Annotated in this window: 106 protein-coding genes, 1 tRNA gene and 1 pseudogene (2 of these 108 cut by a window edge); 69 read left to right on the top strand and 39 right to left on the bottom strand. The window is 72.2% G+C overall.

What is annotated here, in order from left to right:
* Positions 1-63, top strand: the 3' portion of a protein-coding gene (locus ACGFQ9_RS11110; protein WP_393573443.1) for a hypothetical protein. It extends 135 nt beyond the left edge of the window; the window shows 63 of its 198 coding nt (coding positions 136-198); the start codon falls outside the window, past its left edge; the stop codon is at positions 61-63.
* Positions 64-180: 117 nt separating this feature from the next.
* Here ACGFQ9_RS11110 and ACGFQ9_RS11105 read toward each other — a convergent pair whose 3' ends face one another.
* Entirely contained in the window at positions 181-672 is a 492-nt protein-coding gene (locus tag ACGFQ9_RS11105; protein WP_393573442.1) for a TetR/AcrR family transcriptional regulator, read from the bottom strand.
* Positions 673-824: 152 nt separating this feature from the next.
* Here ACGFQ9_RS11105 and acpS point away from each other — a divergent pair, with 152 nt between their 5' ends.
* The 14 genes from acpS (at position 825) to ACGFQ9_RS11035 (ending at position 13,306) form a co-directional block, all read left to right on the top strand.
* On the top strand, positions 825-1,265 hold the full coding sequence (acpS, locus tag ACGFQ9_RS11100) for a holo-ACP synthase (RefSeq protein ID WP_393573441.1): 441 nt from the start codon (positions 825-827) through the stop codon (positions 1,263-1,265).
* Positions 1,266-1,267: 2 nt separating this feature from the next.
* Complete coding sequence (locus tag ACGFQ9_RS11095; protein WP_393573440.1) at positions 1,268-1,729, top strand: hotdog domain-containing protein; 462 nt, start codon at positions 1,268-1,270, stop codon at positions 1,727-1,729.
* Positions 1,726-3,006 (top strand): beta-ketoacyl-[acyl-carrier-protein] synthase family protein, encoded by a 1,281-nt coding sequence (locus tag ACGFQ9_RS11090; RefSeq protein ID WP_393573439.1) that lies wholly within the window; start codon positions 1,726-1,728, stop codon positions 3,004-3,006. Before ACGFQ9_RS11095 ends, ACGFQ9_RS11090 begins: the two co-directional genes overlap by 4 nt.
* Positions 3,003-3,395, top strand: coding sequence for a 3-hydroxyacyl-ACP dehydratase FabZ family protein (locus ACGFQ9_RS11085; RefSeq protein WP_393573438.1), 393 nt, complete (start codon positions 3,003-3,005; stop codon positions 3,393-3,395). The genes ACGFQ9_RS11090 and ACGFQ9_RS11085 overlap by 4 nt, the downstream gene beginning before the upstream one ends.
* Entirely contained in the window at positions 3,392-4,681 is a 1,290-nt protein-coding gene (locus tag ACGFQ9_RS11080) for a beta-ketoacyl-[acyl-carrier-protein] synthase family protein (protein WP_393573437.1), read from the top strand. The genes ACGFQ9_RS11085 and ACGFQ9_RS11080 overlap by 4 nt, the downstream gene beginning before the upstream one ends.
* A 12-nt stretch (positions 4,682-4,693) precedes the next feature.
* Positions 4,694-7,105, top strand: coding sequence for a beta-ketoacyl synthase N-terminal-like domain-containing protein (locus ACGFQ9_RS11075; RefSeq protein WP_393573436.1), 2,412 nt, complete (start codon positions 4,694-4,696; stop codon positions 7,103-7,105).
* A complete protein-coding gene (locus ACGFQ9_RS11070) occupies positions 7,102-7,869 on the top strand; it encodes a 3-oxoacyl-ACP reductase family protein (RefSeq protein WP_393573435.1) in 768 nt (255 codons plus the stop codon). The genes ACGFQ9_RS11075 and ACGFQ9_RS11070 overlap by 4 nt, the downstream gene beginning before the upstream one ends.
* The gene (locus tag ACGFQ9_RS11065) at positions 7,866-9,470 is read left to right on the top strand and encodes an acyl-CoA carboxylase subunit beta (protein WP_393573434.1); all 1,605 of its coding nucleotides are present in this window, start codon (positions 7,866-7,868) and stop codon (positions 9,468-9,470) included. The genes ACGFQ9_RS11070 and ACGFQ9_RS11065 overlap by 4 nt, the downstream gene beginning before the upstream one ends.
* Complete coding sequence (locus tag ACGFQ9_RS11060; RefSeq protein WP_393573433.1) at positions 9,467-9,676, top strand: acyl-CoA carboxylase subunit epsilon; 210 nt, start codon at positions 9,467-9,469, stop codon at positions 9,674-9,676. The genes ACGFQ9_RS11065 and ACGFQ9_RS11060 overlap by 4 nt, the downstream gene beginning before the upstream one ends.
* 160 nt (positions 9,677-9,836) lie before the next feature.
* Entirely contained in the window at positions 9,837-10,250 is a 414-nt protein-coding gene (locus tag ACGFQ9_RS11055) for an acyl carrier protein (protein WP_393573432.1), read from the top strand.
* Positions 10,251-10,264: 14 nt separating this feature from the next.
* The gene (locus ACGFQ9_RS11050) at positions 10,265-11,353 is read left to right on the top strand and encodes a 3-oxoacyl-ACP synthase III family protein (protein WP_393573431.1); all 1,089 of its coding nucleotides are present in this window, start codon (positions 10,265-10,267) and stop codon (positions 11,351-11,353) included.
* Between the two features lie 13 nt (positions 11,354-11,366).
* Entirely contained in the window at positions 11,367-11,912 is a 546-nt protein-coding gene (locus ACGFQ9_RS11045) for a flavin reductase family protein (protein WP_393573429.1), read from the top strand.
* Positions 11,913-12,021: 109 nt separating this feature from the next.
* Complete coding sequence (gene fabD / locus ACGFQ9_RS11040) at positions 12,022-12,984, top strand: ACP S-malonyltransferase (RefSeq protein WP_393573427.1); 963 nt, start codon at positions 12,022-12,024, stop codon at positions 12,982-12,984.
* Positions 12,985-13,108: 124 nt separating this feature from the next.
* Complete coding sequence (locus ACGFQ9_RS11035; protein ID WP_393573425.1) at positions 13,109-13,306, top strand: hypothetical protein; 198 nt, start codon at positions 13,109-13,111, stop codon at positions 13,304-13,306.
* On the opposite strand, the gene ACGFQ9_RS11030 is transcribed toward ACGFQ9_RS11035, so the two are convergent.
* Positions 13,292-13,945, bottom strand: coding sequence for an RNA polymerase sigma factor (locus ACGFQ9_RS11030; protein WP_393573423.1), 654 nt, complete (start codon positions 13,943-13,945; stop codon positions 13,292-13,294). The two genes, ACGFQ9_RS11035 and ACGFQ9_RS11030, sit on opposite strands and share 15 nt — an antisense overlap.
* Before the next feature lie 298 nt (positions 13,946-14,243).
* Between ACGFQ9_RS11030 and ACGFQ9_RS11025 the strand changes: the two genes are divergently transcribed.
* Positions 14,244-14,579: a Rieske (2Fe-2S) protein gene (locus tag ACGFQ9_RS11025; protein WP_393573421.1), complete on the top strand. Its 336-nt coding sequence runs from the start codon at positions 14,244-14,246 to the stop codon at positions 14,577-14,579.
* Positions 14,580-14,648: 69 nt separating this feature from the next.
* Here the strand turns inward: ACGFQ9_RS11025 and ACGFQ9_RS11020 are convergent, their stop codons facing one another.
* The 12 genes from ACGFQ9_RS11020 to ACGFQ9_RS10965 form a co-directional block, all read right to left on the bottom strand.
* Complete coding sequence (locus ACGFQ9_RS11020) at positions 14,649-16,199, bottom strand: cytochrome P450 (protein WP_393573419.1); 1,551 nt, start codon at positions 16,197-16,199, stop codon at positions 14,649-14,651.
* Positions 16,199-17,593: a cytochrome P450 gene (locus ACGFQ9_RS11015; protein WP_393573417.1), complete on the bottom strand. Its 1,395-nt coding sequence runs from the start codon at positions 17,591-17,593 to the stop codon at positions 16,199-16,201. Before ACGFQ9_RS11015 ends, ACGFQ9_RS11020 begins: the two co-directional genes overlap by 1 nt.
* A 28-nt stretch (positions 17,594-17,621) precedes the next feature.
* Positions 17,622-18,170 (bottom strand): ester cyclase, encoded by a 549-nt coding sequence (locus tag ACGFQ9_RS11010; RefSeq protein ID WP_393573415.1) that lies wholly within the window; start codon positions 18,168-18,170, stop codon positions 17,622-17,624.
* Positions 18,171-18,239: 69 nt separating this feature from the next.
* Positions 18,240-19,754 (bottom strand): phytoene desaturase family protein, encoded by a 1,515-nt coding sequence (locus tag ACGFQ9_RS11005; RefSeq protein WP_393573413.1) that lies wholly within the window; start codon positions 19,752-19,754, stop codon positions 18,240-18,242.
* A 120-nt stretch (positions 19,755-19,874) separates the two neighbouring features.
* Positions 19,875-20,981 carry an FAD-dependent oxidoreductase gene (locus tag ACGFQ9_RS11000; protein WP_393573411.1) on the bottom strand — a complete coding sequence of 369 codons (1,107 nt, stop codon included), beginning with the start codon at positions 20,979-20,981 and terminating at the stop codon, positions 19,875-19,877.
* Between the two features lie 192 nt (positions 20,982-21,173).
* Positions 21,174-22,151, bottom strand: coding sequence for an ester cyclase (locus ACGFQ9_RS10995; RefSeq protein ID WP_393573409.1), 978 nt, complete (start codon positions 22,149-22,151; stop codon positions 21,174-21,176).
* Complete coding sequence (locus tag ACGFQ9_RS10990; RefSeq protein WP_393573407.1) at positions 22,148-23,734, bottom strand: MFS transporter; 1,587 nt, start codon at positions 23,732-23,734, stop codon at positions 22,148-22,150. The genes ACGFQ9_RS10995 and ACGFQ9_RS10990 overlap by 4 nt, the downstream gene beginning before the upstream one ends.
* A gap of 20 nt (positions 23,735-23,754) precedes the next feature.
* Positions 23,755-26,058 (bottom strand): MMPL family transporter, encoded by a 2,304-nt coding sequence (locus ACGFQ9_RS10985; RefSeq protein ID WP_393573405.1) that lies wholly within the window; start codon positions 26,056-26,058, stop codon positions 23,755-23,757.
* 76 nt (positions 26,059-26,134) lie between these two features.
* Positions 26,135-26,707, bottom strand: coding sequence for an ester cyclase (locus ACGFQ9_RS10980; RefSeq protein ID WP_393573403.1), 573 nt, complete (start codon positions 26,705-26,707; stop codon positions 26,135-26,137).
* Complete coding sequence (locus ACGFQ9_RS10975) at positions 26,704-27,255, bottom strand: ester cyclase (protein ID WP_393573401.1); 552 nt, start codon at positions 27,253-27,255, stop codon at positions 26,704-26,706. Before ACGFQ9_RS10975 ends, ACGFQ9_RS10980 begins: the two co-directional genes overlap by 4 nt.
* Positions 27,256-27,301: 46 nt before the next feature.
* Complete coding sequence (locus ACGFQ9_RS10970; protein ID WP_393573399.1) at positions 27,302-27,889, bottom strand: hypothetical protein; 588 nt, start codon at positions 27,887-27,889, stop codon at positions 27,302-27,304.
* A complete protein-coding gene (locus ACGFQ9_RS10965) occupies positions 27,886-29,505 on the bottom strand; it encodes a DHA2 family efflux MFS transporter permease subunit (RefSeq protein ID WP_393573397.1) in 1,620 nt (539 codons plus the stop codon). The genes ACGFQ9_RS10970 and ACGFQ9_RS10965 overlap by 4 nt, the downstream gene beginning before the upstream one ends.
* A gap of 151 nt (positions 29,506-29,656) precedes the next feature.
* Here ACGFQ9_RS10965 and ACGFQ9_RS10960 point away from each other — a divergent pair, with 151 nt between their 5' ends.
* The 5 genes from ACGFQ9_RS10960 (at position 29,657) to ACGFQ9_RS10940 (ending at position 33,362) form a co-directional block, all read left to right on the top strand.
* On the top strand, positions 29,657-30,274 hold the full coding sequence (locus ACGFQ9_RS10960) for a TetR/AcrR family transcriptional regulator (RefSeq protein WP_393573395.1): 618 nt from the start codon (positions 29,657-29,659) through the stop codon (positions 30,272-30,274).
* An 87-nt stretch (positions 30,275-30,361) separates the two neighbouring features.
* Positions 30,362-31,129, top strand: coding sequence for a TetR/AcrR family transcriptional regulator (locus tag ACGFQ9_RS10955; RefSeq protein WP_393573393.1), 768 nt, complete (start codon positions 30,362-30,364; stop codon positions 31,127-31,129).
* Between the two features lie 422 nt (positions 31,130-31,551).
* Complete coding sequence (locus ACGFQ9_RS10950; RefSeq protein ID WP_393573391.1) at positions 31,552-32,319, top strand: helix-turn-helix domain-containing protein; 768 nt, start codon at positions 31,552-31,554, stop codon at positions 32,317-32,319.
* A gap of 114 nt (positions 32,320-32,433) precedes the next feature.
* Positions 32,434-32,916, top strand: coding sequence for a MarR family winged helix-turn-helix transcriptional regulator (locus ACGFQ9_RS10945; RefSeq protein ID WP_393573389.1), 483 nt, complete (start codon positions 32,434-32,436; stop codon positions 32,914-32,916).
* Positions 32,913-33,362: a MarR family transcriptional regulator gene (locus tag ACGFQ9_RS10940; protein WP_393573388.1), complete on the top strand. Its 450-nt coding sequence runs from the start codon at positions 32,913-32,915 to the stop codon at positions 33,360-33,362. Before ACGFQ9_RS10945 ends, ACGFQ9_RS10940 begins: the two co-directional genes overlap by 4 nt.
* A 214-nt stretch (positions 33,363-33,576) precedes the next feature.
* Here ACGFQ9_RS10940 and ACGFQ9_RS10935 read toward each other — a convergent pair whose 3' ends face one another.
* A complete protein-coding gene (locus ACGFQ9_RS10935; RefSeq protein ID WP_393573387.1) occupies positions 33,577-34,080 on the bottom strand; it encodes a nucleoside deaminase in 504 nt (167 codons plus the stop codon).
* 1,133 nt (positions 34,081-35,213) lie between these two features.
* Between ACGFQ9_RS10935 and ACGFQ9_RS10930 the strand changes: the two genes are divergently transcribed.
* On the top strand, positions 35,214-36,107 hold the full coding sequence (locus ACGFQ9_RS10930) for an FAD binding domain-containing protein (protein ID WP_393573385.1): 894 nt from the start codon (positions 35,214-35,216) through the stop codon (positions 36,105-36,107).
* On the opposite strand, the gene ACGFQ9_RS10925 is transcribed toward ACGFQ9_RS10930, so the two are convergent.
* On the bottom strand, positions 36,080-37,375 hold the full coding sequence (locus ACGFQ9_RS10925; RefSeq protein WP_393573384.1) for a M6 family metalloprotease domain-containing protein: 1,296 nt from the start codon (positions 37,373-37,375) through the stop codon (positions 36,080-36,082). The genes ACGFQ9_RS10930 and ACGFQ9_RS10925 overlap by 28 nt on opposite strands.
* 250 nt (positions 37,376-37,625) lie before the next feature.
* On the opposite strand from ACGFQ9_RS10925, the gene ACGFQ9_RS10920 reads away from it, so the two are divergent.
* From ACGFQ9_RS10920 to ACGFQ9_RS10910, 3 genes are all read left to right on the top strand, one after another.
* Positions 37,626-38,339, top strand: coding sequence for a TetR/AcrR family transcriptional regulator (locus ACGFQ9_RS10920; RefSeq protein WP_393573383.1), 714 nt, complete (start codon positions 37,626-37,628; stop codon positions 38,337-38,339).
* Positions 38,340-38,426: 87 nt separating this feature from the next.
* On the top strand, positions 38,427-39,965 hold the full coding sequence (locus ACGFQ9_RS10915; RefSeq protein WP_393573382.1) for an MFS transporter: 1,539 nt from the start codon (positions 38,427-38,429) through the stop codon (positions 39,963-39,965).
* A gap of 380 nt (positions 39,966-40,345) precedes the next feature.
* Positions 40,346-41,326 carry a sigma-70 family RNA polymerase sigma factor gene (locus ACGFQ9_RS10910; protein WP_393573381.1) on the top strand — a complete coding sequence of 327 codons (981 nt, stop codon included), beginning with the start codon at positions 40,346-40,348 and terminating at the stop codon, positions 41,324-41,326.
* A 202-nt stretch (positions 41,327-41,528) separates the two neighbouring features.
* On the opposite strand, the gene ACGFQ9_RS10905 is transcribed toward ACGFQ9_RS10910, so the two are convergent.
* Positions 41,529-42,476 (bottom strand): helix-turn-helix transcriptional regulator, encoded by a 948-nt coding sequence (locus tag ACGFQ9_RS10905; RefSeq protein WP_393573379.1) that lies wholly within the window; start codon positions 42,474-42,476, stop codon positions 41,529-41,531.
* Between the two features lie 62 nt (positions 42,477-42,538).
* Here ACGFQ9_RS10905 and ACGFQ9_RS10900 point away from each other — a divergent pair, with 62 nt between their 5' ends.
* Complete coding sequence (locus ACGFQ9_RS10900) at positions 42,539-44,086, top strand: MFS transporter (RefSeq protein WP_393573377.1); 1,548 nt, start codon at positions 42,539-42,541, stop codon at positions 44,084-44,086.
* A gap of 112 nt (positions 44,087-44,198) precedes the next feature.
* Here the strand turns inward: ACGFQ9_RS10900 and ACGFQ9_RS10895 are convergent, their stop codons facing one another.
* Positions 44,199-44,978: a DUF6227 family protein gene (locus tag ACGFQ9_RS10895; protein WP_393573376.1), complete on the bottom strand. Its 780-nt coding sequence runs from the start codon at positions 44,976-44,978 to the stop codon at positions 44,199-44,201.
* Between the two features lie 192 nt (positions 44,979-45,170).
* Here ACGFQ9_RS10895 and ACGFQ9_RS10890 point away from each other — a divergent pair, with 192 nt between their 5' ends.
* Complete coding sequence (locus ACGFQ9_RS10890) at positions 45,171-45,818, top strand: vitamin K epoxide reductase family protein (RefSeq protein WP_393573374.1); 648 nt, start codon at positions 45,171-45,173, stop codon at positions 45,816-45,818.
* 110 nt (positions 45,819-45,928) lie between these two features.
* On the opposite strand, the gene ACGFQ9_RS10885 is transcribed toward ACGFQ9_RS10890, so the two are convergent.
* Positions 45,929-46,336, bottom strand: coding sequence for a rodlin (locus ACGFQ9_RS10885; protein WP_393573372.1), 408 nt, complete (start codon positions 46,334-46,336; stop codon positions 45,929-45,931).
* A gap of 316 nt (positions 46,337-46,652) precedes the next feature.
* Here ACGFQ9_RS10885 and ACGFQ9_RS10880 point away from each other — a divergent pair, with 316 nt between their 5' ends.
* Both ACGFQ9_RS10880 and ACGFQ9_RS10875 read left to right on the top strand, forming a co-directional pair.
* Positions 46,653-47,108 (top strand): hypothetical protein, encoded by a 456-nt coding sequence (locus tag ACGFQ9_RS10880; RefSeq protein ID WP_393573371.1) that lies wholly within the window; start codon positions 46,653-46,655, stop codon positions 47,106-47,108.
* Positions 47,109-47,250: 142 nt separating this feature from the next.
* Entirely contained in the window at positions 47,251-47,490 is a 240-nt protein-coding gene (locus tag ACGFQ9_RS10875; RefSeq protein ID WP_393573369.1) for a chaplin, read from the top strand.
* A gap of 107 nt (positions 47,491-47,597) precedes the next feature.
* Here the strand turns inward: ACGFQ9_RS10875 and ACGFQ9_RS10870 are convergent, their stop codons facing one another.
* The 4 genes from ACGFQ9_RS10870 to ACGFQ9_RS10855 form a co-directional block, all read right to left on the bottom strand.
* A complete protein-coding gene (locus ACGFQ9_RS10870; protein WP_393573367.1) occupies positions 47,598-47,948 on the bottom strand; it encodes a hypothetical protein in 351 nt (116 codons plus the stop codon).
* A 237-nt stretch (positions 47,949-48,185) separates the two neighbouring features.
* Positions 48,186-49,355, bottom strand: a complete 1,170-nt coding sequence (locus ACGFQ9_RS10865) for a chaplin (protein ID WP_393573366.1) — start codon at positions 49,353-49,355, stop codon at positions 48,186-48,188.
* Between the two features lie 131 nt (positions 49,356-49,486).
* Complete coding sequence (locus ACGFQ9_RS10860; protein ID WP_393573364.1) at positions 49,487-49,720, bottom strand: chaplin; 234 nt, start codon at positions 49,718-49,720, stop codon at positions 49,487-49,489.
* A 215-nt stretch (positions 49,721-49,935) separates the two neighbouring features.
* Complete coding sequence (locus ACGFQ9_RS10855; RefSeq protein ID WP_393573363.1) at positions 49,936-50,343, bottom strand: rodlin; 408 nt, start codon at positions 50,341-50,343, stop codon at positions 49,936-49,938.
* 275 nt (positions 50,344-50,618) lie between these two features.
* Between ACGFQ9_RS10855 and ACGFQ9_RS10850 the strand changes: the two genes are divergently transcribed.
* From ACGFQ9_RS10850 to ACGFQ9_RS10810, 9 genes are all read left to right on the top strand, one after another.
* Positions 50,619-51,749 carry a DUF3344 domain-containing protein gene (locus ACGFQ9_RS10850; RefSeq protein WP_393573361.1) on the top strand — a complete coding sequence of 377 codons (1,131 nt, stop codon included), beginning with the start codon at positions 50,619-50,621 and terminating at the stop codon, positions 51,747-51,749.
* Between the two features lie 122 nt (positions 51,750-51,871).
* Complete coding sequence (locus tag ACGFQ9_RS10845; protein WP_393573359.1) at positions 51,872-53,038, top strand: glycosyltransferase family 4 protein; 1,167 nt, start codon at positions 51,872-51,874, stop codon at positions 53,036-53,038.
* The gene (locus ACGFQ9_RS10840; protein WP_393573357.1) at positions 53,035-54,555 is read left to right on the top strand and encodes an exopolysaccharide biosynthesis polyprenyl glycosylphosphotransferase; all 1,521 of its coding nucleotides are present in this window, start codon (positions 53,035-53,037) and stop codon (positions 54,553-54,555) included. The genes ACGFQ9_RS10845 and ACGFQ9_RS10840 overlap by 4 nt, the downstream gene beginning before the upstream one ends.
* Positions 54,552-55,946: an O-antigen ligase family protein gene (locus ACGFQ9_RS10835; RefSeq protein WP_393573356.1), complete on the top strand. Its 1,395-nt coding sequence runs from the start codon at positions 54,552-54,554 to the stop codon at positions 55,944-55,946. The genes ACGFQ9_RS10840 and ACGFQ9_RS10835 overlap by 4 nt, the downstream gene beginning before the upstream one ends.
* Before the next feature lie 248 nt (positions 55,947-56,194).
* Positions 56,195-57,913 (top strand): murein biosynthesis integral membrane protein MurJ, encoded by a 1,719-nt coding sequence (gene murJ / locus ACGFQ9_RS10830; RefSeq protein ID WP_393573763.1) that lies wholly within the window; start codon positions 56,195-56,197, stop codon positions 57,911-57,913.
* The gene (locus ACGFQ9_RS10825) at positions 57,903-58,682 is read left to right on the top strand and encodes a polysaccharide deacetylase family protein (protein ID WP_393573354.1); all 780 of its coding nucleotides are present in this window, start codon (positions 57,903-57,905) and stop codon (positions 58,680-58,682) included. The genes murJ and ACGFQ9_RS10825 overlap by 11 nt, the downstream gene beginning before the upstream one ends.
* A gap of 20 nt (positions 58,683-58,702) precedes the next feature.
* Entirely contained in the window at positions 58,703-59,872 is a 1,170-nt protein-coding gene (locus ACGFQ9_RS10820) for a glycosyltransferase (RefSeq protein WP_393573762.1), read from the top strand.
* 167 nt (positions 59,873-60,039) lie between these two features.
* On the top strand, positions 60,040-60,813 hold the full coding sequence (locus ACGFQ9_RS10815) for a lipopolysaccharide biosynthesis protein (protein WP_393573353.1): 774 nt from the start codon (positions 60,040-60,042) through the stop codon (positions 60,811-60,813).
* Entirely contained in the window at positions 60,810-61,952 is a 1,143-nt protein-coding gene (locus ACGFQ9_RS10810; protein ID WP_393573351.1) for a GNAT family N-acetyltransferase, read from the top strand. Before ACGFQ9_RS10815 ends, ACGFQ9_RS10810 begins: the two co-directional genes overlap by 4 nt.
* 23 nt (positions 61,953-61,975) lie before the next feature.
* On the opposite strand, the gene ACGFQ9_RS10805 is transcribed toward ACGFQ9_RS10810, so the two are convergent.
* The gene (locus ACGFQ9_RS10805; RefSeq protein ID WP_393573349.1) at positions 61,976-63,337 is read right to left on the bottom strand and encodes a glycosyl hydrolase; all 1,362 of its coding nucleotides are present in this window, start codon (positions 63,335-63,337) and stop codon (positions 61,976-61,978) included.
* 149 nt (positions 63,338-63,486) lie between these two features.
* Here ACGFQ9_RS10805 and ACGFQ9_RS10800 point away from each other — a divergent pair, with 149 nt between their 5' ends.
* The 5 genes from ACGFQ9_RS10800 (at position 63,487) to ACGFQ9_RS10780 (ending at position 68,964) form a co-directional block, all read left to right on the top strand.
* The gene (locus ACGFQ9_RS10800; RefSeq protein WP_393573347.1) at positions 63,487-64,860 is read left to right on the top strand and encodes an ATP-grasp domain-containing protein; all 1,374 of its coding nucleotides are present in this window, start codon (positions 63,487-63,489) and stop codon (positions 64,858-64,860) included.
* Positions 64,861-64,975: 115 nt separating this feature from the next.
* On the top strand, positions 64,976-66,256 hold the full coding sequence (locus tag ACGFQ9_RS10795) for an NAD(P)-binding domain-containing protein (protein ID WP_393573345.1): 1,281 nt from the start codon (positions 64,976-64,978) through the stop codon (positions 66,254-66,256).
* 12 nt (positions 66,257-66,268) lie between these two features.
* On the top strand, positions 66,269-66,565 hold the full coding sequence (locus ACGFQ9_RS10790) for a hypothetical protein (protein ID WP_393573343.1): 297 nt from the start codon (positions 66,269-66,271) through the stop codon (positions 66,563-66,565).
* Positions 66,566-66,633: 68 nt separating this feature from the next.
* Positions 66,634-68,700 carry a SpoIIE family protein phosphatase gene (locus ACGFQ9_RS10785; RefSeq protein ID WP_393573341.1) on the top strand — a complete coding sequence of 689 codons (2,067 nt, stop codon included), beginning with the start codon at positions 66,634-66,636 and terminating at the stop codon, positions 68,698-68,700.
* A 96-nt stretch (positions 68,701-68,796) separates the two neighbouring features.
* Positions 68,797-68,964, top strand: coding sequence for a hypothetical protein (locus tag ACGFQ9_RS10780; RefSeq protein ID WP_393573339.1), 168 nt, complete (start codon positions 68,797-68,799; stop codon positions 68,962-68,964).
* A gap of 33 nt (positions 68,965-68,997) precedes the next feature.
* Here the strand turns inward: ACGFQ9_RS10780 and ACGFQ9_RS10775 are convergent, their stop codons facing one another.
* Complete coding sequence (locus ACGFQ9_RS10775) at positions 68,998-69,462, bottom strand: DUF6299 family protein (RefSeq protein WP_393573338.1); 465 nt, start codon at positions 69,460-69,462, stop codon at positions 68,998-69,000.
* A 231-nt stretch (positions 69,463-69,693) separates the two neighbouring features.
* Between ACGFQ9_RS10775 and ACGFQ9_RS10770 the strand changes: the two genes are divergently transcribed.
* Together ACGFQ9_RS10770 and ACGFQ9_RS10765 are read left to right on the top strand one after the other, a co-directional pair.
* On the top strand, positions 69,694-70,290 hold the full coding sequence (locus ACGFQ9_RS10770; protein ID WP_393573336.1) for a hypothetical protein: 597 nt from the start codon (positions 69,694-69,696) through the stop codon (positions 70,288-70,290).
* A 57-nt stretch (positions 70,291-70,347) separates the two neighbouring features.
* A complete protein-coding gene (locus ACGFQ9_RS10765; protein WP_393573334.1) occupies positions 70,348-70,842 on the top strand; it encodes a DUF5949 family protein in 495 nt (164 codons plus the stop codon).
* Positions 70,843-70,971: 129 nt separating this feature from the next.
* Here the strand turns inward: ACGFQ9_RS10765 and ACGFQ9_RS10760 are convergent, their stop codons facing one another.
* Positions 70,972-72,219, bottom strand: coding sequence for a cytochrome P450 (locus ACGFQ9_RS10760; protein ID WP_393573332.1), 1,248 nt, complete (start codon positions 72,217-72,219; stop codon positions 70,972-70,974).
* Between the two features lie 16 nt (positions 72,220-72,235).
* Positions 72,236-73,399: a low temperature requirement protein A gene (locus ACGFQ9_RS10755; protein ID WP_393573330.1), complete on the bottom strand. Its 1,164-nt coding sequence runs from the start codon at positions 73,397-73,399 to the stop codon at positions 72,236-72,238.
* A 74-nt stretch (positions 73,400-73,473) separates the two neighbouring features.
* Between ACGFQ9_RS10755 and ACGFQ9_RS10750 the strand changes: the two genes are divergently transcribed.
* The 6 genes from ACGFQ9_RS10750 (at position 73,474) to ACGFQ9_RS10725 (ending at position 78,957) form a co-directional block, all read left to right on the top strand.
* Positions 73,474-74,673, top strand: a complete 1,200-nt coding sequence (locus ACGFQ9_RS10750) for an MFS transporter (protein WP_393573328.1) — start codon at positions 73,474-73,476, stop codon at positions 74,671-74,673.
* The gene (locus ACGFQ9_RS10745) at positions 74,670-76,967 is read left to right on the top strand and encodes a molybdopterin oxidoreductase family protein (protein WP_393573326.1); all 2,298 of its coding nucleotides are present in this window, start codon (positions 74,670-74,672) and stop codon (positions 76,965-76,967) included. Before ACGFQ9_RS10750 ends, ACGFQ9_RS10745 begins: the two co-directional genes overlap by 4 nt.
* A gap of 7 nt (positions 76,968-76,974) precedes the next feature.
* The gene (locus ACGFQ9_RS10740; protein WP_393573324.1) at positions 76,975-77,592 is read left to right on the top strand and encodes a 4Fe-4S dicluster domain-containing protein; all 618 of its coding nucleotides are present in this window, start codon (positions 76,975-76,977) and stop codon (positions 77,590-77,592) included.
* Positions 77,589-78,230 carry a ubiquinol-cytochrome c reductase iron-sulfur subunit gene (locus ACGFQ9_RS10735; RefSeq protein ID WP_393573322.1) on the top strand — a complete coding sequence of 214 codons (642 nt, stop codon included), beginning with the start codon at positions 77,589-77,591 and terminating at the stop codon, positions 78,228-78,230. Before ACGFQ9_RS10740 ends, ACGFQ9_RS10735 begins: the two co-directional genes overlap by 4 nt.
* Positions 78,230-78,598 carry a hypothetical protein gene (locus ACGFQ9_RS10730; protein ID WP_393573320.1) on the top strand — a complete coding sequence of 123 codons (369 nt, stop codon included), beginning with the start codon at positions 78,230-78,232 and terminating at the stop codon, positions 78,596-78,598. The genes ACGFQ9_RS10735 and ACGFQ9_RS10730 overlap by 1 nt, the downstream gene beginning before the upstream one ends.
* Before the next feature lie 128 nt (positions 78,599-78,726).
* Positions 78,727-78,957: a hypothetical protein gene (locus tag ACGFQ9_RS10725; protein WP_393573318.1), complete on the top strand. Its 231-nt coding sequence runs from the start codon at positions 78,727-78,729 to the stop codon at positions 78,955-78,957.
* 40 nt (positions 78,958-78,997) lie between these two features.
* Here ACGFQ9_RS10725 and mscL read toward each other — a convergent pair whose 3' ends face one another.
* The gene (gene mscL, locus ACGFQ9_RS10720; protein WP_393573316.1) at positions 78,998-79,501 is read right to left on the bottom strand and encodes a large conductance mechanosensitive channel protein MscL; all 504 of its coding nucleotides are present in this window, start codon (positions 79,499-79,501) and stop codon (positions 78,998-79,000) included.
* 120 nt (positions 79,502-79,621) lie between these two features.
* Positions 79,622-80,119, bottom strand: coding sequence for a hypothetical protein (locus ACGFQ9_RS10715; RefSeq protein ID WP_393573314.1), 498 nt, complete (start codon positions 80,117-80,119; stop codon positions 79,622-79,624).
* A 286-nt stretch (positions 80,120-80,405) separates the two neighbouring features.
* Between ACGFQ9_RS10715 and ACGFQ9_RS10710 the strand changes: the two genes are divergently transcribed.
* Positions 80,406-80,900 (top strand): GNAT family N-acetyltransferase, encoded by a 495-nt coding sequence (locus ACGFQ9_RS10710; RefSeq protein ID WP_393573312.1) that lies wholly within the window; start codon positions 80,406-80,408, stop codon positions 80,898-80,900.
* 96 nt (positions 80,901-80,996) lie between these two features.
* Here the strand turns inward: ACGFQ9_RS10710 and ACGFQ9_RS10705 are convergent, their stop codons facing one another.
* The 4 genes and pseudogenes from ACGFQ9_RS10705 to ACGFQ9_RS10690 form a co-directional block, all read right to left on the bottom strand.
* Positions 80,997-81,830 carry an S-methyl-5'-thioadenosine phosphorylase gene (locus tag ACGFQ9_RS10705; protein ID WP_393573310.1) on the bottom strand — a complete coding sequence of 278 codons (834 nt, stop codon included), beginning with the start codon at positions 81,828-81,830 and terminating at the stop codon, positions 80,997-80,999.
* Between the two features lie 110 nt (positions 81,831-81,940).
* Complete coding sequence (locus ACGFQ9_RS10700) at positions 81,941-82,234, bottom strand: FmdB family zinc ribbon protein (RefSeq protein WP_393573308.1); 294 nt, start codon at positions 82,232-82,234, stop codon at positions 81,941-81,943.
* Positions 82,235-82,523: 289 nt separating this feature from the next.
* A pseudogene (locus ACGFQ9_RS10695) lies at positions 82,524-83,672 on the bottom strand (MFS transporter); the annotation flags it as partial.
* Positions 83,673-84,267: 595 nt separating this feature from the next.
* Complete coding sequence (locus tag ACGFQ9_RS10690) at positions 84,268-85,725, bottom strand: potassium/proton antiporter (protein ID WP_393573306.1); 1,458 nt, start codon at positions 85,723-85,725, stop codon at positions 84,268-84,270.
* 257 nt (positions 85,726-85,982) lie between these two features.
* On the opposite strand from ACGFQ9_RS10690, the gene ACGFQ9_RS10685 reads away from it, so the two are divergent.
* A complete protein-coding gene (locus tag ACGFQ9_RS10685) occupies positions 85,983-88,862 on the top strand; it encodes a penicillin acylase family protein (protein WP_393573304.1) in 2,880 nt (959 codons plus the stop codon).
* 44 nt (positions 88,863-88,906) lie between these two features.
* Here ACGFQ9_RS10685 and ACGFQ9_RS10680 read toward each other — a convergent pair whose 3' ends face one another.
* Positions 88,907-89,512, bottom strand: coding sequence for a 5-formyltetrahydrofolate cyclo-ligase (locus ACGFQ9_RS10680; RefSeq protein ID WP_393573303.1), 606 nt, complete (start codon positions 89,510-89,512; stop codon positions 88,907-88,909).
* 96 nt (positions 89,513-89,608) lie between these two features.
* Between ACGFQ9_RS10680 and galU the strand changes: the two genes are divergently transcribed.
* From galU to ACGFQ9_RS10645, 7 genes are all read left to right on the top strand, one after another.
* The gene (gene galU / locus ACGFQ9_RS10675) at positions 89,609-90,514 is read left to right on the top strand and encodes a UTP--glucose-1-phosphate uridylyltransferase GalU (RefSeq protein WP_393573301.1); all 906 of its coding nucleotides are present in this window, start codon (positions 89,609-89,611) and stop codon (positions 90,512-90,514) included.
* Between the two features lie 3 nt (positions 90,515-90,517).
* Entirely contained in the window at positions 90,518-91,906 is a 1,389-nt protein-coding gene (gene glp / locus ACGFQ9_RS10670) for a gephyrin-like molybdotransferase Glp (protein WP_393573299.1), read from the top strand.
* Between the two features lie 138 nt (positions 91,907-92,044).
* Positions 92,045-92,524 (top strand): cyclic pyranopterin monophosphate synthase MoaC, encoded by a 480-nt coding sequence (moaC, locus tag ACGFQ9_RS10665; protein ID WP_393573297.1) that lies wholly within the window; start codon positions 92,045-92,047, stop codon positions 92,522-92,524.
* Entirely contained in the window at positions 92,521-93,156 is a 636-nt protein-coding gene (locus ACGFQ9_RS10660) for a molybdenum cofactor biosynthesis protein B (protein ID WP_393573295.1), read from the top strand. Before moaC ends, ACGFQ9_RS10660 begins: the two co-directional genes overlap by 4 nt.
* A gap of 17 nt (positions 93,157-93,173) precedes the next feature.
* A complete protein-coding gene (locus ACGFQ9_RS10655; RefSeq protein WP_393573293.1) occupies positions 93,174-93,776 on the top strand; it encodes a GNAT family N-acetyltransferase in 603 nt (200 codons plus the stop codon).
* 152 nt (positions 93,777-93,928) lie between these two features.
* Positions 93,929-94,960 carry a hypothetical protein gene (locus ACGFQ9_RS10650; RefSeq protein ID WP_393573291.1) on the top strand — a complete coding sequence of 344 codons (1,032 nt, stop codon included), beginning with the start codon at positions 93,929-93,931 and terminating at the stop codon, positions 94,958-94,960.
* Positions 94,961-95,012: 52 nt separating this feature from the next.
* Positions 95,013-95,086 (top strand) — tRNA-Ala (locus ACGFQ9_RS10645).
* A 165-nt stretch (positions 95,087-95,251) separates the two neighbouring features.
* Here the strand turns inward: ACGFQ9_RS10645 and ACGFQ9_RS10640 are convergent.
* Both ACGFQ9_RS10640 and ACGFQ9_RS10635 read right to left on the bottom strand, forming a co-directional pair.
* Positions 95,252-96,118 (bottom strand): hypothetical protein, encoded by an 867-nt coding sequence (locus tag ACGFQ9_RS10640; RefSeq protein WP_393573290.1) that lies wholly within the window; start codon positions 96,116-96,118, stop codon positions 95,252-95,254.
* Positions 96,119-96,475: 357 nt separating this feature from the next.
* Entirely contained in the window at positions 96,476-96,697 is a 222-nt protein-coding gene (locus tag ACGFQ9_RS10635) for a DUF6480 family protein (RefSeq protein WP_393573289.1), read from the bottom strand.
* A gap of 232 nt (positions 96,698-96,929) precedes the next feature.
* Between ACGFQ9_RS10635 and ACGFQ9_RS10630 the strand changes: the two genes are divergently transcribed.
* Together ACGFQ9_RS10630 and ACGFQ9_RS10625 are read left to right on the top strand one after the other, a co-directional pair.
* Positions 96,930-97,433: a hemerythrin domain-containing protein gene (locus ACGFQ9_RS10630; RefSeq protein ID WP_393573287.1), complete on the top strand. Its 504-nt coding sequence runs from the start codon at positions 96,930-96,932 to the stop codon at positions 97,431-97,433.
* 87 nt (positions 97,434-97,520) lie between these two features.
* On the top strand, positions 97,521-98,894 hold the full coding sequence (locus ACGFQ9_RS10625) for a CoA transferase (protein WP_393573286.1): 1,374 nt from the start codon (positions 97,521-97,523) through the stop codon (positions 98,892-98,894).
* A 220-nt stretch (positions 98,895-99,114) separates the two neighbouring features.
* On the opposite strand, the gene ACGFQ9_RS10620 is transcribed toward ACGFQ9_RS10625, so the two are convergent.
* Complete coding sequence (locus ACGFQ9_RS10620; RefSeq protein WP_393573284.1) at positions 99,115-99,609, bottom strand: GNAT family N-acetyltransferase; 495 nt, start codon at positions 99,607-99,609, stop codon at positions 99,115-99,117.
* A gap of 107 nt (positions 99,610-99,716) precedes the next feature.
* Here ACGFQ9_RS10620 and xth point away from each other — a divergent pair, with 107 nt between their 5' ends.
* The gene (gene xth / locus ACGFQ9_RS10615; RefSeq protein WP_393573282.1) at positions 99,717-100,517 is read left to right on the top strand and encodes an exodeoxyribonuclease III; all 801 of its coding nucleotides are present in this window, start codon (positions 99,717-99,719) and stop codon (positions 100,515-100,517) included.
* Positions 100,518-100,556: 39 nt separating this feature from the next.
* Here xth and ACGFQ9_RS10610 read toward each other — a convergent pair whose 3' ends face one another.
* The gene (locus ACGFQ9_RS10610; RefSeq protein WP_393573280.1) at positions 100,557-101,306 is read right to left on the bottom strand and encodes a MerR family transcriptional regulator; all 750 of its coding nucleotides are present in this window, start codon (positions 101,304-101,306) and stop codon (positions 100,557-100,559) included.
* A gap of 142 nt (positions 101,307-101,448) precedes the next feature.
* Between ACGFQ9_RS10610 and ACGFQ9_RS10605 the strand changes: the two genes are divergently transcribed.
* From ACGFQ9_RS10605 to ACGFQ9_RS10590, 4 genes are all read left to right on the top strand, one after another.
* On the top strand, positions 101,449-102,975 hold the full coding sequence (locus tag ACGFQ9_RS10605; RefSeq protein ID WP_393573278.1) for a flavin-containing monooxygenase: 1,527 nt from the start codon (positions 101,449-101,451) through the stop codon (positions 102,973-102,975).
* Entirely contained in the window at positions 102,972-103,895 is a 924-nt protein-coding gene (locus ACGFQ9_RS10600; RefSeq protein WP_393573277.1) for an alpha/beta fold hydrolase, read from the top strand. The genes ACGFQ9_RS10605 and ACGFQ9_RS10600 overlap by 4 nt, the downstream gene beginning before the upstream one ends.
* Complete coding sequence (locus tag ACGFQ9_RS10595; protein ID WP_393573275.1) at positions 103,892-104,779, top strand: SDR family oxidoreductase; 888 nt, start codon at positions 103,892-103,894, stop codon at positions 104,777-104,779. Before ACGFQ9_RS10600 ends, ACGFQ9_RS10595 begins: the two co-directional genes overlap by 4 nt.
* 76 nt (positions 104,780-104,855) lie before the next feature.
* Positions 104,856-105,050, top strand: a complete 195-nt coding sequence (locus tag ACGFQ9_RS10590) for a hypothetical protein (RefSeq protein ID WP_393573273.1) — start codon at positions 104,856-104,858, stop codon at positions 105,048-105,050.
* Positions 105,051-105,140: 90 nt separating this feature from the next.
* On the opposite strand, the gene ACGFQ9_RS10585 is transcribed toward ACGFQ9_RS10590, so the two are convergent.
* On the bottom strand, positions 105,141-108,548 hold the full coding sequence (locus tag ACGFQ9_RS10585; protein WP_393573271.1) for a S41 family peptidase: 3,408 nt from the start codon (positions 108,546-108,548) through the stop codon (positions 105,141-105,143).
* Between the two features lie 177 nt (positions 108,549-108,725).
* Here ACGFQ9_RS10585 and ACGFQ9_RS10580 point away from each other — a divergent pair, with 177 nt between their 5' ends.
* A complete protein-coding gene (locus tag ACGFQ9_RS10580) occupies positions 108,726-109,295 on the top strand; it encodes a TetR/AcrR family transcriptional regulator (protein ID WP_393573269.1) in 570 nt (189 codons plus the stop codon).
* Positions 109,296-109,408: 113 nt separating this feature from the next.
* A protein-coding gene (locus ACGFQ9_RS10575; protein WP_393573267.1) for an MMPL family transporter crosses the window boundary here: on the top strand, positions 109,409-110,612 show its 5' portion. It continues 1,007 nt past the right edge of the window; only the first 1,204 of its 2,211 coding nucleotides appear in the window; its start codon is at positions 109,409-109,411; its stop codon lies off the right edge, out of view.

Raw genomic sequence — 110,612 nt, 5'->3', positions numbered from 1 at the left:
GACGACCGGCTCACCCCGCAGCAGATCAATGCTCTCAAGGCCCTGCACATGCGCTGGTGTTGACGGGCGGCCGCCCCGTGCGGACGCGTCCAGGACCCCGCCGCGGCGGGGTCCTGGTTGCAGTTCTGCTCTGGTGGTGGCCGGCGGCTCCCGGTACTCCTCCTGGCGAGCCGCGGCCTGTCACGGCCGAACAGGCCGGGGCAGGGTGCCGAGGAGGAGGATGGCCGCCAGGGTGTGGGCGGTGTGGTCCGGGTGCGCGGCGGTCAGCCGGGTCAGCAGCCGCCACAGGCGTAGGGACCTGCGCCGGCACAGGGCCCCGACGGCAGGGTCGGAGGGCGCCAGGGCGTACGTCTGCAGCAGGCACAGGAGGACCGGGCCGTCGGCCGGGAGTGCGCCGCGCACCCGCTCCCCCAGGGAGGCCGGGTCCTGGCCCGGGCCGGCGGCGGCATCACGCACCGCCGCCTCGACGAGGTCGAAGCAGCGGACCACCGCCGCGGTGAAGATGGCGTGCTTCGTCGGGAAAAGCCGGTAGAGATAGGGCTGGGAGACGCCGACCTGCCGGGCGATGGCGGCTGTGGTCGTGGCCGGATAGCCCCGGCGGGCGAACTCGCGCAGGGCCGCGTCGACCACCTCTGCCCGGCGCCGGTCGGTTCCGCGTGGTTTGCTGCCCATGGCCGGCCCGCCCGTCTCCCGTGTCCGTCTTCTCCCGCTCTCCAGATACCGGGACCTGCCCGGCGGATACTCCCGCGTCCCGATGTATCCATCGTGTCCCCTGCCGGATCTCTGTGGGCAGTGCCGGAACGAACGACGGGGGAGCGGTGGCAATGCGTATTGCCGTGGGAGTAGATCTTGTTCCGGTGTCCCGGGTGAGCCGGCTGCTGGCCGAGAATCCCGCGGCGGAGCAGGACATCTTCACCGGGCGCGAGATCGGCTACTGCGCGGGCAAGCGCAACCGGCTCGCCCATCTGGCGGCACGGTTCGCCGCCAAGGAAGCCGTCCTCAAGGCCCTCGGGACCGGACTCGGTCCGGGGCTGCGGTGGACGGACGTGGAGGTGGTGAACACGCCCCTGGGCCGGCCGCGGGTGCAGCTGAGCGGCGGCGCCGCCGAACATGCGGCGCGGATCGGCGCCGCCGCTCCCGAGGTCTCGCTGTCGCACAGCGGTGAGTACGCCATCGCGCACGCCGTGATGTTCGTATCCGCCGGCACCGGCCCCGACGAAGCGCCCACGGCCGCGGTCACGGCCGCCGCCACGGACGAAGGATAACGATGCGTTTCCACCTGATCGACCGAATCGAAGCATGGGACGAGGGGCGCGCGATCAGCGCCTACAAACTCACCTCACTGCTGGAAGACCACTGGCGGGACGAGGGCGCCGGGCCGCAGATGCCCGCGCACCTGATGCTGGAGGCCCTGTGCCAGGCCGGCACCTGGCTCGTCATCGCCAGCACCGGGGTGCGACGGCGTGCCGCGCTGCTCTCGGTGGACTCCCTCTCCTTCCACGGACCGGTACGCCCCGGCGATGTGTTGCGGCTCGACGGGGAGGTCGGGTCGCTGAGCGACGAGATCGCCGTGCTGTCCGGCACCGCCTCGGTCGACGGGCGGACGGTGATGCGGGCCGAGAACATCCTGTGCGCGCTGATGCCCGCCGAGGACCTGGAGGACCCCGAGGACACCCGGCGGATGCTCGGCCGCCTCGACCGGGCCGCGGTGGGCGGTGGCCGCCGATGAGAAGAGTCGCCATCACCGGTGTCGGCGCGGTCACCCCGCTGGGCAACAGCGCGGCGGACACCTGGGCCGGCCTGGCCGCAGGACGCAGCGGGGTGAGCCGGCTGGAGACCTTCGACGCCTCCGCGTTCTCCGTACGCATCGCCGGCCAGGTCAAGGACTTCGACCCGGCGGCCGCGGGCAGCGCCAAGGAGCGCCGCCACCTCTCCCGCGGGGCGCAGTTCGCCCTCGCCGCCGCACGCGAGGCGCTGGCCGATGCGGGCGACGGCTGGCAGGACATCGACCCCTACGACCGGGGCGCCTCGATCGCGGGCACCGTCGGCCGTCCCGAGCTGCAGGAACTGGTGGACATGTCGCACCAGTTGAACTGCAGCGGGTTTCGCGATCTGTACCGGCAGGCGCCGGGCGACGTACTGCTGCGCAACCAGAACGTCGGCGTGGCCGCCGTGGCCCGGGCCGGCGGCTGCCAGGGGCCGGTGCTCAGCATCAGCACCGCCTGCGCCGGAGCCGCACACGCCATCGGGGAGGCCTACCGGCGCATCCAGGAGGGCGAGTGCGCGCTGATGCTCGCCGGGGGCTTCGACGCCCTGACGACCTGGATGGACGTGCTCGGCTTCTCCCTGCTCGGCGCGGTCACCGACCGCTGGAACGAGGAGCCCGAGCGTGCCTCGCGCCCCTTCGACGCCGATCGCTCCGGCTTCGTACTCGGCGAGGGCGCGGTGGTCGTGGTCCTGGAGGACTGGGACGGTGCGGTGGCCCGCGGCGCCCGGATCCACGGCGAACTCGTCGGCTACGGCTCCACGCTGAACGCGTACCGGATCACCGACTCCCCGCCGGACGGTGGCGGTGCCATCTCGGCGATGCGCGACGCGCTGGCCGAGTCGGGCCTCGGTGCCGGCGGCATCGACTACATCGCCGCCCACGGGACGGGCACGCCCGGAAACGACCTGAGCGAGACGATCGCCATCAAGCAGGTGTTCGGCGTCCACGCCCACGAGCTGTCGGTGAGTTCGCCCAAGTCGATGACCGGACACCTCACTTCGGCCGCGGCCGGCGTCAATCTCGTCGCCGCGCTCGGCGCCATTCGCGAAGGCCTGGTGCCGCCGACGATCAACCTCGACCACCCCGATCCGAAGCTGGATCTCGACTTTGTCCCGCGCACGGCGATCCGGCGGCCGGTGCGTGCCGCCCTGGTCAACGCATTCGCTTTCGGCGGCACCAACGCGTGCTTCGTCGTCCGTTCCGCCGACGGCCCGGTGTCCGAAGGAAAGGCAGCATGACAGCCCTCGACAAGATCCTCCATCTGGCGCCGGGCAGCCGGGCCGTCGCCCTCCGCAATGTCACCGGCACGCTGACCGTGTTCGACAGCCACTTCCCGCGCTTCCCGGTGCTTCCGGGGGTACTGATCCTCGACGACATCGTCAGGACCGCCCGGCTGGCCGCTCCTCCCGCGCCCCAGGGCGTCCAGTGGGAGCTCGCCGGGGTCCAGCGGATCCGCTACCGGCACTTCGCCGAGCCCGGCGACCAGCTGGAGATCAGCGTCGACGTCACCGCCGCCACCGCGAGGTCCGTCAGCGTGAAGGCCGTCGTCCGGGTGGGCGGGCGGGACATCACCACCGTCCGGGAGCTGCGGCTCCAGCACGCCGGCACGGTCCAGGAGGCGTCATGAGGCGGGTGGCCGTCACCGGCGTCGGAGTGCTCACCGCGCTCGGCGAGAGCCACGGCGAGACCTGGAAGGGGCTGCTGGAGGGCCGCAGCGGAATCGGCCCGATCACCTCGTACGACGCCTCCTCGCTGAGCACCCGCCTCGCCGCCGAGCTGACCGACTTCGTACCGAACCGCTACGCGTCGCGCAGGTCCCTGCGGATGACCACGCACAACGACCGGCTCGCCATCGCCGGGGCCGCGCTGGCCGTGGAGGACGCTGGGCTCGACCTGGCCGCGGCCGGGTACGAGCCGGAGCGCGCGGCGGTTTTCGTGGGCGGCAACAAGGAGATCTCCAACCCGGAGCACCTGCTGGCCGGCACCCTGGCCGCCCGGCGCGAGGACGGGGTCGCCGACCTGCGACTGCTCGGCGAGCGGGCGAGTTCGGCGTTCTATCCGCTGTATTTCGTGGAGGGCCTCCAGTCCGCCTCGCTGTTCCACCTGTCGCACGCCCACGGGTTCAAGGGCGCGAACTCGTATTTCCACGGCACCGCGGACGCCGGCGCGACTGCGCTCGCCCGCGGGTTCCGCTCGATCCGTCGCGGCGAGTCCGACGTGGTGATCGCCGGGGGCTTCGACGACGCCTCGTCGTGGTGGGTGATGTCGAAGATGGACGGCCTGGGCGTGCTCACCACCCGCAACGAACGGGGCGCCGGAGCCTTCCGGCCGTTCGACCTCGACCGCAGCGGCTCGGTGCTCGGCGAGGGCGCGGCCTTCCTGGTGCTGGAGGAGTGGGAGGCGGCACAGCGCCGAGGGGCCCATGTGTACGCGGAGTTCCGCGGCTGCGCCACCTCCCAGGACCCGGCCCTCGTCACCCCGCACCAGCAGGGCGAGCCGCTGGCCGCCGCCGTGCGCCGGGCCCTGGACGAGGCGCGCATCGCTGTCCCGGACGTCGGCTATGTGGCGGCGCATGGCTCCGCCACCCGGCTCGGGGACATCACCGAGGCGCGGGCCCTGACCTCGGTCTTCGGTACCGGGTCCAGCACCGTCGCGAGCACGGTCAAACCCGCCACCGGTCATCTGGTCGCCGGGGCGGGCGCGCTCAACGCCGCGGTGTGCGCGCTGGCGATCGACGGATCGGCCGTACCGGGGACGCTCAACCTGGAACGGCCCGACCCCGAGTGCGAAGGCATCGAGTGGGTCCGGGAAGAAGCACGGGAGCTGCGGGTGCGCAGCGCCGTGGCGATCGCCCGCGGACTCGAAGGCCAGCAGGTGGCGCTCGTCCTGAGCGCCCCCGACGGACAGGCGTAGAGGGGGATTTCGATGAACACGGAGATGGGTACGGAACGGACTGCGACGACCCCGGGCGTGACCGTGGTCGGCACCGGCGCAATCACGGCGCTCGGTCCGACGGCCGGACACCTGTGGCAGGGCGCCCGCGCGGGGGAGGTCGGCATCCAGTCGGTGCAGGCCCTGCCGATGGACGGGCTGGACACCAAGGTCGGCGGCGAGGTCACCGACCCGGTGCGGCCACGGCGGGCCTACCGCAGGCCGGACGGGTTCCGGGAGCGTGCGGTCGAACTCGCCCTGGTGGCCGCCGAGGAGGCGATGGCGGCGCTGCCGCCGGGCCTGGTCGCGCCCGAGCGGTTCGGTGTGGTGCTCGGCACCTGCAACGCCGGTCTGCTCTCCGCCCGGGAGTGGCTGCGGGCCGTCGAGGACGGTGAAGTACCCGACCCGGAACTCGCGCTGCTGGTCACCCCGCAGGCGCTGGCGGAGTCGGTGGGTGCGGCGTTCCGGCTGCGCGGCCCGGTCCTCTCGATCAACACGGCCTGCGCGTCGGGGGCCAACGCGATCGGACTCGCCGCGGATCTGCTGCGCGCGGGCCGGGCCGATGCCGTCCTCGCCGGCGGCAGCGACGCCTTCTCGGACGTCGTCTTCGCCGGCTTCAACTCCCTGCAGTCGCTGTCGCCCGAGCCTGCCGCACCGTACTGCGGGGAACGGCAGGGCCTCTCGCTCGGCGAGGGCAGCGGCATGCTGGTCCTGGTCCGCTCCGAGTTCGCACGGGAGCACGGCCTGAGCGGGCTCGCGGACATCGCCGGATACGGTCTGTCCGCCGACGGGTACCACGCCACCGCCCCGCACCCGGAAGGCAAGGGCGCCGCGCGGGCCATCGGGGCCGCCCTGCGGCACTCCGGGGTCACCCCGGCCCAGATCGGCTACGTCAACGGGCACGGCACGGGCACGCCGAAGAACGACCCGGCCGAGTCCCAGGCGATCATCCGGGCACTCGGTGCGGAAGACGCCGCCCGCACCCCGGTCTCCAGCACCAAGTCGATGATCGGACACCTGCTCGGCGCGGCCGGCGTGGCCGAGGCCATCGTGACCGCGCACGCCCTGGCGGAGCAGACGGCTCCGCCGACGGCCAATTTCACGGTGCCCGCCGCGGACTGCACGCTGGACTACATCCCCGGCACGGCTCGTCCGCTGGCCACCGGAGCGGCCCTGTCCAACAACTTCGCCTTCGGCGGGGCCAACGCCTCCCTGGTACTGACCCGTGCCGAGCACGGGCACCGCCCGCCACGACCGGAGACCGACCGGGTAGTGATCACCGGGATCGGCCTGTTCAGTGCGGCCGGCGAGAGCCCGGACGCGGTCTGGTCCTCGTACGAACGCGGGGAGAGCCCCCTGGTGTGGGCGGACGGGCTGCGGCTGGGCCGGGCCGACTTCGACCCCGACCCCTATCTGACCAAGCGCGAACGGCGCCGGATGGACCGGCTCGGCCAGTTGAGCGTGGCCTCCACGGCGAAGGCCCTGGTGGACGCCGGCCTGGAGGCGGGCAGCGCCGGGGTCGAGGGGGTCGGTGTCGTCTTCGGCACCGGGACCGGCCCCATGGAAGCGATGGAACGTTTCACCGTGCCGCTACTCACGGAGGGGCCGGCCGCCGCCGACCCCGGGGTGTTCCCCAACACCGTCTACAACCAGGCGGCCGGGCAGATCGCCATCCACCTGGGGCTGCGCGGCCCTGCCTCCACCCTTTCGGTGGGTCACGCCACCGGCTCGGCCGTCCTCGCCTACGGCGCCGATCTGCTGGCGGCCGGGCATGCCGACACCCTGGTGTGCACGGTCACGGACACCCTCACCGAGCAGGTGGCCAGGGCCTACGCCGCGGTCGGGGCCGCATCGACCAGAGCTCCCGGCGAGCCGGCCGACGGGCGGTTCACGCTCGCCGAGGCCAGTGTCGCCGTCGTACTGGAGAGGCGCTCCTCCGCGCTGGCCCGCGGCGCCCGGATCCTCGGCGAGGTACTCGGTCACGGCATGGCCTCGGACGCGAGCCGGGCCCGGCTGTGGGACCCGCGCGGCCGCGGCCTGGAGCGCGCCATGCGCACGGCCCTGGACGACGGCGGGCTGCGTCCGGCGGACGTCGACGCGGTGTGGCTCGCCGCGGCCGGGCTCCAGTCGGCCGACGCCGCCGAGACGGAGGCCGTGCACCGGCTGTTCCGCCCCGGCCCGGTGCCCGCGTTGTACGCGCCCAAGGCCGTACTGGGCGAACCGATGGGCGCGGGACCCGCGCTGAATCTCGCCCTGGCCCTGCACCACGGCCGGGGCACGGCCGGGACGGCCCTGCTGAACAGTTCCTCCCTCGGCGGCAGCCATGTGGCACTGGCCGTGCGCTGCGGCCTGCCCTTCGACCACGCCCCCGGCACGGGGGTCACCAGCACAGGAGAGACCCGATGACACTGCAAGGACAGATCGCCCTGGTCACGGGCGGTTCCCGGGGCATCGGCGCTGCCGTGTGCCGCCGGCTCGCCGCCGACGGTGCCGCCGTCGCGATCAACTACCGCGGCTCCGAGGGCCCGGCCAAGGAACTGGCGGAGGAGATCCGGACGGCCGGCGGCCGCGCCCTCGCCATCCAGGGCGATGTCGCGGACCCCGCACATGCCGAGGAGCTCGTACGGCAGACGATCGAGGAGTTCGGCGGCCTGGACATCCTGGTCAACAACGCAGGTGTGGCTCAGGACGGGCTCATCTTCAACATGGCCATGGACGACTGGCTCGACATCATGCGGGTCAACTTCGGCGGGGTCTTCCACTGCACCAAGGCGGTACTGCCGCACTTCATGGCCAAGGGCAGCGGGGTCATCGTCAACGTCTCCTCGGTGATGGGCGAACGCGGCTGGACCGGCGAGTCCACCTACGCCGCCTCCAAGGGAGCCGTCAACGCCTTCACCCGCTGCAGCGCGATGGAGTCGGCGCGCTTCGGCATCCGGATCAACGCCGTCCTGCCCGGATTCGCCCCCACCGACCTGGTGGCGGGCCTGACCGAGGGCGTGACCGGCCGCTCGATCAAGAAGCAGATCCCGATGCGCCGGTTCGGCGAGGTGGAGCAGATCGCCGAGGTGGTGCGCTTCCTCAGCGGCCCCGAGTCCTCGTACATGACGGGCTCGATGGTCAACGTGGACGGCGGCGCGATGACCGCGCTGGGTCTGGGGCGGCCATGAGCACCACGGCGGACATGCCGGTGCGCGCCACGACGGCCGGCGAGCTGCCGCGCGAGACCCTGGAGCAGCGGGCCGACGAACTGCGGGTACTCAAGGAGGAGTTGTACGCAGGCGACCCGGCGGCCACCGAACGGCAGCGGGCCAAGGGCAAGCTGGGCGTCCGAGAGCGCATCGAGCTCCTCCTCGACAAGGGCTCGTTCGTCGAGACCGAACCGCTGCGCAGGCACCGCGCCTCGGACTTCGGGATGGACCGACGGCGCCCGCACGGCGACGGGGTGGTGACCGGCTGGGGCAAGGTGCACGGCCGCCAGGTCCTCGTGTACGCACACGACTTTCGCATCTTCGGCGGCGCGCTCGGCGAGGCGCACGCCCAGAAGATCCACAAGGTGATGGACCTCGCGGAGAGCAGTGGCGTGCCGCTGATCGCGCTCTGCGACGGCGCCGGGGCCCGGATCCAGGAGGGGGTGACCGCGCTCGCCGGGTACGGCGGGATCTTCAGCCGCAATGTGCGGGCCTCCGGGGTGATCCCGCAGATCAGCGTGGTGCTCGGGCCCTGCGCCGGCGGCGCCGCCTACTCGCCGGCGCTGACCGACTTCGTCTTCATGGTGCGCGGGACCTCGCAGATGTTCCTCACCGGCCCCGATGTGGTCCAGGCGGTGACCGGCGAGAAGCTGACCCAGGACGAGCTGGGCGGCGCCGACATGCACGCCCAGGTCTCCGGGCTCGCGGCGTTCGCCCATGACGACGAGGAGGCGTGCTTCGAGGACGTACGCCATCTGCTGTCCCTGCTGCCGTCCAACAACCGCGAGCTGCCGCCGGCCGAGCCGACCCGGGACCCGGCGGACCGGGTCTGCGACGGCCTGTTCGACATCGTGCCCGCCGATCCGCAGGCCGCGTACGACATGCGGAAGGTGATCGAGGAGATCGTCGACGACGGCGAGTTCTTCGAGGTGCACGAGGGCTGGGGCCGCAGCCTGGTGTGCGCCCTGGCCCGGCTCGACGGGCAGACGGTGGGCATCCTCGCCAATCAGCCGCTGCAGATGGCGGGCGTGCTCGACATCGCCTCTTCCGAGAAGGGGTCCCGGTTCGTCCAGACCTGCGACGCCTTCAACATCCCGCTGGTGACCCTGGTCGACGTGCCCGGCTTCCTGCCGGGGGCCGACCAGGAACGCGGCGGGATCATCCGGCACGGTGCGAAGCTGCTCTACGCGTACTGCAACGCCACCGTGCCGCGCATCCAGGTCATCGTGCGCAAGGCCTACGGCGGCGCGTACATCGTGATGGACTCCCGCTCCATCGGCACCGACCTCTCCTTCGCCTGGCCCACCAACGAGATCGCGGTGATGGGCGCGGAGGGCGCGGCCAATGTGGTCTTCCGCAAGCGGATCGCCGCCGCAGAGGACCCGGAGGCGGAGCGGACGGAGGTCATCGACGAGTACCGGCGGACGCTGATGCACCCGTACTACGCCGCGGAGCGCGGCCTCGTCGACGACGTCATCGACCCCAGGGACACCCGCTCCGTGCTCATCCGCTCATTGGAGCTGCTGCGCGCCAAGTACGTACCGCTGGTGCAGCGCAAGCACGGGAACCCGCCGCAGTGAGTGCCCGTTGCGAGTTCCGGGTGGTGCGGGGCTCCCCCACCCCCGAGGAGCTGTGCGCGCTCCTGGTCGTACTGCGCCTCGCCGGGGCGCCGCAGAGCGCCCCGGCGAGGGTTCCCGCGCCCGGCAACCCCTGGCCGGTGCTCCGTTCGGGGCCCGCGGTCCCGGCCGTGTCCTGGGCCGCCGCACCCCGCACCCCGGCCGGCTGAGCCAGGTACATCCGCGATCCGACGCCGGTGTATCCACGGCGCAGGCCTGCGGATCCTACTGATGACGGCGCACCGCCGCCGCGCGGCGCACAACGGTTCCGCGCCTGCACCGATCACGTCATGCCCTGTCAGCACGTCCTGTCACCTATGGAGGAGTCCCATGGACCGCAACACCGTCATCGAGGCCGTGAACGACGCCGTCGTCGACGCACTCGGCGTGGAGCCGGAGGAGGTCACCCCCGAGGCCACGCTCCTCGACGACCTGGGTGCCGAGTCGATCGACCTGCTCGACATCCTCTTCCGCCTGGAGCGCTCGCTCGGCATCAAGATCCAGGCTGCCGAGCTCGCCGCGTACGTCCAGGGCGGCATCCCGGACGAGGAGTTCGGCGACGAGAACGAGATCGTCTCGGCCGCGGGTCTCGCCCAGCTCAAGAAGGTCATGCCGCAGATCGACGTCGAGGCGCTCACCGGGCAGCTGCAGGCCACCCAGGTCATGGGCCTGTTCACGGTGGAGAACCTGGTCGGACTGGTCGTGCACCGCTCCGAGCTGCTCGCCGCGGCGTCCGCCGCCTGAGAGAAAAGAAGACCATGACCGCGATACACATCATCGGCACCGGGGGCTACCAGCCCGGTGACCCCATCTCCACCGAAGAGATCGCACGCCGGGTCGGCCCGCTGCCCGACGAGATCCTGGAGGGTCTGTCGATCGAGCGGCGGTTCTGGATCATCGACCCCGACACCGGCGAGCACCGCGAGAACAACTCGGACATGGCCTACAAGGCCGCCGTGCGGGCGCTGGACTCCGCCGGACTCGAAGCGGGCGACATCGACCTGATCGTTCTCGCCACCGGGACCCCCGACTATCCGCTGCCGCCGCTGGTCAACATGGTCCAGGAGCGGCTGGGCCTGGTGCGCTGCGCCACGCTGGAGATCCGGTCCGGCGGCGCGGGCGTCGTCCAGGGGCTGGACATCGCCCGGATGTACCTGGAGGCGGGCGTCTACCGGACGGCTCTGGTGATCGGCAGCGAGGCCATCTCCCCGGTGCTCGCGCCGGTGTTCCTCGGCCGGGATCCGCACAAGATCCGCATGCGGGACCGGATGCCGGTCTACATGTTCGGCGACGGCGCCGGGGCGATCGTCCTGCGCGCCGAGGAGGGCGCCGAGTCCGGCGGGCTGCTCGGGGCCGCCATGGAGGCGATCGGCGGTGACCGCAAGCCCGGTATCCACTCGGTGGGCGGCGGCACCCACGCCCCGATCCACCAGCAGCTGAAGGCGAAGCGGCTGGTCGACCTCAAGGTCGATGTCGTCGGCGCCGGCGACTTCACGCCGGTGATGGTCACCGAGGCGATCAGCAATACGCTGCGCCGGAGCCGGGTGGATGTCGACACCGTCGACCTGTGCCTCGTGCCGGAGGGCAACGTCGGCTGGATGCTCGACTCGCTCCAGGAGCTGGGGCTCGACACCGCCGACTGGAAGGCACTCGACGGGAAGATCTTCGACAGCCTCTCCACGATGGGCGCCGTCGGCTGCGCGGCCGTACCGCTCTTCCTCGACGACGCCTGGCGCAACGGCCGGATCAATCCCGGTGACCGGGTGATGCTGGTGGGTGTCGAGTCCACCAAGTGGATCTACGCGGGTGCCGTGGTCGACTGGACCGCGCCGACCCCGGCCCGCTGAGGAGGGGACGCTCATGACGTCCCCGCAGCGGACCTTTGCTTCCGCCTCGGCCCTGGCCGAGGCGGAAGACCCCGCCCAAGCTGCCGCCCGGCGGTTCCGGCAGGCCATGGGGAGGTTCCTCACCGGCGTCGCCGTGGTCACCGCGTGCGGGCCCGACGGGCCGCACGGAACCACCGTCAGCTCACTGGCCTCGGTCTCGCTCACCCCGCCGATGCTCCTGGTGTGCCTCAGTCGGGAGTCGTACGGGGCCGAAGTGATCGCCCGGAGCGGCACCTTCACGGTGAACGTGCTGGGGAGCAACCAATCCGAACTGGCCGGCTGGTTCGCCACGTCCGGCCGGCCGCGCGGCGCCGAGGGCTTCACGGGTGTGCCGCACCGGAGCGGCAGCACGGGTGGCCCGGTCCTCACCGGGGCCCTCACCCATCTCGACTGCCGGGTGGACCAGGTGATCCCCGCAGGGGACCACGTCGTCGTCATCGGCGAGGTCGGCGACATCGGCATCGCCGAGGAGACCGATCCACTCGCCTACCACCAAGGCCAGTTCCAGCGTCTGCGGTGACCCCCTTCGCCGCAGACCGCCGCCGGGGCCGGTGCAGTCCGCACCGGCCCCGGCCCCGGCGGATGCCGGGGCCCGCCGTTGTGTCCCTCACCCACCCATGGAAGTGACCATGAGCGACATCGCCTTTCTCTTCCCCGGCCAGGGCTCCCAGCGCCCGGGCATGGGACGTGACCTGACCGAACGCCATCCCGAGCTGCTGGAACGGTACTACCGGCCGGCCGACGAGCTCCTCGGCTTCGGCCTGTCGGACCTCTGCTTCGAGGGCTCCGCCGAGGATCTGCTGCCCACCGGGATCACCCAGCCCGCGGTCTTCCTCACCAGCATCGCCATCCTCGACGTCCTGCGCGCCCGCGGCTTCGACCCGGCCATGGCGGCCGGGCACAGCCTGGGCGAGTACCCGGCGCTGGTCTGCGCCGGAGTCCTGGAGTGGCAGGACGCCCTGCGCCTGGTGGCCCGGCGCGGCGCCCTGATGGCCGGCGTCAACGAGCGCACACCGGGTGCCATGGCCGCGCTGATCGGGCTGGGCGCGCAGCAGGCAGAGGCCCTGTGCGCGCAGACCCGCGAGCGCACCGGCGCCGTCGTGGAGGTCGCCAACTACAACGACCCGTCGCAGCAGGTGGTCTCCGGTGAGCGGGACGCGGTGCGTGAGGTGGCCGCCGCGGCCAAGGCTGCCGGTGCCGAACGCGCCGTACTCCTGAAGGTCGGCGCGCCCTTCCACTGCAGCCTCATGCGCGATGTGGAGGAGGAGTTCGCCGCCGAGCTGGATGCCGTCACCTTCCACGACCCGCGGATACCGGTACTGGCCAATGTGACGGCGGCTGCCGTCCGTTCCGGTGCCGAGGCAAGGGAGAACCTGCGCCGGCAGCTCGCGGGAGCGGTGCGCTGGTCCTCGACGCTGCGCGCGATGGCGGAGGCCGGTGCAGGCACCTTCGTAGAGGCCGGCCCCGGACGGGTGTTGAGCGGCTTCTGCCGCAACACGCTTCCCGAAGCCGTCTGTTATCCGGCCGGCGAGGCCCGGCGCATCGACCGGATGGCCGGCGCCCTGCGCGAGCGAAGCCCGCTGCCCGTGTGAGAGACGGGCCGAGGGGCGATGTCCAAGTGCCGCGAACAGCCATACCTGCCGGTATTGCCGTTCGCGGCACTTTCACCTACCCTCGCATTAGTTCACCCAAGAACTAAGTAGTGGAGGTGTGGCGATGGACGAGGACAATGGCGAGACACTCGGCGAACTTGCCGAAGCCATCGGCCAACCTTCGCACAATGCATTGGAGAACGCCAAAGCGCTTTTCCCGTTCATTGCCCATGAACGGGAGATGAAAGATTTGGACATGAACTCCGACGACGATCTGGTCCACGCCGCGGAGTGCGCGAAGACCAAATCACAAGGCCGATGAGCGGAGTTCGGAACTGCTCTCCAGTGCGTAGGCCCGCAGCCCCATCTTCTTGATGGTGTCGAACAGGACCACGGCCTGCCCGGTACGGTCGGCCTCGCGCTCCAGCGCGCGCTCCAGGTGCCTCAGGCAGCGGGCGCGGATCGGACCGATGGAACCGCGCGCCATCCCCAGTGCGGCACTGACTCCGTCGTACGACATCGGCGGTTCGGCCACCAGCAGGCCGAGCAGCGCCTGGCACTTCGGGGAGAGCGAGCAGTACGCGAGCAACACCTGGTCATGGCGTTCCTGCGTGAGCGCGCGCTCTTCCGGCTGATTCTCCGAGGGCTGCGGCCGGTCGAACACCTCGGGGTCCTCGATCGGCGTACTGCGCCCCGTCTTCTGGATGTGCTTGAGACTCTCCCGGCGGGCCGCCACAGAGATCCATCCTGCCAGCTTCTCCGGCTCCCGGAGCTTTTCCAGATGCTGGATCACCCGCATCCAGGTGACCTGACTGACGTCCTCGCAGTCCACGGTCCCGAGCCGGTGGCTACGGGCTATGGCCCATATCAGTGGCGAATAGCGGTCAACTATTTCATTCCAGCTCTCCTGTGAGCCGGCCAGACAATCGTCCACGAGCTTGGGCAGAGCAACATTCTTCACGCATCCCCCGATACTTCATTCGACCTCTCCGCTTCGACGACTCTTTCAGATGTCACCTCTTCGCGGACCCCACCGGAATGAATGGCAGCACCCAAATATCAACTGTCACGGGCGCTACGGGTGTTAACTATACGGTGCGGCCCAGGTCCAGTGTCAACGGCTGATTGTCCCGTTCTCGTCACACGCTCGTATCCGGCTGGAGCGCTCGGCCCTCCCGGCGGAGGCGTATCAAATCCCTTGCGCGAGGGCTCTGTTGAAGTACCAGCCCGCAACGCACGGTGTGTCGAGAGGAATGACAGTGGAAGCCCAGAACGAAATCCGCGCGGCCCGCGCGGACCAGATTCCGCCAGGTGGCACCCTCCCCGTAGATCTGGACGGAACTCCCGTTCTGCTGACCCGGATCGGGGAGACCGTACACGCCATCAGCGCCCTGTGCTCCCACGAGGGTGCCCCGCTGTCGGACGGCGAGGTGATGGAGGACGGCACCATCGAGTGCCCGTGGCACTTCAGCCGTTTCTGCCTGCGCACCGGCGAGGCCCTCGACCTGCCGGCCACCGACCCCGTACCCGCCTACCGGGCGCGGGTGGAGGGCGACGAGGTCTACGTCCGACTCGCTCCGGCACCGGGGAGCTGAACCCGGAAGGCCGGGGTGGCCGCGCCTCGTGCGCGGCCACCCCGGCCTTCGTGCGGCTGCGGCCGGCCCTCAGGGGGCCGCAGCCCCGGCCGGCTCCTGTCCGTGCCCGTAGGGGCAGCCTGCGGCCGGTTCCGCATCGCCGGCCGGTACGGGCTCCGGTGCCGGTTCCCTCCGAGCGGCCGGCCCCGCGGCGGCAGCCGTGCCCGCCGCGGGGCCGCGGTCCGTCACCCGGCGCAGCGTCATCCGGATGCCGTGCTTGGCCCGTAGGGAGATGTCGGGCTGCATCACCACCGGGTGACCCGGCACCATGTCCAGGTGGAAGCGCTGCAGGATCGATGCCACCACGATGGTCAATTCCATGTTGGCGAAGGCCAGTCCGACGCAGTTGCGCGGCCCGCCGACGTAGGGCACATAGGCGTACCGGGGCCGCCCGGCCGAGCGCTCGCGGGTGAACCGCAGCGGGTCGAAGCCCTCGGGGTTGTCCCAGAACTCCGGATTGCGGTGCGTGATGTACGTGCTGAGCAGCAGGAACGAACCCGCCGGGATGTGATAGCCGCCCAGCGTGTCGTCCTCGCGCGGCATCCGCGCCACCTGCCACAGCGGGGGGTAGAGCCGCAGCGCCTCCTGGATGAACAGCTTGAGGTACTTCAGCTGGGGCAGGTCCTCCATGGTGGGCGGCCGGTCGCCCAGTACGGAGAGCACCTCCTCCCGCGCCCGCTCGGTCTCCGCGGGCCGGGTGGAGAGCAGATGGCAGATCCACGACAGGGTGGCGGCCACCGTCTCGTGCCCGGCGATGAACAGCGTCATCACCTGGTCGCGCAGCTGCTCGTCCGTCATCAGCTGCCCGGTCTCCGGGTCGGGGGTGCGCATCAGCATGGACAGCAGGTCCTGCGCCTCCTCCTCGGCCGGCAGCCGGCGCCGCTCGGCGATCAGCCGGTACACCGTGTCGTCGAGGAGCGCACGGGCCGCGCGGAAGCGGCGGTTGCGCGGCGTCGGGACCCGTTCCGGGATGTCGGCCACGGCGATGAGCTTGCTGTTGATGTGCTCCAGCTGCACCGCGACCGCCCGGCCGAGCGACAGGGCGTCGTTCGACCAGTCGGCCCGGAACAGGCAGCGGGCGAGGATCTCCAGGGTGAGGCTCTGCATCTCGGTCCTGGCATCGATCACCTCCTCGTGGCGGGCGAGCCGCTCCCACCGGTCGAGCATCCCGGCGGTGCTGTCCACCATGACGCCGGCGAACTGCTCGAGCGGCTCGCGGCGGAAGGTGGGCGCGACCGTGCGCCGCTGTGCGCGCCACACCTCCCCCTCCGTGGTGACGAGTCCCTGGCCGACCGACACCCCGACCTTGCGGTTGAAGTCGTCGGGGTGCGGATAGTTCTCGAAGCGGTCCGCGAGGATGTGCTTGAGGTGGTCGGGGTGGGTGACGAGCACCACCGGCACCGGCCCGCGGAACTGGACCAGGTCGCCGTGCTCGCGCCAGGCAGCGAGGAACGTACCCAGCGGATCCCGGCGGAAGTCGAGGGCGGAGCCGAGCAGCGGCAGTCCCCGCGGACCCGGCGGCCGGCGGCCCGCGATCCGCCGGCCCGCCGTCCCCTGCGGCGCTGTCCGGGCGGCCGGCATCAGAGGCCTCCTTCGGCAGCCGGAGTGAAGTGCTGGAGCCGCATGGGCATTCCGCCGCGCGGATACAGGAAGACGTTCGACGTCGGCTCGCACACGTGCCCGCCGGCCAGGGTCAGCCGGTACGCCTGCAGGATCCGAGCGATGACGAGGGGGGCCTCCAGGACCGCGACCGAGGACCCGGGGCACAGCCGCGGGCCGCGCGAGAACGGCACGTAGGCGTAGAGCGGGGCACCGCCGGTCGCGCTCTTCTCGAACCGCTCCGGGCTGAACCCCTCCGGGTTCTCCCAGAAGTCCGGGTGGCGGTGCATCAGGTAGGGGCTGATGAACACCTGGGAACCGGCGGGAATGTGGTAGCCGCCGATCTCGTCGTCCTCCAGCGGGCTGCGCGACAGCGTCCACACCGAGGGGTAGAGCCGCAGCACCTCCTGGTAGAAGGCGCGCAGATAGCGCAGCTTGGGCAGGTCGGCCGCCTCCGGCTCGCGGTCCCCGCACACCTCGGCGATCTCCGCCCGGGCCTTACGCTCGGCCTCGGGGTGCCGCGAGAGCAGCGAAAAGGCCCATACCAGTGAGAGCGCGGTGGTCTCGTAGCCGCCGAGGAACATGGTGACGACCTCGTCGCGCAGCTGCTTGTCGGACATCCGCTCGCCGGTCTGCTCGTCCTGCGCGTTCAGGAACCGGGTCAGCAGGTCGTCCGGGGGCGAGCTGTCCCTGCGCCGCTCGGCGATGAGCCCGTACACGAAGGAGTCGAGCGTCGTGCGCGCCTGGAGGAACCGGGTGCGGGCCCGGCTGGGCAGCGCGGTCGGCAGCTCCACGAACCTCTGCAGCCGGACGTTGGTGTACGCGTTACAGATGCGCACCGCGCGGGCCAGTTCTCCTGCCCGGCTGCTCACATCGGTGCTGAACAGCGTCTGCATGACGATGGTCAGCGCGAGCCGGAACATCTCGGGTGTGATGTCGAAGGTCTCCTCGCGGGTGGCCCGTCCTTGCCAGTCCCGTACGAGATCGCTGGTGGCATCGACCATCGCGGGCCCGAACCCGGAGATCCTGGAGCCCTTGAATGCGGGCTGGGCGAGCCTGCGCTGGCGGAAATGGAATTCACCGTTGCTGGTGAACAGGCCCTGTCCCACCCAGGGTTCGAACTTGCCGACCGACAGCGGGTCCTTGGGGTAGTTGGGCTGCCGGTCGTCGAGTACGTGCTTGATGTGGTCGGGGTGCACGATCAGGAACAGGTTGCGCTTGCCCGGAAGCCGGAAGCGGACGATGTCGCCGTAGTCGCGCCAGGCCCGGGTGAAGGTGCCGACCAGGTCGCGGACGAGGTCGGGGCCGCAGCCGACCACGGGGTATCCCTGTGGGCCGGGGGCCTGGCGGACACGGCCGCTCAGGGTGGGACTCATGCTGCCTCGCTCTGCTGGTGTCGGACCGTCAGCGGTTGCGGATCTTGTGCCGGGCGACATGGAGGATGTTCCCGAAGGTGAGCTTGAGGATGGCGCCGGGACCACTGCCCGGCTCCGGGGCCATGCCGCACTGCTCGACCATCGAGGCCGTGCTCTCCTCGTGCCACAGCTCGGAGAACTTGCCGTCGCGTACGACATGGAAGTCCAGGCCGGTCATCGTCATCCGGCGGCCGGTCCCGGGGAACCCGTAGAGCTCGCCGTGGAAGGTGCCGGTGGCCGTCCACCGGTCGATGACCTTGTCGCCCATGATCACCACGTCGTCCAGGAAGAACCTCAGGTCCGGGAAGGCGTCGTGCATCAGCTGAACGGCCGCGCGGTGTCCGGCCGGGCCCTGCGGGCAGCCGGGCAGCGGCATGTGGTCCTTCCAGTCGGCGGCGAGCAGCTCGCGCTCGGTCGCAGCGTCGTTCTTGTCCCAGACCTCCTCGATGTAGCGGCGGGCCATTTCGTAGTACGTCTTGTCGAGGGAGCCGTCGAAGTTGGCGGCGGACTGGGTGTCGATGTGGGCAGGACGCGACATCGCGGGGCCTTTCGGTTTCGGTATGGGTCGTGACATCGGGATGGGCGTACGGACCGGGAGGCGGAAGTCTCAGAGATCCGGGCCGACATCGGTCACACCGGCGGAGCGCAGGATCTCCTGGGCGGTGTGGCTGCCGGAGACGATCACGCGCAGGGCGCTGGCCGCCTGGGCCCAGTGGCCGGAGAGGTAGAGCCCCTCGATCGGGGTGCGGTAGGTCAGCCGCTTGCTGCCGGCCTGCGCCGGGGTGTTCTCCCAGCCGTAGGCCGCACCCCGGTGGTTGCCGGTGAAGCGCTCGAGGGTGAGCGGGGTCGCGCTGGAGACGAAGGTGAGCCCGTCCTTGAATCCCGGATAGAGCCGTTCGATCAGGTTGAGGTACTTCTCCTCCAGCTTGGGCTTCAGCTCGTCCCACGACTCGGGGCCCTCGTACGGGGCCAGGGCCGTCGAGGTGACCAGGTGCTCGCCGGGCGGGCCGAGGGTGGGGTCGAGGAGGGTCGGGACGACGACCACCGTGGCCGGCGCCTCGCCCTCGGAGAAGCCGGCGAAGTTGCGGTCGTGGTCGTCGGACTCGTAGATGAAGGTCTCGTGCGCCCCGCCGGCCGCCGCGATGTCCAGCGTCGTGGCCGCGTACACCACGAACATCGACATGGACCCCTTGAGCGAGCGCAGCCGGCGGTTGTACGCCTTCGGCAGGTGCTCCAGGCCCACCAGTTCCTCGAAGGTGTGCTTGGCGTCCGCGTTGGAGATCACGAGGGGTGCCCGCAGCTCCTGCCCGCCGGCCAGGACCACGCCCTCGGTGCGCCCGTCGCGGATCAGGATCCGCTCCACGGGCGAGTTGGTGACGACCTTGCCGCCGTCGCGCTCGATGGCCGTGGTGAAGGCCTTCACCAGATGCTGGAAGCCGCCCTTGCAGTGGTAGAGCCCGTGCATCTGGGTGTAGAGGAACCGGGCGAACAGCTCGAAGGACAGCTGCGACGGCGGCAGCCCCATGTACGGCCAGCCCGCGCTGCAGAACGCCTTGCAGCGCTGGTCGGAGATGTACTCGTCGAGCACCTCCCCGAGCGTGCGCATCCGGTGTCCGAACAGGGTGGGGAAGCGCTCGACCGCTTCGCCGAGCTCCTTGGGCGACAGCTGCACCGGGACCTGGTGGGCCTCGTCGAGGAAGCGCTCGCAGAGCCCGAAGAAGCCGCGGATCCCCTCCTCCTCGTGTGGGAAGAGCTTGACGTGCGCGGCGATGAACTCCTCCGAGCCGAAGGGCGCGTCCAGTACGTCGTCGTCGATGACCACCCGGTACAGCGCGTCGGACTCGACGAAGTCGCACATCTCACGGACACCGAGGTAGCGCAGGAGCACGTCGATGGTGCCGCCCTCGGCCGCGCCCGGCACCACGTGGATGGCCGGGTCGTAGTAGCGCTCCCCGGCCCGGAAGGCGTGCGCGTAGCCGCCGATTCCCGCGGCGCGCTCCGCGACGAGTACCCGGCGTCCGAACTTGGCCAGGTACGCCGCGGCCGAGAGGCCGCCGAGGCCGCTGCCGACCACGATCACGTCGTAGTCGGTGTCCGCCAGGGGTGGTGCTGTGCTTGCCATCGGCCCTCCAGGAGGCGTGAGGTGCTCTCTTCACTGGGAAGATCTGCGCACCCCCGCCGTGGATACAGGGCGGACGGCAGGGAAGGCGTCATCCGTCGGCACGGACCGGCGCGGGCGGGCTCACCAGAACTCGGGGAGCGGCAGCGTCGACCGGGTGAACAGTTTGGTCAGCATCGGCCGGGGCATGGAGCCCATCATCCGGTCGCGGACCGGCGAGGGCAGCGAGCGCATCCGCAGCATCCCCCTGGCCCGCTCGAAGTGCTTGAGCACCCGGGGATAGCGGTCGTCCTCGTAGGCGCGCAGGGCCGCGGTCACGTCGTCGGTACGGGACAGCCGTGCGGCGAGCACCGCCGCGTCCTCCAGTGCCATGCAGGCGCCCTGGCCGATGGTGGGGAGGATCGGGTGCGCCGCGTCGCCGAGCAGGGTCACCCGGCCGCGGCCCCAGTTCCGTACCGGCCGCCGATCCCATGCCTGGCCGGGGAAGAGCTGGTCGGCCGGGGTGCGGGCGACGAGCTCGCGCACCACGTCGGGCCAGCCCTCGCCGGTGGGCGGCTCGTTGATCGAGCCGTCGACGAACCAGTACACCCGGTCGCGGGTCAGCGGCATGATGCCGCAGGTCCCCTTGGCCCCGAAGTGGAAGTCGGTTCCCTCGTACGTCCACATGCTGCCCCGGTCGACGACGCCCTGCCAGCTCTCCAGCGGGTTCTCCCGGCGCTTGTCGTGCCCCGGCGGCAGCAGTCCGGCGCGGACGGTGGAGCCCACGCCGTCGGCGCCGACGACGAAGTCGGCGCGCAGCTCCTCGCCGTCCGCGAGGACGACGGTCCCGTCGGTGCGGGTCCGGACCACCTCCGCGCCGAACCGGACGGTGGTGCCCGCCTGTTCGATCAGGGTGTCCAGGAGCTCCGCGCGGGTGACCCCCTGGCCGGTGACGCCGTACTGCTCCTGCAGGAAGCCGAGGTCGATGGAGGCCAGCTGCTTTCCGGCGCCGTTGAACATCCGCGCGGAGCCGATGGGCTGGCAGATCTTCAGCAGTGCCTCGTACATGTCCCGGCCGCCCGAACTGCGTACCGCACGTAGTGCGTTGGGCCAGATGGTGATCGCCAGACCGTCCCGGCGCGCTTCGGAGCGCTCCAGGACGGTGACGTCCATGCCCTGCCGGGTCAGCATGCCGGCCAGGGCCAGCCCGCCCACTCCACTGCCCACAATGATCACGGACCGTCGTGCCATGCCGGATTCCCCCTCGTTCTCACGGATTCTCACGGAAGTTGTTCGTGTCGGATTCGCCGCGTGCGCTGTGGACGCGCGCGGAACCGGGCGCGGGTGCCGGTCCGGGACCGTGCTGTCCCGGACCGGCACCCGCCCGTGTGGTTTCGGTCGCCGTCCGCCGGGTGCGCGGTCGGCGCACCCGGCGGACGGAGGTCACTTCAGGCCGAAGGGGTTGACCGCCCGGTAGTCGAGCCGGCTCCAGTGCTCGACGAACCGGCCGTCCTGCACCCGGAAGACGTCCGCCCGGTTGAGCCGGAGCTCCTTGCCGGTGCCCTTCTCGTGGCCGTGCCAGACCCAGAAGACGACGGCCTGCTTGTTGTCGGCGACGGTGTGCTTGATCTCGAAGCTCAGGTCGGGGAAGCGCTCGCGGTAGCTGCGCAGGTTGTCCTGGAGCCCCTTCAGCCCGGGGGCGACACCGCGCTGGTGCTCGATGAGGTCCGGGGCGATGGCGCCGGGGAAGGGGACCTGGGGGTTGCGGTAGAAGGTGTTGACGGTCCACAGCAGCGCGACCGTGTTCAGGCGCTGCTGCGGGGTGCCCTCCCAGCTGACGGGGGTGGCGGGCTGGTCGCCGCCGGGCAGGTCGACGCCGAAGGCCTGCATGGCGGAGTAGTCCACCGCGTCCCAGTGCTCGGCGATCTTGCCGTCCTGCACCCGGTACAGCTCGGCGGTCTCGAAGACCAGTTCCTTGCCGGTCTGCACGTGGTGCCCGGTGAACGTGGCGAGCAGCATCACCTTGTCGCCCTGCGGGACCACGGTGTGGATGGTGGCGGTCAGGTCAGGGAAGATGCTGTGGAAGAGCTTGTAGTCCTCCAAGTAGCCGCTGAGCCCCTGCTTGAGACCCGGGCTGTGCTGGATGTAGTCCTCGCGCATGTAGTCGCCGGCCCGCTCCAGCTGCCGCTTCCTGAGCACCTCGGTGTAGAAGCCGAGCACCACCTGCTTGCTCTGCTCGCCGACGGTGTCGGTGCGCTGGTTGCGCCGGCTCGCGGTGTCCTGCGCCGCGTTGGCGTTGCCCCAGGTGAAGACGGCGAGCAGCAGACCCACCACACCCACCGCGAGGAGCCGGAGCAGTCTGCTCTTCTTCTTCACGTGCTTGCCGTCCTTCACTTCCTTGTGTCCTTTCGTGCGACTCATGCGACGGGATTCCTTTCACGGTCGAGCAGTTCGGGGGAGAAGGCGGGGGCGGCCGGGGCCTCCTCTGCGGGCCCGGCGGCTGCGGCCGGCCGGGGGCGCCCCGCCGGGAGGAGCAGCAGGGTGGCGAGCACACCGGCCACGGCTACGGCGGCGGCCGCGGTCATCGCGTCGGACAGCGCGCCGACGTAGGCGTCCGAGGCGATGGAGAGGAGGCCGCCGCCCGCTTCGCCGCCGATGCGCGAGGCCACCTCGGCGGCCCCGCCGAGCGAGTCGTGGACCGCGGCAGCCGAGGGAGCCGGAAGCCCGCCCAGCTCCGGCAGTCCTTCGCGGTAGGCCGTCGTCAGGACGCTGCCGACCACCGCGATGCCGAGGGATCCGCCGACCTGGAGCGTGGCGTCGGTCACCGCGGACGCGGCGCCCCCCTGCTCCTCCGGTGCAGCGGCCAGAATGGCGTTGGCACACGGGGGCAGCACCAGGCCCATCGTGAAGCCGAACAGCGCGAGCGCCCAGAGTGCGACCTGCTCCGAGCCGGCATCGGCCCGCGCCATCAGCAGCATGCTGCCGATGAGCGCGACCAGGCCGGTGACTGCCACCGGCCTGACGCCGAGCCGTTCGGCCAGCTTGCCGCCGAGTCCGGCGCCGATGATCGCGGTCAGTACGGGCAGCAGCCGGACACCCGCCTCCAGCGGCCCGTGGCCGCGGACGAACTGGAGGTACTGCGTGACCACGAAGAGCAGTCCGAAGAGGCAGAAGTTCACGCAGAACATCGCCACGGCGCTCCCGGCGAACTGAGGCGAGCGGAACAGCGCCGCGGAGAGCATCGGGTGCGCGGTGCGCCGCTCCCACCAGACGAACGCGGCGACGAACAGGGTCCCGGCCGACAGTGCGGACAGCGTCCGCGCATCGGTCCAGCCGAACCGGGGGCCTTCGATGATGCCGTAGACGAGCACTCCGAGTCCGGCCACCGACAGCAGGACGCCGAAGAGGTCGAGCGGGGTGCGCTTCGGGTTGCGGGACTCGGGGACCATCACCGCTGCGGCGACGATGGCGACCAGTACGACGGGCACGCTGATCAGGAAGACCGATCCCCACCAGAAGTGCTCCAGGAGCAGCCCGCCGAGCACGGGGCCCAGCGGTACCCCGATGGCGCCCGAACCGGCCCAGACGCTGATCGCCTTGGCCTGTTCCCCGGCCGGGAAGACGTGCTTGATGATGGAGAGGGTGGCGGGCATGACGAACGCCCCGCCCACCCCCATGCCGGCCCGCATCGTGATCAGCATGGCCGGGCTGGTGGCGTAGGCGGCCGCCAGGCTGAAGCCGAGGATCAGCACCAGGCCGGTGAGCAGCATCCGCTTGCGGCCGAACCGGTCGCCGAGCCCGCCGGCGAGCAGCAGCAGCCCGCCGAAGGCCAGGGTGTAGGCATCGATGATCCACTGGAGTTCGCCGCCGGTGGCCGCGAGATCGTGCTGGACCCGGGGCAGGGCGAGGTTGAGGATCAGGTTGTCCATGCCGGTGACGATCAGGCTCAGACACAGGACGGCCAGGATGCGCCAGCGGCCGGGGTTGACGGCAGAAGGGTCCACAGGAACGACTTCCCTCCAGATCAGTGGGCCGAGGGGCCGGTGAGGACACGGGGGTCGGTGGAGCCGGGGCCGGCTGCGTGGCCCGGCTCCCCCGGGGCCGGCGCCTCGGCGATGCCGAAGCGGCGGTGCAGCCGGCGCAGCGGCCCGGGTGCCCACCAGTTGACCGGGCCGAGGAGTCGCATGAAGGCGGGCAGCAGCAGTCCGCGGACCACGAGGGCGTCGATCAGCAGGGCCAGCGTGAGTCCGAGCGCGAACATCTTCTGGAAGGCGATGGTGCTGGTGAACAGGCCGGCGACGGTGACCACGCCCATCAGGGCCGCCGCCGCGGTGACCAGGCCGCCGGTGCGCTGCAGGCCTTCGGCCACGGCCGTCGTGTCGTCGGCGCCCGCGTCGTGGGCCTCCTTGATCCGCGAGAGCATGAAGACCTCGTAGTCCATGGAGAGCCCGAACAGCAGGCAGAACATCAGGATGGGGGCGACCGCGGTCAGTGCTCCGGTGGCCGTGAAGTCGAGCAGGCCGGACAGGTGTCCGTCCTGGAAGACCCACACCATCGCGCCGAAGGTGGCGCTGAGGCTGAGCACGTTGAGGACGAGCGCCTTCAGCGGCAGCACCACGCTCCCGGTGAACAGGAAGAGCAGGAGGAACATCGCGACGGCGACGAAGCCGAGCACCAGCGGCAGGTGGTCGCCGAGCGTCTGCTTGGTGTCCGCGAGGGCCGGTCCCGCTCCGGTCATCTTCACCGGCCAGGGGGCGTCCACCGCGCGGAGGTCCGTCACCAGCCGTTCACCGCTGTCCGAGTACGTCTCCACGGAGGGCAGCACCCGCAGATACGCTCCGGCTTCGGTGGCCATGTCCCGGTCGGCGGGGCCCGGGTCGCCGACGCGGGCGCCGCGGCGGTACTCGCCGGCGGACGATCTCACCGAGGCCACGCCGTCCACCGCGGACAGCCGCCCGGCGTAGTCGCCGACCTCCCCGGACTTGGTCCTGCCGTCGCCGATACCGGCGGCCACCACGGTGATCTCGTCCGCCGCGCGGGAGTCGAAGTGGGTCCTGACCGCCTCGCCGACCTGCCGGCTCTGCGAACTTGCCGGCAGCTGCCGGTCGTCCGGCAGACTGAACTTGACGCCGGTGAAGGGCGATCCGAGGGCGAGCAGAGCCACGACGCAGACCGCCGCGATCGGCAGCGGGAAGCGCATCACCACGGTGGCGGTCCGGTGCCAGAACCCGTCTCGCGGCAGTACGGCCGCCGCGCCCCGGTCCCCGCCCCGCCGGAAGAGCTTGCGCGCGTCCAGGCTGTTGATCTTCGTGCCGAACAGGGCGAGCAGGGTGGGTACGACGATGATCGCGGAGAGCGCGGCGAACAGGGACACGCCGATCCCGGCCACGGCGATGGAGCGCAGGAAGTACAGCGGGAAGATCGCCAGCGCGGCCAGGGACAGCATCACGGTGAGCGCCGAGAAGAGGACCGTCCGTCCGGCCGTGCGCACCGCGGCGACGATGGCCTCGGAGCGCACCGCCCTGTCGGTGATGTCGCCGCCACGGACCCGGAGCTCCTCGCGGTAGCGCGAGACCACGAAGAGGCTGTAGTCGATGGCCAGGCCCAGCCCGATGATGGTGGTGGCGTTGAGTGCGATCACCGACACGTCCATGAACATGGCCATGACACGCAGGAGCAGCAGGACGCCCATGACCACGGGAATGGTCATGAGGATCGGCAGCGACGCGGCCACCAGACTGCCGAACACCAGAGTGAGCACGACGAGGAGCACCGGGAAGGCGATGCGCTCCATGGCCATCAGGTCCTTCTGCGCCGCGGCCTCGGTGTCCTGTGCGGCGGCCACGCTGCCGCCCAGCTTGACCTCGAGGGCTCCCTGGGTTCCCGCGTACTTCTTCCGCAGGCCGTCGACGCGCTTGGCCGCCTCGGTTTCGGTGCCCGAGATGTGGGCCATCACCAGCGCGGAACTGCCCTTGCCGTCCTTGAGCGCCGGCTGCCGGCCGCTGGTCCAGTACGAAGTCACCTGCTCGATGCCCGGCTCACGCCCGAGCCGTTCGGCGAGGTCCGTGCCGTCCCTGGCCGCGTCGGGCGCGTCCACCGAGGAATCCGCCGTCGCCAGCAGGACGAGGTTGGAGCCGCGGACGTGGAACTCGCCGGCCAGGGCGTCGCGGGCCAGGGTGGATTCCGCGGCAGGGTCGTCGAAGCCGCCGGCGGCCAGCTTCTCGACCACCCCGCCGCCCACGGCTCCGCTCAGTACGACGAATCCGAGAATGGCGAGGAGAAACATCTTTGGCCGGGCCGTGACAGCCCTGCCGATACGCGCGAGCATGATGCTCCGTTCTCATTGGGGGATCGGGATACTCGGGCGCGTACCGGACATGACGGCCCTTGCGCCTGCGCGCCTGCTACCGGCCCTGCGACTTGCCGTGCGCCTTGCGGTACTTGCGGTCGAGGAGGCTCAGCCGGGCCGCCGTCCTCACCGAGTGGGCCAGGGTGCCGAGCGGGCCGGTGCCGGGCGGCGGGACGATGCCCATCTGGGTCAGCATTCCGGCGTAGTCGCCTTCCTGCCGGAATTCGCGCATACGCCCCTGGTCGTCGTACTTCTCGATGATGATCTCGCCGATCTCGAGCCGTCGCCCGGTGGGCGGAATCCCGAAGAGCGGCCCGAGATGAGTACCGCGGAACGTCACGTGCAGCACGGCCTCGTTGCCGTCGATGAGGATGTCGTGCCAGTCGATCTGGACATCCGGCTTCGCGGCCTTGACCAGGTTCAGCGTGTCCAGGAACTCCTGTCCGCCGTTCAGCACCGGCCGCCCGGGCAGATAGCACTTGTAGTCGGGCGAATACCAGGGCAGCGCCCGTGAGTTGTCGGTCGACCAGGACAGGTCGGACACCATGAGGATGTGCTCGCGGGTCAGCTTGAATCCGCCGCCCGCCGCGGTGCTTCCCGTCTTCGGGAGCTGCTCGTTCACGGTCATCGGACCGCACCCTTCTTCCGCTGCTGAATCCGGTCCTTGGCCATCAGCGCGCCGAGCCGGCCGACGGTCTTGAAGGTGTGCGCGACGGTGCCGAGCGGACCCGCGTCCTCGGGCGGGGTGATGCCGAGCTGGGAGAGCACGCCCAGGTAGTCGGCCTGCTGCCACATTTCGACGATCTTGTCGCCCTCGAACCGCAGGATCACGTGCTCGGAGAGCCGGGTGGGCAGACCGGTCGGCGGGATTCCCATCAGCGCGCCCCGCTGGTGCCCCGTCAATTCACCGCGGACCAGGACCTTGTCCCCGTCCGCGAGTACCTCGTAGGAGCGGCGAGCCAGGTCGGGTATCGCCTCGAACATCTGCCGGGCCAGCTCCTTGAGGCCCGGGATGCCGTGGATCTCCGGCTGGCCCGGCAGGGGCACATAGGTCACCACGGCCGGGTCGAAGTGCTCGTCGATCACGCCGAGATCGCGCTTGTTCCACAGTTCGTCGAGGACACGCGGCGCAATCCGCTTGATGTCCGGCGCGGTGGGCGCCGTCTTGCTTGGCATCTTCTCTCCATTTCTCGTGCGCTCGCCGACACGCCCGCGGCCACGCTCATTTCTGTGTGTTGCGGGCTGCCGCGGCCAGCCAGTCATGGCGGATCAGGCTGCTGAAGGGTTCGATCAGCAGCCAGTAGCGGCGGAATCTGCGCGCCGAATCGGGGTCGGTCGCATAGACCCTGGTCTCCGTGTGAAGCCGGGTCCCGGTGCCGTGCGCGGTGGCCGAGAAGGCCATGAGTCCCTTGATGTTTCCCGGCTCGTCGAACTCCCGGTACTCGTCGGGGGTCAGGGTGAGCCAGTTCTGCCGCAACGCCCAGGGCTGGCCCGCGAATCCGACGACGAGATCGCCGTCCGGGTCGTCCTGGAGGTTGAAGGCGCCCACTCCCTCGACCAGCCCCTCGAGCACCGGCGCCTGCTTGTCCAGGTACCGCTCGTCACTGCCGGGCACGAGACGCGCCGGAATGCTGCGTACGAAGATCAGCGGACGGATGGCGTACATGTCCGCCGGTACCACCTCGCGCACCGCTCGAGCCGTGACCGCCGGTTCGGCGGGCACGTTTCGTCCGTGGTGGGTACGCCACTGGTACCGGGGCAGCCAGGTGTCGCAGCTGCCCATCTTGATGTCGAAGTCGCGGTCCTTCACCGCATCCGCCTTTCGTCGTCGCCGGCTCCGGACCGCAGCCCGGTCCCGGCATTCACTGGGTGAGATCCATCCGTGTCCGCCGCGGATACACCTCCGGGGGAACCTTCTGGGGCGACGGCGCGCCGCGCGCCGCGCCGCCCGGGGAGTACCAGGACCGCGGCCAGCGTCCCGGCAACGGTCACCGCCGCGCCCGCGACCAGCGCGTCCCCGAGCCCGCTGACGAAGGCCAGCCGGGCCGCGTCGAGGACTTGGCCGCCGCCCCCGGGGGCCGCGGCGGCTGCGGCGGAGGCCCCGCCGAGGGAGTCGTGCACCGCTTCCGCGGCGGCCGGGGGCAGCTCCCCGAGCGCCGGCAGCGCCTCGCGGTAGGAGGTGGTCAGGATGCTGCCCACCACGGCGATCCCGAGCGCCCCGCCGATCTGCATGGCCGTGTCGGTGACGGCCGAACCCGCGCCGGAGCGGCCGGGCGGTACGGCGGCGAGCATGGCGTCGGCCGATGCGGGCATCGCCAGGCCCATACCGAGGCCGAACACCGCCAGGCTCAGCATGGCCCGCCCCTCGGACTCGAGGCCGGCCCCGGCCATCAGGACCAGCGCCGCGGTGATCAGCGCGAGCCCGCTCGCCACCACGGCACGCAGCCCGCATCTGCGTACCAGCACGGAGCCCAGCGGTGCGGCCGGGATCATGGTGGCCACGGGCAGTAGCCGCAGCCCGGCCTGCAAGGGCTCGTAGGCCAGGACGAATTGCAGGTACTGCGTCAACACGTACAGCGCGCCGTACATCCCGAAGGCAATCGCCGTGATGGCGGCGGCGGTGCCGCCGAAGCGGGCGTCACCGAAGAGTTTCGGCGGCAGCATCGGGTGGGCGGTGCGGCGTTCCCACCTCATGCACGCCGCGAGCACCGCGGCGCCGGCCAGCAGCAGGGCCAGGGTCTGCGGGTCGGTCCAGCCGTTGCGCGGCGCTTCCACCAGGGCGTACACCACCAGGACCAGGCCGGCGACGGAGAGCAGCGCGCCGAGCAGATCCAGGCCGGGATGGCCCTCGTCGCGGGACTCGGGGACGAGCAGGGCTCCCGCGACGATCGCGATCAGGACCACCGGGACGTTTACGAGGAAGACCGATCCCCACCAGAACCACTCGAGCAGCAGCCCGCCGACGACCGGCCCGAGCGGCACGCCGAGCGCGGCGGCGCCGGCCCAGATCCCCACCGCCTTGGCCTGCTCCTCGGGCGGGAAGATGTCCTTGATGATCGAGAGCGTGGCCGGCATGAGCAGCGCCGCCCCGGCTCCCATGGCCGCCCGTGCCGCGATCAGCTCGCCGGACGAGCCCGCGAAGGCCGCGGCGAACGAGCAGACCAGGAACAGGGCCAGGCCGAGCAGCAGCAGCCGCTTGCGGCCGAACCGGTCCGCGAGGCTGCCCGCCAGCAGGAGCAGGCCGCCGAAGACCAGGGTGTAGGAGTCGACGATCCACTGCGGCTCACTGCCGGTCGCACCCAGGCTCTGCTGGATGTGCGGGAGCGCGAGGTTGAGGATCAGGTTGTCCAGGCCTATGAGCACGAGGCTCAGGCACAGCACGGCGAGGATCCGCCAGCGGCGCCTGTGAACGGTTGCACGATCCACGGTCAGCTCGCTTTCCGTAGTGCGGCTCCGCTTTGCAGTTCCGCTTTTTCCGTTCCGCCGGGCTGCGGCGGTCACCGGGCACGGCTCGGTCACCCTGCCCGGACGCATACGATACTAGAGTTCCGGAACTCCAGTGCCGTATGCTGGGGCCATGCAGAACCCGGAACAGCGGATGGGCCGCCCCCGCGACCATCAGATCGACCAGGCCGTGCTCCAGGCGGCGCGTGAGCTGCTGACCGAGGCCGGGTACAGCCGGGTGACCATGGACGCCACCGCTGCTCGCGCCGGCGTGGGGAAGGCCGCCATCTATCGCCGGTTCGGCTCCAAGGCGGAGCTGCTCTTCGCGGCGGCCGTGCACGGGATGGACATCGAGCCGCCGCCGGACACCGGCTCACTGCGCGGAGATCTGCGGGCGATGACGCGCTTGATCCACGAGCGCCTCTCGAATCCCGCAGCCCGCGAGGTGACGCCCTCCCTGATGGCGGAGATGGCCCGGGACCCCTCGCTGGTCACCCGGTTCCAGAACACCTTCATCGCCCGGGAGCGCCGGGATCTCACGGCGATCCTGGAACGCGCCGAGCTGCGCGGCGAGCTGGCCCGGCCGCTGGATCCGCTGCTGGCCCATCTCATGCTGGGCGGGCCCCTGTTCCTGGCCCTGCTCGCGTTCCACCAGCCCGTCGACGAACCGCTGCTCGACGATCTGGCGGACGTGCTCGCCGCCGGGCTCATCGCCCGGGCCGCCTCCCCGAACTCAGGTGACACCTGTTAACTTCAGTGCAAGTTACTGCTGCGGAACAATGTGCCGAGCACATCGAGGCCCGTCGCAGCCAGACCGCGCCGTAAAGGGCACAAGGGCATGAGCCAGGGGAAGGCGCCGCGACCGGAAACCTCGCGGCGGGAGCGGCAGCGCCGCGCGACCATCGACGAGATCAAGCAGGTGGCACGCGTCCTGCTGGTGGACGAGGGCATCGGCAACGTCACCATCCGCGCGATCGCACGTGAAATGGGGATGACCCCTCCGGCGGTCTACCGCTACTTCGCCAGCCACGACGGACTGCTGCGGGCCATCCGGACCGATATCTTCACCGAAGTCGCAGCGTATCTGCGGACGTCCCACGAGGCCCTGCCCATGGACGACTCGCCGGGACGGCTGATCGCCGCCGCCCGGGCACTGCGCCGCTGGGGCCTGGAACACCAAAGGGAGTTCGGCCTGCTCCTGGGCCCCAACGCGCCGGGAGCGATCAGCGGAGGGGAGTCCGCCCTGGAACAGGACGCGGGGTGGGTCTTCGGCGTGGTCTTCGCCGACCTCATGTCCGATCTGTGGCGCAATCAGCCCTTCCCCGTCCCACCCCCCGGCGCCCTGCCGGCCCAGCTGGCCGATCAGCTCAACAGGCTCCGCGCCGACCGCAATGTCGACCTGCCGGTGGAAGCGATAGCCGTCATGCTGCGGTGCTGGGTGCGCCTTTACGGACTGATCTGCATGGAGGTCCTGGGCCATCTGCAGTTCGCCCTGGACGACGGCGTTCTCTTCTTCGAACGCGAACTCTCGGACTGCTGTGCCACCTTGGGCATCACGGCGAGACTGAACTCCGACTGCTCGGACCCCGACACGACGTGTCGCTGACCGCGGTCCTCCCGCCGGCGCATCCCCCGGGCCCCGCGGCCCAACCCACCCCACGGGGCACGGCCGGCTGAGCCTTCGAGCCTCGTACACGGCTGGCCGACCGCCCCGGCCGGGTCATGCACTGCTGCACCGCCGTCAGGCTCCGGACCGCATGGATCTTCGTGCGCGTAGCGGTGCTTTCCCCCGCCGGGGAGGCCGCGCCGCGTGCCATCCGGCCCACGCTTTCTGACGTTGGAAACGCTAAGTTGCGTTCATGAATCTGGCAACGAGTTCGTTGCGCTTTGAATTCATATCTGCAGGTCGCGGTCGTGGGATCGGTGCGTCGATGCGCGGGCTTAATGCAACGTCGGGCGCCTGTTCGTTGCAATGCTCTCGGCGTGAACGCTATGCTGGGGCGCATTGGGGAGAACGAAGGAGGCGCGATGCCGGGAGGCAGGCTCACCCAGCAGGACCGTCAGCAGATCGCGCTGGGGCTGGCCGACGGCCTCGCCTACGCGGAGATCGCCAGGAGGGTCGACCGCCCGACCTCGACGATCACGCGCGAGGTCATGCGCAACGGCGGCCCCACCGCCTACCGTGCCGACCTGGCCCACCGGGCGACCGAACGCCGCGCCCACCGGCGCAGGCCGGCGGCGCCCCGGGAGGCGGAGGCGTCCCGGCAGCCCCACGGGCGTGACGCCGAGGCCGTGCGCGAGTACGAGGAGCTGTTCACCACCGTCCTCATGGGTTCGGGCATGCCCAAGATGATGGCCCGGGTGATGGCCTCCCTCACGCTCAGCGACTCCGGCAGCCTCACCGCCTCCGAGCTCGCCCGGCACCTCCAGGTCAGTCCGGCGTCCATCTCCAAGGCGATCGCGTTCCTGGAGAGCCAGGGCCTCGCCCGCCGGGAGCGCGACGAACGCCGCCGCGAGCGCTACGTCGTCGACGACGACGTCTGGTACCAGTCGATGATCGCCAGCGCGCGCGCCATCGCCCACCTGGTCGACATCGCGCGGCAGGGCGTCGGCGTCCTCGGCGCCCAGACCCCTGCCGCCGTCCGCCTGGAGAACATCGCCAGGTTCGCCGACTTCGTGTCCGAGAGCACCGTCCGCGCCGCCGAGCAGGCCCGCGCGATCCTCCATACGAAGTCCCAGACGCCTGCGGGCGACTCCGGCGAGCCGGGCCAGGGCCAGGGGCAGGGCCAGGGCTAGGGTCGGGGCCCGGATCCGCACCCGGGGTGCGGGTGGGCGGGCGCGGGCGGCCCTGCCCGAGGGCCCGCGCGAAAACAGTAGCCATGTACATAGTAGCCATGTACAGTATTTCTCGTGACTACAGCAGCCGAGAGCGCCACGGCCGGATTCCTGGTCTGGCGCCTGTCGATGAAGTGGCGGGTGGCCGTCGACCGGGCGGTCGCGCCGCTGGGTCTGACCCATGCCCAGTACGCGCTGGTGGCGTCGTTGTACGGGATGCGGCGCTCCGGGCTGCGGCCCAGCCAGCGCCGGCTCGCCGACCACACGGGGCTCGAAGCCCTCTACGTCTCCAAGCTCGCCCGCACCCTGGAGGCCGCCGGACTCGTCGCCCGCACCCGGGACCCCGACGACCCGCGCGCCATGCAGCTGTCGCTCACCGAGCAGGGGTGCGACGTCGCGCGCCGTGCGATCGAGGTGGTCCAGGCGCTCCTGGACCAATTGCTGGCGCCGCTCGGCGGTCAGGACAGCCCGCGCGCACGACAGTTCACCCGCGATCTGGCCACCCTGCTCGACGCACCTCTTGATCCGCACACCGAGAACGAGAAGGAGCAGTCATGACCACCACCACCGCACCCGCGGTCAACGGCCGTGCCATAGCCCTGGCTCACCACGCCTCGCGCGCCCTCCTGGAGGGTGCGCTGGACCGCCACGGCGTCACGTTCCACCAGAGCGTGACGCTCCGGGCCGTCGCCGTCGCCGGCGAGTCCGTCGGCCGCGACGAGCTCGTCTCCGCGGTCACCGGCTCGCTGAAGGCCGACGAGTCGCTCGTCCGCGGCGTGATCGAGGAGCTGACGGCCGCGAAGCGGCTGGAAGAGGACCCGGCGGAGGCGTCCCGCGTACGGCTCACGGACGCCGGACGGGAGCTCTACGAGCGCACCGCCGCCGCGGGCGGAGAGATCGCCGCCCGGCTGTACGCGGACATCCCGGCCGAGGACCTCGCGGTCGCCGGCCGCGTGCTCGCCCTGGTCACCGAGCGCGCGAACGCCGAGCTGGCCGGGGCCTGAACCTCCGCCCCGGAAGTGCCCTGGAAGGTCCCCTGAAACGCCCCAGGGCGGCGGATGCCCCGTCGGGGTCATCTCGCCGCCCTGCTTACGGAGCGTTCACATGTGGCCGCGGACGTTCACCTCGTGTTGCGGTGCCGGAAAGTTCCGGGGTCCACACTGGTCCGGGCGGTCCGGTTCACCGGTTGCCGGAGCACGGTGAACCGGTACACCGGGCTCAGTAGTCGATGCGGTCGGACTTGGCCAGCCACGCGTCGAACGGCGCCGTACGGTTCGACAGCTCCAGGCGCTCGATCGCCAGCGGCCAGTCCGCGGAGTCCTGCTTCTCGAACAGGTCGTAGAACTTGCGGTCGTCGAAACCGGCCACCGCGGCGTCGTCACGGTCGGCGGCGAAGATGATCCGGTCGACACGGGCCCACAGGGCGGAGGAAAGGCACATCGGACACGGCTCGCACGAGGTGACCAGGACGCAGCCTTCGAGGGAGAAGGTGTTCAGCTCCTTGCAGGCCTCACGGATCGCGGTTACCTCGGCGTGCGCCGTCGGGTCCAGGTTCGAGGTGACCCGGTTGTTGCCGAGCGCGACGATCTCGGTGCCCTTGGCGATCAGGGCGCCGAACGGGCCGCCGCCGTTCGCCACGCTGTTGGTGGCGAGCTCGATCGCCTTGTTCAGCCACTCGCGCTCGAGTTCCTGAATGCTGGTTTCCTGGGCGTGTGCCGTCATGGTCACTCCTTGATTCGGAGACGGTGGGGGACTGTCCGGATGCGCCCGTGCGGGACACCGCACCCGGGGCCATACATGGGGACCTGCGGGTGCCGCCCTGCCGATCGGATCGGCCGGCGACACGCGCGGGGATTACCGCGGCGGGGGGCCGGCGGTGTGCTCCGGGGCGATTGGGGTGTGGGGCGGGGTGGGCCCCGTCGCGGTGCGGGTGGCGTTCACGACCGCCAGTGAGTTCTGGCCGGGCTGCTCGGTCATCTGCAAGCCTCCGCCGTTCAGGGCGCCTGTGTGTCCGGGCACGTGGCGTCCCGTCGTCAGACCGGTTCCGGGCGGACCGGGGTGCCGCCGCGCCACTCGCGGCGCACGGGCCACGTCGACGCCGCGGTCGTCGGGTCCTGTCGTGACAGTGATGCCCGCATCAGGCCGGGCGATCGCGACAAGCCGGCCGGACAACCTCGCAGCCACCACTCTTCCCTTCGTTTCGGCAGGCTGTCAGGAAGAGCAGTTCCTGGCCGGAAGTGTCCGGCGTCACGCGGACGCCTCCGGATCGGTGGCGGTGCGGACACAGCGAGCGCAATCCCCCATTCCGTTGCGCCTTGTGTGAGCAGTAGACAGCGAACAGGCTCACGCCAGCGAGGGGCTGAAAACATGAAGACGTCCCCGGGCAGGGACCGGGTCTTCGTAGGCTCCTACAAGAGCCGGTCTGTCCGTGATGTCACCTTGATGAAACCGTTGCCAAATGCGGCGGAGTAGTGCATGAACGGGCAAGGCAGCGGGCCGGTGACGCGTGACGACCGCGGTACGGACCGTGACCGTCATGTCACTTGCTCCGACAGGGCCGTCTGGCCGAAACCCGGTCGCAGCGCGCACCGGTGCGGCCGTGGCCGCCGCCGCGCCGGTGAGCCCGCTTCCCGTCGCCGCGGCCCACCCCGGCCGAGGGGCGGAAACCGCCCCAGATGGTGCGTATCGCCCGGCGGGCGCAATGGCGCGTTCCTGTCTGCGCCGACTCGGCCGCCCCGGCGGGACGTCTCGTCCGGTGCGGCGATCGTATCGGCATGTCAGTGGACAATCCTGGGCAAATGCTCCCTGGTCGTTCCGTCGTGGCCGGACGGTCCCGAACGCGAGGAGAGGCGATCATGGAGTTCCTTCGTCCTTCCGGCTGGGAAGAGGCGCTCGCCATCAAGGCCGAGCTCCCGACGGCGCTGCCGATCGCCGGCGGCACCGACATCATGGTCGAGATCAACTTCGATCACCGGCGGCCCGACGCCCTGCTCGACCTCACCCGGATCGGCGAGCTGTACGAGTGGGAGGTGGGGGAGCGGACCACCCGGCTCGGCGCCTCCGTGCCGTACACGCAGATCATGGAGAACCTGCGGGCCCCGCTGCCGGGCCTCGCGCTCGCCTCGCACACCGTCGCCTCTCCGCAGATCCGCAACCGTGGCGGCGTGGGAGGGAACCTGGGGACCGCCTCACCCGCCGGTGACGCGCACCCGGCGCTGCTGGCCGCGGGCGCCGAGGTGGAGGTGGCGTCCGTCCGCGGGTCCAGGCTCATCCCGATCGACGAGTTCTACACCGGGGTGAAGCGCAACGCGCTGGCCGCCGACGAGCTGATCCGGGCGGTGCACGTGAAGAACGCCACCGGGCCGCAGCAGTTCTCCAAGGTCGGCACGCGCAACGCGATGGTCATCGCGGTCTGCGCCTTCGGCCTCGCCCTGCACCCCGACAGCCGGACCGTCCGGACCGGGATCGGGTCCGCGGCGCCCACGCCCGTCCGGGCGAAGACCGCCGAGGAGTACCTCACCGCAGCCCTGGAGGACGGCGGGTTCTGGGACTCGGGCGAGGCCCTCCCCCCGGCCGTCGCCAAGCAGTTCGGTGATCTCGCCGCTGCCGCGTGCAACCCGATCGACGACGTCCGCGGGACCGCCGCGTACCGGCGCCACGCCATCGGCGTGCTCGCCCGCCGCCAGCTGCTCTGGACCTGGGAGGCGTACCGCGATCCCCGTCAGCGCCGGGTGATGCGGACCCGGTAGCCGCCCGAGTCCAGGCGCTGCAGGACCGCGATGCTGACGCCCGCCTCCGCGTCGGTGAAGGTCTCGCCCGGCCCGAACGGGGCGTCCGAGAGCTCCGCGTGGATGTTGGCCCGCCGGGTGCAGCCGCCGCTGGTGTCCTTGCTGTCCGAGACGGTCACCGGACCGCGCCCGGTGTCCACGTCCGAGTCGACCTTGTAGACGAGGACTCCGGGCTTGCAGACCGCCTCGTCGTTCCCCGCCTGCGTACGCACCTCCATCGCGTAGCCCACGCTCGCCGACAGCGGTACGAAGGCCAGTTTGACCCCGCCCGCCGTCGCGAGCGGGGTCAGCACGTGGAGGGTCGTCCCCGGCCGGGACGCGCAGGAGATCTGCTTGCCGTCCAGCCAGCCCAGCTTCCACTTGTGCCAGCCCAGCAGGTCGTTGTTGGACCCCCAGTCCTCGCTCATGATGTCCCAGTGGCCGACCGAGCCTCCCCCGTCCGTGGTGTAGAGGTCCGGCAGTCCGAAGACATGGCCGTTCTCGTGCGGCAGCACCCGGTAGCCGGTCTCGCGGTAGCTGCCCGAGCCGTCGTCCTGACGGCTGTAGACGAACGAGGTGTTCGCCAGTGGCACCCCGTCGGCGACCGGGGCCTCGGCGTTCCCGGAGAAGGTCACCGAGAGCACGGTGTCCAGGGCGGAGGGCCCGGCGTTCGGCGTGACCAGGATGTTGACCAGGTCGTACCGGCTGAAGTCGACCTCGGTGTCCGCCGCCTTGACGATGTGTTCGATGAGCTGCTGGTAGCCCGGCTCATAGGCCGAGCCGCGCTCGATCCCGTACGCCGCGAACGGCATGGGCATCCGCAGCCAGGTCCTTATCGGGGCCTCCGGCCGGTAGTCCAGCCGGCCGTAGGAGCTGGTGCGGAACCAGTCCGCCGTCTGGGGGAAGAACTCCGCCAGCCGGTCCAGGGCCGTGCCCTCGCCCTTGGCGTCCGGGAAGTCGATCATCAGGTTCAGGGCCCGTACCTCGCCGGTGCTGCGCGCGTACCCGGGCGCGGTCGGCATCCCCTCCGACATCTGGACGCCCATCGCCCCGGAGATCCGGCACGGGGCCAGCGCGCTCTCGTTCGACGCCGCCACGGGCCCGGCCGCGGAACGGGCCGGGCCGGTGATCCCGGTGCTGGCGGTCGCGGTGACCCCGAGGGCCAGGGCGGCGATGCCGATGTACGCGCAGGTGCGGCGGTGCGTGCGGAGGGTGTGGAGGGTGCGTATCCGGTGGCGGGTCTGCGGCATGAGAGACGCCTTCGGGTCCGCGGCAGCCGGCCGGGCCCGGTCTGCGCTCTGTTCGCTCACCCTCCGTCCGGCGCGCCGCGCCCGCGCGCCGGGCGCGTCCGAACGTGGAGGGGCGTGTGGCCCGGGTCACACGGGAGGGTGAAATAAACGGGGATCGGTTCCCCGTTTAACCGGATGTCCTCGAAACGGGGATCGGCTCCCCGTTTGCAGTACGGGGCCGAACGGAGAGACAGGGCTCGGAGGAGGAGCGATGGGAGTCGTGCAGGACGGCCGGCCGTCGGTGGAAGCGCCGGCGAAGGTGCCGGGCAGGGCGCCCAGGCCGCGCGCCGACGCGCTCCGCAACCGCGAGCGGATCCTCGCCGCCGCCCGCGAGACCTTCGTCGAGCACGGGCCGGACGCCCCGCTCGACGAGATCGCCCGCCGGGCCGGCGTCGGCAACGCCACCCTCTACCGGCACTTCCCCGACCGGTCGGGTCTGGTGCACCACGTGGTCCTGTTCGTCATGGACCGGGTCACCGCCCACGCCGAGCGGTCCCTCGCCGAGGAGCCCGACGCCTTCGCCGCGCTCGTGCGCTTCACCCATGCCGCCGCCGACGAACGGATCGGCGCCCTCTGCCCCATGCTCAGCGGCGACTTCGACCGGGACCACCCGGAACTCCTCGCCGCCCGCGCGGCATTGGAGGAAGCCGTCGAGCGCATGATGGCGCAGGGCCGGGACGCCGGCCTGCTCCGCCCGGACGTGGCCATCGGGGACTACATGCTGGCCACGACCCAGCTCAGCCGCCCGCTGCCCGGCATCGGATGCGCGGGCGCCGACAGCTTCGTCCACCGTCATCTGCAGCTGCTCCTGGACGGGTTGCGCGCGCCCGCCCGGTCCGAGCTGCCCGGCTCCGCCACCACCCTCGAAGACCTGAGACGGAGGGCCGGCGAAAACCACATGACTCCGCCCGGCTGCGCCCTTTAACGTCACACGTCGAGTTCTTCCAGAACCTCCCTTTTCCGCACCGTTTCAAGCATTTCAAGCCATCCGCACCGTGAAGTGGGTACCCCCATGCCGAAAACAGCCGAGCTCCCGCCGCAGCAGGCTGACCCCAGCCGCTGGAAAGCGCTGGTCTTCATAGCCCTGGCCCAGCTGATGGTCGTCCTCGACGCGACCATCGTGAACATCGCCCTCCCCTCCGCCCAGGAAGACCTCGGGATCTCCGACGGCAACCGGCAGTGGGTCATCACCGCCTACGCCCTCGCCTTCGGCGGCCTGCTCCTCTTCGGCGGCCGCATCGCCGACCTGTGGGGCCGCAGGAACGCCTTCATCGTCGGCCTGGCCGGCTTCGCCGCGGCCTCCGCGCTCGGCGGCGCCGCCACCGGCGAGGCCATGATGCTCGGCGCGCGCGCCCTCCAGGGCGCCTTCGGCGCGCTGCTCGCCCCGGCCGCGCTGTCCCTGCTCGCCGTCATGTTCACCGACGCCAAGGAGCGGGCCAAGGCCTTCGGCATCTTCGGCGCCATCGCCGGCGGCGGCGGTGCCGTCGGCCTGATCCTCGGCGGCTTCCTCACCGAGTACCTGAACTGGCGCTGGACCTTCTACGTCAACATCCCGTTCGCCGCCGTCGCGGCCGTGGGCGCCTACCTGGTGATCCGCGAGCCCGCCGGCTCCCGCAACCGCGCGCCGCTGGACATCCCCGGCGTGCTGCTCTCCACGGCCGGCCTGGTCGCGCTCGTGTACGGCTTCACCCGCGCCGAGTCGGACGGCTGGACGGACGGGGTCACCGTGGGCCTGTTCGTGGCCTCGGTCCTGCTGCTGGGCGCCTTCGTGGTGACCGAGGCGCTGGTGAAGTCCCCGCTGCTGCCGCTGCGGGTGCTCCTGGAGCGCAACCGGGGCGGTGTCTACCTCTCCCTCGGCCTGGCCGTGATCGCGATGTTCGGCCTGTTCCTCTTCCTCACCTACTACCTCCAGGTGGTCAAGGGGTACTCGCCGGTCAAGACCGGCTTCGCCTTCCTCCCCATGATCGCGGGCATGATCACGGGCTCCACCCAGATCGGCGCCCGGCTGATGACCCGGGTCCCGCCGCGGCTGCTGATGGGCCCCGGCTTCCTGGTCGCCGCGACCGGCATGCTGATGCTGACCCAGCTGGAGGTCGGGTCCTCGTACGCGGCGCTGATCCTGCCCGCCCAGCTGCTGCTCGGCCTGGGCATGGGCACGGCCTTCATGCCGGCCATGTCGCTGGCCACGCACGGGGTGGACCCGGCGGATGCCGGCGTGGCCTCCGCGATGGTCAACACCTCGCAGCAGGTCGGCGGCGCGATCGGCACCGCGCTGCTGAACACCATCGCCGCCTCGGCCACCACCGCCTACCTGACCTCGCACGCCGCGGAGGCTGCGGCAGGCGGACCGGCCGCGCGGCTGGTCCAGGCGGAGGCCATGGTGCACGGCTACTCCTCGGCGATCTGGTGGGCCGTGGGGATCCTGGCGGTGAGCGCGGCGATCGCGCTGGCCCTGATCAACACCGGCCGTCCGCAGGCCGGTGCGGGCACCGGCGCGGGCCCGGACAGCCCGGCGGACGCCGAGGTCAGGGTCCCGGTGGTCGCCCACTGACCCGCACGACACCGCGCCACAGCGGCCACCCGCTTCACACCAGGACGGGCCGCCCTCTCCCGGGGGCGGCCCGTCCGCGCGTGTGTGCGTACGGATCCGGGCGGGCGGCGGAGGCAACCGCACGGCGCGGCTCGGCGTCTACAGGGGTGAAGTGGCGGCCCGTACCGGTACTGACCTGCGCCTCTGCCGGAACAGGCGGGCGGCGTCGCCCTGCCGCGACGGCGGCGGGGCAGGATACTGCAAGATCTCGAAAATCGCGGCGCCATGTGGGAATTCTGTCCCGATTCCGGTCGTTGTTTCCTTCGGATGCAGGCACTCACGAGAGTGTTCCGGCACCCGCACCGCCACACCGCGACCGAACTCATCGCAAGGGAGCACGCATGGCAACCCGCGCCGTCGCCCGTCGTCAGTCCGCCGGCAGCACTCGCGCCACGGGTGGAGAGATCGCCGACCGCGACCTCGTCGGGATGTACCTGGACGAGATCGCGCGCACCCCGCTGCTCGATGCCGCCAGGGAAGTGGAGCTGTCCCAGATCATCGAGGCGGGTGTGTACGCCCGGCAGATCCTGGACGGCGAGACGGAGGAGCCCGAGGGGGGTGCCGCCACGCGTGCCGAGCTGGAGGCGCTCGCCGCCGAGGGGGAGCGCGCCAAGGAGATCTTCATCCGCTCGAACCTCCGGCTGGTCGTCGCCGTCGCCCGCCGCTACCCGCGCAGCGGCCTGCCGCTCCTGGACCTGATCCAGGAGGGCAACGCGGGCCTGGTCCGGGCGGTGGAGAAGTTCGACTACGCCAAGGGCTTCAAGTTCTCCACGTACGCGACCTGGTGGATCCGGCAGGCCATCACCCGCTCCATCGCCGACCAGTCCCGCACCATCCGCCTCCCCGTCCACCTGGTCGAGGAGCTCGGCCGGATCCGCCGGGTGCAGCGCGAGTTCAACCGGGAGCACGGCCGCGACCCGGAGCACGCGGAGATCGCCGCGGAGCTCGGCTCCACCGAGGCGCGCGTGGGCGACGTCCTCGACTGGGCCCGCGACCCGGTCAGCCTGAACATGTCCGTGGACGACGAGGGCGAGACGCAGTTCGGCGACCTGCTGGAGGACACCTCCGCGATCTCCCCCGAGCAGTCCGTGCTCTCCCTGCTCCGCAGCGAGGAGCTGGACGACCTGATCGGCAAGCTCGACCACCGGACGGCCTCGATCATCAAGATGCGGTACGGCATCGACGACGGCCGCGAGCGCACGCTGACCGAGGTGGGCAAGCAGCACGGCCTCACCCGCGAGCGCATCCGCCAGATCGAGAAGCACGCCCTGCTCGAACTCAAGCGGATGGCCCGCGACACCGGCTTCGACGCGGTGGCCTAGGGGGTGTCTCGCCGATCAGGCCGGATCGACAAGACACCCCCCAGAGCGGCCTGCCGTAGCGGTCCGCTCTGGGTAGGCCTGCGCCCGCCCGGCTCTGGAACCGCAGCGGGGGGAGGCTGCGGGAAGCGGCGCGGGGCTGCGTGCCGTGTGCCCACCCGTGCCGCCCTGCGGCACGACTGCCCACACGGCGGTGGGGGCGTCTCTACGCCGCGCCCGCCGCGCGGGTCAGCGCCGCGCCCAGGGCGGCGGCAGCGTCCGCCAGGGCGGGCGGCTCCACCACGGTGAACGGCACGCCGGTGAGGGCCAGCCGGGCCGCGAGCCACTCCGGTGCGTCCGCCGTCTCGAAGCGGAGCCGGCAGCGGCCGGACGGCTCCTCCACCACCGGCTCCAGCCACGACGGCAGGTCCGTGGGCACCGCCTCGAAGGTCACCTCCGCCGTGTACTTCCGCCGGCCCCGCAGGCCCCGCTCCACGAATTCCACCGCGTCCATCGGCGCCTCGCGTTCCGCGAACCGCGCCCCGGTCGGGAACGGCTCGACGACCCGGTCCACCCGGAAGGTGCGCCAGTCCTCGCGCTCCAGGTCGTAGGCCACCAGGTACCACCGGCGTCCGGTGCTCACCAGCCGGTACGGCTCCACCAGCCGCTTCGACTCGACCCCGTCCCGCGCCCGGTAGCCGAAGCGCAGCCGCTCCTGCCCGGCCACCGCGCCCGCGATGGCGGTCAGCGTGCGCGGGTCGATCCGCGCGCCGTCGCCCCGGGACAGTGCGACCGTCGCCGACTGCAGGGCGCCCACCCGGTGCCGCAGCCGCGACGGCAGCACCTGTTCCAGCTTGGCCAGCGCCCGTACGGAGGCCTCCTCCACACCCTCGATGGCGTGCCCGGCACCCGCCCGCAGCCCCACCGCGATGGCGACCGCCTCCTCGTCGTCCAGCAGCAGCGGGGGCATGGCCGTGCCGGCCACCAGCCGGTATCCGCCCACCGCGCCCAGCGTGGCCTCCACCGGGTAGCCCAGTTCCCGCAGCCGGTCGATGTCGCGCCGGATGGTCCGTGAACTGACCCCGAGCCGTGCGGCCAGTTCACTGCCCGGCCACTCGCGCGGGGTCTGGAGCAGGGAGAGCAGGGTCAGCAGCCGTGCCGGGGTGTCGTTCATGACTCCAGGCTGCCAGCTAAATAGGACACGAACTGGCCTACATGGGGTCTAGATTCCTCCCCATGAGCACTGAGACGCCCAGGACATCGCCCGAAAGCACGAGCGGGCCCGCACCGGAAGAAAGGCAGACCGACCCCGCCGACCGCCGCCGCTGGCTGGCCCTCGCCATCGTCATGACCGCGGCCTTCATGGACCTGGTCGACGTCACGATCGTCAACATAGCGATCCCGAGCATGCGGGCGGATCTCGGCGCCTCCACCAGTGCCATCCAGTGGATCACCGCCGGATACGCCCTCGCCTTCGCCGCCGGACTGATCACCGGAGGGCGGCTGGGTGACATATTCGGCCGCAGGCGGCTCTTCCTGATCGGCATCGCCGGCTTCACCGCGGCCTCCCTGCTCTGCGGCCTCGCGGCGAACCCCTCGATGCTCGTCACCTCCCGACTCCTCCAGGGCGCCATGGCGGCGCTGATGGTCCCGCAGGTGCTCGCGATCATCCACGTCACCTTCCCGCCGCACGAGCGCGGCAAGGTCTTCGGCATGTTCGGCGCGATCGTCGGCCTCGGTGCCGTGTCCGGCCCGATGCTCGGCGCCCTGCTCACCGAGTGGAACCTGTTTGGCCTGGAATGGCGGCCGATCTTCCTGATCAACCTGCCGGTCGGCATCGCCGGAGTGATCCTCGGCCGCAAGTTCATCAGTGAGTCCAAGGCGCCGCAGGCCCTCCGCCTCGACCTGGTCGGCGTCGTCCTGGCCACCCTCGCCATGGTGATGCTCATCTACCCGCTCACCCAGGGCCGGGAGAACGACTGGCCGCTGTGGGGCTTCGTCTGCATGGGAGCGGTGCCGCTGGTGATCGCCGCCTTCATCGCGTACGAGAAGCACAAGGCGGCCAAGGACGGCTCCCCGCTGGTCGAGCTCTCCCTCTTCAAGGTCAAGAGCTTCGCCGCCGGTATCGCCGTCCAGCTCACCTTCGGCATCGCGACCGGCATCTTCTTCTTCGTCTGGACGCTGATGATGCAGCTGGGGCTGGGCTGGAGCGCGCTGCGGTCCGGGCTGACCGGCATTCCGTTCTCGATCTCCGTCTCCCTGGCCGCCGGCATCTCCGTGCAGAAGCTGGTGCCCCGGTTCGGCCGCAAGGTGCTCCAGACGGGTGCGCTGACCATGGCCGCCGGTCTGCTGCTCTACATCTGGGAGTCGCAGCACTACGGCATGGAGATCTCCTCCTGGCAGATGGCGCCCCCGCTGATCGTGCTGGGCATCGGCATGGGCCTGATCGTGGCCCCGCTCACCGACACCGTGCTGTCCGAGGTGCCGCGCGAGCACGCCGGCTCCGCCTCCGGTCTGATCAACACGACCAACCAGATGGGCAACGCGCTCGGGCTCGGCCTGACCTCGGTGGTGTTCTTCGGGATGATCGACGACGAGATGGTGTTCGGCGCGCCGTACGTGGAGGCGTTCCGGTACGCGATGTGGTGGGTGGCCGGGGTGCTGGCGGTCATCTTCGCGGTGATGTTCGCGCTGCCGCGCAAGCATGACGCCGCGGGCGCCGGCCACGAAGCGGAAGCGGGCTTCGCCGCCGAGCCGACCCCCTCCAAGGTCCCCGCGGCCTGACGCCCGCCCGCCGTGTGGGCAGTCGTGCCGCAGGGGGGACCCCCATCGCCCTGCGGGACGCCTGCCCACACCGGGCGGCAGCTGCGGGGCGCCTGCCCAACACCGGGCGGGGTCAGCGGACTCGGGAGCGGGTTTCCATCGCGTCGCGGGCCGCGGCTTCGGTTTCGTAGACCTCGCACATGTGCCGGCCGTCCGGCGTCGCCGTGTGCTCGACCTCCCACAGGCTGACCTCCGTGCCGTCCAGCAGCACGAACGCGTGCTCGTAGAGGCTGAAGCCGGCGTCCCGGCCGTACGCCAGGCACTGCCGGGTCCCGAACGCCTGGGTGATCCGGTGCGCGTACGCCGCCTTCAGCAGCCGGGCCGTCCGCCCGCCGGGCCGGTCCGGGTTCTCCGCCCGGCGCAGCACCCGGCGCGCGTGGTCCGCCGAGTCCTCGACCTCGTACTCCCGGTGCCACTGCCCCGGTGCCGCCGCGGAAGCGGCGAAGAGCGCGCTCAGCACCGCCGCGTCGTCCACCATCGCGTCCGGGTCGTCCGGCAGCAGCGTGAACTCCGCGTGCGCGGACCCCTCCAGGCCGTCGAAGATCCGGTTCACCGCCAGCGTGACCTCCGCCCGGCCGGCGAACACCTCGTACTGCACCGCCCGGTCCGCGCCCAGCCGGTAGGCGAGCTCCCACAGCGCGGCCGGGCTGCCGTCGGCCAGCAGGTACGTGTGCCGGTGGACCTCCCGCCACAGCCCCGACGCCGGACTGTGGTGCGCGGTGTGCAGCGAGGAGCTGTGCGCGAGCGCCGTGCCGAGGCGCTCGACCAGCAGGTCCGGAAGGTCGAAGGAGTTGAGGGCGCGGCCCAGGAGTCGTGCGAGGTGGGCCTCGGTTGTCTCGTACGGATCGCTCAAGGTGGGTCTCCAGGCCGTCGCAGCTTGTCACGTCGCGGAAGCACAACGTAGCCCCTGCGTCTGACATCACGTCCGGGGTTCGGTAAAACGTCCGGGAAGCGACCGGGGTTCCCGCCACCCCTTCAGGTCAACTTGCGTATGAATATGCAGGGTTCACCACGGTCTGACAGGTATCGCGGCAGTATGGGCCGCATGGCGACGAATGCAGTGAACACCGTGGACGTGCCCCGGCAGGGGGCCGACCGCGTGCGGCGGGACGGCGGACCGGCCGCCCCGCCCAGAGGTCCGGCCTGGCTGCTGGTCCTCACCGGGGCCGCCGGGCTGCTGGCCTCATGGGTCATCACCCTCGACAAGTTCCTCCTGCTGGAGGACCCCTCGTTCAAACCGGCCTGCAGCCTCAACCCGGTCGTGTCCTGCGGCAGCGTGATGCAGAGCGAGCAGGCGGCCGCCTTCGGCTTCCCCAACCCGATGCTGGGTCTGGCCGGTTATGCCGTGGTGGTGTGCGTCGGCGCCGGCCTGCTGTCGGGCGCCCGCTACCGGGGCTGGTTCTGGCTGGGACTCAACGCCGGGACCGCGTTCGGGGCCGCCTTCTGCGCCTGGCTGATGGTCCAGTCCCTGTACGAGATCAACGCCCTGTGCCTGTGGTGCTGCCTGGCCTGGGTGGCGACGCTGCTGATGTTCTGGGCGGTGACCGCGCACAACGTCCGTACCGGGGTGCTGCCCGCGCCCGCCCCGCTGCGCACCTTCTTCACCGAGTTCGGCTGGGCACCGCCGGCCCTGCACATCGGGGTGATCGGGATGCTCGTGCTCACCCGGTGGTGGGAGTTCTGGACCGGCTGAGCGCCGTACGGACGCGGGAGAGCCCCGGCAGCCGGATGCTGCCGGGGCTCTTCGCGTCACCGCATCGCTCCACGGGCGTCAGAAGCCCGGACCGGAAGGGGGAGCGGGGGTCAGCTGCCGGCCGAAGCGTTGCCGGAGAGAACCGGGATGTTGCTGAGGATGTGCGAGACGGGCTCGTCACCCTTGATCTGGTTCGAGTTCTCGACGCACTGCTGGTTCTGCGGGGCGGAGAGGACCGGGATGTCCTGGACGCCCACGTTGACCAGGGCCACCAGCGACTGCGCGTTGACCTTGGCGGGCAGGCCGATGCACGGCTTGTTCAGGGTGCCCTGGACCAGGCCGAGCTGCGGGCTCTGGGCGCCCTCGGTCTTCTGGTTGCCGTAGATCTGCTGCGCACCGTTGCCGTTGACGTTGGTGACGGTGTCGTTGCCGATGGCCATCGCCGGGGCGGCCACGGCGGCGCCCGCGCCGACCACGGAGGCGGTGACCGCAGCGGTGGCCATAATCTTCTTGAGCATTTTGGTCCTTTTGTCGCACGAGTGCCCGCTAATGGAGCGCCCTGATCAACTGGCCGGTCCGGGGGTTGGTTCCGCTCCTTCACTCAAACGGCCTGTCTCCGCCCGGCTTTTCCCCAGCCCGGGTGAAACCGCCCCGGACGCCTGCGCGAAGCCCGTACGCAGCCCGCAGACGGCTGTCCCCGGGGGCCCGGCGGCACCAAGATCCGGTTGCGCTCCGTGGAGCCCGTTCGCACGGTGGGTGAGGAAGCGGGCTGTCCCCCGGGCTGCGGGGGTCCCCTGCTGGTCCGCTCCCGCACGTCCCACAGAAGGAACTCCCATGCATCCCAAGAAGGCGACTCGCATCCTCGTCCCCTCCGCCCTCGCCGCCGCCATACTCTTCGGCGGGGCCGCCCCGGCGAGCGCCATCGACGCGGAAGAAGCCCGTTCCCACCGGGCGGCGGCCGCGGCCGGACCGATCGACGACCTGGTGAACGGCCTTCTCGAGGCCATCAAGGGGCTGCTGCCGCCCGGCATCTCGCTCCCCTCGATCAGCATCCCGGAGATCAAGCTCCCGGAGATCAAGCTGCCCGAGATCAAACTGCCCGATCTCGGGATCCCCGGCCTGGAACTGCCGGAGATCCCCGGGGTGGAGATCCCCGAGATCCCGGGCCTGACCCCGCCGGAGCTGCCGGCCCCCGGCACTCCGGTCGAGACCGTGCCGGAGGTCCCCGGCGTCGAGATCCCCGACATCCCGGCGATCCCCGACGTCAACATCCCGGTGAGCGCGCGGTAACGCCGGATCCGGGCCGCGGTTACGGCCGTTGAGCTGAACAGGTCGCATCGCGGCCCGGACCGTGTCGTCCGGGGGAGTGGACCGTTTCGATCGATGTGAGCCCCGGATCGGGGCAGAACGTCGAAGAGAAGGTGTGCTCCTCATGAAGACTGCCAAGAAGGCCGTCGTGGTCCTGGCCTCCGCCGGTCTCGCCGCTGCCGGTGCCGCGGGTTCCGCCGTCGCCGACTCCTCGGCCGAGGGCGGTGCCTACGGTTCCCCCGGCGTGCTCTCGGGCAACGTGGTCCAGGCTCCGATCCACGTGCCGGTCAACGTCTGCGGCAACACCGTCAACGTGATCGCGCTGCTGAACCCGGCGTTCGGCAACACCTGCGTCAACGCCTGACCCGTAGGACTCCGGGCCAAGCGGCCCAACCACTGTGGGCGCCACCGGCATCGCCGGGGCGCCCACAGTGCTGTCGGGGGGCGGCGTCCCGGGGACGCCCGCCCGGCTCAGCCCTTGCTGCCGCCGTTGACGTTCAGCCCGCCCAGCATGGGGACGACCTGGCCGGCCACGTTGGCCTTCTCCGCCAGCTGCCCGGGGCCTACGGCGTTGCGGGTCTTGTTGACCTCCTGGACCGTTCCGAGCACCTTGCCGACCTGCCCGTTCTGCGTGGCCAGGTCGTCGCCGACGTGCTGGACGGGGTTCTCCAGAACGGGCGCCAGCGCGTTCGCGGCCTCGGTGACCCCGCCGTTGAGGCTCATCTGGGGCGCGGGGCCGGCGGCGAAGGCGGAGCCTGACGCGGATGCCGCCAGCGCGGCGACGGAACCGGCGACGGCGACGGCGACCTTCGAGTACTTCATCGTCGAAATCCTTTTCCAGTGACGACCCTCGCGCCACTATCGCCTTGGACAACGATGTGGCATGGCTGCGGAAACTCTGTGGTCACCGCTTTTCGAACGGCGGGGGACCGAACGGCGTCGGCCGGAGAATCCGTGGTGGATTCTCCGGCCGCTTATTTTCCGATCAGTCGATACGCGCCAGTTGATGCGTGGTCAGCCGATGTGTGGTCAGCCGATGCGCGGTCAGCCGATGCGCGGTCAGTCGATTCGGGACCGCCGGTACAGGATGGCGCCGCCGAGCAGCAGGGCCGAGGCGAGTGCGGCCATGGCCTCCACGGATCCCGCGCCGGTCTCGGCGAGCACCGGAGCGGTGACCGGGGCGGGGGCGGGCGCCGGCATCGGAGACGGTGCGGGCGCCGGAGCCGGAACGGGCTGCGGGGCCGGGGCGGGCGCGGGCAGCGGGGCCGGCACCGGGAGGTCCCCGGCGGGAACGGCGGGCGGCTGGTCCACGGCCGGGGCGGGCGGACGTACGGCCTCGGAGGCGGGCGGGACGACCATGCTGCCGCGCGGCGGGGCGGGCGGTGCCTCGTCCTCGACCGGAGCGGGCGCGGGCAGCGGGACCGGGGCGGGCGCGGGCGCCGGGAGGGTGACCGGCGGGGCCTCCTCGTGGACCGGCGCCGGGGCGGGCATCGGCGCGGGGGCCTCCGGCTGTGGCGGCGTGGCCGGCCGGGGGGCCGGGGCCGGGTGCTCCGCCTGGGGCCTGGGCTCGGGCTTCGGCTCGGGCCGCGGCTCCGGCTTGGGCTTCGGGGGGACGTGCTGCGCCGGCGGGGCCGGCGGGTGGTCGTCGCAGTCCTCGTCGTGGCCGCCGTAGCCGCCGCCCTGGCCGTGCCGGCCGCCCTGGCCGTGGTCCTGGTGGTCCGGCCGCGACTCCTCGCGCGGCTGCTCATGGCGGGGCTGCTCGTGGCGGGGCTGCTCGTGGCGCGGCTGTTCGTGCCGCGGCTCGTGCCGGGGTTCCTGGCGCGGCACATGGCGGGGCGGTGCCTCGTGCGAGGGGCCGTATCCGCCGCCGTGCCCCTCGCGCTCCTCCAGGTAGCGCTCGAAGGCCTCGGCGTGCTCCGGGCTGAGGTAGCGCCGGTAGTCGTGGTCGTCCTTCGGGCCGGAGTGCCCGCCGGTGTCGGTGACGCAGGTGTTGCCGAAGGACGGGTTGAGCGCCGCTCCCGCATCCACCGAGTTGCCGCACAGGTTCGGCGAGAAGGTGATCGGCGCCGAGACGCTGTTCCCCGAGAGCACACCGGGGGAGTGCGAGGCCTCGGCGGTCGCTCCGGGGCTCGCGTACGCCGCCCCGCCCGCGATCGACAGCAGACTCGACGCCGCCGCGGCCGTGAGCACCCCCTTGCCCAGTACCTGTCGGCTGAGTACCTGTCGCATGGGTCCTTCCCTGTCTACCGGCGCCACGGCCGGTGCTGAATCGAAGGTGGCCCCGGAGTGCACCGCCGTGCACTCCGAGGCCACCCCGAGGAGGTTTGCCCTTGCGGGCGAGGGCGCTGGCCGGCGCCTGGTCAGGCGTTGACGCAGGTGTTGCCGAAGGCCGGGTTCAGCAGCGCGATCACGTTGACGGTGTTGCCGCAGACGTTGACCGGCACGTGGACCGGAACCTGGACCACGTTGCCCGAGCCGACGCCGGGGGAGCCGACGGCGTGGGCACCGGCGGCGGAGTCGGCCATGGCGGGGGCGGCGGCACCGGTGGCCATCAGAACACCGGCGCCGAGGACGACTGCCTTCTTGTACTTCATTTGTTTTCGATCCTTCCCGCAGTGACGTTTGCCGCTGCAGATATAACAACGAGCCGTGCCGGAAAAGGAAACCGCGCATTTCTCGGGGCTCCGAGTGCATTCACTCGATTGCCGGTCGGGCCCGTCGGGTCCGGGAATTCGTTATTCGTGAAGGGTTTGCCACGCGGCGAGGCCGCCGCCCCGGAAAGGTGCGGCGGCCTCGGCGTGGCGTGCGGTCAGCTGCCGGAGGAGAGGTTGCCGGAGAGGACCGGGATGTTCTGCAGGATGTGCGAGAGCGGCTCGTCGCCCTTGATCTGGTTCGAGTTCTCGACACACTGCTGGTTCTGCGGCGCGGAGAGGACCGGGATGTCCTGGACGCCGACGTTGACCAGGGCCAGCACGGACTGGACGTTGGCCTTGGCGGGCAGACCGATGCACGGCTTGTTGAACGAGCCCTGGATGAGCGCCATCTGCGGGCTCATCGCGCCGTGGGTCTCCTGGTTGCCGTAGACCTGCGCGGCACCGTTGCCGTTCACGTTGGTGTTGGTTTCGTTCCCGATAGCCATCGCCTGCGGAGCCATGGCCGCGCCCATGCCCACGACGGAGGCGGCGACTGCCGCCGTGGCCATCATCTTCTTGATCACTGTCGTCCCTTTTCTGCAGGATTGCCCGGTACAGGAGCATCCGGAACAACGGTCCGGTCCCGGTTCGGGTTGCGAGGCTTCACCCGGATGTCGTCCTCGGGTGAGCGCGTTGACGGCCGGTTGTTCGCAGCTGCCGAACGCGGTGCACCTCCTTAACGACACGCCGCTCGTAAGGGTGCGCACCGTCCCCCAAAAGGCCGTACGAGCGAGTCCGGCGTGATTTCGGGCTCGATTTCTGACAAAGTGCGGAACCTGTTTCATCCCAATGCGTCCCAATGATCGAAAATGGTGACAGGGTCATGGGTTCCTTCCGCCGAATCCTCGGCGCACTCGGTCTGATCTCGTCCCTCGCTCTTTCGTTCAGTGCACCCGTGGCCGGCGCGGCAGCCGTTCCGGCGGTGAAGGAATTGCCCCGGATCCCGTTCACCCAGCGTTATCAGGCGGTGCAGCACGGCGGGCTCGTCCGGGCCTCGAACTCCGGGATCGGCTGCCGTCGGGAGGAGGAACCGGGCGCCGCCTCGTGCGCGGAGGTCAAGCGGGGCGCGGCGGGGGTCAACAGCGAGTACGAGATGTTCTACAGCGAGGTCGACAAGGACCCGGACACCTACAACTCGACCCGGGCCGAACTGCGGATCCCCGCGGGCGCGAAGGTCTCCTACGCCCGGCTGTACTGGGGCGGGAACCTGCGGGTCGGCGAGCAGAAGCCGCCGGAGGACAACGGCCGGGTGCTGGTCGCGGAGCCGGGCGGGGCGTACAAGGACGTGCTGGCCGACACCGTGATCGGGCACCGGACGGACGCGGGCAGTGACGCGTACCAGGCGTCCGCCGACATCACCCCGATGGTCCGCAAGGGCGGTGCCGGGATGTGGACCGTGTCCCAGCTGAACATCGCCATGGGGCATTCGGAGGTGGGTGCCTGGGGCGGCTGGACCCTGGTGGTGGCCTACCGGCACCCGGACGAGCCGCTGCGGCGGATCTCGCTCTGGGACGGGTTCGAGGCGCCGGCCGCCGGTGCGGGGAAGGCGGCGGCCGTTCCGGCCGTGGAGATCACCGGGCTGGACGTGCCGGTCCGGGGGGCGGGCAAGGCGGGGGTCGTCGGGTACGACGGGGACCGCGGGACCCGGGGGGACTCACTCACGGTGACGGCGGACGGTGGCCGCCGGATCGGTCTCGGCAATGCCGCAAACCCATCTGATGATGTGATGAATTCGACGATCACGGAATTCGGAAACGCCGGGTTCCGCCGCCAGCCCGAACACGTGAACAACCTGGGATACGACGCGGACGTGTTCGACCTCGGCCCCGCGCTGTCCGCCGGAGCCCGCAGCCTCACCTTCGCGTTCGCGGGCGAGACCCGGGGCCACTTCCTCGGTGTGCTCTTCGTCCAGACGGACGCCCGCTCCTGAAAGGCGATCACCGTATCGCCGATCACACATTCCTGATCCCACACCCCTGAAAACGCACGGGGACCACGGAGGGCCTCTTCGCCGTGTCGTCAGATCATGCGCCGTTCCATGCGCCGTTCCATGTGCCGGACCATCCGACCGTCTTCCATCTCGTCCAGCCCGTGGAGGGCGGCGTCGCCCGGGTCGTCACCGACCTAGTCCGCGCCCAGACCTCCGCCGGCCTGCGCACGGTCGTCGCCTGCCCGCGCACCGGCCGCCTCGCCGAGGACGCCCGGGCCGCCGGGGCCGAGGTGCTGCCCTGGCGGGCCGTACGCGCGCCGGGCCCCGGGCTGGCCCTGGAGGCGGCGGCCGCCGCCCGGCTGATCCGCCGGGTCCGTCCGCACCTGGTGCACGCGCACAGCGCCAAGGCCGGACTGGCCGGCCGGCTCGCCGTGCGGGGCACCCTGCCCACGGTCTTCCAGCCGCACGCCTGGTCCTTCGACGCGGTCGGCGGCACCACGGCCGCACTCGCCCTCAGATGGGAGCGGTTCGGGGCTCGTTGGGCCGACCGGGTGCTCTGCGTCAGCGAGGCCGAACGGCGCGCCGGGGAGTCCGCCGGGATCGCCGCCCGCTGGGCCGTCGTACGCAACGGAGTGGACCTGGACCACTTCCGCCCCGGCGGGCCCGACCCGGAGCGGGACAAGGAGGCCGCCCGGGCCGCGCTGGCGCTGCCCGCCGCCCTCCGGGACGGCGGCCCGCTGGCCGTATGCGTGGGCCGGGTCTGCCAGCAGAAGGGCCAGGACGTGCTGCTCCGTGCCTGGCCGGAGGTGCGGACCGCCGTTCCCGGCGCCCGGCTCGCGCTGGTCGGCGACGGCCCCGACGTCGAACGGCTGCGCCGGACCGCACCGCACGGGGTGGTCTTCGCGGGAGCGGCCGCGGACATCCGACCGTGGCTTCGGGCCGCCGATCTCGTTGTACTGCCGTCGCGCTGGGAAGGCATGGCGCTCGCTCCGCTGGAAGCCATGGCCTGCGGCCGGCCGGTCCTGGTCTCCGACGTCAGCGGGGCCCGGGAGAGCCTGCCGCCCGGCCAGGGACGGCTCTGCCTGGTACCGCCCGAGCAGCCGGCCGCCCTGGCCGAGGCCCTGAGCGGACTGCTCGCCGAACCGCGCCTGCTCGACGAGCTGGGGCGGCAGGCGCAGCAGCACGCCCGGACCGAGTTCGACGTCCGGCGGACCACGGACGAGGTCACCGGGCTGTACCAGGAACTGCTGGGCCGCGAGCCCATGAACCAGGAGCGCAACAGCCGATGACGATGGACAGCGCACACGCACCGCACCCGGGGCGCGGCGGCAACCGGCCCGCCACCGCGGTCCGCCGTTCGGTGCTCCCGATCCACCCGCCGCGCGGTCCCAGGGCCGACCAGGCCCGTCCGGCCGTCCGGCCGCAGCGCGTCCGCCGGCACGGCGGCGCCGCCCCGCTGGTCACCGCCGACGCCCTGGCCGCCGTACTGGCCACCGCCGTCACCGCCGGGGCCGGTGCGGGCCTGCCCCTCGGAGCGGCCGCGCCGCTCGGCGTCCTGCTCGCCGTACCGGCCGTCGCGCTGGCCGCGCAGGGCGGGCTGTACCGGCCGCGGCTCGCGCCCTCCGCGCTGTTCGAACTGCCCGCGCTGGCCGGGCGGGCGGCCGTCCTGTGGTGCGCGGTCGCCGCGGTCGCCGCGGCCGCCGACCCCGCCGCCGTCCTCGGCTGGGGCGCCCTCCTGACCGCCGTCTGCCTGCAGACCGTGCTGGCCTGCGCCGGGCGCGGGGCGGTCCACCTGCTGCGCCGGCGTGCGGCCGTACGCCGGCCGCGGTCCGCGCTGGTGGTCGGCCCCGGGACCGGGGCGGGCGCGGTGGCCGCGGCCCTGCACGTCCGCCCCGAGTACGGGCTGCGGCCGGTCGGGCTCGCGGACACGGGGACGGCCCCGGCCGGGGCGGAGCCCGGGGCGCTGCCGCTGCTCGCCACCCACGAGGACGTCCGCCGCGCGGTGATCCAGAACTCGGTGCGGGACGCGGTGTTCACCCGCCCGCCGGAGGCCGACGAGCGCACCGCCTCGCTGGTCAGGCTGTTCCACGACCACGGCTGCCGGCTCTGGCTGGCCGACCCGGCCGGCACCGCCAAGATCACCGGCATGCGGGTGGCGCACCCCGCCGACCAGCTGTGGGGCTTCGCCGTGCAGCCGCTGCTGCCCCGGCCCGCCCGGACGGCGGAGCGCTGGGTGAAGCGGGCCGTCGACACCGTCCTCGCGGCCCTCGCCCTGCTCGCCGCGGCACCGGTGATGGGCCTGTGCGCGCTGGCCGTACGGCTGTCCGACGGTCCTGGGGTGATCTTCCGTCAGGAGCGGGTCGGCCTCTACGGGCGCCCGTTCACGCTGCTGAAGTTCCGCACCCTGCGCCCGGCGAACGAGCACGAGTCGGCGACCCGCTGGACGGTCGCGAACGACCACCGGATGAGCACGGTCGGCTCCCTCCTGCGGAAGTCCTCGCTGGACGAGCTGCCACAGCTGTGGAACGTGGTCCGGGGTGACATGAGCCTGGTCGGTCCGCGCCCCGAACGGCCCTTCTTCGTCGCGAAGTTCTCCTCGCTGCACCCCGGCTACGAGGCACGGCACCGGATGCCGGTCGGGATCACCGGGCTGGCGCAGATCAACGGGCTGCGCGGGGACACCTCCATCGAGGACCGGGCCCGCTTCGACAACCACTACATCGACACGTGGTCGCTCTGGCAGGACCTGTGGATCCTGACCCGCACCGCCGCGTCGTTCTTCCGATTCCGGCTGGGGGGAAGTTGAGCACGGTCCTCGCCGCGCCCGCGGCGCCGACGGGCCCGCCGCCGACGGGCCCGTCGCGGCCCCGTCCCGGTCTCCGGGCGGTGCTGCGCCGGGACTGGCCGCTGCTGCCGCTCGCGGCCACCGTCCTGCTGCTGGTCGCCCCGCTGCCGGCCGGTGACGTCACCGCCTCCGGCAAGGTCACCCCGGCCGACGCGGCCTCGCTGCTGATGGTGGCGGTCTGCGCGGTGCGCGTGCTGCGCGGGGAGACGGGCCGGCTGAGCCCGCTCGGCGCGCTGGTGCTGGGCGTGCCGGCGGTGGGCCTCGCGGTGGCCACCGCCACCGCCGGTGACCCGTACGCCGCACTGCCCGGCTTCGTGCGCTACCTGCAGGTGTTCGTGCTGGTGCCGGCCGCGGTGCTGCTGCTGGTGCGCGACCCGCGGCAGTTCCGGCTGGCCACCGGGTGCTTCGTGGTGCTGGCGCTGGTGCAGGGCGCGGTCGGGGTGGTCCAGTACGCGACCGGGACCGGGGCCTCGTACCAGGGCGAGGACATCCGCGCCGTGGGCACCTTCGGGCCCGGTGACGTCATGGGCATGGCCACGGTGGTCGCCTACGGGCTGATCGCCGCGACGGCGGTGGCGCTCGCGCCCGGCAGCGGGCGGCGGGCCCGGCGGGCCGCCACGGCCGCGGCACTGCTGCTGGTGGTGCCGCTGGTGCTGTCCTTCAGCCGGGGCGCGTGGATCGCGACGGCCGTCGCGGGGCTGGCGGTGATGCTGCTCGCGGGCATCCGGCGGGCGCTGAAGACACTGGTGGCGCTGACCGCCGCCGGGGTCGTCCTGGTGGGCGGCTTCGGCGTCGGCTCCGAGATGGTGGCCGAGCGCCTCACCTCCATCACGCAGGTGACCGGCGCGCCCGACCAGTCGGTGACGGACCGGTACACGATGTGGGCGGCGGCCTCCTCGATGTGGCGCGAGCGGCCGGCCACCGGGGTCGGGCTCAAGGGCTTCCCGGCGCACCGGGACGGGCACTCCTCGCTGGGCCTGTCCTCGGGCAGCGACACCGCCGGCGCGGGCCGCGGGTACCTCCGGCAGCCGCTGCTGTCCCCGCACAACATGTACCTGCTGGTGCTGAGCGAGCAGGGACTGATCGGCCTGGTGGCGCTGGCGGGCGGCTGGGCGGCGCTGCTGGTGGCCGGGATCCGCCGGGCCCTCGTCCGGAACGCCGCGCCCGCCGCGGCCCGGGACTGCGGACTGATCGCGGTCGGGCTGCTCGTCTGGCAGACCACCGACTTCCTGTACGCCGACATCGGCGGCCCGTCCACGGTGCTGACCGGTGTGATCGTCGGCCTGGCGGCCTGGTGGGCCGTCGGCTCAGGCCCGGGCGCGGCCGCCCATGAGGGTGCGGCCGGCCGGTGACGGATACCACGCCCTGGCGGCCCGCAGCCGCGGCGAACGGACTCGCCGCGGCTGCGGGCCGTCCGACGACACCGCCGGAGCGGGACACCCCGCCGGACGGTGCCTCCGCCGCGCCCCTCCCGCCCCTCCCGCCCCTCCCATCTCTCCCGTCTCTCCCATCCCTCCCGCCGCTCCCGCCCGTCCCTGCCGTCCCGGCCGGCGCGCGGGCGTCGGTCCTGCGCGCGGGCCGGGCCCCGGCGGAATCACGGCTGTGCGTGGCGGGGCCCGCCGAAGACGCGCCCGAGGGCGCCGGACGCCCGCCGGGCGGCGGGGAACAGCCGGGCCCGGCCGGCCCGCAGGGTGCCGCACCGCTGGGACGGTTCCTCGCCAAGGCCGCGGCGGTCACGGCGGGACTGACCGCCGCCGGAGCGGTGTTCGGACTGGTACGCGACCAGACCATCGCCCACCTGTTCGGCGCCGGGCACGACAGCGACGCCTTCCTGATCGCCTGGACCGTCCCCGAGATGGCGTCCACGCTGCTCATCGAGGACGCCATGGCCCTGCTGATGGTGCCGGCGTTCAGCCATGCCCTGACCCGCCGGTCCGCCGCCAGGGCGGCCGGGCTCAGCCGCAGGGAGGCCCGGGAACGGGACCCGGTGCGGCTGCTGGTCGGGGCCACCCTGCCGCGCCTGCTGGTGTTCCTCGCCGCGGTCGCCGCCCTGCTCGTGGTGGCCGCGCCCCTCGTCGTCGGGGTGCTCGCCCCCGGGCTGCCCGACCCGCGACTGGCCGTGCAGTGCACCCGGCTGACCGCCCTGACCGTGCTCACCTTCGGCGTGGCCGGCTACTTCAGCGCCGCCCTGCGGGCGCACCGCTCCTTCCTGCCCCCGGCCGCGATCTACGTCTCGTACAACATCGGCATCATCGGCACGATGGTGGCCCTGCACCAGCTGTGGGGGGTGCGGGCCGCCGCCCTCGGTGTGGCCTGCGGCGGGCTGCTGATGGTGCTCGTGCAACTCCCCGCGTTCATCCGCAACGTCGGCTTCGGACTGCCGGGCAGGCGTCGCGCCGGCCGGGACCGGCGCGACCGCGACCGGCGCGCCCGCGACCGGGACCGGCCCACGCTGATCGCCTTCGGGATGATCGCCCCGGTCATCCTCTTCGCCGTGTTCCGGCAGTCCCAGGTCCTCGTCGAGCGCTTCCTCGCGGCCTCGCTGCCGTCCGGCGCCATCTCGCACCTCAACTACGCGCAGAAGGTCGCGCAGATGCCGATGGTGCTGTCCCTGATGATCTGCACCGTCACCTTCCCCGTGGTGGCCCAGGCCATGGCCGGCGGCGAACGCGAGAAGGCCCGGCGGAGGGTCGAGCAGGACCTCGCGCTCGCCTCCCTGGCGGTCCTGATGGGCACCGCCCTGGTCATCGGCTACGCCCCGCAGATCATCCAGGTGCTGTTCGAGCGCGGCGCGTTCACCCGGGAGGACACCCTGGCCACCGCCGCCGTGATGCGGGTCTACGGCCTGGGCCTGCTCGGCCACTGCCTGGTCGGCGCACTGTCCCGGCCGTTCTTCTCCGCCGCCCGCCCCACCTGGTTCCCCGCCCTGGCCATGGGCGCCGGACTGCTCGTCAACATCGTCGCGGGCGCCTTCGCCGCGGGCTGGTGGGGCACGTACGGCATCGCCGCCGCCAACGCCGCGGGCATCTCCACCACCGCCGCACTGCTCCTCACCGGCCTCGGCTCCCGGATCATCGCCATCCAGGTCCGCCGGGTCGCCATCAGCCTGGGCCGGCTCTCCGTCGCCGCCGCCGCGGCCTGCGCCACCGGCTGGCTGGCCGGGCCGATGATCCCCGACCCGCTGCTCAGCGCCGCCCTCGGCTGCCTCCTGATCCCGGCCATGTTCGCTGCCACCGGCATGGCCATAAGGGCGCTCGAAGTGACCGCCCTGCCCGCCCAGATCCTCCAGCTCACCTCGAGGTTCCGCCATGTTCGCTGACACCGACACGGCTCCGCCCGCCGCACCGGACCGGTCCGGGCGGCGCACCGCCGCGCCCTGGGTCCTCATGTACCACTCCGTCCACGAGTTCACCGATCCCGCCGAGGATCCGTACGGGATCACCGTCACGCCCCGCGCCCTCGACGCCCAGCTGGGCTGGCTGCGTTCGCGCGGTCTGCGCGGGGTGTCCGTCGGGGAACTGCGCCGGGCCCGCAAGGTCGGTCGCGGCGCCGGACTCGTCGGCCTCACCTTCGACGACGGCTACACCGACTTCCTCACCCAGGCGCTGCCGCTGCTGAAGCGGCACGGCTGCAACGCCACCCTGTTCGTGCTGCCCGGCCGGCTCGGCGTGGACAACGTGTGGGACCCGCTGGGGCCGCGCAAGTCCCTGCTGTCCGCGGAGGGCATCCGCGCGGCGGCCGCGGCCGGAGTGGAGATCGGCTCGCACGGCCTGCTCCACCGGCACCTCACCACCTGCGCCGACGGCGAGCTCCAGCAGGAACTGCGGGGCAGCCGCGACCTCCTGCGCGAGCTGACCGGCCGGCTCCCGGAAGGCTTCTGCTACCCCTACGGCAGCATCGACCGCCGGGTGGTCACCGCCGCCCGGGCGGCCGGGTACGACTACGCCTGCGCCATCGTGCCCGGCCGGCTGTCCGGCCCGTACGCCATGCCCCGCACCCACGTCAGCCAGGCCGACGGGCCCGCCCGGCTGCGGGTCAAACGGCTCCGCCACCAGGTACGGGAGCTGCGCCGGACGGTGTTCCCGTGAGGCCCGGCGGTCCGGCGGCCATGGTGGGCTCGGTGAGCTCGGCCAAGGCCCTGCACATCATCACCGGACTGGGCGTCGGCGGCGCCGAGCAGCAACTGCGGCTGCTGCTCCGGCACCTGCCGATGCAGTGCGACGTACTGACCCTGACCAATCCGGGCCCGGTTGCCGACGGGCTGCGCGCGGACGGCGTCCGCGTGGTCCACCTCGGCATGCACGGCAACCGCGATCTGCGGGCGCTGCCCCGGCTGGTCAGGTTCATCCGGCGGGGCGGCTACGACCTGGTGCACACCCACCTCTACCGGGCCTGCGTGTACGGGCGGCTGGCGGCCCGGCTCGCCGGGGTGGGCGCCACCGTCGCCACCGAGCACTCCCTCGGCGAGGCCGAGATCGAGGGCCGCCCGCTGTCCGGCGGGGTGCGGGCGCTCTACCTGGCCAGCGAACGCCTCGGCGCGGCCACCGTCGCCGTGTCCGACACGGTGGCCACGCGGCTGCAGGGGTGGGGGGTGCCCGCCGCCCGGGTGCACGTGGTCCCCAACGGCATCGAGGCCGTCCGGTTCCGCTTCGACCCGGAAGTGCGGCGGGCCACCCGGGCCCGCACCGGGCTTCCCGAACGGGCCTTCGTGGTGGGCGGGGTCGGCCGGCTGGTGCCGGGCAAGCGGTTCGACGCACTGGTCCGGGCGGTGGCCGCGTTGCCCGGGGCGCACCTGCTGCTGGCCGGCGACGGACCAGAGCGTCCGGCGCTGCGCCGGCTGGCCGCCGAACTGGGCGCCCAGAACCGTATCCACCTGCTGGGCGAACGGGACCCGCTGGGCGACAGCGCGGACGGGCGGACACCCGGCATCCCGGCGCTGCTGGCAGCGATGGACGTGTTCGTGTCGCCCTCGAAGGAGGAGGCGTTCGGGCTGGCGGTGGTCGAGGCGCTGGCCGCAGGGCTGCCGGTGCTGCACGTGACCTGCCCGGCCATCGACGACCTGCCCGCTGCCCAGGCGCCCGGTGCCCGCCGGATCGGCACCGGCACCGAGGAGCTGGTCGCGGCGCTGCGCGGGCACATGGAGGCCGGCGCGACCCGGCTCCCGCCGCCCCCGGTGGTGCGCCGCTACGACATCAGCCGCAGCGCGGAGCAACTGCTGGGCGTCTACGCCCAGGCGCTGACCCGGACCCGCCCGCCGGGGGTGCCGGCACAGGTCTGAGCGGCCCCGGGCCACCGCCGCCCGCACCCGGTGCGCGCGCACGGGTGCGGCCGGACCGGCCCGCGGACGGACGGATGAACCGGCGAACAGGCGATCGCGCGAACAGGTGAACGCGCGGACAAGCGAACAGACGTGGACCGCGAGCACACGAGGAAGTGAGTACCGAGATGGCCGATACCTCCGACCACCAGCAGGCCGCGGGACCGGACGGACCCCCGTCCCGGGCCGGACGCCGCAAGGGCGGCCCGCGCGGACCGCGGGGCCGCCTGTTCCCGCCGCCCGCGTGGTGGCCGCTGCCCGCCTGCGCCCTGCTCGGGCTGGCGGCCGGCGGCGCGTACGGGCTGCTGGCGACCCCCGAGTACGCCGCCACCAGCTACGTCGTCGCGGTGCCGGACGACACCACCGACCCGGCCACCGCCCTGGGGTTCGCCCAGGCGTACGCCCGGATCGCCACCGGCCCCGCGACCCTCGCCCAGGCCCGGCAGAGGGCCGGGGTCGACGCCCGGAAGCTGAGGACCCAGGTACGGACGGAGACCTCCCCCGAGTCCCCGATGATCGCGATCACCGGTACCTCGACCCGCCCGGCGAAGGCCGCCGACATCGCCAACGCGGTCGCCGACGCGCTGACCCTGAGCGGCAACCAGGCCGCGAAGAACACCGGCGTACGGCTGCTGCTGTTCAGCCAGGCCGTGGCGCCCACCGAGCCCGCCTCCCCGTCCGCCCCGATCAGCGGCGCCGTGGGGCTCTGCGCGGGCGGGCTGGCCGGCGGGCTGTGGCTGCTGGCCCGGCCGGGCGCCCGGCGCCGTACGGAGGACCGGACCGCGCCCGGTGCGCCCGCCGCGCCCGCGGAGGCCGGGCCCGCCGCGGTGTACGCCTCGCTGCCGGCCCAGGGCGAGGCCGCCGGTGCCGCACCCGCGCGGGAGAAGGAGCGGGCGCGATGACCACAGGCTCCGCCGGGGCCCTGACGGTGACGCTGTGCCGCGACCCCCGGCAGTTCGCCGCGCTGGAGGAGCCCTGGAACCGGCTCGTGCGCGCCTGTCCCAGCGCCACCCCCTTCCAGAGCCACGCCTGGCTGCACTCCTGGTGGCTGTCGTACGGCAGGGACGGGCGGCTGCGCATCGTGCTCGTGCGGCGCGGCGGCGAACTGGTGGGCGCGGCACCGCTGATGCTCGTGCACCGGCCGATGCCGCTGCTGGTCCCGCTGGGCGGCGGGATCACCGACTACTCCGACGTGCTGGTGGACGCCGGGCACGCCGGGGACGTGCTGCCCGCGCTCGCCCGGGGACTGCACCGGGCTGCCCGGGGCGCGGTGGTGGACCTGCGCGAGGTCCGGCCGGGGGCCGCGGCCGAGCGGCTGTACGGGATCTGGGAGGGGGCGCGCGTCAGGCTGGCCGACTCGGCCTGCATGGAGCTGCCGGTGCTGCCCTTCGACGAGCTGGTCAAGCGGATGCCGACGGCCGGGGCGCAGCGGGTGCGCGCCAAACTGCGCAAGGCCGACGCGGCCGGGCTGGAGGAGCGCGAAGTCACCGAGCACGAAGTGCCGCGCGCGGTGCGGTCCCTGCTGCGGCTGCACGAGAAGCAGTGGCGCGGCCGCGGGGTGACGCCGGAGCACCTGAAGCCGAGGTTCGCCGAGCACCTGACCCGGGCGACCCGGCGGATGGTGCGCAGCGGGCAGGGCCGGCTGACCGAGTTCCGGCTGGACGGGAAGGTGGTCGCGGCCAACGTGACCCTGCTGTCGGCGGGACTGAGCGGCGGGTACCTGTACGGCGCCGACCCCGAACTGCGCGCCAGGAAGGTGGACGTGGCCTCGGTGCTGCTGCGGCACGAGGCGCAGCGGGCGCTGGCGGACGGCCGGGAGGTGGTGAGCTTCCTGCGCGGGACGGAGCCGTACAAGAACCACTGGCGGCCGGAGGTGGTGGTCAACCAGCGGCTGCTGCTGGCCACGGCGCCGCTCGCGCCCCTGCTGCGGCTGCACGAGTCGCAGGTGACGGGACGCGAGCGGGCGGTCGGTGCGCTCCGGGAGGCCCTGCCGGCCGCCCGGGACTGGCGGGCCCGGCTGAACGAGCTGCGGGTCCGGTGACCGTCCGGTGCCCGCGGCCGCGCCTAGAACGGCCAGGTCCAGTCGAACTTCATGCAGAAGGACTTCTGGCCGACCAACTGGCCGAGCCAGTCGCCGAAGCTGAGCGGGAGGCACCACTCGGTGCTGTTGACCGGCGGGCGCGGGCCCGGGGGGGTGGGGTCCGGGCTCGGCTCGGGCCAGGGCCAGGGCCGGGGCACGTCGGGGGTCGGGTCGACGGGGGAGGGCTTGGGCACGTCGGGGGTCGGGTCGACGGGGGAGGGCTTGGGCACGTCGGGCGTCGGGTCGACGGGGGAGGGCTTGGGCACGTCGGGCGTCGGGTCGACGGGGGACGGCTTGGGCACGTCGGGGGTCGGGTCCGGGCTCGGGACGTCGGGGGAGGGCTCCGCCGGCGTCGGCACCGGCCGCGGCATCGGCGTCAGCGCGTCGCGGAACACCTTCGCGGACTGCGGGTTCGCCGTGCACTGCCACACGCCGTGCGGGCAGTAGTCCGTGATGGTGTGGTAGAGCGGCTTGTGCTGGTCGAACCACTGCAGCATGCGCCGCATGTACTCGGGGTTGTCCCCGTAGCGGAACAGCCCCCATTCCGGGTACGAGATCTGCTTGCCGTGTGCTTTCGCGAAGTCGACATGGTCCTGGAGCCCGTACGGCTGGGTGACCATCTCGTCGAAGGTGCGGCCGGGCGCCTGGTCGTAGGAGTCCATCCCGATCACGTCGACGACGTCGTCCCCGGGGTAGCAGCGGTCCCAGCCGATCGCGTCCGTGCCGCGGCTGGGGGCGAAGTCGAAACGGAACTCCTGGCCCGGCACGGACCGCATCGCCGTGACGATCCGCCGCCAGTACCGCTTCCAGTTCTCCGGGTCGGGCGCGCACCGGTGGGTGTAGGTGACGCCGTTCATCTCCCAGCCCAGCACGATCACCGTGTCCGGGACGCCGAGGTCCACCAGCCGCTGGGCCAGTGCCTTGAAGTGCTGGTCGTAGTAGCCCTGGGCGCCCGCCCGGATCAGCTGGGCCACCTGGTGGTCCGGCACCCGGGACTCGTTGCGCTCCTGCATGGGCACGTTGAGGACGAACAGCCGGTCCGGGTCGGCCCGGCGCCACGCGGCCCAGTCCTCCAGGAAGTCCGGCGCGCCCTCGATGTTCGACCACCGGTCGCCGGGGAGGTACGTGTGGCCGACCCGGATCTCCTGGCCGCCGAGCCAGCGCGACAGCTCGGTGATGCGGGCCACTCCCTCCGGCCCGTAGTCCAGGTACGCGCCCATCGCGACGCCGGTCTCGCCGGAAACCTCCTGCTCCGGTGCCGCGAAGGCGGCACCGGAGGCGAGCAGCAGCCCTGCCGTGACGGTGCCGATGCCGGCACTGGCCACTCTGCGGCGCGGTCTGGGCATGGCGTCTCCCGGGATTCCCGAATCGGTGTGCTTGCACACGACGTTAGGCATCTCATCCGATGAATGGCCTGTCCGATGCCCGGCTGGTAGGCCATTCGCATCTGCGCACGCCCTCCGCTTGGTCCGACTAGGTGAAAGACCCCGTTCCCATGCACGTGTTCACCCCGCAAGTGCCCGCCGTCCTCCTCCGGCTCGACCGGAACCCCTTCCACCACGGGACGCTCGGCGCGGTCCGCTCCCTGGGCCGCCGGGGCGTGGAGGTCCACGCGGTCGTGGAGGCCGGGGGCGGGCCGGTGGGCCGTTCCCGGTACCTGCACGCGGTCCATGCCGGTCCGTCAGGTCCGGCAGGCCTGCTCGACTGCCTGACCGGGGTCTCGGAGCGGATCGGCCGGCCGGCGGTGCTCGTCGCGATGGACGATCTGAGCGCGATCGAGGTGTCCCGGATGGCGGCCGGGCTGGAGGGCCGGTTCCGGATCCCGCACCAGCCCGACGGGCTCCCCGAGCGGGTCGCCGACAAGGCCGAACTCGCCCGGCTCTGCGACCGCTTGGACGTGCCCCACCCGGAGACGGTGGTGCCGGGAAGCGCGGCGGAGGTCACCGAGGCCGTGTGGCGGCTGGGCCTGCCGGTCGTGGCGAAGTGGAGCCGTCCCTGGCTGCTGCCCGCCGGCGGTGGTCTGCGCAGCACCACCCTGGTGCGCTCGGGGGCGCAGGCCCGGGAGCTGTACGAGCGGTCGGCGGAGGCGGGCAGCCGGCTGCTGCTCCAGCGGTTCCTGCCGGCCGGCCCGGACACCGACTGGTTCTTCCACGGCTGCTTCACCCGGGGCGGGCGTCCGCTGCTCACCGGGTCGGGCCGCAAGGAGCTCTCCTGGCCGGTGCGCACGGGGCTGACGGCGGCGGGGCGCTGGCTGCCCGACCCGGCGGTGGAGGAGGCGGGCCTGCGGCTCGCCGAACAGCTGGGCTACCAGGGGATCCTGGACCTGGACTTCCGCCGGGACGAGCACGGCCGCTTCCGGCTGGTCGACTTCAACCCGCGGCCCGGCGCGCAGTTCCGGCTGTTCACGGAGGCCTCCGGGCTGGACGTGGTGCAGGCGCTGTACCTGGACCTGACCGGGCAGGGCGGACCGGCCCGGCCGGCCGGGCGGCGGGAGCGTACGGGCGGGCCGGGCGGGCCGGGCCGGACCTTCGTGGTCGAGAACTACGCCCTGCTGGCGGTGCTGCGGGGGGCCCGGCCGCCCGCCCGGCCGCCGGGTCCGGCGGGGGGCGGGACCGAGACCGCCTGGTTCGCGGCCGACGACCCCGCGCCCTGTCTGGCGATGGGCGCCGCCTTCCTGGGGCGCGGCGTACGGAAGGGAGCGCGCGGACTGTGGAACGCGCTGCGGGGCGTCCCCGCGCGCGGCCGCCGCACGGCGCGCTCCGTGGTCCGCGCGCCCCGTCAGCGCGACCGGGACGGTGATCTGGCGGACCTGCCCTCCCCGGCCGCCGGGGCCTCCGCGGAGCCGGACGGACTCGTTGCCCGCCGATAGGGGCCGGCCCGTGTTCCCGGGGGATTCACACGGCAGGGGGTCACTCGGGCGAGGGATGTGCAGCCGTGCCGGAGTGAACGGGAGGCCCGCACGGAAGGGGAGAAGCGTGACGCACATGGACGATCTCCTGGTAATCGGCGCAGGGCCGTACGGACTGTCGATCGCCGCCCACGCGGCCGGGGCCGGACTGGGCGTCCGGGTGCTCGGCCGGCCGATGGCCTCCTGGCGTGACCACATGCCCGAGGGCATGTACCTCAAGTCGGAGCCCTGGTCGTCCGACCTGTCCGCGCCCGGCGGCCGCCACACCCTCGCCGAGTACTGCCGGACCCGGGGGATCACGGCCGGGCACGGAAGTCCGCTGCCGATCGGCACGTTCAGCGCGTACGGGCTGTGGTTCGCCCGGCAGGCCGGGCCGGAGGTGGAGGAGCGGACCGTCACCACGGTGACCCCGCACGGCACCGGCTTCCGGATCGGTACCTCCGACGGCGGGGTGCTGTACGCCCGTACGGTCGCCCTGGCCGTCGGCGTGATGCCGTTCGCCAACCTGCCGGCCCTGCTCGCCGGCCTGCCGCCCGGGCACGTCTCGCACAGCAGCGCCCACCGCGACCTCGGCCGCTTCGCCGGGGCGGACGTCGCCGTGCTGGGCGCCGGCCAGGCCGCGCTGGAGACCGCCGTGCTGCTCGCCGAGTCCGGGGCCCGGCCCACCCTGGTGGCCCGCAGGCACCGGCTGAACTGGAACACCGTCCCGCAGCCGCTGCACCGCCCGCCGCTGCGGGCCCTGCGCGCCCCGCACAGCGGCCTCGGCACCGGCTGGCGCAGCTGGGCCTGGTCCGAGCTGCCCTGGGCGGTGCGCCGGCTGCCGGCCGCCACCCGCGAGCGGATCGCCGCCACCGCACTGGGCCCGGCCGGGGCCTGGTGGCTGCGCGAGCGGTTCGAGGGGCGGGTCCCCGCCCTGCTGGGGCACGACCTGCACCGGGCGGTGCCGGCGGGTACGCGCACCCGGCTCGGGCTCACCGCCCCCGGCGGCGCGTCCGTCGTCCTGGACACCGAGCACGTGATCGCCGCGACCGGCTTCACCCCGGACCTGGCGCGGCTGGGCCTGCTGGACGCCGGGCTGCGCGCGGGCCTGCGCACGGTGGGGCGGAGCCGCACGCCCGAGCTGACCGCCCTGTTCGAGTCCTCGTACCCGGGATTGTTCTTCGCGGGCCTGCTGACGGCTCCCTCGTTCGGCCCTTCCATGCGATTCGTGCACGGCGCGGGCTTCACTGCGGGGAAACTGGTAGCAGGAGTCCGCCGGCGTCTCGGCGCCCGGGTCCCGCAGCCGGGTCGGCCCGGGTGGCGGCGGACGGCGGACGGCCAGGACGATCTGGACGACCTGTCGACGGTGCAGCGGTGAGAGGGGTCCGTGATGAGCCGGGAGCGAGCACAGGGACGCGGCTGGGTCCGCATTCCCGCGAGCCGGGCGGAGCAGCCGGCGGCGCCCGCCCCGGGTCCCCCGGGGACGGTCCACGGCCCCGCCCCCACCCCCGCGTACCCCCAGGACCGGGCCCGTACGGCCGGTCCCTTCCCCTCCGCGCCGGTGACCGGTCCCGCGATCTACCTGTCCCTCGTCGAGCGCTGGCGAGAGGCCGGGCGCACCCTTCCGGGGCATCCTGACGAGGAGTGGGAGCGGCTGATCTCGCAGCCGTACTGGCCCGGCCCCTGACAGACCGGCCCCTGACAGACCCGGCCCCTGGAAGACCCGGCCCCTGACAGACCCCGAGGTGGTGCCCCATGGCAGCGGAGGCGGACGGTGCGCCGGGCCAGGGCGCGGTCACCGGCCCCGGTGAGCGGCTGGCCCTCAACGGGATGGGCAGCTTCGAATGGGACCTCGCGACCGGACGGGTGGTCGTCGACCCGTCCGGGATGGTGGTCTTCGACCTCACCCCCGAGGAGTTCGACGGCACCCCCGAAGGGCTGGGCCGGCACATCCCCGGCGAGGACGCGGTCCGGCTCGGCGAGGTGGCGCAGGCCGCGCTGGAGGGCGGGGAGCAGTCGTACGGCGCGTACTTCACCGTGCTCCGGCGGGACGGCGTACAGCAGTGGTCGCACACCCAGGGCCGGATCATCCGCGACGGGGACGGCACGGCCCGGCGGATCGTCGGGGTGGTCCGGGACGCCCGCGCCGAGCTCGCCCACTCCGAGCTGCTGCGGAAGCTGGAGTCGGCCCGGGCCAAGCAGACCACGATCGTCCAGCGGACCACCGAGGCGCTGTCCCGGGCGGTCACCGTGGACGACGTCACGGCCGTGCTGACCGGGGCGGGGGCGCTGGAACGGCTGGGCGCCGACGGACTGGCGCTGGGCCTGGTGGAGAACGGCGCCATGAAGATCATCGCGCTGAGCGGGGAGTCCCTGGACATCCTCAACGAACGGCGGTTCACGCGGCTGGAGGACGACATCCCGCTGTCCCGGGCGGTGATGACCCGCAAGGCACGGTTCGTCACCTCCATGGACGAGCTGGCGCGGGAGTTCCCGACCATCGAGCACTACCTGCGGGCCATCGTCTTCGACGCGGCCGCCTACCTGCCGCTGATCGCCCAGGCGAAGGCGATCGGCGGGCTGGTGCTCTTCTACCGGCGGCGCGGCGAGTTCACCCCGGAGGAGCGCAACCTGACCCTGGGACTCGCCGGCATCGTCGCCCAGTCCCTGCAGCGGGCGCTGCTCTTCGACCAGGAGCGGGAGTTCGCGACCGGCCTGCAGGCGGCCATGCTGCCGCGCCGGATCCCGGACATCAGCGGCGGTGAGATCGCGGTCCGGTACCACTCGGCGTGGAGCGGGCGGGAGGTCGGCGGGGACTGGTACGACGTGATCGCGCTGCCCCGGGACCGGGTCGGGATCGTGGTGGGGGACGTCCAGGGGCACGACACCCACGCGGCGGCGATCATGGGCCAGCTGCGGATCGCGCTGCGCGCCTACGCGGGGGAGGGACACCCGCCGTCCACGGTGCTCGCCCGCGCGTCCCGGTTCCTGGCGGAGCTCGACACGGAACGTTTCGCCACGTGTACGTACGCGCAGGTGGACCTGGAGACCGGCGGCGTACGGGCGGTCCGGGCGGGCCACCTGGGGCCGCTGATCCGCCACACCGACGGCCGCACCGGCTGGCCCAACCTGCGCGGCGGCCTGCCGCTGGGCCTCGCCTCGTCCTTCGCACAGGAGGACTTCCCCGAGACCCGGCTGGACCTCGTGCCCGGCGAGACACTGGTGCTGTGCACGGACGGGCTGGTGGAGGAGCCGGCCGAGTCGATCACGGCCGGCATGGACGCGCTGGCGCACGCGGTGCGGACCGGCCCGCAGGAGGCGGGCGCGCTGGCGGACCACCTGCTCGACCGGCTGTGGGAGCGCTGGGGCTCCGGCGACGACGTGGCCCTGCTGGTGCTGCGCCGGGCCCCGGACCCGGGTACCCACCGGGCTCCGCGGATCCACCAGTACGTGCACCAGGCCGATCCGGAGGGGCTGTCCGAGGCCCGCTACGCGCTGCGCCAGGCCCTGCGGGACTGGGGCATGCCGGCGCTGGCCGACGACGTGGAGCTGGCGGCCGGGGAACTGCTGGTCAACGCCCTGCTGCACACGGACGGCGGTGCGGTCCTGACCATGGAGGTGCTGCCGGAACCGGTCCGCAAGGTCCGGCTGTGGGTGAAGGACAGGTCCAGCGTGTGGCCGCGCCGGCGCACCCCGGGCGAGGCGGCGACCACCGGGCGCGGGCTGCTGCTGGTGGACGCGCTGGCATCGCACTGGGGTGTGGAGTCTCGGGGCGACGGCAAGGCGGTGTGGTGCGAGTTCGACGCCCCGGCCCCGGCGTAGACGTGTTGTCCCGGGACGTCGGTGACACGAGTGGACGCATCCGCTTGTGCGCGGCCGACGGTGGCCTGAGCATCTGGCCATGGGAACGATGCGGCCATGAGGCCGGCCAAGCGCTGGGCGTCCACCGCCCTCCTCGCTGCCCTCCTGCTCGCGGCCGGTGTGCCGACCGCGCTCGGCCGGGCGACGGGCCGCCCCCAGGCGGACCCGTCCTGCCGGTCGGTGGCGTTCATGTCGATGGTCGGCCTGGGGCCGGAGTGCCCGTAGGCCCGCCTCCGCGGTGCCGGGGGCGTGCGCGGCCTACCGGCCCGCGGTGACCAGCTCGACGTCCTTCTGGTCCGCCGCCAGGTGCGACACGGCGACCGGCGGGAACACGCCGCTCGCCAGCCGCGCGGACTGCAGCCGCACCTCGGCGCCGGCGGCGCCGGAGTGGACGCCCGGGGTCATCCGCAGCGTGCCGGTGGCGGACCACTTGCGCTGCTCGCCGTCACAGACCGCCTCGTCGCCGCCGAAGGCCAGCCGGGATCCGTCCTGGATGACCGTCGCCTGGATCTGAACCGCTCCTGAGGGTGACGGCGTCACGCACCGGTAGGTCCCGAAAAGGGTGACGCTGTCGCCCTCGACGATACGGCCCTGCTCATATACGGAAATCTCATTTCCGAAATCGGCGGAGTTCGCCGGTGCCGCGGCCACCGCCGCTGCCGTCGCCGCGCAGGCCACGGCCAGGACCAGGCGGGAAGCGTTAAAGGGGCTGGGAATTCGCATGAATCCTCCGGGTGTCATGGACGGTTCGGTGGGGGTTTGGCGGGCGGTCCGCCGGGGGTTTCCTCCGGCGGGGAAAATGCACCGCAACGAATTGTGCTGCCCGAACCCCGGCCGCTCCTCCGGCGCGCTCGTGTCGTTGTGCGCAATTGCCCGCTCGGCCGCGTGAGACTGGCCGGAATACGTTCCCCGAAGGCCCTCTGAAGGCCCCCTGAGCCCGTGAAGGGATCCGCCATGGCCCGCCGCCCGTACGCCCTGCCCGCCGGCCTCGCCCTGCTGCCCCTCCTCCCGCTCCTGCTGCTCGGCACGGCCGGCTGCACGGACGAGCGGGAGGGGGACGCCGTCGCCCCGGCCGCCGTTCCCGCCGTGCCGGTGGACGACCACGCGCCGGCCGGCGGCGGCCCCGGCGCACGCCGTACGGAGGCGCATGTAGGCGATGCGGTGCGGGTGCACGGCCGGGAACTCGGCCGGCACCTGAAAGCCGTGCTCGACGCCTACGTCGACCCGGCCGTCAGCCTGGACCGGCAGTACGGCCCGCCCGCCGGCAAGCGCTGGGTGGCGGCCGGGATGTCCCTCGTCAACGTCGGCGGTGCGACGTACGGGTCACCCGGACGCATGTGGGCGCACGACAGCGCGGGGCGGCGCCATCCGTCGGTGCCCACCGGCGAGCTCACCACCGGTAAACCACTCCTCTTCGATTCCATTCCGGCGGGTGACCGGGCGGAGGGCTGGGTCGTGTTCGAAATCCCGGAAAACGTGCGCATCGTGCGGCTGCAGTACGAGGACGCGAACATCAGGCCGAAATCCGGAGAAGGTTTCTGGGTCGTCTAGCCCGCCCGGGTGACGGCCCGTGAAAGGAGCGGGGGAAACACCACTAGGGTGCGGCGCATGACTTCAACTCAAGCCGAAATCGACCGGTCCCTGCTCGGCACGCTTTCCGTGCTCGCGTGGATCGGCGACCCTGCGGAGGGCCACGACCTCCCGTACCTCCTCGCCTATTCGCTCGGCGACGGCCCGGAGGGCAGGGAGGCCAGCGAGAAGGCCGTCGAGGCGCTGCTGCGAGAGATCGGCCTGTCCGTCGGGGACAAGGTGCTCGACGCCACCCGCAACCCCTCGTCCTGCCAGGTCCAGGTGCTGGTCGAGGGAGACCAGATCGCCCTCACCCTGCCCGGCCTGAACGCCGCCTGCACGGCCCCGCCGGAGTGGGTGGACGCGGTCGACGACAGCGGGGAGGTCTACTTCCTCTTCGGTACCCGCGCCTGGCCGGAGGCCGTGCCGGGCCGCCCGGTGACCGCGGAGATGCTCCAGGCGTACGCGGGCGACGAGGCCGTCCTCACCGCGAGCGCGCACTGCGTGCTCCGCGTGATGCGGCTGCAGAAGTAGGCGGGCTCCCTTCCGGCCCGCCCGCACCGGGGCCGCCGGCCGCCGGGCCCCCAGCCTGCCCGGTGGCCGGTCTCCGTCTCCGTCTCTGTCTCTGTCTCCCGGAACACGCTCCGCCCGGCGGCGGGTTCCTCACTCGAAGGCGAACCTCAGCGCCCGGACCCGGTTGTCGAAGTTCGACCCCGCGAGGTCCGGCAGGCCCACCGCCCGCAGCTCCCGGGGCCGGGTCAGCAGCTCCCGGAACAGCGCCTTCATCTCCACCCGGGCCAGATGCGCCCCCAGGCAGAAGTGCGGCCCACCGCCCCCGAACCCCAGGTGCGGGTTGGGCGAGCGGGTGATGTCGAAGGCGTCCGGGTCGGTGAACACCGCCTCGTCCCGGTTGGCGGAGGCGTAGTACAGCACCACCTTCTCGCCGGGCACGAAGGTCCGCCCGCCCAGGGCGTTTTCGGCCCGAACGGTCCGGCGGAACTGGATGATCGGCGTCGAGTGCCGGATCATCTCCTCGACCGCCCCGTCGGCGTACTTCTCGAAGTCCGAGAGCAGCAGCTCCCGTTGGTCCGGATGGTCGGTCAGCAGCGCCAGCCCGTGGGTGATCGCGTTCCGGGTGGTCTCCACCCCGGCCACCATCAGCAGCGAGAAGAACGCCCCCAACTGGCGGGCGCCCAGCGCCTGTCCGTCCACGTTGGCGGTCACCAGCGCCGAGATCAGGTCGTCGGAGGGGTCGCGGCGCCGCTCCCGGCCGATGCCCGCGACCATCCGCTGCATCCGCGCCAGTGCCCGCAGGCCCCGCCCGGGGATCCGCAGCCGGTCGGCCAGCCCGCGTTCCACCCCGATGTTCTCCGAGGCGTGGTTGACCCGGTCGGCGATCTCCGGCCGGTACCGCTCCGGGATGCCCATCATGTTGCAGATGACCTCCAGGGGCAGCCGGGAGGCCACCGCGGAGACGAACTCGTCGGGCCGCCGGGCCAGCAGGTCGTCGACGATCCGCGCCGCCACGGCGTGTACGTCGGCCTCGGCGGCGGCCAGCAGCCGCGGGGTGAACGCCCGCTGCACGATCCGGCGCAGCTGGGCGTGGTCGCCGCCGTCCAGGTTCACCATCGAGTCCCCGAACAGCGCCCGCACCCAGCGGGCCGGTTCCGGCGTGGTCACCCCCGGAGCACTGGCGAACACCTTCGGGTTCCGGCTGGCCTCCTGGACGTCGGCGTGCCGGACCAGCGCCCAGTGCCCGCGCCCGCGCCCTTCGGCGAAGTACCGCGGCCCCTCCAGCGACCGCAGCCGCGCGAACGCGGCGAGCCGGTCGCCCGGCGGGAGTTGCCAGAACGCCGGGTCGGCCAGGTCCGTGTCCTCCGGACCGTCGTGCCGCTGTGCCGGGACCCTCATGGCGTACCTCTTCTCCTCAGCTCACCTGACGACCAGAACGCGTCCGGTGGGCCAAGGTCACGCCGACCGCGACGGTGGCGGCGGCCACCAGCCCGGTCCACAGCACGGCGTACTCGCCCGTCCAGGCGCAGAGCAGGATCAGTACCGCCGACACCGGGAGCGTCAGCTGCTGCGCCGCGCCCTGTTTGAAGTGCCGGGAGTGCAGCAGCCACACGAACGCCATGTACACCGCCGCGGGCACGCACACCGACAGGTTCGCGGCGACCGTGGAGATGTGTGCCTTCCCCGTGGCCTGTTCCACCGCCACCTCGATGCCGGCGCCGATCGCGGCCGCCGACGCGAAGATCAGGTAGTGGCCGTACCCCCAGGGGATGGCCTCCCGGTTGCTGGTCAGCCGGTCGTGCACGGGCACCGCGAAATAGATCCACCAGGCCGAGAAGACCAGCAGCAGCCCGCCCGCGGCGATCGGCAGCAGCAGGTCCAGCGCCTCGTGCTCGTCCAGCGCGGACTGTACGGCGACCGTGGCCGCCGCGATCGTCTCGCCCAGCACGATGATGGTGAACAGGCCGTACCGTTCGGCGATGTGGTGCGGGTGCCAGGGCGTCTGGTGGCCCCGCTCGGCGAGCACCGGCACCAGCAGCTCGACCACCACCAGCACCAGGAACAGCCACCGCTTGGTGCCCTCCGGCGCCCACAGCAGCGCGATCCAACCGATCTGGCAGACCACCAGCCCGGCGGCGTAGAGGTGGGCGGAGTGCCGGGCCGAGCCGGTCTCCCCGGAGGCGGCGCGCAGCCACTGGGCGGTCAGCGCCACCCTCATCACCACGTAACCGAGGACGGCGACGGTCCAGTCGTTGGCCTTGAAGGCCCGGGGGATCCCGGCCGAGTACACGAGCACGCCGGCGATCTGCACCAGTGTCGCGATCCGGTACGGCACGTCGTCGACGTCGTAGGCGGAGGCGAACCAGGTGAAGTTCATCCAGGCCCACCACACCCCGAAGAACACGAACAGATAGCCCGTGATGCCGGCCGCGACGTGGTCCTCGGCGAGCGCGTGCACCAGCTGCCGCCCCGCCTGGGCCACCGCCACCACGAAACACAGGTCGAAGAACAGCTCCAGGGGGGTCGCCGCCCGGTGGGCCTCGTCACGGCTGCGGGCGGTCATCTGTACGTACGCCATGCCGCCCAGCACAGCATCCTCCAGCAGGGGCGGCAAAACGGGCTGAAAGCTGACAGACCGCCTAGCGTGGAGCTGTGCCCGAGCCCACAGAGCCATCCGCCGCCGCGCCGCCTCCCCCCGAGGCGGCGCCTCCGCAGGCCCCGCCTCCACCGCCGGCACCGCCGCCCCCTCCCGCACCACCCCTTCCACCGGTACGACCGGGCCCGCAGCCGCCACCGGGCCCGCAGGCGCAGGCCCGCCCGGCGGCCGGGATGTCCCTCACCGGGCGCGCCACCCTCACCGGGACCGCCGTCTCCCTGCTGCTCGTCGTCGCGATCGTGCTGGGCAGCCGCTTCCTGCGCGACTTCGACTCCGCCCTGCTGCCGTACGCGGTCGCCACCGTCTTCCTGGCCTTCGGCGTCGCCTACCGCTACACGGTCTGGGTCTCCGCCCCCGGCGCCAACCGGCTCCTCAGGAAGGGCTTCGGCAGCTTGTTCTCCACGGACAACTTCAGGAAGGCACCCACCGCCCTGCCGAGGATGGCCGCCACCTACCTCGGCTTCCAGAAGTTCCTCGGCGCCCGCTCGCGCCCCCGCTGGATCGCCCACCAGCTGGTCTTCTGGGGCTGCCTGCTGGCCGCCGCCATCACCTTCCCGCTGACCTGGGGCTGGTTCACCTTCACCGCCCCGACCGGCTCCGGCCCCGGCTACGAGATGCGCATCTGGGGGTACGAGGTCCTCGGCTTTGATTCCCTGGGCTTCTTCGGCTGGGTCGTGTTCCACGGCCTGGACCTCGCCGCCGTCCTGGTCATCCCCGGCGCCTGCTACTTCCTGTGGCGGCGGATGAAGGACCGCGGCGCCATCACCGGGCAGCGCTTCGCCTACGACCTGCTGCCGCTGATCCTGCTGATCGTCATCTCGGTCACCGGTCTGCTGCTCACCTTCTCCTCCGTCTTCCTGGACGGCGGAGGATACGAGTTCCTGGCGATCCTCCACATGGTCTCGGTCGTCTTCACCCTGGTCTACATCCCGTTCGGCAAGTTCTTCCACATCGTCCAGCGGCCCGCCGCCGTGGGCATGCAGCTGTTCAAGTACACCGCCCGGCAGGACGAGCGGGTCTTCGCCTGCAAGCGCTGCGGCGAGCCCGTCGACACCACCCCCTACGTCGAGAACCTGCGCGGCACGATGCGGGACCTGAAGCTCGACTTCAGCGCCTTCGCCGAGTACTGCCCCCGCTGCAAACGGGTCCTGCGCGGCAACGCCTACCTCACCCACGTCAAGAAGGGTTTCCGGTGACCTCGCCGCTGCCCCTTGACCCCTCCATCGCCCCGCCCGGAACCCGCATCCTCCTCGACGCGGGCGGCATCCCGGCCGACCGGTGGCGCGCCGACCAGGAAGGCGAGACGCTCGTCCCCACCCACTGCTGCTTCTGCGGGGTGCAGTGCGGCATGTACCTGCGGGTGGACCGGGCGGGCAAGGTCTTCGGCGTGGAGCCGCGCAACCACGACATCAACCGCATGCGCCTGTGCCCCAAGGGCATCAACGCCTACCAGCAGGTCAACCACCCCGACCGGCTGACCTCCCCGATGCTGCGGCGGACCCGCGAGGAACCGTTCCGCGAAGTGTCCTGGGAGGAGGCCCTCGACCACACCGCCGCCGAGATCAGGCGGATCCAGGAGCGGTACGGGAACGACGCCTTCGGCGTGCTCGGCGGAGCCAGCCTGTTCTCCGAGAAGACCTATCTGGTGGGCAAGTTCGCCCGGGTCGCGCTGAAGAGCAGGCACGTCGACTACAACGGCAGGCTCTGCATGGTCAGCGCAGCCGGGGCCAACAAGCTCGCCTTCGGCATCGACCGGGCCGGCAACCCCTTCTCCGACATCCTCCTCACCGACTGCCTGCTGATCGCCGGGTCGAACGTGGGCGAGTGCTTCCCCGTGATGACCCAGTACCTGTGGGGCGCCCGTGACCGCGGCGCGACACTGATCGTGGTCGACCCGCGGGAGACCGCCATCGCCCGCACCGCCGACATCCACGTCGCCCTGCGACCGGGCACCGACTCGGCGTTCTTCAACTCCGTCCTGCACGTGGTCGTCAAGGAGGAACTCGACGACGAGGCCTACCTCGGCGCCCACACCACCGGATGGGAGGAGGTCCGCGAGACCGTCGCCGCGTACCCGCCCGCACGCGCCGCCGAGATCTGCGGAGTCCCCGCCGAACAGATCGTCCGGGTCGCCCGGACCTTCGCGGGCGCGGGAAAGGCCATGGCCTGGCACGCCCGGGGCATCGAACACCACTCCCAGGGGGTCGAGAACTGCCTTTCGGTGATCAACCTGTGCGTGGCCACCGGCAACATCGGCAAGCCCGGTGCCGGCTACGGCACCATCACCGGCCAGGGCAACGGTCAGGGCGGCCGGGAGCACGGCCAGAAGTCCGACCTGCTCCCCGGCGGCCGGTCCATCGCCGACCCCGAACACCGCCGGCAGATCTGCGAGATCTGGGGCATCGAGGAGTCCGAACTCCCCGCCGCCGGCACCTCGATGATGGAAATGGTCTGGCAGATGCAGCGGAAGGAGATCCGCGGCCTGATCGGCATCTGCAACAACCCCTTCGTCTCCCTGCCCCACTACAGGGTGGTCAAGGAGGGTTACGACACCGCCGAATTCCATGCCCAACTCGACTTCTTCCTTTCCGAGACCGCGGCCAACGCGCACGTCGTCCTGCCCGTCACCACCTGGGCCGAGGACGAGGGCGTCATGGCCAACGCCGAAGCCCGGGTGGTCAAGCACAACAAGGCCCAGGAGCCTCCCCCCGGGGTCCGCACCGACACCTGGGTGCTGTGCGAACTCGCCAAACGCCTCGGCGCGGGCGACAAGTTCGACTTCGCCGGCTCCCGGGAGGTGTTCGAGGAACTCCGCATCGCCTCCGCGGGCACCGTCAACGACTACTACGGCATCACCTACGAGCGCCTGGAGGAGACCGGCGGCATCGCCTGGCCCTGCCCGTCCACCGACCACCCCGGCACCCCCAGGCTGTTCGAGGACGGCCGCACCCACCACCCCGACGGCAAGATCCACCTCCAGACCGTCGAATGGCATCCCCCGACGGACGCCTACACCGAGGAGTTCCCCCTCTCCCTCACCACCGGCCGCACCGTGGCCCACTACCTCTCCGGCAACCAGACCCGCCGGCTGGACGCCCTGGTCCAGCAGACCCCGCGCCCCTGGGTGGAGGTCCACCCCTCCCACGGGTTCCGCACCGGCGACCCCGTCCGGGTGGTCACCCGCCGCGCCAGCGAGGTCTTCCCCGCCCTGGTCACCGAGGCCATCCGCCCCGACACGGTCTTCATCCCCTACCACTGGCCCGTGCCGACCGCGGCGAACGCCCTCACCATCGACGCCCTCGACCCCCGCTCGAAGATCCCCGAGTACAAGGTCTGCGCCGCCCGGATCGAGGCCGCCGAACGCGTCGACGAGGTCCCGCCCCCGCCCGCCGCCCCCGGGCACCAGGCCCACCCGGAGGCTCAGCCCTCCCGCACCGATCCGCTTCCCCCCACGTCCCCGCAGGGCCGTGGCACGGCCGAGAGGGGCTGAGCGAACCATGATGGGCCGCACGATCTTCATCGACCCGGGCCGCTGCATCGGCTGCCAGGCGTGCGTCTCCGCCTGCCGCGAATGCGACTCGCACCGCGGCACATCGATGATCCACCTGGACTACCCCGACGCCGGCCACTCCGTCGCCTCCCTCCCCACCGTCTGCATGCACTGCGAGGACCCGGTCGCACCCTGCGCCGCGGTCTGCCCCGCCGACGCCATCCTGGTCACCGCCGACGGAGTGGTGCAGCAGGCCGACACCACCCGCTGCATCGGCTGCGCCAACTGCGTCAACGCCTGCCCCTTCGGCGTCCCGAAGATCGACCTCCAGGCCAAGCTGCAGATGAAGTGCAACCTCTGCTACGACCGCACCGCCCACGGCCTCGCCCCCATGTGCGCCACCGTCTGCCCCACCGGGGCCCTGTTCTACGGAACCCTCGAAGAGCTCCAGGCAGAGCGCCCCGGGGTCCAGGTCGCGGACTCGTTCGTCTTCGGCGACGTGGTCGTCAGCACGGGCGTGGCGATGGCCGTCCCGGCCGACAAGGTCCAGTGGCCCGTCCCCGGCGGCCTGCCCGTCGTCGAGATCAACGGAGCCGACGTCCGTCGCAACGAGGAGCATGGATGAGCCTGACCGAACAGCCGGAGGCCGAACCCGCCGCCGAGGCCGCCCAGGAGCACCTCCGCGACCGGATCAGCGCCGACTCCCTCACCACCCGGCGCGACTACCTCCGGATCGTCGCCACCGTCTCCGGCGGCCTGGCGCTCGGCGGGGTCGGCGTCGCCGCCGGCATCCTGCACCGGCACGGCGACAGCGAGAACCTCCCCGAGACCAGGAAGGTCGCCGACCAGCTCCTCCCCGGCCAGTCCGTGGCCTTCCGGTTCCCCGGCGACGAGGACCGCGCCGTGGCCGTCCGCCTCGTCGACGGCACCCTGGTCGGCTACTCCGCCGTCTGCACCCACCTCGCCTGCGCGGTGCTGTGGCGCGCGGACCGCGGACCCGAAGGCGAGCTGTACTGCCCCTGCCACGAGGGCGTCTTCGACGCCCGCACCGGCGAGGTGGCGGCCGGCCCGCCGCCCCGCCCGCTCCCCAGGATCTTCCTGACCGAACAGCTCGACGGCAGCATCTGGGCCGTCGCCACCGCCCGGTCCGGGGAACCGGCCAAGGACGCCCTGTGCCGGCAGTTCGCCGACGCCCGCCCCGACATGACCGAACGGCTGGGCTGCCCCGGCGCCACCCCCGCCCCCGTGAACGGTCAGACCTGATGGGCGACGCCCCACCGCCTCCCCGGCCCACCTACAGCCCGGGCAGTGCCCGCCCCCGGCTGAACCGGCCCGTCCGGGAGCGCTACCCGCAGATCCGGCCCACCAGCGGCTACGGCGACCCCCGCGTCCGGCACACCGGGCCGGGCCCGGGGGCCGGCACGGAGCAGGAGCCCGAGCGGTCCGCCCGGCTCAACGCCCGTCTCGCGCTGGTCCTCACCGTGGTCGTCGGCCAGCTCTGGGGGCTCACGGTCACGGTCAACGCGTGGATGCAGGGCCACACCGGGACGGCCTGGTGGGGGGCGGGATTCCTGATCCTGTCCTTCCTGGTCGTGCTCGGACTGTGGTTCCTCGATCCGAAGGACCGGTGAACCGGCGGCCCCCGGCCAGGACCCCCCGGTCCAGGCCACGGCCCTCGAACAGCTCCGGACCGCCCGCAGGGCCGCCGGAACCCCCGGCCGGGCCCGGGCCCCGGCGGGGGCGGCCGTACTCTGGATGCATGAGCACCGCCCCCGCCCCCGGTTCCGGGCCCGCTGCCGACTCCGGTCCGGAGCCCTCCCAGGCGCACCAGCCGTCGTCCAGGCCCAAGCCGGCCCTGATCTTCGACGACCCGCTGGACCAGCAGTCCTCCGACGACACCGACCGGGGCTGGGGCGAACGGCCGACCGCTTCCGGCAGCGCCGCCGACTTGGCGCGCTTCCTCGACGAGAAGCCGCCCCACCACCTCTGATGCGCCCGGCCCGGCTCCCTGCCGGGACTGCCCGGCAGGATCAGGCGGGGCCGCCGCTGCGCGGCTGCACGGTCCCGTCGACGGAGCCGGTGCGCTGCGCGACCAGGTTGTCCCGGATCTCCTTGAGCACCTCCAGCTCGGTGACCTCCACCAGCTCCTGCACGCCCTCCCGGGCCTTCCGCCGTGCCTCCTGCCGGGCGAGGTACTTCGCCATCGGCAGCACCATCAGGAAGTAGACGACGGCGGCGGTGATCAGGAAGGTGAGCGCGGCGTTCAGCACGCTGCCCCAGAGGATGTTCACACCGACCGGGTTGCCCTGTGCGTCGACGTCGCAGGGACCCTTCAGACACGAGGTGTAGCCGTCCAGGCTCTTCGTGCCGATCGCACCCACCATCGGGCTGATGATGCCCTTCACCATCGAGTTCACGATGTTCGTGAACGCGGCACCGATGACCACGGCGACCGCCAGGTCCACCACGTTGCCGCGCATCAGGAAGGCCCTGAAGCCCGCCAGCACGCTCTCCTTCTTCTTCTCGCTCACCACTGAGCCTTTCCTCGTTCGAACAGGACGCGGAGCCAACGGTTCCGAAAACTACGGCAGTCCGGGCGTGGCCTGTCCAATCGAGGAACACCTTCAGGTGATTCGACGACGCAGGAGTGCGAATCAGCACAGTGTCACCGCCAGCGGTGTCACGGCGCCCACGCCCACCAGCTGCCGCGCGGTGTCCCGTGGCACGGACAGCACCACCAGTGCCCCGCCGTCCACAGCTTCCCCGGCTTCCTCGTCCTGAGCGGGTACTTCGGCCACCCGGGCACCGGCCGCCACCACCCGGGGCGGCTTGTCCCGCTCCGCCGCCACCACGTCCACCCGGTCCCCGGGCCGCAGCAGCCGTACCGCCGCGGCATCCGCGATCCGCACGGGAGCGGACACCAGCCGCACCGCGGGAGCCGACCTCGGTCCGGGCCTGGGCGGCGGCGGGGTCTCACCGCGCTGGGCCTTCGCCTCGGTCCCGCCGGCCGCCAGGGCGGCCGCAGCGGCGACCGCCAGCCCCACCCCCGCCGCCCGACGCCTGCGCCGCACGGCCCGCCGCAGCCGCCCGGGCCCGCGCCCCACCCGCAGCGGGGCGAACTCGGGCACCGCCCGCGGCGGCGGACACGTCACCGGAGCAGCGGAAACGCGGGCAGCGGAGGGAAACGAGGAGGAGAGCGGGGAGCTGAGCGAGGAAGAGGAGCAGGAAGAGGAGGAAGGAGAGGAGGAAGGAGAGGAGGAGGGAGAAGGGAAGAGAGCGCCGGACATGCCGACCACCACCCGTCGAGAGGGAGTTCACCCCGGACACCGCGCCCGGACACCCCTCACGATGCGGTAACCCACCCCCACCCCGCCCCGGCCTGTGGACACCCCCCGGCCTGTGGAAAAACCGGCCACCCACACGGGTTACGCTCCCGCCATGACACCGGCGGTGAGCCTGCGAGACGTACGGGACGGGGACCTGGCGGCCTTCTGGGAGCACGCCACGGACCCCGGGGCCCGGCACATGGCCGCGATGACCCGCGGCTACCACTACGACCGGTCGGCCTTCGACACCCACTGGGCCAAGGTCCGCTCCGACCCCACGGTGACCGTCCGGACGATCCTCGCCGACGGGCAGGCTGCGGGCCACGCGGCCGTCTACGGCCCGCCCGGGGAACGTGAGGTCACCTACGCCGTCGGGCGCCTCTACTGGGGGCGCGGCGTGGCCACCGCGGCCCTGCGGGCCCTGCTCGCCATGGAGACAGTCCGCCCCCTGTACGGCTTCGCCGCGGCCGACAACACCGGCTCGGTCCGGGTCCTGGAGAAATGCGGCTTCGTCGTCACGGGGTCGGTCCGCGAGTACGCCCGCGCGCGCGGCGAGGAGATCGAGTTCCTCCGCCTCGTCCTCCCCGCCCGCCCGGAAGGCACCTGAGGAAAGCCCTGCCGGGGGAGGCGGGGGCGGGCGGACCGGGTCCAGGGGCGGGCCGACCGGGTCCCCCGGACCGGTCCCGGCCCGCCGGACGGTCCGCTACGGCAGCTCGATGCCCAGGTCCCAGCCGTCGTGCGCGTGCGTGCACAGGCAGGAGCGCGACTCCGCCGGCGGCAGCGCGGCCACGGCGTCGAAGAGCACCTCACGGAGCCGGCCGATGTTCTCGCCGAAGACCTTCAGCACCTCCGTGTGGGAGACGCCCTCGCCGGTCTCCGCACCCGCGTCCAGGTCCGTCACCAGCGCCATCGAGGTGTAGCAGAGCCCCAGCTCACGGGCGAGGACGGCCTCCGGGTGCCCGGTCATGCCGACCACCGACCAGCCCATCGCCGCGTGGAACCGCGACTCGGCCCGGGTGGAGAACCGCGGCCCCTCCACGACCACCATGGTGCCGCCGTCCACCGGCTCCCAGGAGCGCCCGCGCGCCGCCGCCAGCGCGACCGACCGCCCGACCGGGCAGTACGGGTCGGCGAAGGTCGTGTGGACCACGTTGGGGATGGTGCCGTCGGGAAGCGGGTGCCCGTCGAAGTAGGTCTGCGCACGGGACTTCGTCCGGTCCATCAGCTGGTCGGGGACCAGCAGGGTGCCCGGGCCGTACTCGGGACGCAGACCGCCCACCGCGCACGGGCCCAGCACCTGGCGGACGCCCACCGAGCGCAGTGCCCACAGGTTGGCGCGGTAGTTGATCCGGTGCGGAGGGAGGTGGTGCCCGCGGCCGTGACGTGGCAGGAAGACCACCGTCCGCCCGGCCAGCTCGCCCACGTAGAGCGAGTCGCTCGGTGCCCCGTACGGGGTGTCGACCTGGATCTCGGACACGTCCTCCAGGAAGGAGTAGAAGCCCGAGCCGCCAATTACGCCGATCTCTGCGTTCACCATGCGGACCACCCTACGAGAGACCCCCGTCCGGGGTACGCGGAAGCCCCCGCGCCCGGTGGGCGAGGGGGCCTCTGCTCAGCTCTTCCGGCTCGCGCACCGGGTACGGAGCGTCAGGCGGCCGGGGTGCTCGGCGCGGCGGCCGGCGCGGCAGCCGGAGCCGCGGTCGACGTCGAGGACGACGACGCGGGCTTCGAGGAGCTCGACGCGGGCGTGCTGCTCGACGAGGCGCCACGGCTGTCGTTCCGGTAGAAACCGGAACCCTTGAAGACGATGCCGACCGCGGAGAACACCTTCTTCAGGCGTCCCTTGCAGCTCGGGCACTCGGTCAGGGCGTCGTCCGTGAACTTCTGCACGGCCTCGAGGCCCTCACCGCACTCGGTGCACTGGTACTGGTAGGTCGGCACGATCTTCCTCCTGGCACTCTGACTCAATGAGTGCTAACGACGCTCCATGGTGACCTATTCCGGCGGATCAGTCCACCGTCACAGGCACGCGGTGACCGACACCACGCTCGTTCACCCGTGCCACGGGCTGCCCGCCAGTCTGGCGCGGAGCACTCGCGGCCTGCTTGACGGACCCGTCGGAGCCGGTGCCGACGACGGCCTTGGCGCCGCTCTGGCCTGCGGCCTTGGCACCGTTCTGAGCTGCGGCCTTGGCCGCCGCCGCCGAGGGGATCACGATGCGGCTGTGCGTGGTCTTCGGCGCCAGCCTGCCGCGCAGCGCCAGCAGCGTGGCGAGCGCCAGAACGGTCGCGGCCATCGGCACCAGGAACCCGAAGGCGGAGCCGTGCGCGTCGGTCAGCCGGCCCGCCACGACCACGGCGCCGGCCTGGCCGAAGGCGACCGCGCCGGTCAGCCAGGTGAACGCCTCGGTGCGGGACCCGGCCGGGACCAGGCTCTCGACCATCGTGAAGCCGGTGATCAGGGCCGGGGCGATGCACAGGCCGACCAGCAGGCCGATCCCGCCGAGCACCACCGCGGAGTCCGCGGTCCACAGCAGCGAGGCGGCCGCGGTGAGGCCGACGTACCCCAGGATCAGGCGGCGGCGCGGGCCGACCTTCCAGGCGATGGCGCCCATGGTGATGCCGGCGATCATGTTGCCCGCGGCGAAGACGCCGTAGAGCAGACCGTTGGCACCGGGGTTGCCGATCTCGTTGGAGAAGGCCGCCAGGGAGACCTGCATGCCGCCGAAGACGGCACCGATGCCGACGAAGGCGGCGATCAGGACCCACAGGGCGGGGACGGTGAACGCCGGGACGTGCTTCTCACCGGCAGCGGCGGCGCGGCCGCGCGGCTGGGGCTGGGTGGCGCGCTGGGCGGCGAACAGCAGCCCGCCGAGCAGCGTCAGCGCGGCCTCGGTCACCAGGCCGGCGCCCGGGTGCACTCCGGTGCACAGGGCGGTGGCCAGGACCGGTCCCACCACGAAGGTGAACTCGTCGGTCACGGACTCGAAGGCGGCGGCCGTCGGCAGCAGCGGCGAACCCTCCAGGCGCGCGGCCCAGCGGGCGCGCACCATCGGGCCGACCTGCGGGACACTCGCACCGGCCGGGACGGCGGCCAGTGCGAGCGCCCAGAGCGGGGCGCCGGTCAGGGCGAGGGCGGCGAGGCCGCTCACCGCGGCGGAGTGCGTGATCACCACGGGGACCAGGACGGAGCCCTGGCCGTGGCGGTCGGTGAAGTGGCCCATCACGGGGGCGAACAGGGCCATCGAGATGCCGGTGACGGCGGCGACGATGCCGGCGTTCGCGTACGAGCCGGTGGTGTGCTGGACGAGGAGCAGGATGCTGATCGTCAGCATTCCGAACGGCAGCCGGGCGGCGAAGCCGGGGAGCACGAAGCTCATGGCGCCGGGGGTGCGAAGGAGTGCGCCGTAACCGGGCTTGGCGGTGTGCGCAGCAGTGGCAGTGGTGGAGGACGACGTCTCGGACTTGCTGGTCGTGACCGCGGATGTCACGGCCCTTGCCTTTCTGCTGCCTGGTAGAGCATCCCCGTCTGCGGGCGGTGCGGGCCTTGTGAGCCGCACCCGTACATGTGGGAGCTCCGAGAGCTGTCCTCTTGCGCAGAACCGAGTGATACCTGGGCACCCACGGAGAGGGGTGCCGCGGCCGCCGAGCGGTCGCGCCAGCTCTGCGTCAGGCAGAGTTGGTTCGTTTGTGTCCCTTCATCGTACAGGCAAAGTCGTCGCCACGCCCTGTGATTACGCTGACAAGACGTGTCTTAACCTTTGATTAAGCGGACCTTCACATTCCTCTCCCATGGAAACAGGAGTGAAACCTCCCGTTCGCCTGGTGAACGAAGCCCCGGACCGGTCGGACGATCCTCTGGGTGGCCCTTCGGAGCCTCGTACGATCGGCCGCTGGCCAGGGGGTGGGGCCTGTTTGTAATGGCTTCCGGGGCCTTCCGGGGCCTCCCGGGGAGTACGGGGCCTGCCCTGCAGCTCAGTGCAGCGAGCCCCCGCCGGTCCCCAGCCAGCCGGCCAGCTTGCCGCCCCGGGCCACCGCCCGCAGCCGCGCCTCCGCCGCGTCCCGCACCGGGTCCGTCGCCACCACCAGCAGCTCGTCCCCGTGCCGCAGCACCGTCGAGGGCAGCGGCACGAAGCTCTTCTCCTCGCGGACGACGAGGGTGACGGCCGCTCCGGCCGGCAGTCGCAGTTCGCTGACCTCCACGCCGTGCATCCGCGAGCCGGCCGGGATACCGAAGGACAGCAGGTGCCCGCGCAGCTTCTCCAGCGGTGCCGATTCGATCCCGAGGTCCGCGGCAGCCTCGCCGGTCTCCCGGAGGTTCAGCTTCCGGGCCAGCCAGGGCAGGGTCGGGCCCTGCACCAGCGTGTAGACGACCACCAGCACGAAGACGATGTTGAAGACCCGCTCGCTACCCCCGATCCCGGACACCATCGGGATCGTCGCGAGGATGATCGGCACCGCGCCGCGCAGGCCGGCCCAGGACATCAGGGTCTTCTCCTGCCAGGGCAGCCGGAACGGCAGCAGGCTGACGAACACCTCCAGCGGACGCGCCACCAGCGTGAGCACCAGGCCGATGACCACGGCGGGCCAGATGTCGTCGCCCAGCTCGTGCGGAGTCACCAGCAGGCCGAGCAGGACGAACATGCCGATCTGGGCGATCCAGCCCACGCCGTCGGCGAACCCGCGGGTGGCCGGCCAGTGCGGCAGCTTCGAGTTCCCCAGCACCATCGCCGCGAGGTAGACCGCGATGAAGCCGGAGCCGTGCGCCAGGGCGCCCGCCGCGTAGGCCGACACCGCGATGGCCATCACGGCGATCGGGTAGAGGCCGGAGGCGGGCAGGGCCACGTGCCGGAGCCCGTACGCGCCCAGGAAGCCCATCGCGAGTCCGATGGTCGCGCCGATGGCCAGCTCCAGCAGGATCTTGGCTATGAGGACGTACCAGTCGTCGATGGGGCCGACCGTGGAGAAGGCCACCACCAGGATCACCACGGGGGCGTCGTTGAAGCCGGACTCGGCCTCCAGGACGCCGGTGACCCGGGACGGCAGGGGCACCTTCCGCAGGACGGAGAAGACCGCCGCCGCGTCGGTCGAGGAGACGACCGCGCCGATCAGCAGCGCCTGCCGCCACTCCAGCCCGATCAGGTAGTGGGCGCCGGCGGCCGTCACGCCCACGCTGACCGCGACGCCGACCAGGGACAGCATCACCGCGGCCGGCAGGGCCGGCTTGATCTCTTTCCACTTCGTGCCCAGACCGCCCTCGGCCAGGATCACGACCAGGGCCGCATATCCGATGACCTGCGTGAGCTCCGCGTTGTCGAACCGGACGCCGATGCCGTCCTGGCCTATCGCGATGCCTATGCCGAGGTAGATGAGCAGGCTGGGCAGACCGCTGCGCGAGGAGACGCGTACCGCCGCCACGGCGACGAGCAGCACGAGCGAGCAGACCAGCAGGAGCTCATTGAGCTGGTGGACGGTCAGCGGGCGGTCCCTTCTCGCGGGCCTGCCGGATCGTTCCCTCCGGCGGCAGGTACTTCGTTACCTTACCTAATCTTTGACGCTTTCTTGACCCGATAGTCACATTGTGAAACGCCAGTTCGACGAAGTCCCTGACACCGCGTCCGAACGGGCGGGGTGCTGCGCCTATGGTTGCTCCCAGCACTCAGGACCACCCTGCCCCTCGAAGGACAGCGATGCCCGCCAACGAATCCGCCCCCTCCGCCAAGAAGAAGGGGCGACGCGCCCGTCTGATCGTGCTCACCCTGGTGCTGGCGCTCGTCGCGGGCCTCGGTTACGGGGCGTACTGGAGCGTGGACGCTGTGCGCGCCTCCTACCCGCAGACGACCGGCAGCCTGACCCTCCCGGGTCTCACCGGCACCGTCGAGGTGAAGCGCGACCGCCACGGAATCCCGCAGCTCTACGCCGACAGCGACCTGGACCTGTTCCGCGCGCAGGGCTTCGTGCACGCGCAGGACCGCTTCTGGGAGATGGACGTACGCCGCCACATGACCTCCGGGCGTCTCTCGGAGATGTTCGGCAGCGGCCAGGTCGAGACCGACGCCTTCCTGCGCACGCTCGGCTGGCGGCAGGTCGCCCAGGCCGAGTACGACTCCAAGCTTTCGCCGGACACCAAGAAAAACCTCCAGGCGTACGCCGACGGGGTCAACGAGTACCTGAAGGGGAAGTCCGGCAAGGACCTCTCCGTCGAGCACGCGGCCCTGAAGATCAGCGACGACTACGCGCCCGAGCCGTGGAGCCCGGTGGACTCCGTGGCCTGGCTCAAGGCCATGGCCTGGGACCTGCGCGGGAACATGCAGGACGAGATCGACCGGGCGCTGATGTCCGGAAAGCTCACCCCGGAGCAGATCGACCAGCTGTATCCGGCCTATCCCTTCGACCGGAACAAGCCGATCGTCGAGGGCGGCAAGGTCGACTCCGGCGCGTACGTCCCCCAGGGACAGGCCGGCTCCGGCACCACGGGCCGCGGCTCCACCGGCACCGGCCGGAACTCCGGCACGGCCGGCGGCACCGGAACGGGAACCGGCACCGGCACCGGCACCGGCACCGGCACCGGCACGGGTACGGGTACGGGAGCGGGCACCGGCACCACCTCCCCGGCCGGCGCCACCGAGGGCCTGCGCAGCCAGCTGACCGCCCTCTCCGGCACGCTGGACGAGATCCCGGCCCTGCTCGGCCCGAACGGCAGCGGCATCGGCTCGAACTCCTGGGTGGTCTCGGGCAAGCACACGACCACCGGCAAGCCCCTGCTGGCCAACGACCCGCACCTGGCCCCGCAGCTGCCCTCGATCTGGTACCAGATGGGCCTGCACTGCCGTAAGACCTCGGCCGACTGCAAGTACCAGGTGGCCGGATACACCTTCTCCGGCATGCCCGGTGTGGTCATCGGCCACAACCAGGACATCGCCTGGGGCATGACCAACCTGGGTGCCGACGTCACCGACCTCTACCTGGAGCAGGTCCGCCCGGACGGCTACGTCTACGACAACAAGGTCGTCCCCTTCAAGACCCGCGAAGAGGTCATCAAGGTCGCCGGCGGCGCGGAGAAGAAGATCACCGTCCGCTCCACCAACAACGGCCCACTGGTCTCCGACCGCAGCGACCAGCTGGAGACCGTCGGCGTCCGCGCCCCCGTCGCCAGCTCCGCCCCCGACCGGGGCAACGGCTACGCGGTGGCCCTCCGCTGGACCGCCCTGGACCCGGGCAAGTCCATGGACGCCGTGTTCATGCTCAACCGGGCGAAGAACTTCAAGGACTTCCGGGCCGCCGCCCGCGACTTCGAGGTCCCCTCGCAGAACCTGATCTACGCCGACAACCAGGGCCCCGCCGGCAACATCGGCTACCAGGCCCCGGGCCGCATCCCGGTCCGCGGCCAGGGCGACGGCCGCCTGCCGTCGCCCGGCTGGGACTCCAAGTACGCCTGGAAGGGCGCCCCGGGCGGCACCGCCGGCTGGATCCCGCAGGACGAGATGCCCTGGGACCTCAACCCGCAGCGCGGCTACATCGTCACCGCCAACCAGGCCGTGGTCGAGAGCGGCAAGGGCAAGTACCCGTACACGCTGACCACCGACTGGGGCTACGGCGCCCGCAGCCAGCGGATCAACGACCTCATCGAGGCGAAGGTCAAGGACAGCGGCAAGATCTCGACCGACGACATGCGGACCATGCAGATGGACAACAGCAGCGAGATCGCCGCGCTGCTCACCCCCATCCTGTCCAAGATCCACGTGTCGGACCCGGACGTGCGCAAGGCCCAGCAGCTGCTGGACGGCTGGAACTACACCCAGGAGCCCGACTCCGCCGCGGCCGCCTACTTCAACGCGGTCTGGCGGAACATCCTCCGGCTGTCCTTCGGCGACAAGATGCCCAAGGAGCTCCGGATCGAGGGCAGCTGCCTCAACGTCCGCGACGAGACCTCCGGCCCGGTCGACGACCTCGCCGAGATGGTCCGCGAGTGCGGCATGCGGGACTCCGACTCGGCCCAGCCGGACGGCGGCGACCGCTGGTTCGAGGTGGTCCGCCGACTGGTCAAGGACGAGAAGTCCGACTGGTGGAAGTCGCCCGCGACCCGCACTTCGAAGGCCGCCACCACCCGCGACGAGCTGTTCGCCCGGGCCATGCGGGACGCCCAGTGGGAACTGACCGCCAAGCTCGGCAAGGACCAGAGCACCTGGAGCTGGGGACGGCTGCACCAGCTGATGCTGCGCAACCAGACCATCGGCACCGAGGGCCCCGGCTTCCTGCAGTTCGTGCTCAACCGGGGTCCCTGGAACCTGGGCGGTGGCGAGGCCGCGGTCAACGCCACCGGCTGGAACGCGGCCGGCGGCTACGCCGTCAGCTGGGTGCCGTCCATGCGGATGGTCGTGAACCTCAACGACCTGGACAAGTCCCGCTGGATCAACCTGACCGGCGCGTCCGGGCACGCGTACCACCCGAACTACACGGACCAGACGGACCTGTGGGCCAAGGGCGAGCTGCTGGACTGGCCGTTCAGCCCGGACGCGGTGAACAAGGCGACCGAGGAGACCCTCACCCTGCAGCCGGGAGGCTCCTGACATCGCACCCGGAGGGCTCCTGACGGTCCTCCGCCGGCCGCGGCTCAAGCGGCGAACCGGCGCACCCCCGACGGGGTGGCCACCGCCTGCACGGGGTGGTCGTGCGGCTCCTCCGGGACCCGCGCGACCACCTCGTGGTCGTAGAGGAGCACCACCAGCGCCGGATGCGCTCCGGCCTGTTCCAGCCTCGCCAGCACCCGGTCGTACGAGCCCCCGCCGCGGCCCAGCCGCATCCCGCGGCCGTCCACCGCGAGGCCCGGCAGCAGCACCGCGTCGGCCCCGGTCACCGCTTCCGGGCCGAGCCGCGGACCGTCCGGCTCCAGCAGGCGCATCTTGCCCGGATGTGCCACTTCTGCGAGGCTTCCGGGGCCTTCGTACTCGGCCCAGTCGAGGTCGTTGTCGGGCAGCAGGACGGGCAGCAGCACCCGCTTGCCCGCCCGGCGCAGCCCGTCCAGGAGCTCGCGGGTCCCGGGTTCGGTCCCGACCGAGACGTACGCGGCCACCGTGCGGGCCTCCGCCAGCTCGGGCAGTTCCAGGGCCCGGACGGCCAGCGCGCCGGCCGCCGCACCGGCCGCCCCGGGGGACAAAGCGCGCCGGGCCGCGATCAGTTCACGGCGCAAATCGGACTTGGCGGATCGGTTCTCTGTCACAGCTCGCCTTCAAATCCCTTCCTATACCGGCGCAAAACGGTATTTGTTTACCGGAATCTCACCGTGGGTCTTTGCGTACCCTCTATCGTTCTGCCCATGACTCAGTTGCACCCCGTGATCAAAAAGGCCGTCATTCCGGCCGCGGGCCTCGGTACTCGCTTCCTTCCGGCGACCAAGGCCACCCCCAAGGAGATGCTCCCGGTCGTCGACAAGCCCGCCATCCAGTACGTGGTGGAAGAGGCCGTCAACGCGGGCCTGGACGACGTTCTCATGATCACGGGACGCAACAAGCGGCCGCTCGAAGACCACTTCGACCGCAACTACGAGCTGGAGTCGGCCCTCGTCGCCAAGGGTGACGACGACCGGCTGAAGAAGGTCCAGGAGTCGAGCGACCTGGCCACCATGCACTACGTCCGCCAGGGCGACCCGCGGGGCCTCGGCCACGCCGTGCTCTGCGCCGCCCCGCACGTCGGCGACGAGCCCTTCGCGGTGCTGCTCGGCGACGACCTGATCGACCCGCGCGACCCGCTGCTCCGCCAGATGACCGAGATCCAGCAGCGCACCGGCGGCTCCGTCATCGCGCTGATGGAGGTCCCCGCGGAGAGCATCCACCTCTACGGCTGCGCCGCCGTCGAGGCCACCGAGGAGACGGACGTCGTCCGCATCACCGGCCTGGTGGAGAAGCCCGACGCCTCCGAGGCGCCGAGCAACTACGCGGTCATCGGACGCTACGTCCTCAACCCCGCGATCTTCGACATACTGCGGGAGACCGAGCCGGGCCGCGGTGGGGAGATCCAGCTCACCGACGCCCTGCAGAAGCTGGCCGCCGACGAGACCCTCGGCGGTCCGGTGCACGGTGTGGTCTTCCGGGGCCGTCGCTACGACACCGGAGACCGTGCCGACTACTTGCGGGCCATCGTCCGCCTCGCGTGCGAGCGTGAGGACCTGGGGCCGGAGTTCCGCACCTGGCTTCGCAGTTACGTCACGGAGGAGATGGAGTAAGCCTTGAGCAGCACCGCACCGCAGGGCACCGCACCCGGGCCGCAGCGCCTCTGGTCGGTGGACGAGCACCTGGCGGACATCCTGGCCGCGATCCGGCCGCTGGAGCCGATCGAGCTCCAGCTGCTCGACGCCCAGGGCTGCGTCCTGGTCGAGGACGTCACCGTGCCCGTCGCCCTGCCGCCCTTCGACAACAGCTCCATGGACGGCTACGCCGTCCGGGTGGCCGATGTCCAGGGGGCGAGCGAGGAGTTCCCGGCGGTGCTGACGGTCATCGGGGACGTCGCGGCGGGCAGCGGCGAGCTGCCCTCCGTGGGCCCCGGCCAGACCGCGAGGATCATGACCGGCGCCCCGCTGCCGCCGGGCGCCGAGGCCGTCGTACCGGTCGAGTGGACCGACGGCGGCACCGGCGGCGGTGCGGCGGCCGGCATGACCCCGGCCAGTGCCGCTCCCGAAGGCGCCGGAGGCGAGGTGCGGGTGCACCGGGCCGCCGAGGCGCGGGCGCACGTGCGGGCGCGCGGCAGCGACGTGCAGGCCGGGGACCTGGCGCTGGCCGCCGGCACGGTTCTCGGGCCGCCCCAGATCGCCCTGCTCGCGGCCATCGGCCGCGGCACGGTCCGGGTCCGGCCGCGTCCGCGCGTGGTGGTGCTGTCCACCGGCAGCGAGCTCGTACAGCCCGGCGAGGCACTGGCCGCCGGGACGATCTACGACTCCAACAGCTTCGCGCTGGCCGCGGCCGCCCGCGACGCCGGAGCCATCGCCTACCGGGTCGGGGCGGTCGCCGACGACGCGGACACCCTGCGCGCCACCATCGAGGACCAGCTGATCCGCGCCGACCTGCTGGTCACCACCGGCGGTGTGAGCGTGGGCGCGTACGACGTGGTCAAGGAGGCCCTGTCGGCCGCCGGGAAGCCCGACGAGGACGGGACCGGGAACGGGACCGGGACCGGGAACGGCAGCGAGGACGGCGCGGCCGCGGGCGGCGGGATCGACTTCCGCAAGCTGGCCATGCAGCCCGGCAAGCCGCAGGGCTTCGGCTCGATCGGCCCCGACCGCACCCCGCTGATGGCCCTGCCCGGTAACCCGGTGTCCTCCTACGTCTCCTTCGAACTGTTCGTACGCCCGGCCATCCGCGCCCTGATGGGCCTGCCGGACGTCTCCCGTCCGGTGGTCCGGGCGCGGCTGGAGGCCGACAAGGCGATCGGCTCGCCCGCTGCCCGTCGGCAGTTCCTGCGCGGGAAGTACGACGAGCGGGTCGGCACGGTCAGCCCGGTCGGCGGCTCCGGCTCACACCTGATCGCCGCGCTGGCGCACGCCGACTCGCTGATGGTCGTCCCGGAGGACGTCACCTCCGTGGAGCCCGGCACCGAACTGGACGTGATCCCGCTCGGCTGACGGTCCTGCCGGTACGGCGCCGGCGCTCCCGGCACCGTTGTCCGGCTGCCGGGCTGCCCCGCCCGTCAGGGCGGGGTCCGGGTAGCGTGTGTTGCACCACACAGGCCCCGACGGGGCCCAGAGCGGAGCGGCGCAGCGATGAGTACCCAGAGCAGGCTGACACACATCGACGAGGCGGGCGCGGCCCGGATGGTCGACGTGTCGGAGAAGGACGTCACCACCCGTACGGCGCGGGCCAGCGGGCGGGTCCTGGTCGCGCCCCGGGTGATCGAACTGCTGCGGGGCGAGGGCGTGCCCAAGGGCGACGCCCTCGCCACCGCGCGGATCGCCGGGATCATGGGCGCGAAGAAGACCCCGGACCTGATCCCGCTCTGCCATCCGCTGTCGGTGTCCGGCGTCAAGGTCGACCTCACGGTCGCCGACGACGCGGTGGAGATCCTCGCCACCGTGAAGACCGCGGACCGCACCGGCGTCGAGATGGAGGCGCTGACGGCCGTCGCGGTCGCCGGCCTGACCGTGATCGACATGGTGAAGGCGGTCGACAAGGGCGCGGTCATCACCGACATCCGGGTCGAGGAGAAGACCGGCGGCAAGTCGGGCGACTGGAGCCGTTCGTGAACGCGCCCCGCGGCGGCGAAGTCCACAGCCACGCCCATCCGGAACAGGGGGCGGCCTCCGCCCCGGCCCCGGCCTCTTCTTCGGCTCCCGCTCCAGCCGCGGCGGCTTCGGGCGGCCTGCGCGGCCTGGTGGTCACCGCCTCCAACCGGGCCGCGCGGGGCGTCTACCCCGACAAGGGAGGCCCGCTGCTGGCCGGGGGTCTGCAGGAGCTCGGCTTCGCGGTCGACGGCCCCCGGGTCGTCCCGGACGGCGACCCTGTCGAGCAGGCGCTGCGCGAGGGCGTGGCGGCCGGCTACGACGTCATCCTCACCACCGGCGGCACGGGGATCTCGCCGACCGACCGCACCCCCGACGCCACCGCCCGGGTGATCGACTACCAGGTCCCCGGCATCCCGGAGGCCATCCGCGCCGAGAGCCTGGCGCACGTACCCACCGCGGCGCTGTCCCGGGGCCTGGCGGGCGTCGCCGGCCGCACCCTGATCGTGAACCTGCCCGGTTCCACCGGCGGGGTCCGGGACGGGCTGGCCGTGCTGTCCCGCATCCTGCCGCACGCGGTGGACCAGATCCGCGGCGGCGACCACCCGGGCCCGCCCGCCGGAGCGCCCGCCGGACCCTCGGGGAGCGAGAGCTGAACGCGCCTTCCTGGCCGGTGGTGCTGCGCGACGGCGACGTGTCGCTCCGGCCGATAAAACTGCGGGACCAGCGCGACTGGCGCGAGGTGAACCGGCGCAACCGCGAATGGCTGCGCCCGTGGGAGGCGACGATCCCGCCGCCCGCGCCCTGGGGTCCGGTGGTCCAGCGTCCGACGTACCGCCAGATGGTCCGGCACCTGCGGGCCGAGGCGAACGCCGGCCGGATGCTGCCGTTCGTCGTCGAGTACCAGGGGCGGCTGGTCGGGCAGCTGACGGTGGCCGGGATCACCTGGGGCTCGATGTGCGCCGGCCATGTGGGGTACTGGGTGGACCGTGAGGTGGCGGGGCGGGGCGTGATGCCCACGGCGGTCGCGCTCGCCGTGGACCACTGCTTCCGGACCGTGGGGCTGCACCGGATCGAGGTGTGCATCCGGCCCGAGAACGGGCCGAGCCGCCGGGTGGTGGAGAAACTCGGGTTCCGCGAGGAGGGGCTGCGGCCGCGCTACCTCCATATCGACGGCGCGTGGCGGGACCACCTGGTCTACGCCCTGACGGCGGAGGAAGTGCCGGAAGGCCTGGTGGAGCGCTGGCACCGGCGCCGCGTGCAGCATCACCAGTAAACGAAAAACGCAAATCTGTTCGAATTCGATCGGCATCGGCCGATCACCTGATCCGAAGAGTCACAAAAAAAGTCGGTGATATCAGCCAGATCGTGCGACACACCGGCCCAATTGGCCGATGCCTTCGCCCGCGCCCCTCTACGGTGTGAGGTGTGAGCAGCAGCGGCCTCATCTACGCAGTCATCGTCGGGGCCTGGGCCGCCTACTTGGTGCCCATGTGGCTCCGGAGGCAGGACGAGCTGAACGAAGCCCGTCCGACGGAACGCTTCTCCACTGCCATCCGGTTGCTTTCCGGACGGGCGGGAATGGAGCGCCGTTACGCCAAGGAACTGCGTGAGCGCGGTGGTGAGGAGGCGCAACCCCCCGCGGACCCGGACGCGGCCACGGAATTGGTGAATTCCGTCGAGGCCGACGCCCGGGCCTCAGGCATGTCTCCGACCCGTACGGAACCCCGGGCCGCCGCCGCGGAACGGATGGAGCGGACCCGGCGCGAGAAGCGCCACCAGGTCCTCGCCCGCCGCCGGCGCACCACCGCGATGCTCTTCCTCGCCTTCACCCTGGGCGCGATCGTCGCGGCGGTCGGCGGTCTCCGGTTCCTCTGGGCCCCCGCCGCACCCGCCGTCCTGCTGAGCGCGTACATCGCGCACCTCCGGGGCCAGGAGCGGCGCCGCTTCGCCTTCACCATGGACCGCCGCCGCGCCGAGGCCGCGGCGCGCCGCCTCCGCGAGAGCCGCTCGCCGCGCCGTCGCGACCCCGAGGTCCCGCCCGCGGCCGCGGCCGCGGAACCCGACCCCGCGCCACCCGTCTCCCCCCAGGAGGCGGGCCGCCGTGCGCTGGTCGAGCAGACGGACCACGCGGAGTGGGTGGACCAGCAGAAGGAACGCGAGCGCGGCCCGGCCCGCGGCGACAGCTGGGAGCCGGTCCCGGTCCCGCTGCCGACCTACGTCACGGCCCCGGTCGCCCCCCGCGCCACCGGCTCCCCGGCCCCGGACGCCTGGAGCCCGGCCCGCTCCAGTACCGCCGAGCCCACGGACCCGCGCCTGCGTGCCCAGCGCTCCGCGACCCCGCCGTCCTCCCCCCAGGACCCGGCCCGCCCGGCCTTGCGCCGCCCCCGGGACACCGGCCGCACCCCGCTGTTCGACCAGTACGAGACGGACGACCGACCCCGCGCCGCCAACGAGTGATCACCGGTTTTGGACCGCGGGCATCGGGATGCTAATGTTTCACACGTCGCAAGGGCCTGTGGCGCAGTCTGGTAGCGCACCTCGTTCGCATCGAGGGGGTCTGGGGTTCAAATCCCCACAGGTCCACAAACGACAGTTCTTGAGTAGCTCTCAAGAATCGTCACGAGATCCCGTTCCGCCGAAAGGCGGGGCGGGATCTCGGCGTTTCCGGGGTCTGTTCGAGGTCAAGCTTCACGAAGCCGGAGAGCCGGAGAGCCGGAGTCGGTGCGCGGTGCGCCGGGCACCGGTCCTTCACCACTGGTACATGTACTGGTGCCACGTGCCGTGCCAGCCCGTGCCGTAGTGCGTCCACGTGTCGGAGTCGAACAGCACCACGTGACCGCCCCAGTACGCGCTCTCGTCGAGCTGGAAGACAGCCCACCATCCGGTGTTCCGTGTCGGTGTGTGGCTCGTGCGAACCGCTTTGGATTTGAACCAGGACCACATGTTCCGTGCTCGGATGGGCCGGCGGGCGTAGGTGTAGCACCGTGCTTTGATGTGCGTGTTGGGGTCGGAGAGTTCCGTGTACCCGGCGCGGATGAAGGCGTCCGAGAGGAAGTGGGCGCAGTTGTTGACGAAGGCGTCTCCGGCGACGCACCTGTTCGTCCAGAAACTCCCGACGGTGGAGAGGGGCGGGGCGAGCACCTGCGCCTGAGCCGGTGCCATGCCCGCTCCCGCGTAGCGCGGCGCGCTCGGCAGCTCGATGGCCGGCGGAGGGGCCATGTACTCCATCGCTTCGGCGTTCGCGAGCCCGACCGGCCCGCTCGCCGGCCTCGGATCCCCCGGCAGTCCGGGGCTCGGCGGCGGTGCGATGTTCTCCATGGCGACCAGGAAGGCGTCCTGCGGTTCACCGGCGCGCATCCGGCCCAGGCGAAATGCCGTGGCCCCCTCCCGCACATGCACCCTGATCCGGTCCTCACCGATGGTCTCCCGGTCCATGATGTCGGACTTGGCGAAGGAGTAGACGCAGTCGCCGGACTCGACGATCAGGAGGTTTCCCGGGATGTTTCCATCATCGCGGCTGTACCCCTCGAAGGGGACGGTGAAATCGCGTCTCGACGCCCGCTCCATGAGCGAACTGAGGTCGTTCTGCTGGCCTTTCATGATGTTCTCGGCCATGTCGTTCGCCTCCTGTGTGCGGGCGTGCGGCCGTCGATACCCCCCTCTTTCAGCGTGCACCCCGAGCCCCCGCTCGTGCCACCCGTGGCGGTGTGCGCAGCACGCCAAATGTGGTTGCGAGACGTACTGTTGAAAGCCACTGCGGCCTTCGAGGCCTACCGTCAGTGGGTCACGTAGCGGAACTCCGGCCCGTAGTTCTCCCCACCCCCGCCGGGAATCGGGCGTCCCATCAGACCTGGTTGAACTCGTCAAGGACCTGGATCGTCTCGGCGTCGGTGGTTCGATGAATGCGGCGCCTGGCCGGCCCATCTGATCGTCGGCGGTCGGGCCGACTGCGGGCCTGTCCCGGTCCCGGCCTCACAGGTCCAGAGTGACGGCGTAGGCGAGGAAGAAGAGGGCGACGCTCAGGGACATCAGGCAGATCAGCACGAGGGGGGCCATGGCCCAGCCGCGTGTCAGGGGCCGGTACGGGCCGGCGCCCGACCCGGTGCTCGATTCACCGGGAGGCGTCTCGCCGGGCGGCACGCCGCCGCCGACCCCGGGGCCGTGGGGAGAGGGGTCCGGGAAGTGTGCGGTCATGGGTCTGCCCTCCTCGAAGGCTCGAAGACCGTCGGATCACGGGCTCGGCGCCCTCGGCGGCTCGCGGAGCGGCGGTCCGCCGGGCGAGCCGCGTGACCCACGGCGCCTACCCGTCGGCAGCCTCCGCACTCATCCGTCCCCGGTCGCCCGGCGAGGGCGGAGGGGGAGGTTTCGGACCCGGGCGAACGAGCAGGTGCCACGGGACGGGCGACCGATGGAGGAGGCTGATCCGATGACCGGCCGGGGCAAGGACCAGGACGTCGTCGAGGTGATCCTCAAGGACCACCGCACCATGGAGGAACTGTTCCGCCGCATGCGGAGCGTAGAAGCCGACCGCGCGGCGGCGCGGGAGAAGTTCGCGGCTCTGCTCATCGCCCACGGCGAGGCGGAGGAGGCCGAGGTGTACGGCGCGCTCAAGCGTTTCCGGGGCGTCGACAACGAGGAGGTGGAACACGGCGCGGAGGAGCACGCCGAAGGCAACGAGGCTCTGCTGAAGCTGCTCCAGGTGGACGATGTCGGCTCTGACGACTGGGACGAACGGCTGGAGGAACTCGTCAAGGCGGTCTCCCACCACCTCGACGAGGAGGAGCGGACGATTCTCAACGGTGCCCGGGAGAACGTTCCCGACGAGCGCAGGGCGGAACTGGGCGCGGCGTTCCTGCGGGAGCGCGAGAAGCAGCTCGCAGCGGACTGCGGCAGTGTCGAGAACGTGCGCAGGCTCGTTGAGGGCGGTTGACCGGCCACGGTCGGCCTTGTGGGCGGATCGGCCAACCGTGGCCGGGAATGGGCGGGTTGGGGTGGGGCGCGGCGCAGAATGGGGGGCATGGTGATCAAGGGGCGGGGTGGGGCGGCGGAGCAGGCTTGGGTGGCGCTCGGCGGGGTGCCGGAGGTGGCGCGGCGGGTGCGGTACCGCGGGGCGGGCGGGTTCGGGGACGGGCCGTTGCCGGTGCGGGAGTTGGCGCGGGCCGCGGTCGGGGTCTGCTCGCTGGCCGCCGCGGAGCTGGACGCCGTACGGGCCGGGCGGGACGAGGTGCCCGAGGTGGTGGTCGACGAGGGGGCGGTGGCGACCGCGTTCGTCAGTGAGCGGCACCTGCGGGTGGACGGGCGGGCTCCGGTGGTGTTCGCGCCGCTGTCCGGGTTCTGGCGGGCCGCGGACGGGTGGGTGCGGACGCACGCCAACTATCCGCACCACCGGGCCGCGCTGGTACGGGTTTTGGGGTTGACCGATGGATCCCCCGATGGATCCCCCGAGGGGTCCTCCGATGAGCTCGCCGCGGCCGTGGCCGGGCGGAAGGCCGCCGAGGTGCAGGAAGCCGTGTACGCCGGGGGTGGGCTCGCGGTGGCCGTGGCCGGTCGGTACGGGGCACCGCAGCCGCTGGTGGAGCGGGTGTCGCGGATGTGGGGGGACCGGCCGCGGGCGCTGCCGCAGGCGCCGGAGGGGCTGCCGATGGCCGGACTGCGGGTGCTGGACCTGACCCGGGTGATCGCCGGGCCGGTGGCCACCAGGACGCTCGGCCTGCTCGGCGCGGACGTGCTGCGGATCGATTCCCCCCGGCTGCCCGAGGCGGACGACGCCCACGCGGACACCGGCTTCGGGAAGCGGTCGGCCCGGCTGGACCTGGCGGACCCCGCGGACCGGGCGGTGTTCGACCGGCTGCTCGACGAGGCGGACGTGGTGGTCACCGGGTACCGGCCGGGCACCCTGGACCGCTACGGGCTGGGCGCGGAGGAACTGCTGGACCGGCGGCCGGGCCTGGTGGTGGCCCAGTTGTGCGCCTGGGGCTGGTCGGGGGAGTGGGCCGGGCGGCGCGGGTTCGACTCGCTGGTGCAGGCCGGGTACGGGATCTCGGCCGCGTACGCCGCCCCGGACGGCACGCCCGGAGTGCTGCCCGCCCAGGCGCTGGACCACGGCACGGGATACCTGGTGGCCGCCGGGGTCATGCGGGCGTTGTCCGCGGGGGGCGGCCGGTCCCTGCGGTTCTCGCTGGCCGGTACGGCGTCCTGGCTGGTCCGGGACCTCGTACGGGAGGACACGCCGCCCGCGGGGGAGGAGGCGCACGCGCCGGACCCCTGGCTGCGGGAGGCCGACTCGGCGTACGGGCGGTTGCGGTACGCGGCCCCGCCGGTGGCCTTCGGCCCGGGCGACTGGAGCCGGACCCCGTCGCGGTGGGGGACGGACGCCCCGGTGTGGCTGTGACGCCGGCCACTCGGTGACGGGCCGCCGTGCGGCTGCCGGCCACCGGCACCCGGAGGGGCTCCGCCGGTTTGGGTGGGCGGGGTGGCGGGCGGGCGGCTGCCGATGTGCGGCTGCCCACGGGGACCCTGCCGCCGGCCGGTACCCGGCTCTGGTCCGCCGACCTGTGGCAGGCCGGCCTTGCGTGCCGGATCCGCCAGGCGTGGCCGTGGGGCGGTCCGGCTCAGGGCCGCAGCGGCTTCGCCATGCAGCGGCTGTTCTCGTACTCGCGGTAGTAGCCGAACTTCGGGCACATCTCGTAGCCCGAGGAGAGGTAGAGGGCGATGGCCTCCGGCTGCTGGTCGCCGGTCTCCAGGACCATGCGGGTGCGGCCCGCGGCGCGCGCGTCGGCCTCCAGCTCGGCGAGGATGCGGCGGGCCAGGCCGCGGCCGCGGGCGCCGGGTATGACGTACATCCGCTTGATCTCGGCGTCGCCGTCCGAGTAGCCCCAGTCGTTCTTCTCCTGGCTGCGCCAGCTGCCGCTGGCCAGCGGGAGGCCGGCGGGGTCGTAGGCGAGGAGGTAGCGGCCGCGGGGCGGTTCGAACATGGCCGGGTCGAGCCGGGTGGCGTCGCCCTCGCCCTGGTACCGCTGCCGGTACTCGATCTGGACCTCGTCGTTGAGCCTCACCGCGTCCGGGTGGTCGTAGGACACGGTGTGCAGCTCGATCCCGTCAAACATCCGAATATCGTACGGGCGGTCCGGCTGTCCGGGATATGGCGGATCACACCGCGCCCAGCGGTTGCCGAGTACGCTGCTGCACGTTTGTGCCGATCTGGGGAGTTTTCTTGATCACCGTGACCTCTGTGAACGTGAACGGGATCCGTGCCGCAGCCAAGAAGGGCCTCGTGCCGTGGCTGGCCGGGACCGACGCCGATGTGATCTGCCTCCAGGAGGTCCGGGCCGAGGAGCAGCAGATCCCCGAGGAGGTACGGGCGCCCGAGGGCTGGCACACCGTGTTCGCGCCCGCCGCCGCGAAGGGCCGGGCCGGTGTGGCGCTGTTCACCCGGCGGGAGCCGGAGCGGGTCCGGATCGGCTTCGGCAGCGAGGAGTTCGACGCGAGCGGCCGGTACGTCGAGGCCGACCTGCCCGGGCTGACGGTCGCGAGCCTGTACCTGCCGTCCGGGGAGGCCGGCACGGAGAAGCAGGACGAGAAGTACCGCTTCATGGCCGAGTTCCGGACGTATCTGGAGGAGCTGAAGGCCAAGGCGGCGGCCGACGGGCGGGAGGTGCTGGTCTGCGGTGACTGGAACATCTGCCACCAGGAGGCCGACCTCAAGAACTGGAAGACCAACCGCAAGAGCGCCGGCTTCCTGCCCGAGGAGCGGGAGTGGCTCGGCGGGGTCTACGACGGCGCCGGCTACGTGGACGTGATGCGGCAGCTGCATCCCGAGCAGGAGGGCCCGTACTCCTGGTGGTCCTACCGTGGCCGGGCCTTCGACAACGACGCCGGCTGGCGGATCGACCTGCACGTGGCGACGCCGGGCCTGGCGGACAGGGCGGTGAAGGGCTTCGTCGAGCGGGCCGAGACGCACCCCGAGCGGTGGTCCGACCACGCCCCGGTGACCGTCGTCTACCGCCTCGGCTGACGGCTGACGGCTGACGGCTGACGGCTTACGCCTGACGGCTTACGCGGCGCCCGGCCGGTCGGCCGGGGCCGGGTGGTCCGCCGGGTGGTCCGCCGGGGTGGGGCGGGGCGTGGCGTCCGGCTGGTGGTGGCGGGCGGCCAGCAGACGGTCCAGCGCCATCGACAGCTCCGCCTCGACCACGCTCTTGGCCAGCGGGCGCAGCCGGCCGACCGCGTCCGGGCCGTCCGCCACGTGCCGTGCGATCAGTCCGGCGAACAGGGCCGCCATCGCGTCCGCGTGCGCCCGGACCTGGCGTCCCGCCTCCAGCACCGCCGCGAGCGGCACGCCCTCGCGGACCAGTGCCGAGGACGCGTCCAGCAGGCGCCGGCTGACGTGCACGATCTCGTCGCCGTCGGCCGCGACGTAGCCGAGGTCCAGGGAGGCGACCAGGTTCTCCGGGGTGACCTCGCCCTCGAAGTAGTCGGCCAGGGCCTCCGGGGTCAGACGGACCGGAGTGTCCTCCGACCAGCCCATGCCGAGCAGCTCGCTGAGCTGGCTCACGTCGCGCCCGTTCTCGAAGGCCGCAGTGAGCTCCGCGATACCGCCGAGGGTGTGGCCGCGTTCCAGGAGTGCCGCGATGGTGCGCAGCCGGGCCAGGTGGTGGTCGTCGTACCAGGCGATGCGGCCCTCGCGGCGCGGGGGCGGCAGCAGCTTCCGCTCCCGGTAGAAGCGCAGGGTGCGCACCGGTATGCCGGCCGCCTCGGCCAGTTCCCGGGTCCGGTATTCGCGTACCGTCTGTTCGTCCGCCACAGGCGCAGCCTATGGCGTACTGCGGGTAACTTTCCCGGCGAGACCCCTACCCATGAGTACGGGGAAGCTCTACTCTCCCAACCGTGCCAGTGATCGCTGGCAGAGTCTGTGAAGGGCGGCGGGCGTGGGCGAACATGTGCGCGTGGCGGTGATCGGGTCCGGCTTCGGCGGTCTGGGAGCGGCGGTCCGGCTCCGCCGCGAGGGGATCACCGACTTCGTGGTGCTGGAACGGTCCGACTCGGTCGGCGGCACCTGGCGGGACAACACCTACCCCGGGTGCGCCTGCGACGTGCCCTCCCACCTCTACTCCTTCTCCTTCGCGCCGAACCCGGACTGGCCCCGCACCTTCTCCGGCCAGCGGCACATCCGCGCCTACCTGGAGCACGTCACCGACACCTTCGGGCTGCGGGCGCACGTACGGCTGAACCACGAGGTCCTGATGATGCGCTGGGACGCCGACGCGCTGCACTGGGAGATCGAGACCTCGGCCGGCGAGTTCACCGCCGAGGTGGTGGTGTCGGCCACCGGCGCGCTCTCCGACCCGAAGATGCCCGAGGTGCCGGGCCTGGCCGACTTCCCCGGCAAGGTCTTCCACTCCGCCCGCTGGGACCACGACTACGACCTGCGCGGCAAGCGGGTGGCGATGATCGGCACGGGCGCCTCGGCGATCCAGATCGTCCCCGCGATCGCGCCCGAGGTGGACCGGCTCACGCTCTTCCAGCGGACCGCGCCGTGGGTGATGCCCCGCACCGACCGGGAGATCAGCGGGCTGGAGCGCTGGCTGCACCGGCAGCTGCCGTTCACCCGGGCCGCCCGCCGAGGGGTGCTCTGGGGGCTCCGGGAGCTCCAGGTCAGCGCGTTCACGAAGCGCCCCAACCAGCTCGGCCTGATCGAGTCGCTGGCCAAGGCCAACATCGCCCGCTCGATCAAGGATCCGGCGCTGCGGGCGAAACTGACGCCCTCCTACCGGATCGGCTGCAAGCGGATCCTGCTGTCCAGCGACTACTACCCGGCGCTGGCCCGGCCCAACGTGGACCTGGTCGCGTCGGGGCTGAAGGAGATCCGCGGCTCGGTGCTGGTGGCCGCCGACGGCACCGAGACCGAGGCCGACGCGATCGTCTTCGGGACGGGCTTCCACGTCACCGACATGCCCATCGCCGACCGGGTGGTCGGGCAGGAGGGGAAGACCCTGGCCGAGGCGTGGAAGGACGGCATGCAGTCGCTGCGCGGAGCGACCGCGGCCGGCTTCCCCAACTGGATGACGATCGTCGGGCCGAACACCGGGCTCGGGAACAGCTCGATGATCCTCATGATCGAGTCCCAGCTGAACTACATGGCCGACTACGTGCGCCAGCTCGGCCTGCTGGAGGGCCGCGGCCAGGGCGGAAGGGCCGCGCTCGCCGCCCGCCCCTCCGCCGTGAACACCTGGAACCGCCGGGTCCAGGACCGGATGCGGCGCACCGTGTGGAACACCGGCGGCTGCACCAGCTGGTACCTGGACGCGGCCGGCCGGAACACGACCGTCTGGCCCGGCACCACCGGGGAGTTCCGCCGCGAGACGCGGACCGTGGATCTCGCCGAGTACGAGGTGCTGCGCGTCCGGACCGGGGAACGTACACCCGTGCCGGCAGCGGTTGCCGGTGCCGCCACTGAGGAGGAAGCCGCATGAGCAGGCTGACGCACGTCACCGCCGGTCCGTACGCGCCCCCGGCTGCCCGGCGCGAGCTGGTCGCCGAATCCGCCGACGGGGCGCGGCTGCACGTCGAGGTGCACGGGGACGAGGACGCGCCGGCCGTGGTGCTCGCGCACGGCTGGACCTGCTCCACCGCCTTCTGGGCCGCCCAGGTCCGCGAACTCTCCCGGGACCACAAGGTCATCGCCTACGACCAGCGCGGCCACGGCCGGAGCCGGGCGTCGGGCGTCTTCAGCACCGGGGCCCTCGCCGACGACCTGGTCGCCGTGCTCGCCGCCACCCTCGGCGAGGGAGAGCGCGCCGTGGTCGCCGGACACTCCATGGGCGGGATGACGATCATGGCCGCGGCCGGCCGCTCCGGCTTCGACGACCGGGTGTCCGCCGCGCTGCTGTGCAGCACCGGCGCGGCCCGGCTGCCCGAGGAGTCCACGGTGGTCCCGATGCGCCCCGGCCGCGCACGGACCCGGATCACCCGCACCGTCATGTCCGCCCGGGCGCCGCTCGGACCGGTCACCCCGGTCGCGAGGAAGGCGGTGCAGTACGTGACCATGGCGCCGGGCACGGCCCCGCACAAGGTCGATGTCTGCGCCCGGATCGTGCATGCCTGCCCGCCGCGAGTGCGCCACGAGTGGTCGAAGGTGCTGTCCGGCCTGGACCTGCGGCACAACCTCCCGCGGCTCACCGTGCCGACGGCCGTGATCGGCGGCACCGCCGACCGGCTCACCCCGATCGTGCACTCCCGCGGGCTGGCCGCCGAGCTGCCGCACTGCGTGGGGCTCACCGAGCTGACCGGGATGGGCCACATGACGCCGATCGAGGCGCCGGAGGCCGTCACCGGAGTCATACGCGGTCTCGTCGGGATCAAGGACGCAGGGATCAAGGAGAAGAGCGCATGAGCGGCGGCAGGCGGAGTCTGGAGGGGCAGGTCGCGGTCGTCACCGGCGCGGCCCGCGGCGTCGGCGAGCTGCTCGCCCGCAAACTGTCCGCGCGCGGAGCCAGGGTGGCCCTGGTCGGACTGGAGCCGGAGGCCCTCAAGGAGGTCTCCGGGCGCCTCCACACCGACAGCGACCACTGGTACGCCGACGTCACCGACCACGAGGCCATGGCCCGGGTCGCCGAGGAGGTCAAACAGCGCTTCGGCAAGGTGGACATCGTGGTCGCCAACGCCGGTGTCGCCGCCGGCGGTCCGTTCGGCGACTCCGACCCGGACGCCTGGCGGCGGGTCATCGAGGTGAACCTCATCGGCGGCGCGGTCACCGCCCGCGCCTTCCTGCCTGTACTGGCCGAGAGCCGCGGGTACTTCCTGCAGATCGCCTCGCTCGCCGCCATCACGCCGGCGCCGATGATGACCGCGTACTGCGCTTCCAAGTCGGGCGTGGAGGCCTTCGCCCACTGCCTGCGCGCCGAAGTGGGTTACAAGGGCGTCAAGGTGGGCGTGGGCTACCTGTCCTGGACCGACACCGACATGGTGCGCGGCGCCGACCAGCACGACGTCATGCGCGAGCTGCGGCAGCGGCTGCCGTGGCCGGCGAACCGGACGTACCCGCTGGGGCCGGCCGTGGACCGGATCGTGGCCGGGATCGAGCGCCGCTCGGCACACGTCTACGCGCAGTGGTGGCTGCGCGGGATGCAGTCGGTGCGGGGCTACCTCCCGGCGGTCATCGCGCTGGGCGGGCAGCGGGAGATGAAGCGGTTCGAGCCGCGGCTGGCCGGTGTTCCCAAGGGGCTCGTAGGAGCGGGCGGGGCGGCCGACGAGAAGGAGCGCACCCAGAGTCACTGACCGAAATGCGAGGTGTGCCGCCTCGTGCAAATCTGGTCGAGGCCCCACCACCGACACCCCTCGTGGAGTGAGAAGCATGGGCATCAAGGACCAGTTCAACGAGAAGTCGCAGGACCTCAAGGCCAAGGCCGGGCAGGCCGCCAAGGGCACGCAGGAGAGTGCGTCCGCGCGCGTGCGGGCCCGCCAGGAGGAGGCGGACCGGCCCGCGCGGCGGCCGGAGCAGGAGGACGAGGCCCGCAGGTCGATCGTCGACGACGACGACAACTTCTAGCGACGCCCGCGGCGAGGGGCACGACCGTTGCGCAACGGTCGTGCCCCTTCCGGTTGTTCTTCCGCTTCCCGTTCCGTTTGGGCAGGGGGGCTACGGCCGCGGCGGCAGCTCCGGGCGACGCCGGTCCGGTACGTCGCCGTACCCGGGCGGCACCGCGGCCGGGTTCTCCTCCAGCAGCTCCAGCGCCAGGTAGACCGCTTCGTCCAGACCGGCGTGCCGCCCCTCCGCCCAGTCGAGCGGGGTGCGCAGCACCGCCAGGTCCGGCTCCACGCCGTGGTTCTCCACCGACCACCCGTACTCCGGGAACCAGGCGGCGTTCATCGGCACCGTGATCACCGTGCCGTCGCCGAGGGTGTGCCGGCCGGTCATGCCGACCACCCCGCCCCAGGTCCGCTGGCCCACCACCGGGCCGAGGCCCAGCAGTTTGAACGCGGCCGTGATCATGTCGCCGTCCGAGGAGGTGGCCTCGTCGGCCAGTGCGACCACCGGGCCCCGGGGCGCGTTGGAGGCGTACGACACCGGCTGCGCGTTGCGGGTGAGGTCCCACCCCAGGATCTTCCGGGTCAGCTTCTCCACCACCAGCTCACTGATGTGCCCGCCCGCGTTGCCGCGTACGTCCACGAGCAGCGCGGGCCGGGACATCTCGGCCCGCAGGTCCCGGTTGAACTGCGCCCAGCCGGAACCGCCCATGTCGGGGATGTGCAGGTAGCCGCACTTGCCGCCGCTGACCTCGCGGACCACCGCGCGGCGCTTGGCCACCCAGTCCTGGTAGCGCAGCGGCCGCTCGTCCACCAGTGGCACCACCGCGACCCGGCGGGCCGGGCCCTCGCCTTCGGCGGGCTGGAAGGTGAGCTCGACCGTGGTCCCGCCGGCCGCGGCCAGCAGCGGGTACGGCCCGGCCACCGGGTCCACGGGCCGGCCGTCCACATGGGTCAGGGCCGCGCCCTCGCGGATGCCCGTACCGGCCAGCGGAGAGCGGGCCTTGGAGTCGGAGGAGTCGCCGGGCAGGATCCGCTTGACCACCCACTGGCCGTCCCGCGGCACCAGGTTGGCGCCGAGCAGGCCGATCGGCCGCTGGTAGTGCGGCGGTCCCTCGTTGCGGCGGGCGGGGGAGACGTACGCGTGCGAGGTGCCGAGTTCGCCGAGGACCTCGCGCAGCAGGTCGGCGAACTCGTCGGGGGAGGCGACCCGTTCGACCAGCGGCCGGTACTGGGCGAGGACCGCGTCCCAGTCGATCCCGCACATCTTCGGCTCCCAGAAGTACGCGCGGATGATCCGCCCGGCCTCCTCGTACGCCTGCCCCCACTCGGCCCCCGGGTCCACGTCGTGCAGGATCCGCCGCAGGTCGAGGTAGACCGTGGAGTCGCCGTCGCCGGACTCGGTGGCGGGGACCGCGCGCAGGTCGCCGTCGTCGTTGAGCACCAGCCGGGTGCCGTCGCCGCTGGCCGCGAACCAGTCCAGTCCGGAGGCCAGTTCGCTCTTGCGGGCCTTGGAGATGTCGAAGTGCTCCAGGGTCGGCTTGCCGGTGGTGTCGGCCGGGTTGGCGAAGGTCTCGCCGAGGGCGCCCGAGATGGGCCAGCGCAGCCAGACCAGGCCGCCGCCGTGCACGGGGTACAGGGAGGAGTACTTGGAGGCGCTCACCGGGAAGGGGGTGACCCGGCTCTCCAGGCCCTCGATCTCCACGGTCACGGTGCCGTCGCCGGTGTCGTCCTCCACCGGGTCGAGTCCGCCCGCGGCCGGCCGGCCCTCTGCGGACAGCGCGAAGGGGGAGGGGGTGGCGGAGGACAGCGGCACCAGGTAGGGGCGGCAGCCGAGTGGGAAGGACAGGTCCCCGGTGTGCACGTCGTACACCGGGTCGAAGCCGCGCCAGGAGAGGAAGGCCAGGTAGCGGCCGTCCCGGGTGAACACCGGGTTCTCGTCCTCGAACCGGCCGTTGGTGACGTCCACGATGGTCCGCGCGCCCGGGCCGGAGATCCTGGCGATCTTGATCTGGCGCAGCGAGCGGCCGATCCCCGGGTGCGACCAGGCCAGCCAGTTGCCGTCGGGGGAGAACGCCAGGTCGTTCACCGGCCCGTTGATGGACCGGATCAGCTCGGTGACCTCCCCGCCCGAGCTGATCTCCCCGCCCGGGCCGGTCTCGCCGCCTGAGGCGGTCTCCCCGCCTGAGCCGGCGTCTCCGCCGGACTCCTCCGTGTCCGGGGCGTCGTCCGTGCCCGCGGTGGTGGCCTCGTCGCCCGGCACGGTCAGGAGCAGCAGCCGGCCGTCGTCGGAGGCGATCGCGAGCCGTTCCCCTTCCGGGTCCGAGACCAGTTCCAGTACGCGGCCCAGCTGGCCGGAGGCCAGTCGGCGCGGCTCGCGCTCCCCGGACGCCCGGGGCAGATAGGCGATCTCGACGGCGTCCTCGCCCTCGGCGTCGGTCACGTACGCGACCTGGTTGCCGGAACCCAGCATCTCGGGCAGCCGGATCCGCACCCCCGGGGTGTCGGTGATGGTGCGGGCCGGGCCGTCCCGGTGGGTGAGCCAGTACAGGCTGCCGCGCACGGCGATCGCGCTGGCCCGCCCGGTGGTGTCGACGGCGACCCCGTTGACGTTGCCGGCGGCCGGCACCTGGTAGGCGCGGCGGCCGGTGCGCGGGCCGCCGAGGCGGACCGGGAGCCGGCGGGGCCGGGCGTCCGGGTCGAGGGACTCCACCAGCCAGAGGTCGCCCGCGCACTGGTAGACCACACGGCTGCCGTCGCTGGAGGCGTGCCGGGCGTAGAAGTCGCCGTGATCGGTGTGCCGCCGCAGGTCGGTGCCGTCGGGCAGGCAGGAGTAGAGGTTGCCGGTGCCCTCGTGGTCCGAGAGGAACGCGATCCGGCCGGCCACGAACATCGGGGCGTCGAGGTGCCCGCCCAGGTCCTCCAGCAGCCGCCGGCCGTGCAGCCAGAGCCGGCCGGTGGCGCCGCCCCGGTAGCGCTTCCAGGCGGCCGGCTCGTGCGGCGGCTTGCCGGTCAGCAGCAGGGTGTGCCGCGCGCCGGATCCCTCTCCCTCGTGCACGTCCTCGTGCACCGCGATGTCCGAGACGGGGCCCCACGGCAGCCTGCCGCCGGGGCTGCCGTCGGTGGGCACGCTGTAGGCCCAGGCGAAGTAGGAGAAGGGCTGGCCGTGCGAGGAGACGGCGAGGATGTCGCTGCGGCCGTCCTTGTCGGGCGGGGTCCAGCCGCACACCCGGGTGTCGGTCGAGCCCCAGTAGGTGAGCCGGCGGACGGGGCCGCCGTCCACCGGGGCGAGGTGGATCTCGGGGTCGAGGCTGCGCCAGGTGGTGAAGGCGATGTGGCGGCCGTCGGGGGAGAACCGGGGGTGGCCGACCCGGGTCCGGTCGACGGTGATCCGCCAGGCCCGGCCGGGGGGTTCGCCCTCCGCGACGAGCGGGGCGACCCACAGGTCGTCCTCGGTGGCGAAGCACAGGAGGTCGTCGTGGAGGTGAGGGAACCGGAGGTACGCGACGTCGTGACTCACCCCCCAATGCTTTCCGCGTCAGGGGGCCCCGGCAACTCGTACTGGTGATCCGATCACGTACGTTGGTGCGTGACGGATCCCACTGGAGGGAGCGAAACGAAACGGTTTCGTTCCGGTCTTGCCCGGGGTATCGTCTCGGTGTACGAAACAGTTTCGTTCGGCGGGAGGTACGGAGAGTTGGCAAGCCGCATCACCCCCGAACGCGAGGCCGAACTGCACGGCGCGGTCCTGGACCTGCTCCGTGAAGTCGGTTACGAGGCACTGACGATGGACGCCGTCGCCGCCCGTACGAAGTCCAGCAAGGCCACGCTCTACCGCCAGTGGGGGAGCAAGCCGGAGCTGGTCGCCAAGGCCCTGCGCTGCACGCAGAAGGTGTCCCTGGCGGAGATCGACACGGGCAGCATCCGCGGTGACTTCGCGGTGATGATCCAGCACTCCGACGACGACCAGATGGCGAAGGACACGGCGCTCATGCGTGGCCTGAGCCATGCGGTTCACGAGAGCCCCGAGCTCCACAAGGCGCTGCGGGAACTGCTCGTCGACCCGGAGATCACCGGACTGCAGGTGATGCTGCAACGGGCCGTCGACCGGGGGGAGATCGCCCCCGACTGTCCGGCCATCGGATTCGTCCCGCACATGCTCATCGGCGCGTTCATCTCTTTGCCGCTGATCGAGGACCGGCCGGTCGACCGGCCGTTCCTCTCCGAGTTCACCGAAGCCGTGGTCTTCCCCGCCCTCGGCGTCTGAACACCCGCAGTCCGTCGTACCGCTGTTCCTGCTGCTCCTGACACGCCGCTCTCGTCGTCGGGCCGGCACTTGATGCCCATCCCATCCACGACTCGAACGGGAGAACCACCGACGTGGCCACCTTCCTGTACCGACTTGGCAAGGGCGCCTTCCGGCGCCGTCGCTGGGTCGCCCTGATCTGGGTGGCGCTGCTGTTCCTCGCCGGCTTCGGCGCGGCTTCGGCGTCCACCCCGACCTCCAGTTCCTTCTCCATGCCGGGCACGGAGGCCCAGAAGGCCTTCGACCTCCTCGAGGAGCGCTTCCCGGCGCTCGCCGCCGACGGCGCGACCGCCCGTGTGGTGATCAAGGCCCCGAACGGTCAGAAGGTCACCGACCCGGCGACCAAGGGCGAGGTCCAGAAGATCGTCGCCGACCTGAAGTCCGGCTCGGACCAGGTCGCCACGGTCGACGACCCCTACCAGGTCCAGGCCGTCAGCCAGGACGGCAGCACCGCCTACATCACGACCAAGTACAAGGTCGACGCGATGGGGCTGACCGAGGAGACCCGCGAGGCGCTCAAGGACACCGGCAAGGACGCGCAAAAGTCCGGCCTGACCGTGGAGATCGGCGGTGACGCGCTCCAGACCATGCCGGAGAACGGCACCGGCGAGATCGTCGGCATCATGATCGCCGCCGTGGTCCTTGTCATCACCTTCGGCTCGCTGGTCGCCGCCGGGCTCCCGCTGCTGACCGCCCTGATCGGCGTCGGCATCGGCATCTCCTCCATCACCGCGCTGGCGAACGTGCTGGACCTCGGCACCACCACCGGCACCCTGGCGATGATGATCGGCCTCGCAGTCGGCATCGACTACGCGCTGTTCATCGTCTCCCGCTACCGCGCCGAGCTCGCCGAAGGCCAGGAGAAGGAGGAAGCCGCCGGCCGCGCCGTCGGAACCGCCGGCTCCGCCGTGGTCTTCGCCGGCCTGACCGTGGTCATAGCCCTGGTGGGCCTGGCCGTGGTGAACATCCCGATGCTCACCAAGATGGGCGCGGCGGCCGCCGGCACCGTGGTCATCGCCGTCTTCGTGGCGCTCACCCTGGTCCCGGCCATGATCGGCTTCGCGCAGAAGCGCGTCCTGCCGGCCGGACAGAAGAGCCGGCTGTTCGGCGGCGGCAAGCCCAAGGCGGAGGGCGCCGAGGCCAAGCCGAACGGCGGCACCCGCTGGGCCCGCTTCGTGCTGCGCCGCCCGCTGGTGGTCCTGCTGCTCGGTGTGATCGGCCTCGGCACCATCGCGCTGCCGGTGGGCAAGCTGGAGATGGGTCTGCCCGACGAGGGCT

Source organism: Streptomyces sp. NPDC048603 (genome assembly GCF_043199475.1).
Classification (GTDB): domain Bacteria; phylum Actinomycetota; class Actinomycetes; order Streptomycetales; family Streptomycetaceae; genus Streptomyces.
The sequence above is the reverse complement of the archived record's forward strand: the minus strand, read 5'-3'. Positions and strand labels throughout refer to the sequence as shown.

What these genes read in the sequence shown, in the direction of transcription:
- ACGFQ9_RS11105 (WP_393573442.1), bottom strand. Translation starts at nt 672, where the DNA reads ATGGGCAGCAAACCACGCGGAACCGACCGGCGCCGGGCAGAGGTGGTC.
- acpS (WP_393573441.1), top strand. Translation starts at nt 825, where the DNA reads ATGCGTATTGCCGTGGGAGTAGATCTTGTTCCGGTGTCCCGGGTGAGC.
- ACGFQ9_RS11095 (WP_393573440.1), top strand. Translation starts at nt 1,268, where the DNA reads ATGCGTTTCCACCTGATCGACCGAATCGAAGCATGGGACGAGGGGCGC.
- ACGFQ9_RS11090 (WP_393573439.1), top strand. Translation starts at nt 1,726, where the DNA reads ATGAGAAGAGTCGCCATCACCGGTGTCGGCGCGGTCACCCCGCTGGGC.
- ACGFQ9_RS11085 (WP_393573438.1), top strand. Translation starts at nt 3,003, where the DNA reads ATGACAGCCCTCGACAAGATCCTCCATCTGGCGCCGGGCAGCCGGGCC.
- ACGFQ9_RS11080 (WP_393573437.1), top strand. Translation starts at nt 3,392, where the DNA reads ATGAGGCGGGTGGCCGTCACCGGCGTCGGAGTGCTCACCGCGCTCGGC.
- ACGFQ9_RS11075 (WP_393573436.1), top strand. Translation starts at nt 4,694, where the DNA reads ATGAACACGGAGATGGGTACGGAACGGACTGCGACGACCCCGGGCGTG.
- ACGFQ9_RS11070 (WP_393573435.1), top strand. Translation starts at nt 7,102, where the DNA reads ATGACACTGCAAGGACAGATCGCCCTGGTCACGGGCGGTTCCCGGGGC.
- ACGFQ9_RS11065 (WP_393573434.1), top strand. Translation starts at nt 7,866, where the DNA reads ATGAGCACCACGGCGGACATGCCGGTGCGCGCCACGACGGCCGGCGAG.
- ACGFQ9_RS11055 (WP_393573432.1), top strand. Translation starts at nt 9,837, where the DNA reads ATGGACCGCAACACCGTCATCGAGGCCGTGAACGACGCCGTCGTCGAC.
- ACGFQ9_RS11050 (WP_393573431.1), top strand. Translation starts at nt 10,265, where the DNA reads ATGACCGCGATACACATCATCGGCACCGGGGGCTACCAGCCCGGTGAC.
- ACGFQ9_RS11045 (WP_393573429.1), top strand. Translation starts at nt 11,367, where the DNA reads ATGACGTCCCCGCAGCGGACCTTTGCTTCCGCCTCGGCCCTGGCCGAG.
- fabD (WP_393573427.1), top strand. Translation starts at nt 12,022, where the DNA reads ATGAGCGACATCGCCTTTCTCTTCCCCGGCCAGGGCTCCCAGCGCCCG.
- ACGFQ9_RS11035 (WP_393573425.1), top strand. Translation starts at nt 13,109, where the DNA reads ATGGACGAGGACAATGGCGAGACACTCGGCGAACTTGCCGAAGCCATC.
- ACGFQ9_RS11020 (WP_393573419.1), bottom strand. Translation starts at nt 16,199, where the DNA reads ATGCCGGCCGCCCGGACAGCGCCGCAGGGGACGGCGGGCCGGCGGATC.
- ACGFQ9_RS11015 (WP_393573417.1), bottom strand. Translation starts at nt 17,593, where the DNA reads ATGAGTCCCACCCTGAGCGGCCGTGTCCGCCAGGCCCCCGGCCCACAG.
- ACGFQ9_RS11010 (WP_393573415.1), bottom strand. Translation starts at nt 18,170, where the DNA reads ATGTCGCGTCCTGCCCACATCGACACCCAGTCCGCCGCCAACTTCGAC.
- ACGFQ9_RS11005 (WP_393573413.1), bottom strand. Translation starts at nt 19,754, where the DNA reads ATGGCAAGCACAGCACCACCCCTGGCGGACACCGACTACGACGTGATC.
- ACGFQ9_RS11000 (WP_393573411.1), bottom strand. Translation starts at nt 20,981, where the DNA reads ATGGCACGACGGTCCGTGATCATTGTGGGCAGTGGAGTGGGCGGGCTG.
- ACGFQ9_RS10995 (WP_393573409.1), bottom strand. Translation starts at nt 22,151, where the DNA reads ATGAGTCGCACGAAAGGACACAAGGAAGTGAAGGACGGCAAGCACGTG.
- ACGFQ9_RS10985 (WP_393573405.1), bottom strand. Translation starts at nt 26,058, where the DNA reads ATGCTCGCGCGTATCGGCAGGGCTGTCACGGCCCGGCCAAAGATGTTT.
- ACGFQ9_RS10980 (WP_393573403.1), bottom strand. Translation starts at nt 26,707, where the DNA reads ATGACCGTGAACGAGCAGCTCCCGAAGACGGGAAGCACCGCGGCGGGC.
- ACGFQ9_RS10975 (WP_393573401.1), bottom strand. Translation starts at nt 27,255, where the DNA reads ATGCCAAGCAAGACGGCGCCCACCGCGCCGGACATCAAGCGGATTGCG.
- ACGFQ9_RS10960 (WP_393573395.1), top strand. Translation starts at nt 29,657, where the DNA reads ATGCAGAACCCGGAACAGCGGATGGGCCGCCCCCGCGACCATCAGATC.
- ACGFQ9_RS10955 (WP_393573393.1), top strand. Translation starts at nt 30,362, where the DNA reads ATGAGCCAGGGGAAGGCGCCGCGACCGGAAACCTCGCGGCGGGAGCGG.
- ACGFQ9_RS10950 (WP_393573391.1), top strand. Translation starts at nt 31,552, where the DNA reads ATGCCGGGAGGCAGGCTCACCCAGCAGGACCGTCAGCAGATCGCGCTG.
- ACGFQ9_RS10940 (WP_393573388.1), top strand. Translation starts at nt 32,913, where the DNA reads ATGACCACCACCACCGCACCCGCGGTCAACGGCCGTGCCATAGCCCTG.
- ACGFQ9_RS10935 (WP_393573387.1), bottom strand. Translation starts at nt 34,080, where the DNA reads ATGACGGCACACGCCCAGGAAACCAGCATTCAGGAACTCGAGCGCGAG.
- ACGFQ9_RS10930 (WP_393573385.1), top strand. Translation starts at nt 35,214, where the DNA reads ATGGAGTTCCTTCGTCCTTCCGGCTGGGAAGAGGCGCTCGCCATCAAG.
- ACGFQ9_RS10925 (WP_393573384.1), bottom strand. Translation starts at nt 37,375, where the DNA reads ATGCCGCAGACCCGCCACCGGATACGCACCCTCCACACCCTCCGCACG.
- ACGFQ9_RS10920 (WP_393573383.1), top strand. Translation starts at nt 37,626, where the DNA reads ATGGGAGTCGTGCAGGACGGCCGGCCGTCGGTGGAAGCGCCGGCGAAG.
- ACGFQ9_RS10915 (WP_393573382.1), top strand. Translation starts at nt 38,427, where the DNA reads ATGCCGAAAACAGCCGAGCTCCCGCCGCAGCAGGCTGACCCCAGCCGC.
- ACGFQ9_RS10910 (WP_393573381.1), top strand. Translation starts at nt 40,346, where the DNA reads ATGGCAACCCGCGCCGTCGCCCGTCGTCAGTCCGCCGGCAGCACTCGC.
- ACGFQ9_RS10905 (WP_393573379.1), bottom strand. Translation starts at nt 42,476, where the DNA reads ATGAACGACACCCCGGCACGGCTGCTGACCCTGCTCTCCCTGCTCCAG.
- ACGFQ9_RS10900 (WP_393573377.1), top strand. Translation starts at nt 42,539, where the DNA reads ATGAGCACTGAGACGCCCAGGACATCGCCCGAAAGCACGAGCGGGCCC.
- ACGFQ9_RS10890 (WP_393573374.1), top strand. Translation starts at nt 45,171, where the DNA reads ATGGCGACGAATGCAGTGAACACCGTGGACGTGCCCCGGCAGGGGGCC.
- ACGFQ9_RS10885 (WP_393573372.1), bottom strand. Translation starts at nt 46,336, where the DNA reads ATGCTCAAGAAGATTATGGCCACCGCTGCGGTCACCGCCTCCGTGGTC.
- ACGFQ9_RS10880 (WP_393573371.1), top strand. Translation starts at nt 46,653, where the DNA reads ATGCATCCCAAGAAGGCGACTCGCATCCTCGTCCCCTCCGCCCTCGCC.
- ACGFQ9_RS10875 (WP_393573369.1), top strand. Translation starts at nt 47,251, where the DNA reads ATGAAGACTGCCAAGAAGGCCGTCGTGGTCCTGGCCTCCGCCGGTCTC.
- ACGFQ9_RS10870 (WP_393573367.1), bottom strand. Translation starts at nt 47,948, where the DNA reads ATGAAGTACTCGAAGGTCGCCGTCGCCGTCGCCGGTTCCGTCGCCGCG.
- ACGFQ9_RS10865 (WP_393573366.1), bottom strand. Translation starts at nt 49,355, where the DNA reads ATGCGACAGGTACTCAGCCGACAGGTACTGGGCAAGGGGGTGCTCACG.
- ACGFQ9_RS10860 (WP_393573364.1), bottom strand. Translation starts at nt 49,720, where the DNA reads ATGAAGTACAAGAAGGCAGTCGTCCTCGGCGCCGGTGTTCTGATGGCC.
- ACGFQ9_RS10850 (WP_393573361.1), top strand. Translation starts at nt 50,619, where the DNA reads ATGATCGAAAATGGTGACAGGGTCATGGGTTCCTTCCGCCGAATCCTC.
- ACGFQ9_RS10840 (WP_393573357.1), top strand. Translation starts at nt 53,035, where the DNA reads ATGACGATGGACAGCGCACACGCACCGCACCCGGGGCGCGGCGGCAAC.
- ACGFQ9_RS10825 (WP_393573354.1), top strand. Translation starts at nt 57,903, where the DNA reads ATGTTCGCTGACACCGACACGGCTCCGCCCGCCGCACCGGACCGGTCC.
- ACGFQ9_RS10820 (WP_393573762.1), top strand. Translation starts at nt 58,703, where the DNA reads ATGGTGGGCTCGGTGAGCTCGGCCAAGGCCCTGCACATCATCACCGGA.
- ACGFQ9_RS10815 (WP_393573353.1), top strand. Translation starts at nt 60,040, where the DNA reads ATGGCCGATACCTCCGACCACCAGCAGGCCGCGGGACCGGACGGACCC.
- ACGFQ9_RS10810 (WP_393573351.1), top strand. Translation starts at nt 60,810, where the DNA reads ATGACCACAGGCTCCGCCGGGGCCCTGACGGTGACGCTGTGCCGCGAC.
- ACGFQ9_RS10805 (WP_393573349.1), bottom strand. Translation starts at nt 63,337, where the DNA reads ATGCCCAGACCGCGCCGCAGAGTGGCCAGTGCCGGCATCGGCACCGTC.
- ACGFQ9_RS10800 (WP_393573347.1), top strand. Translation starts at nt 63,487, where the DNA reads ATGCACGTGTTCACCCCGCAAGTGCCCGCCGTCCTCCTCCGGCTCGAC.
- ACGFQ9_RS10795 (WP_393573345.1), top strand. Translation starts at nt 64,976, where the DNA reads ATGGACGATCTCCTGGTAATCGGCGCAGGGCCGTACGGACTGTCGATC.
- ACGFQ9_RS10790 (WP_393573343.1), top strand. Translation starts at nt 66,269, where the DNA reads ATGAGCCGGGAGCGAGCACAGGGACGCGGCTGGGTCCGCATTCCCGCG.
- ACGFQ9_RS10785 (WP_393573341.1), top strand. Translation starts at nt 66,634, where the DNA reads ATGGCAGCGGAGGCGGACGGTGCGCCGGGCCAGGGCGCGGTCACCGGC.
- ACGFQ9_RS10780 (WP_393573339.1), top strand. Translation starts at nt 68,797, where the DNA reads ATGAGGCCGGCCAAGCGCTGGGCGTCCACCGCCCTCCTCGCTGCCCTC.
- ACGFQ9_RS10775 (WP_393573338.1), bottom strand. Translation starts at nt 69,462, where the DNA reads ATGCGAATTCCCAGCCCCTTTAACGCTTCCCGCCTGGTCCTGGCCGTG.
- ACGFQ9_RS10770 (WP_393573336.1), top strand. Translation starts at nt 69,694, where the DNA reads ATGGCCCGCCGCCCGTACGCCCTGCCCGCCGGCCTCGCCCTGCTGCCC.
- ACGFQ9_RS10765 (WP_393573334.1), top strand. Translation starts at nt 70,348, where the DNA reads ATGACTTCAACTCAAGCCGAAATCGACCGGTCCCTGCTCGGCACGCTT.
- ACGFQ9_RS10760 (WP_393573332.1), bottom strand. Translation starts at nt 72,219, where the DNA reads ATGAGGGTCCCGGCACAGCGGCACGACGGTCCGGAGGACACGGACCTG.
- ACGFQ9_RS10755 (WP_393573330.1), bottom strand. Translation starts at nt 73,399, where the DNA reads ATGGCGTACGTACAGATGACCGCCCGCAGCCGTGACGAGGCCCACCGG.
- ACGFQ9_RS10740 (WP_393573324.1), top strand. Translation starts at nt 76,975, where the DNA reads ATGATGGGCCGCACGATCTTCATCGACCCGGGCCGCTGCATCGGCTGC.
- ACGFQ9_RS10735 (WP_393573322.1), top strand. Translation starts at nt 77,589, where the DNA reads ATGAGCCTGACCGAACAGCCGGAGGCCGAACCCGCCGCCGAGGCCGCC.
- ACGFQ9_RS10730 (WP_393573320.1), top strand. Translation starts at nt 78,230, where the DNA reads ATGGGCGACGCCCCACCGCCTCCCCGGCCCACCTACAGCCCGGGCAGT.
- ACGFQ9_RS10725 (WP_393573318.1), top strand. Translation starts at nt 78,727, where the DNA reads ATGAGCACCGCCCCCGCCCCCGGTTCCGGGCCCGCTGCCGACTCCGGT.
- ACGFQ9_RS10710 (WP_393573312.1), top strand. Translation starts at nt 80,406, where the DNA reads ATGACACCGGCGGTGAGCCTGCGAGACGTACGGGACGGGGACCTGGCG.
- ACGFQ9_RS10705 (WP_393573310.1), bottom strand. Translation starts at nt 81,830, where the DNA reads ATGGTGAACGCAGAGATCGGCGTAATTGGCGGCTCGGGCTTCTACTCC.
- ACGFQ9_RS10685 (WP_393573304.1), top strand. Translation starts at nt 85,983, where the DNA reads ATGCCCGCCAACGAATCCGCCCCCTCCGCCAAGAAGAAGGGGCGACGC.
- galU (WP_393573301.1), top strand. Translation starts at nt 89,609, where the DNA reads ATGACTCAGTTGCACCCCGTGATCAAAAAGGCCGTCATTCCGGCCGCG.
- moaC (WP_393573297.1), top strand. Translation starts at nt 92,045, where the DNA reads ATGAGTACCCAGAGCAGGCTGACACACATCGACGAGGCGGGCGCGGCC.
- ACGFQ9_RS10640 (WP_393573290.1), bottom strand. Translation starts at nt 96,118, where the DNA reads ATGGCCGAGAACATCATGAAAGGCCAGCAGAACGACCTCAGTTCGCTC.
- ACGFQ9_RS10635 (WP_393573289.1), bottom strand. Translation starts at nt 96,697, where the DNA reads ATGACCGCACACTTCCCGGACCCCTCTCCCCACGGCCCCGGGGTCGGC.
- ACGFQ9_RS10630 (WP_393573287.1), top strand. Translation starts at nt 96,930, where the DNA reads ATGACCGGCCGGGGCAAGGACCAGGACGTCGTCGAGGTGATCCTCAAG.
- ACGFQ9_RS10625 (WP_393573286.1), top strand. Translation starts at nt 97,521, where the DNA reads ATGGTGATCAAGGGGCGGGGTGGGGCGGCGGAGCAGGCTTGGGTGGCG.
- ACGFQ9_RS10620 (WP_393573284.1), bottom strand. Translation starts at nt 99,609, where the DNA reads ATGTTTGACGGGATCGAGCTGCACACCGTGTCCTACGACCACCCGGAC.
- ACGFQ9_RS10600 (WP_393573277.1), top strand. Translation starts at nt 102,972, where the DNA reads ATGAGCAGGCTGACGCACGTCACCGCCGGTCCGTACGCGCCCCCGGCT.
- ACGFQ9_RS10595 (WP_393573275.1), top strand. Translation starts at nt 103,892, where the DNA reads ATGAGCGGCGGCAGGCGGAGTCTGGAGGGGCAGGTCGCGGTCGTCACC.
- ACGFQ9_RS10590 (WP_393573273.1), top strand. Translation starts at nt 104,856, where the DNA reads ATGGGCATCAAGGACCAGTTCAACGAGAAGTCGCAGGACCTCAAGGCC.